Below are 113,113 nucleotides of genomic sequence, written 5' to 3' on the forward strand. Positions count from 1 at the left end.
CCGCGCCCTGCACCGCATTTCCTTATCTATGTAGTCAGAAAATATAAACAGTAATGATTCTCATTTATAGTATAGTGCGCACAGTTTTTCTTCTTATAACCTTGCGCCCATGCCATCGATGCCATCCTCACTCCCAACTCCATTCCCAGTCCATCATCCCCTCGCCGCCCGCCTGATCCTCGCGGGCCTGCTCATTGCCAGCGTGCCACCCTCCGTCTACGCGCAAGCAGCGTCAGGCGCACAGAACCCGCTAGCCACCGTGGTCGTCACCGGCCAGGCCGAAGCGGATGCCGGCGGGCAGATTGCCAAGAGCGCGCGGGCTGGCATGTTGGGGGAAAAAGATTTGCTCGATACGCCGTTCAGCGTCAACAGCTACACGAGCCAGCGCATGCTGGACCAGCAGGCGCTGACCCTGGCCGAGGTGCTGGGCGGCGATCCGTCCACGCGCTTCACGGGCCAGATCGGCGGCGTCACGGATTCGTTTTTCATCCGCGGTTTTCCCCTCAACGAGGGCAATCTGAGTGAAGTGGCGTTCGACGGCGTGTATGGCGTGTCGCCCAATTACCATTTGTTTACGGAATACCTGCAAAGCGTCGAGGTGCTCAAGGGGCCGGCCGCCTTGCTGTACGGGATGTCGCCGAATGGCGGCGTAGGCGGCGTCGTCAATGCCGTGCCGAAACGCTCGCTGCCGCGCGACCTGACGCGATTGACGCTCGATTACGGCTCGGGTTCGCAGGCTGGCGCGGCGATCGACGTCAGCCGCCGTTTCGGCGAGGAGCGGCGTTTCGGCATCCGCTTCAATGGCTTGCACCGCCAGGGCGACACGCCGCTCGACCACCAGACGTCGCGCGCGGAAGTGGCGGCCGTCGCCCTCGACTACCAGGGCCAGCGGCTGCGCGCCTCGCTCGACGTGATCGAGCAATACCAGTGGATCGACGCGCCCACGCGCCCTTTCCTCGTGGCCGCGCGCCTGCCCGTGCCGGAAGCGCCGGACGGCCGGCGCAACATCGCCCAGTCGTGGGGCTGGTGGAAGTCCAACGACCTGGCCACCTTGGGCAAGCTCGAATACGATGTGAACGATAAGGTGACCGTGTTCGCCGATGTGGGCGGCACGCGCTCCGACGTGTCGCGCTATTCGGATCAGACGCCGACGATCACCAGCGCGGCCGGCGACATGACGGTCACGCCCATGAACTGGAAATTCCGCGTGCGGCGCGCCAGCGGCGACACGGGCGTGCGCACGCGCTTACGCACGGGCGGCGTCGAGCATGCGCTGGTCGTGATGGGCAATATCTACCGCGACGAGTTTGGCAGCATAAACAATTCCGGCAAGCTCATCACTTCGAACATCTACCATCCCGTGGCCGTGCCCGATCCCGGCATTGCCGCACCGGGCCGCGTGCCGAAACTGTCCGCGTCGACCCTCTCCAGCCTGGCCGTGGCCGATACGCTGGACATGCTGGACCAGCGCGTGCAGCTGACCCTGGGCGTGCGCCGCCAGCTGGTCGAATCGAAAAACTACAACGCCATCAGCGGCGCGCTGACCACCCACTACAAGCAAGGCGCATTGACGCCGCTGGCCGGCATCGTCGTCAAGCCGCTGCGCCACGTGTCGCTGTATGCGAACTATATCGAGGGCCTCAGCAAGGGCGATATTGCCCCGAACATCGCCGACAACGCGGGCCAGGTCTTCGCGCCCTACAAGAGCAAGCAATATGAAGTGGGCACGAAGGCCGATTTCGGCGTCGTGCTGGCGACCCTGGCCGTGTTCCAGGTGACCAAGCCCAGCGGTCAGTTGTATGGCAAGGTCTACAGCATGGACAGCGAACAGCGCAACCGGGGCCTGGAGCTGAACCTGTCCGGCGCCGCCAGCAAGGCCGTGCGTCTGCTGGCCGGCATCACCTTGCTCGACGGGCGCTTGGTAAAAACCAACAACGCCGCCACCATGGGCAAGCGCCCCGTGGGCGTGCCGACATCGATGGCCAACCTGGGCGGCGAATGGGATCTGCCGTACTGGCCGGGCCTGACGGCCACGGGCGCCGTCAGCTACACGAGCAAGCAGTTTGTGGATCAGACGAATCTGCAATCGGTGCCATCGTGGACCAAGGTCGACCTGGGCTTGCGCTACCGCACGGCCATCGCCGGCAAGGCGACGACCTTGCGCGCCGGCTTGATGAACGCCTTCGACCGTCATTACTGGGCCGGCGTGGCCTCGTATGGCACCGTTTCGCAGTCGGCGCCCCGCAGCATGCAACTGTCGGCCGCCGTCGATTTCTGAGGCGATCGGCAGTCAGGCCTTACTTGAGTTGCTGCAGCGCCTGGCGCTCGGCGTCCGCGTCGAGGGGCTGGCCCGCGATGCGCGCGTCTATCGCCTGCAAAATGGCCGGGGCGGCGCTGCCCGCCATGCGGTAAGTTGCCGCTGCCGTCGGCTCCGGCTGCGTTTCCACCAGCACGGGAATGATCCACGGGCCGCCGGCCTCGGGCGCCTTGCAGGCGAGGCCGGCCAGGGCCGAGGCCTGGCCGGCGCCGTCGTGGAGCGTGAAACTGCGGCAGAATTGACCGTCGGCCGTACGGAACGTGATGCCGATGCTGACAGGCTGACCCTGCCCTGGCGCGCTGGCCAGCTGCTGCGACAATGCGCGGGCCAGCACGCCGCCTGCCGCCATGCGGCCACCGGCGGTGCTGACGGCGTCGGCGGCAACGTCTTGGCGGCCGCCGGATTCGAGCATGGGCAAGGCCGTTTTCCCGATGAGTACGCCAACGACCAGGGTCGCGGCCAGCGCGCCCCACGCGGGCAAGGCCCAGCGGCTGTGGTTGGCGGCGGGCCTCGGCGTGAACGCCGGCGCAGGACTGGCGGGCGCCGGTTCGGCCGGGCGCAGTGCGTCGCGCAGGCGCTGCGGCACGGCTTCGTCGAGGATCGGCGCGAAACTGGCGTAGACGTCGTCGCGCATGGCGCGATGCTGTGCGACGCGTCGCGCCATCGCCGCGTCGCCAGCCATCGCGGCCTTGACCTGCGCGCTGGTGCCGGGGTCCAGCTCGCCGTCGGCAAATGCCATCAGGATTTCATCAGAGAACTGCGTCATTTTACCCTCTCCGTATCGGACAACTGCGCCTGCAGCGCTTCGCGCGCCCGCGCCAGGCGGCTGGTCAGCGTGCCGACCGGAATGTCCAGCACCTGCGCCGCCTCTTTGTAAGGCATGCCATCGATGAGCACCAGGGCCACCACCATGCGCTGGTCTTCGTTCAGCCGGCCGATCGCTTGCTGTACAGCCAGGCGATGCACCTGCCTCTCGGACGCGTCGTCGCCGACAAACTGCCCCTCCTCCTCGTTGCTAAACAGCCGGTCGCGCCGTACCCGCACCCTCACCTCGTCTATCCAGGCATTCTTCATGATTCTGAACAGCCAGCTGTCGAGCCGTGACCCCGCTTCCCACTGGCCGATATGCTTGAGCGCCCGTTCAATGGCGACCTGCACGAGATCATCGGCATCTTCGTGGTTGCGCGTGACTGCCCGGCCAAAGCGCCGCAGCCGCGGCAGCAAGGCGGCAATTTCGGCGTGGAGCGATGCGACGTGTGGCGTCATTGTTCTCTGGTAAACGATGGGGTACGGGATTTTAGTCCATCCCCCCAGCCATTTCGGCTTAATATAATGAAACATCCTGTTTCACCGAACGCCCCGGATATTTCGCCATGCCCCCTAGCCTGCTCCTGTTAGCTCCTCCCGCCCGGCGCCTCCTGGTGCTGCTGCCCCTGCTGTTGACCGTCACCGCCGTCCATGCCCAGGGCCATGGTCAAGGCCAAGGCCAGGGCAACCGGCCGGCCATGAATCCCTCGATGAATATGCCCATGCCGCGCGGCAACGGCAATGGTATGGGCAATGGCAATAGCATGGGCATGGGCTTGCAGAGGGACCCGCCGGGCTTGCTCAAACAGCAAAACTGGATGCAACCCGGCAATTCCGGCAATGTTGGGAATGCCGCCAATGGGGCCAGGGCGGCCAATGCGGCCAATCGCGGCGACACTGACGAGACTGGTGAAGGGGCCAGCCTGCAACAATCGCGCGCGCGCATGGTGAAAAACCTGCTGCGCGTATATCGCGACGTGATCGAAGCCGATCCCCGCGGTGAGCCCGTGCTGCGGCGGCAGCTGCTGGCATGGTCGCCGCCGGCCGCCATGCTGGAAGCGGCGCGTGCCGAGGGTTTCAGCGTGCTTGCCAAGCGGGCTCTGGGCGGGCTGGGCGAAACGCTGGTGACGCTCGGTGTGCCGGAGCGTTACAGCACGGAAGAGGCGCTGGCGCGGCTGCAAGCGCTCGATCCCGGCGGCAGCCATGATTTCAATCACCTGTATATCAGCAGCGGCCAGTCCGGCAAGCCATCCGCCCCCGGCCGGCGCGCCGCCCGCCCTGCCGCGGCCGGTGCGGTGCGCGTGGGGCTGGTCGATGGCGGCGTCGACGGCACGCACCAGGCCTTCCAGAAAGCGGCCATCCGGCGCTGGGGATGCAACGGCCGCGTCGTCCCCAGTGCGCATGGCACGGCGGTGGCTTCGCTGCTGATCGGAAACGCCGACCGTTTTCATGGCGTGTCGCCGGGAGCCCGGCTGTATGCGGCCGACGCCTATTGCGGCAGCGAAACGGGTGGCGCCGTCGACCAGATCATCGAGGCGCTGGCCTGGCTTGCCCGCGAACAAGTCCCGGTGGTCAACGTCAGCCTGGTGGGACCGCCCAACCAGATGCTCGAACGCGCCGTGCAGGCCATGCTCAAGCGCGGCCACCTGCTGATCGCCGCCGTGGGCAATGACGGCCCGGCCGCGCCGCCGTTGTATCCGGCCAGCTATCCTGGCGTGATCGGCGTCAGCGGCGCCGATGCGCAACGGCGCATCCTGCCCGAGGCGGCGCGCGGCCCCCAGGTCATGTTCGCCGCGCCCGGCAGCCAGATGCTGGCCGCCGCCGTCGGCCCGCAGCCCTATGGCGTGGTGCGCGGCACATCGTTTGCCGCGCCCATCGTGGCAGCCATGCTGGCGCAAAGCATGCGCAAACCCGGCGTTGCGGCAGGCCGCGCCGCCGTGGCCAAGCTGGCTGCGCGGGCGCAGCGCATGAGCGGCGGGGAACGCTCGCCCGAGGCCGGTTACGGCCTGGTCGGCGAAGCGTTCCGCATCGCGCCCGAAGACAGGCCGTAAGGCCCGCGCGCGATCGCGCGCCTGGCGGCGAAAAAAAAGTTGCTAGTGAGGGATGAAATCCGCCTCGCCCGTCGTTCTTACTGTACCAGCCGCAATTTTTCCGTGGCTCTCAAGGAGACTGAACATGAAATCCCAGCAACTTGCCACCCTGGCCACCATTCGAGGAGAAAACTCCATGACACACTTATTGCGTACCTGCGGCATGATCAGCACCGTCACCGCCGCAGCCCTGCTGTCGGCCTGCGGCGGCGGTGGATCGTCAAGCGATACCAACCTGAGCGGGACGCTGGGCGTCGCCATCACCGATGCGCCAGCGTGCGGCTTTGACGCCGTCAACGTGACCGTCAACAAGGTCCGCGTGCACCAAAGCGCCACGGCGGGCGATACCGATGCGGGCTGGACCGATATCACGCTCAGCCCGGCGCGCAAGATCAACCTCTTGAACCTGACCAATGGCGCCCTGGAAAACTTGGGGCAAACCCCGCTGACGCCCGGCCGCTACACGCAGCTGCGCCTGGTTCTCGATGCCAATGCCGGCTCGGCCATGGCCAATTCGGTGGTGCCGAGCGGCACCGTCAACGAAGTTTCCCTCGATACGCCCAGCGCGGTCCAGAGCGGCATCAAGCTGGTCAACCAGTTCGACGTGGCTGCGGGGCAGCGGGTCGACCTGGTACTCGACTTCGACGCCTGCAAATCCGTCGTCAGGAAAGGCAATGGCGGCTTTGCGCTCAAGCCGGTCGTCAAAGTCGTGCCAACCGTACTGAACGGTATCAACGGTTTTGTCCCCCCTGCCTTGCTGACGCAACATGTGATGGTAACGGCGCAGCAGAACGGCACGATTGTCGCCGCCACCGCGCCGAACGCGACGACGGGCGAATTCTATCTGGCGCGCCTGGTTCCCGGTAACTATGACGTCGTCATCACCGCCGACAACAGCGCCACTGCCGTCATCGCCGCCGTGCCGGTCGCCACCGCGACCAGCACCACAACGCTCAGCAGCGCCAGCGCGCCGATCAATCTCGTCGCTGCCGCAACGGCTCCAGGCATCATCGGCGGTACCGTCGCCCTGGCGCCAGTGAGCAGCACCGAAGTCGCGACGGTCTCCGCAAAGCAGAGTTTCGCGGCCGGCCCGACCGTCACGGTCAAGTACCAGGGCGTCGATATCGCCACCGGCGCCTATGCGCTGACCCTGCCCACCGTTGCGCCGCAACTGGCGCCGTACAGCGCCACCCTGCCCCTGGTATTCACGGCGCAGGCCAATACGCTGCCCGGTACCGGCAAATACAAGGTGGAAGCGGCGGCGAACGGCTATGCGGTCCAGACCCTGCCATCGGTGGATATTGCCACGGCAAATCAACTTGGGGTCAGCTTTACCTTGATACCGTAAGAGCATCGCCGTCCATGGCCTAGCAGCACGGCGATGCATCCGCGGACGCATCGCCGTGTCTTCTGCATTCAATTTTTACCGACGATGCCCAGGCTTTCCATGACCCTGGCCGCATTGTCCTTGCAGTCCACATCATCGGGTTTGGCATCGATCATCTGAATCAGCGACAGCAGATGCGCCTTGTTCTGCGCCAGCCGCACTTCCAGCGACTCGATGTCGGCGATCTTCTTCTTGAGCGCCACCATCAGCTCATCATGTTTCCATGATGAAATATCCTCCGGCAAGACTTGCCTGATTTCGTCGAGCGTAAAGCCCGCCTGCTGGGCGTCGGTGATGATGGACAGTACCGCCACCGCTTCCAGCGGATAGTCGCGGTAGCCGTTCGATTGCCGGTCCACGGCTTTCAGCAAGCCTTTGGCTTCATAGAAGCGTATCGTGGACGCCGCCAGGCCGCTGCGCTTGGCCAGTTCGCCGATTTTCATCGTTTTCCCGCTCCCCTATTCTGGTTTGTTGTTTCGCAAGGCCATGAGCAGCGCTTGCGCCACTTCCTTGCTCGATCCGGGGTTCTGGCCCGTGACGAGGCGGCCATCGGTCATGACGAAGCTGCCAAACGGTAGAAAACCCTTGTCATACAGCGCTCCCCTTCCCTCGAGCTCGCTTTGCAGCAGGTAGGGTACCTGATCCTTGATGCCGGCCAGCGATTCCTCCGTATTCGAAAAGCCCGTCACGCGGCGCCCTTGTATCAGCGGCTTGCCGTTTTCGTCCTGCAGGTCGAGCAGGCCGGCGGCGCCATGGCAGACGGAAGAAACGATGCCGCCGTTGCGGTATATCGCCTCGGCAATGCGCTTGAGGTCCTGGTTGCCCTTGAAATCCCACATCGTGCCATGGCCACCCGTGTAGAAAATAGCCTGGTAGGCAGCAGGATCGATGTCGGCCGCCGCTCGCGTCGATTCCAGCGCCGCCATGAAAGCGGGATCTTTCAAGTGGTTTTTTGCGGCGGCATCGATATACAGCCATCCCAGGCTGCGCTCATCGAGCGGTACGGCGCCGCCGTTCGGGCTGACGAAGTCGACGCCAAAGCCGGCGTCCTTCAGCGCGTCATATACGTGGGTGAGTTCCGTGAGCCAGAGCCCGGTATGGTCGTGTCTGCTCGGATACTGGGAATGATTGGTCATGACCACGAGTACCGTGCCCGGTTCCCGCTTTGGCGACGCCGGTTCCGCAGCAACGATCTGCATGAATAGCAAGGGCATGAGCGCGAGGAAAAGCTGTTTGAAAACTGACATGAGATCGTCCTCCTGATGGTTGAATGGCCTGCGCCATGTGATCCACTATAAGCTTAAAGCCAACTTGAATGTCAAGCGGCAGATGGGCGGTGACAGGAGTTTGTTGTCTCAGGCTGCTGCGTTTCTTCCAGCCCGTGTCGCGAACGGGACACAGGCAAAAAAAGTGCGTTTTAGGGCTTGACCTTCAAGTTAGCTTAAAGCTTATCGTGAGGCCATCGCAACCCTGGAGATAAGCATGAAGCCTTTTACCGCACTGACGCTGCCCAATGTAACCGTCATTCCGAACCGCCTCGCCAAAGCCGCCATGGAAGAGAACATGGCTGACAACGATCACGCGCCCTCACAGGAGCTGATCCGCCTGTACCAGTCGTGGGCGGATGGTGGCGTGGGTCTGATGATCACCGGAAACGTGATGATCGACCGCCGCGCCATGACGGGACCCGGCGGCGTGGTGCTTGAGTCTGACGAATTTGGCGCCCGCTTCGAGCAATGGTCGCGCACGGCCCGTTCACGCGGCGCGCAGGTCTGGATGCAGATCAACCATCCAGGGCGCCAGATGCCCGCCGCCCTGGGACAGGAAACCATCGCACCGTCAGTTGTGCCCATGGACCTGGGCAACTTTTCAAAGCAATTTTCGGCGCCGCGCGCAATGACGGAGGCCGATATTGCCGACGTGAAGCAGCGCTTTGCCAACAGCGCCCGGCTGGCGGAGCGCTTTGGCTTTACGGGCGTGCAAATCCATGCCGCGCACGGCTACCTGATCAGCCAGTTCCTCTCCCCTCTGACCAACCAGCGCACCGACCGCTGGGGCGGTTCGCTCGAAAACCGGGCGCGGCTGCTGGTCGACGTCGTCAACGAGGTGCGGCAAGCCGTCGGCAAAGGCTTTGCCGTTGCCGTGAAGCTCAATTCGGCCGATTTCCAGAAAGGCGGCTTCAGTTCGGATGACGCCAAGCAGGTCGTTTCCATGCTCAATACCCTGGGCGTCGACCTGATTGAATTGTCCGGCGGCAGTTATGAAGCCCCTGCCATGCACGGCCAGACCCGCGATGGCCGCACCCTGGCCCGCGAAGCCTATTTCCTCGAGTTCGCCAAGGATATCGCCACGGTGGCCAGCATGCCCATCATGGTGACGGGCGGCATACGCCGCTACCAGGTGGTGCAGCAAGTGCTGGACAGCGGCATTGCCATGGCGGGCATGGGAACGGCCTTGGCGCTCGACCCGCAACTGCCTGAAGCATGGCGTTCCGATCAATCGGCAAGCCCTTTGCTCCGGGCCGTCACCTGGAAAAACAAGGTGCTCTCGTCCATTGCCTATATGGCGATGGTCAAGTATCAGTTGCGGCGCCTGAGCCAGGGCAAGCATACCCGGCCCAACGTGGCGCCTGCGCTGGCGCTATTGATACAGCAATGGGACACCGCCATCCGGAACCGGCAGTATCGCCGCCGGATGCATAGCGGCTTTTAAGTGAGTTTTTCCCAATCAATCATGGAAGGTGCAAGCAATGAACATGAACATCGCCGCGGCGGTATCCGCATTGGTATTGAGTATTGCCGCAAGCCCGTCCCGGGCGGAACACGCTGTCGAAAACAGGCAGCTCGTTATTGATATCGCGGGCCATGCCGTCCCGGTGGCCGCTGGCGGCCTGTATGACCGCTTTCGCTCGAATCCCCCTTTATCCGTCATCGCATCGGAAGCGCCGGAGCTTGACCTGAGCTGGTTCAAGGAGATGCAAAAAGAAAAGGTGTCCATCGGCTTTGACTCGTATTCGCCGAACTTCTATTACAAGAACCGCAAGATCACGGCCGTATTTACGGCCGACCTCGCGCGCCTGAAGGAGCTGATGCCCGAAGACATACTGAAGCAAGTCCAGCCCCTGCAAGTGTGGCCAGGCCGGGGCGCGGTGGCATTGACGGCCTATGCGTATGAGTACTGCGACAACGACAGCTACAATGAAATTTCATTGGCGATTGTCACCAACAAGCCTGGCAGCGCCAGCTTTGGCCCGTTCACCTTGCTGGGCCAATCGCTGTCCAAGGATTTCTGGGGCTATGTGCTCAAGCTTCCCGTCAACACGGAACTGGCCAGGGTGCGTGGCGTGGTTGGCTACAATCTGCCCAAGTGGCTGACCGGTATCGAGGTGAAGGAAACGGACGCAAGCGTTTCCTTTGAAGTCATGGATAGCGCAACGGCCAAGCTCGATTTTGTTTTTGCAGGCAAAAAACTGGGCGACCTGGCGCACACGGCCGATGTGGTGAGCAACAGCTTCACCAACAAGGATGGCGCCGGGAAACTCACGTATGGCTATGCCGTTTCCCGCCAGCTGAGCCATGCGTCGAGCACGAGTGCGGAATCGGTCGATCTGAAGCTGGGCGACGGCAGCTTTTCCCATTATATCAAGTCATTGAAGCTGGGGAAGATGATGAAATATGAATACGTGCCGGAATTTCAAAGCGCGCTGTATGCCCCGAAGCCACTAAGAGACCTCGGTGTCGAAAAGTGATTTGTTGAAAAGCCGCCAGGTGAGCAGCAACGGAGCGTTTACTCGTCCTGTAGCTGCAACTCCCAATACCCCACGTCGATCCACCGGTCGAATTTACGGCCGACCCGCTTGAACATGGCCACTTGCTCGAATCCCAGGCGCTCATGCAAGGCGACGCTGGCGTCGTTGGGCTGTGCGATGCCGCCGATGACCACCTGCAGCCGCCGCTGGCGCAAGTCATCGATGAGCACGCTGTACAGTTGCCGGCCGACACCTTGCCCCACGCATTCGTGCGCCACGTACACCGTCGATTCGACGGAAAAACGATAGGCGCTGCGGGCGCGCCAGGGCGTGGCGTAGGCATAGCCGAGAATCCCGCCGTCGCGCTCGAAAACATACCACGGCAACTGCGCGCCGACAGAGGCGATACGCTGGGCCATCTCGTCGCTGCCAACCACCTGCTCTTCGAACGTGATGGTGGAGCTGCTGACGTAATGGTTGTAGATCGTGGCGATCGCGGCGGCATCGGCGGTAGTGGCAAGTCGAATCATCAGTGGGATCCAAATAGACGTGAAGTGGCAGGAAGGAACTCGGCCGTAAACTGTGCTCGGCGCTGCAAGGTGTCATTCTGACAATAATTCGCCATAGGCGACCTCACGGCGCATTGCGTTGAGAAGGATCGCGCAGGAAAGCCGGCGAAGGCCCTGTTCCTCCCGATCGCTCCCGCTCTCGCCTAGCGGCCTCGGCCCACCAGGTCAGCTGGGAAAAGGTGCGCTCGATATAGGAAACCCAACGCGTGCTATCGACTTCAGGCGCAAAGCTGCCATCGGCAGCAAAAACAGTATGTGCGGCCGGAATATGGATCATGGCCGACACCGGCAAACAACCCAGCTCGGAGAGAAAAGCGCGCATGCCCACTGCCGCACGCACGCCACCCCACTGCCCTGCCGAATAAGTCACGATGGCACTGGGCTTGAAAGCAAACAGGGAACTGCCAAAATGGTTCAGCAGATGCGCCAGCGCCGGGCTCATTGAATGATTGTATTCGGGGCTGGCCATCACATATCCGTCGGCGCCGGCAATCTCACTGGCCAGGTGCTCCAACGGCAAGGGTGCGCGTCCTTTCGCATAGGAATAGTGCGGTTTGAACACATCACCCAGGTCGTAATCGAATGGATCGATGAGCACCACGTCGTGGCCAGCTTGACCGCACTGCGCCGCGCAGGCTTTGGCGACACGCTCGCCGAGACGCGCCGGCTGGGGCGGCGTGCTTGTACGTATTGAGCCAAGAAACACCAAGATTTTCATGCTGTCCTTTCAAGCCAGGAATTCGACTGAGTCATCGTAAAGTGGCGGCCCGGCGCGCGGGCCGCGATGAAAACAGCTTACTTGACTGGTGTTTCGTGATCCATGGCCGCCGTGGCGAGGGCGCGCACGTCAACCGGCATGGATTCCTTGCGCTCGCTGTAGCGGCTGGTCAGGTAATCCGAGCGGTCGCGCACCACCAGGGTGAATTTATACAGTTCTTCCATGACGTCGACCAGGCGGTCGTAGTATGACGACGGCTTCATGCGGTCGTTGTCGTCGAACTCCTGGTATGCCTTGGCAACGGATGACTGGTTCGGGATCGTCACCATGCGCATCCAGCGGCCCAGCACGCGCAAGCCGTTGACGGCGTTGAACGATTGCGAGCCGCCCGACACCTGCATCACCGCCAGGGTCCGCCCCTGCGTCGGGCGCACGCTCCCCATTTCCAGCGGCAGCCAGTCGATCTGCGACTTGAACACGCCCGTCACGGCGCCATGGCGTTCCGGGCTGCACCAGACCTGGCCTTCCGACCACAGCGACAACGCGCGCAGCTCCTGCACCTTGGGGTGATCAGGACTGACGCTGTCGACCATGGGCAAGCCATGCGGGTCGAACACCCGCGTCTCGGCGCCGAAATGCTGGAGCAGCCGCTCCGCTTCCAGGGTCAGCAAGCGGCTGAACGAGCGTTCACGCAGCGAGCCGTACAGCAAGAGGATGCGCGGCGCATGCGTGGCCACCGTCGGCGGCGCAAGTTTATCGAGGGTCGGCGTGTCGAGGTGGGCGGCGCTGATGTTGGGCAGGTTATTCATGGTGCATCTTTTACTGTCATGAGTGATCGAAAAATACTGAAAAGTAAGGCATTGCCCGCTAGACGGCGCTTTGCCCGATGGCCTTGATCTCTTGCTGGATCGCGTTTTTTTCCAGCATGTGCAGCGGCAGACTGACGAAGACGTTCATCCGCGTCATGATCTGGCGGAATACCTTGTGAAATACCGCGCGCCTTTCTTCATCGGTGCCGGTGGCCGCAGCCGGGTCTTCGAATCCCCAGTGCGCCGAAAGCGGATGGCCTGGCCAATATGGGCAGACCTCGCCGGCGGCGTTATCGCACACGGTAATGACGAAATCCATGTGCGGTGCGTCCGCGGTACCGAATTCATCCCAGCTCTTGCTGCGCAGTTTGTCGAGCGGATAGCCGGTCGCTTCAATTTGCTCGATGGCGAACGGGTTGACGCTGGCGCCCGGATGGCTGCCGGCCGAAAAGCCGCGGAAGCGGCCTTTTCCCATGGTGGAGACAAGCGCCTCCGCCATGACGCTGCGGGCTGAGTTGCCGGTACAGAGAAACAACACGTTGTACACTTTTTCGGTCATGACGATTCCTTCACTCCTGGTTTCCATACGCACTCCCTAATTTCATAATTCTATAATAGTCGAATTATGGAATTAATGTAAACCTGTTTTTGTACATATGCGGTGCCTGGCAAGTCTGTTATTGGCGGCCGTGCGCTGACACAGCACCCGTCGAGGCAAGTGCAGGCCTCGACGGAGTGCCGCATTATATTGTCGCCACGTCTCCATCGCGGCGAATTTCGTCTGCCTGCACACTGTCATGCTCACACTGGTCTTTTGCCTTCGGCGCAAAACGCAGAATCAGGCAAGCAACAATGGCCGACAGGAGAGAGCCAAGCAGGATGCCGATCTTGGCTTCCTCGACATACGCTGGATGGCCAGGAAATGCCAGGCCACTGATGAACAGGCTCATCGTAAAACCGATACCACAAAGCATCGAGACCGCATAAATTTGCAGCCAGGTGCTTCCGCGTGGCTTGCCAGCAAGTCCGCTCTTCACCGCCAGCATGACACCAGCGAACACACCCAGTTGCTTGCCGAGGAAAAGACCTGCGGCAATGCCAAGCGGGAGCGGCGCCCACATGGCTGATGGCGAGAGTCCCGCAAACGAGACGCCAGCGTTGACGAAGCCGAATACCGGGACCACCAGGAAACCGACCCATGGATGCAAGGCGTGTTCGAGCCGGTGCAGGGGCGAATCAGGCGCATCCGGCGTGCCTGGGGACGGAATGTAGGGGATCAGGAAGGCGCCCACCACGCCGGCGATCGTTGCGTGCACGCCGGAGAGCAGCGTGACATACCAAAGCAGGGCCAGGCCGATCAGATACGGCCATAGTTTCATCACGCGAAGCTTGTTCAAGGCAAATAACACCACGACGATGGCGGCCGCGGCGGCAAGTGCGCCGGCATTGATGGAGGCGGTATAGAAAACGGCGATGATGGCGACAGCGCCCATGTCATCGATAATGGCCACTGAAACAAGCAGCAGTTTCAAGGACAAGGGCGCATGGCGTCCCAGCAGCGCCAGCACTCCCATGGCGAACGCGATGTCCGTCGCGGCAGGTATCGCCCAGCCATTCATCAGCAAGGGCTGTTTCGCAGTGAGTAAAACGTAGATCGCGGCCGGAAATGCCATCCCCAGCAGTGCAGGCAATGCCGGCAGGCGTCGCTGCTCCCACGTCGAGAGCCGGCCATCGACCAGTTCCCGTTTGATCTCGAGCCCGACCAGGAGGAAAAAGACCGCCATCAGCCCGTCGTTGACCCAGAGGTGGGTTGTCATCGGGCCCAGTTTGTCGCTGAGCACGGGACCTGTTTGCCAATGCAGAAAATGCTGGTAGACGCCGGCCAGCGGACTGTTGGCGATAATCAGGGCGGCAACGGCCGCTGCCATCAGCAGGATGCCGCCCGCCGCGTCACTGGCGAGGAAGCGCTGTAGAACGGAATGGTGTTTCGGTGAGGTAGTGGTGCTCATGCCGCATGCTCCTTGAACGAATGGATGTCCACGACGCACCAGGCCCTCCGGGCGCAAGCACGCTCGGCGAGGTCAATGACGGAAGAAGTGCCAATACAAGCGCAAGCACAAGCACAAGCAGGCCGGGCAGGCGTAGACGAGGAGTGGGAAAGGAAAAAGACAGAGCCCGCGGAAAGCGGTGCTTCAATCAGTTGACGCCAATAGAGATGGAACGCTGCGCGCATCATAAAACCTCACGGAAAACGAAAATGTCGTTCTCCGTATTCGGGGTAGCCCCGGGCGCACGCAGCACACGCCGAGTTGTCATTATACCTCAGGCCCGACTTTCCTTCAACGCGACAGCAGCGGACTGAATCGTCCTCCAGGGTGGCTGGCTTCCCGCTCAGTATGTTGATGTAGATCAATCAATTTTTGTATCGTGTGCAGCAGAATATGATCATTCGCAAGCTTCTGTTCAGCAAATCATGGCTTGCGCCCTGCTCTACGCCCTAGCCACTTCATAAGGAATACCATGACACCCACTACCATGAAAGCCGCCGTTGTCGAGCAACTGGGCCAGCCGCTGGTGCTGCGCGAGGTGCCCGTGCCGGTACCCGGTCCCGGCCAGATCCTCGTCAAGACGGAAGCGTGCGGCGTTTGCCACACGGACTTGCATGCGGCGCGCGGCGACTGGCCCGTCAAACCGTCGCCACCGTTCATCCCCGGCCACGAAGGCATCGGCCTGGTGGTGGCCGTGGGCACGGGCGTCACCGAGGTGCAGCTCGGCGACCGGGTCGGCGTGCCCTGGCTCTATTCGGCTTGCGGCCATTGCGAACATTGCCTGGCAGCCTGGGAAACCGTGTGCGCCGAAGCGCAGTTTGGCGGCTATACCAAGAATGGCGGCTTTGCCGAGTACATCCTGGCCGACCCGCGCTACGTCGCGCATATCCCGGCGGGACTGTCCGCCGTGCAGGCGGCGCCCATCATCTGCGCCGGCGTGACCAGCTACAAGGGCATCAAGGAAACGGGCGCGCGGCCGGGCGAATGGCTGGCCGTGTCCGGCATCGGCGGACTCGGTCACCTGGCCATCGAGTATGCGCTGGCCATGGGCTTGCGCGTGGCGGCCGTCGACATCGATGACGGCAAGCTGGAGCACGCGCGCGCCCTGGGCGCCGAAGTGACGATCAATGCACGCCAGGGCGACCCCGTCGCGGCCTTGCGCGAGGCGACCGGGGGCGGCGCCCACGGCGTGCTGATCACGGCGCCGTCGCTCGATGCCTTCCAGCAAGGCGTGGCGATGACGCGCAAGCGCGGCACGTGCGTACTGGTGGGCTTGCCGCCGGGCGACTTCCCGACGCCGCTGTTCGACGTCGTCGCCAATTGCGTGACGATACGCGGCTCTTTTGTGGGCACGCGCCAGGACATGGCCGAGGCGCTCGCCTTTGCCGCCACGGGCAAGGTCAAGGCCGACGTGGAATTGCAGCCGCTGTCGGCCATCAACGACATCTTCAGCCGCCTGGAACACGGCAAGGTTGCCGCGCGCGTCGTGCTCGATTTCAGCGCGAAGTAAACGCGACGCCAGCATTCCGGTGTGTCGTGCGACGGCAATTTAATTGCCGTTGTTATGATGGCTTATCATAAAAACACAACAAGGACACACCGATGAAGCAATCCCTCTCCCGCCTGCTGGCCTGCGCCGCCCTCGCCTTCTCCATTTCGGCCAGCTGGGCCAGCGCGGCCGGGCCGGCCGCGTCGTCGCTGCCCGGACACTATTATTTGCAAGGCGTCATGGAAACGGGTTCCGAACTGCTGCTGAAAAAGGACGGCACCTTCGAATGGATGCTCAGTTATGGCAATACCGACCAGCAAGCGAGCGGCGAGTGGCGCGCTTCGGGCGACACGGTGACCCTGGTGGCGGGCAATGGCGGCAAGGAGCCGCAGTTCCGCGTGTTCGAGGAATCGGAAATGCGCATCCAGAAAGCGGCCGAAGCGGGCCTGTGGGTGGCCATTGTCGGTTTTCCACGGCTGGGACCGATGGCCGGCGTGGAAGTGAAATTCGAAGCGCAAAGCGGCAAGACGGCCACCGCCGTGAGCGTGGCGAACGGCGACGCCATCGTCCGCATGCCGGCGTCGGAACGCTGGGTGCGGGCCGGCCTGCGCCGCCAGGGGGCGAAAGCCGACTATCAATGGCTGGCCGTGCCAGCCGAGCGCGCGCAGGAACGCATCGCCGCGTTCGCCGTCACCGACCCGCAATGGCTCAGGGGCCAGGCATTCCAGAAGCTGGCCCTGCGCGTCGTCGAGGGTGGCCTGCGCGTGGACGAGCCTGACAACGGCCTGGCCAGGGGGCTGTACGCAAAGCAGGCGTCCGGCCAGTAGCCCTGGTTCCACCGTCCCCTTCTACAGCTTCTCCGCACCTGGTCAGCAATATCGACCAGGGCACGCTGCGCACTCAATTTGATATCGCTCAGCCAAGAATAGCCTCGACACCAACACCAAATTTGTTCGGATTAAATTGAATGACTTGATAAGTTGCGATCTGCTCCCGATAGAAGGGATCCTCTGCAAGCACGCCATCCAATTCCTCACGGCTCAGGCTTTTCACGAGGATGACACCTCCTGTTCGCGGCATCTGGGGACCGGAAGCCAAAAAATGACCCGCGGCATAGTGGCGATCAAGAAAACTCCGATGCTCCTCAATGTGAGCCTCGATGGCGGCCAGCGGTTGAACATAATGCAGAAGGACAATAAACATAAGGCTCCTCAAAACTCATTGACAGGATAAGCGATCAAGTATGACAGAGATGCCCCGCCATTTACGCCCGTGCTTGCCCGTGCGCCGTTGACACCCCGCACCGTCTGTCCTATAGTCGCCGGGTTAACGACAAATGAGAATGAGAATCATGTTCAGTTCTATGAAGAAATGGCTCGTGTGCTATCCGTTCGTGGCCGCCAGCCTGTTGCTGGCCGGCGGCGCGCAGGCGCAAACGACCGATCCCGGCGCCGGCGCCAAGCAATTGTGGCAATTGATTGACTACGTTGCCGTCGATTACAGCGGCGCCGTCGAGCACGGCAAGGTGGTCAGCGAGGCCGAATACGCGGAAATGCTCGATTTCACGGACAACGCGACGACGCAGATCGCCGCCCTGCCCGCCCACGCTTCGCAGGCGGCCATCGCCGCCGCCATCGCCGACCTGCGCAAAGCCGTCGTCGCCAAGGCGGACGGCGTGGAAGTCAAGCGCCTGGCGCACCATGCGAACGGCTTGCTGATTGCCGCCTACCCGATACCCGTGGCGCCGAAAGTGCTGCCGAACCTGGCGCGCGGCGCGGCCCTGTATGCGGCCCAGTGCGCTTCTTGCCACGGTGTGGCCGGCGGCGGCGACGGTCCGCTGGCGGCCGGCCTGGAACCGAAACCGATCGCCTTCACGGATGGCGAACGGGCCCAATCGCGCAGCCTGATGGCCTTGTACCAGGTCATTTCGCAAGGCGTGGCCGGCACGTCGATGGCCAGTTTCGGCCAGTTGTCCGAAAACGAGCGCTGGGACCTGGCGTTCTATATCGGCGGCATGTCGCACGATGCGGCGGCCAGCGCGCGCGGCGAAAAGCTGTGGCAGGACGATCCACGGGCCAAGAAGCTGTACGCGGACCTGGCGGCCGTGACGACCCTGACGCAGGAAGCCGTTGCCGCCAAGCTGGGCGCGGACGAAGCCAAAGCGCTGACGGCGTATCTGCGCAGCCATGCCGACAAGGCCGAAGCGCACAAGCCGGCCGGCCTGGCCCTGTCGCGTCAGCGCCTGGCCGAAAGCCTGGCCGCCATGCACGCGGGCGACCGCGCGACCGCCACGCGCCTGGGCCTGTCGGCCTACCTGGACGGCTTCGAGCCGATCGAGCCGATGGTCGGCGCGCGCAACAAGTCCTTGCTGCTGGCCGTGGAAAACGCCATGCTGGCCTACCGTTCCGCCGTTGCCAAGGGCACGGTGGCCGACGCCGAAGCGGCCGGTGAAAAACTGCAGCAACTGTTTACCCACGTGGAAGCGGAACTGGGCGACGCCAAGGCCGACCCGATGACGACCTTTATCGGCGCCCTGACGATCTTGCTGCGCGAAGGCGTGGAAGCGCTGCTGATCGTGATCGGCATCATCGCCTTCCTGCGCAAGGCCAAGCGCAAAGACGTGCTCGCCTACGTGCATGCGGGCTGGGCCAGCGCGCTGGTGGCGGGCGGGCTGACGTGGGTGGCGGCGACGTATCTGGTGACCATCAGCGGCGCCAGCCGTGAAGTGAGCGAAGGTCTCGGTTCCGTGTTCGCGGCCCTCGTCCTGCTCAGCGTAGGCTTGTGGATGCACCAGAAGAGCAGCGCCGGGCGCTGGCAGGAATACCTGCACGAGAAACTCACGGCGGCGATGAGCCGGCGCTCCGCCTGGGGCCTGTTCGCACTGGCCTTCATCGCCGTCTACCGCGAAGTCTTTGAAACCGTGCTGTTCTATTCCGCCCTGGCGGCGGACGGCAATGGCGGCGCCCTGCTGGGCGGCTTCCTGGTCGCCATCGTGCTGCTGGTCGTGATCGCCTGGGCCTTGCTGCGCACGAGCGCTCGCATGCCGATCGGCAAGTTCTTCTCATGGACGTCCGCCTTCGTGGCCGTGCTGGCCGTCATTTTGATGGGCAAAGGCGTGGCCGCGCTGCAGGAAGCGGGCTGGGTCGGCGTCACCCCCGTCGATTTCATGCGCATCGACCTGCTGGGCATCCTGCCGACCATGGAAACCCTGCTGGCGCAGGCGGCCATCGTGGCCATTATCATCGCCGGCTATGGCTGGAACCGCGTTTCGGCAGGCAGGCGCAAGCTGGCCTGATCCTGAAATGCCGGCGTAGGCAGAGCTCACATGGCGCTGCCTACGCCTGGTGGCTCGGTGCGAACGACTGGGCAAACAGATCGGGCTGGTAGCCGGCGGCACTGAACAGGTGGCCACAGGACTCATCGATCGCGGCGCGGATGCCCGCATCGAGCAGCGCTTCGACCGCCGCGTCGGAGTGCGTCATCATCAAGCGGCTGGAAAAACATTTGCGGACGCGCCTGCTGAACCGTTCCACCAGAAACCTCAGCCTGACACCGGAAGGCGAGCGTTACTGCCACCGCTGCCGCGAGATCCTCGAGCTGATGGCCGACACCGAAGCGAGCCTGCAAGGCGCTAGCGATCGCCCGCAGGGACGTTTGCGCGTCGATATGCCTGGCGGCATTGCCCATGCCGTGATCCTGCCGCAGCTGGCGCAATTCCAGCAGCGCTACCCCGACATCTACCTGATGATCGGCGTCAATGACCAGCGGGCAGTTGCAGGCAGGGGAACTGGTCGAGGTGCTGGCCGCCAGGCGGCCTGCGCCGGTGCCGGTATCGCTGCTCTACCCCCATCAGCGCTTTCTTTCCCCTGCGATGCGGGCGTCCACCGGCTGGACGGCCGAGCTGTTCGGCAACGGCGCGTGACAATTGAATAGTAATATTTTCAAAAATTTAACTATATTCGGTATTGCAGACATTATGCCGGCCGACCGGACATTGGCCGTATCAAACGAGCCTATCCATTGAACGCTCCACCAACGAAAGCATATCGATGAAAACTCAACGCGCAACAAGCTGGTCGCTCGGTCTTATCGTGGCAGGCGCCCTGCTATCTTTCCCTGCCCATGCGGCGAAAATCTCCGACTGCGGCAAAAGGGAACCGAGCAAAACCCTGCCCACCCCGCAAAACAGCGAATATGACGCCTACCGCAACGCGAAGACGAGCGCGGTGGCCGGTGGTCCGGGCAATACCGTCTTCAATAACAACGAGGGCCGCCTTCCCGCCGCCGGCAAGGACGAGGTCTATTATGAATACTATCTGGGCATCGGCGGCGATGGCGGCGCGGGTTCGCATCGTGCGGTATTGCTGGTGCAGACCCCGAAAGGGAAACGCAAATTGGTGGAGCGCTATTACACGCAGGACCACTATGCGTCCTTTTGCAGCCTGAAGAGCTAGTCTTTCCTCAGATGCCAGCCGCGGCGGGGAAACGTCTGCCGCAGCTGGTCGCGTGCATGGTGTTGAAAAGTGCGATATGATGACCATCATGCAGAACTCACCGAACAAACCGGCGGCGCAAAGCCGCAAGGAAGCCACCCACGAACGCATCGTCGAGGTGGCCACGCGCGCCATCCGCCGCAGCGGCTATGCGGGCACGGGCGTGGCCGACATCATGAAGGAAGCGGGCCTGACGCACGGCGGCTTTTATGCGCACTTCGCCTCGCGCGACGCGTTGCTGGCCGAAGCGGGCGACCGCGCGGGCGCCGAAGCGGTGGCGCTGGCGGCCCGGGTGGCGGCCGCCGCCCCACCGGGCCAGGCGCTGCAGGCCATGCTGGCCGCTTACCTGTCGCCTGAACACATCGCCGCCATCGAGGTGGGCTGCCCCGTGTCGGCGCTGGGTTCGGAAATGCCGCGCCAGGCGCCCGAAGTGCGGCGCGCCGCCACCATCCACATCAAGGAAATGATTGACCTGTTCGCGCGCCAGTTGCCGAACTGGGGCCAGCCCGAAGCGCATGCGCAAGCCATGGCGACCGTGTGCGCCATGATCGGCACCACCATTCTCGCGCGCGCCGTGGACGAGCCTGCCCTGTCGGACGCGCTGTGCGCGGCCACCCTGGCGCAGTTTCAAACACCAGGCTAGCCGCACCGCCCGTGGCCTTGATCCGTCCCGGGCTTTTTTTGAAACAACAATATGATGATCATCATATTTTATTTTCACGCTGTCAACCACTGAAGGAATTACCATGAAAAAGATTGCCCTCGTCACAGGCGCCTCGTCCGGCATCGGCGCGGCCACGGCCCAGCGCCTGGCGCAAGCGGGTTACACGGTGTACGGCACCAGCCGCCGCGGCGGACAAGCGGCCGCAGCCGGCCATGCGATGCTGGCGCTCGACGTCACCAGCGATGCGTCCGTCGCTGCGGCCGTGGCCGGGCTGATACAGCGCGAAGGCCGCATCGACCTGCTGGTGAATAACGCCGGTTTCGGCGTGGCTCCGGGTGGCGCCGAGGAAAGCAGCGTGGCGCAGGCGCAAGCCATCTTCGATACGAATTTCTATGGCGTGCTGCGCATGACCCTGGCCGTGCTGCCGCACATGCGGGCCCAGGGTGGCGGGCGTATCCTCAATATCGGTTCCGTCCTGGGCTTTTTGCCCATGCCTTACGGCGCGCTGTATTCCGCCACCAAGCACGCGATCGAGGGCTACACTGAATCGCTCGACCATGAAGTGCGGGGCTGGGGCATCCGCGCCAGCGTCATCGAACCGGCCTACACGAAAACCACGTTCGAAGCCAATCTGCTGGCGCCCGATACCCCGCTGTCCGCCTACCGGCAAGTGAGCGCGGCCGTCACAAGCCGGCTGCAAGCGCTGATGGCCGGCGCCGATGACCCCGCCATCGTGGCCGAGACCATCCTGGCGGCGGCGCGGGCAAGCAAGCCCAAGCTGCGCTACACGGCCGGGCCGCTGGCGGCGCGCTTGCGCCTGATGCGCCGTTTCATGCCGGCCGCGCTGCTGGACGCCGGCTTGCGCAAGGACCTGCGCCTGGCCTGAGCGCCGGCGCCTTTTCAGCCTTCAGAGAGAACATCATGCAAGCATTGCAACTTAAAAAATACGGCGGCCTCGATCACGTGGCGTTTGCGGAACTGCCCCGCCCCACGCCCGGCCCCGGCGAATTGCTGGTGCGGGTGCACGCCGTCGGCCTGAACCCCATCGACAACCTGATTCCCAAGGGCGACTTCAAGCCGATCTTGAAAACGCGCTTGCCGGCCACCCTGGGCAGCGACCTGGCCGGCGTGGTGGTGGCCGTCGGCAGCGGCGTCACGCGCTTTACAGTGGGCGACGCCGTGTATGCGAGTATTTTCGACACGCCGCACGGCAGCCTGGCCGAATTTGCCGTCGTGCCCGAACAGGCGGCCGCGCTGAAACCGGCCAACCTCGATTTCGTGCAGGCGGCGTCGATTCCCATGGTGGGCCTGACGGCGTGGCAAGCGATGCATGAGCGCATGCGGCTGAAGCCGGGCCAGAAAGTGTTCATCCCGGCAGGTTCCGGCGGCATCGGCACGTTCGCCATCCAGCTGGCCAGGCACCTGGGCGCCCGCGTGGGCACCACCACCAGCACGGCGAACGTGGAACTGGTGCGCGGCTTGGGCGCCGACGACGTCATCGACTACAAGAAACAGCCGTTCGAGGACGTGCTGCGCGATTACGACGCCGTGCTGGGCACGGTGCGCGGCGACGGGCTGGAAAAAGCCTTGCGCATCGTCAAGCCTGGCAGCCGCGTCGTCTCGCTGGTCGGCCCGCCCGACGCCGCCTTTGCACGCGCGCGCGGCATGAACGTGGTGCTGAAACTGCTGTTCGGTTTGCTCAGCCGCAAGATCATCGGCCTGGCGCGGCGGCGCGGCGCCAGCTATGCCTTCCACTTCGTGCGTCCCGACGGCGGCCAGCTGGCGCAGATCGCCGCCCTGATTGAGGCGGGAACCATCCGCCCCGTCATCGACAAGGTGTTTCCTTTTACCGAGGCGAAACAGGCGCTGGTTTACCTGGCGCAGGGCCGCGCGCGGGGCAAGGTAGTGGTGCGACTGCCCGTATCCTGAGGCGTATTTAACCTGCTTTCCGCGCCGCGCAGTGAGTGCGACCGTCAGTGCGACCGTCAGTGCGACCATGAGTGTGTCCGAGAGTGTGATTATGTGTGAGTTTTGCGTTGGCAATTTCCTCCATACTCGTTGTCAACCGTGTGCTTATTGACACCGGTCAACCTCCATAAAGGTAGCTCATGCGCGTTTTCCCGGAATGCTGCTGGCTCGCCATCACCCTCGTGGCCGGCATGGTTCATGCCGCCGAACCGGGCGTCACCGAGACGCACATCCGTCTGGGCATGGTCAATGCCCAGACGGGGGCGGCCTCGGGGCTGGGGAAAGCCATGCTCGACGGCGCGACGGCCGTTTTCCAGGAAGCGAACCAGCGCGGCGGCATCCATGGCCGCAGCATCGAGCTGGTGGTCGCCGATGACGGCTACGATCCGGACCGGGCCATCAGCGAAACGCTCAGGCTGGTCGAGGAAAAACAGGTGTTCGCCCTGTTCGGCAACGTGGGCACGCCCACCACCAACGCCGTCATACCGATCGTCCAGGAAATGAAAGTGCCACTGGTGGGCGCGTTTACGGGCGCGATGACCTTGCGCCGTCCCGTGGTACGTGAAATCATCAACTTCCGCGCCAGTTATGACGATGAATCCGATGCCCTGGTGCAGTATTTCGCCAGCCGGGGCGTCAAGCGCTTTGGCGTGCTGTACCAGGACGACGGTTTCGGCAACGCCGTGCTCGACGGCACCGTGCGGGCCCTGCAACGGCGCGGCCTGGAGCTCGTTGCCAAGGGTTCGTTCCAGCGCGGCACCACGGCCGTCAAGGCGGGACTGGCGGCCCTGATCGGGCACGACCTGCAAGCGGTGGTCATGGCCGGCCCCTACACGCCGGTGGCGGCGTTCGTGCGCGAGGCAAGCCAGGCCGGGCTGAAGGCGGCCCTGTCCACGGTGTCCTTTGTCGGCACGGACAGCCTGCTGCAACTGCTGGGCACGGAAGGCAACAACATCGTCATTTCGCAGGTGGTGCCCCTGCCCGACGACCGCCAGCTGCCGATCGCCGCCGACTGCGCCGCGCTGCTGGCCAGGCATGTTCCGGCGGCCAGGCTGTCCTTCGTCAGTTTCGAAGGCTGCATTTCGGCCACCCTGATGGTGGCGGCGCTGCGCCGCACGGGCGCGGACCTCACGCGCGAGCGCCTGATCCAGAGCTTCGAATCGTTCGACCGGCTCGACCTGGGCGGCATGCGGGTGACGCTGCGGCCCGACAACCACCAGGCGTCGACGGCCGTTTTCCTGACCCGCATCGCCGACGGCAAGATCGTGCCGGCCGGCCCGGGGCCTGGCGCGAAGTGATGCGCGCCCACTTTTCCTGCCCACCCCGGAGCCAGGCATGAAAATCAGGACCAAGCTGATCATCAGTACCACCGTCCTGCTGGCGGGCGTGGCGGCCATGGCGGCGGCCAGCCTCTTGCTGGTGAAAGGCATAGAAACCCATGTGCACGGCTTGACCGACCGGACCGTGCCGATGTACACGGACATGTTGCGCCTGCGCTATACCGTGCAGGACATGGCCTCGGATTTTTTCGAGCTGGGCAAGGCGCAAGACCTGGCGCAGCTGGAACAGGTATCGAACAAGATCGTCGCCAATATCCAGGCCGCCGAGAGCATCCGCAAGCAATTGCGGCGCCATGGCGAGTCGCAGTCGACCCGCTACCATACGGCCTTCGAACAGGCATTCGAGCGCATGCGCGTCGCCGTGCGCAAGCGCCTGGAAAACGAGGCCTACTACAAGGCGCAGGCGACGGAGATGGGCCAGGTCCTGGCGCAGATCAAGGCCGCCGCCAAGGCCGCGCGCGGCAAGATCCGCCTGATCGACAGCCAGGCCCAGGCCACGGCCGCCGAGGTGCAACTGGAAAGCCAGCGCCTGAACGAGAATGCCCGCTATTTGGCCGACTTGCGCAATAGCATCCTCGACATGCAGATTGCGCTGGCCGAAACGGAGGCCGTGAAGAGCCGTTTCCGCATCGCGCCCCTGCGCGAACGGCTGACGGCGGCCGTCGCGCATCTGGACGGAAGCGGCGAGCGCGACATCAGCCCTGCCCAGCAGGCACTGCGGACAAAACTGCTGGCCACGGCGCGCCAGTTGCTCGATCCCGCCGCCGGCCTGATGGCCTTGCGCGCCGGCTTGCTGGCCGAAGGCGGCGCCAGCGCGGCGCGGCAGGCGCAATATGCCGCGCTCAAGGAACAAGTCAGCACCACCCTGGCCGCCGCCCACCTGCGCCTGGCCGAGGAACTCGATCCCATCGAACTGCAGCTGGCCATCGGACGCGACCGGCTGGCGCAGGCCAACCGCTACATGCGCACCTCGTCCCGCATCGAGGACGCCAGCGGCGAAATCAACCTGGCCGTCGACGCCATCAGCATCGGCGTGGGCGAAGTGATGCTCGCCACGGCCGCCAGTGACGTCAAGCGCCTGGGCGACGATATCGCACTGCACATCAGCGCACTGCACCGCGACATGGGCACCATGCAGACCTTGCTGCAAAGCATACGCCAACTGGGCTTGCTGGCTGAAACGCGCGGCGTCGACACCTATCTGGACGCGGTGGAACGGTCGGGACAGCGGCTGGTGCAAGCCAAGGGCAGCGTGCTGGACAGCCAGGCGGCGCTGGACGAGGTCATCGGCCACGTGCGCGCCTTCGAGCACGAACAGGCCGCCTATTCCGCGCAGCAGGTGGCGCGCATCACGGGCCGGCAGCAGGACGCCGTGACCCAGGTGCGCGATGGCGTGCGCCATGCCTTCATGCTGATCCTCGGCATCGCGCTGGTGCTGCTGCTGGCCTGCGTGGCCATCACGGGGCTGATCAGCGCCTCCATCGCTAGGCCGCTGGCGCACCTGTCGCATGCGATTGCCCATATCCGCGGCGGCAAGGCGCTGTCGGTACGCGTGGCGCAGCATGGCAGCGATGAACTGGGGCAATTGATCAAGGGCTTCAACGGCATGCTCGAGCACGTGGAACAGCGCGACCTGGCGCTCAAGCAAGCCAAGGCCGAGGCCGACGCCGCCAACCGCGCCAAGTCGGAATTCCTGGCCAAGATGAGTCACGAGATCCGCACGCCGATGAATGGCGTGCTGGGTATGACGGAATTGCTGCAGCGCACGGAACTGAGCCCCAAGCAGCAGCGTTTCGTGCACACGGTGCACCGTTCCGGCGAAAGCCTGCTGAGCATCATCGACGACATCCTCGACTTTTCCAAGATCGAGGCGGGCAAGCTGGTGCTCGAACATATCGCCTTCGACCTGCGCCAGGTGATCGACGATGTGGTGGCGCTGTTTGCCAACGGCATCCAGCGCAAGGCCATCGAATTTACCTGCCGCATCGCCTCCGACGTGCCGCAGCACGTGCGCGGCGACCCCGTGCGCCTGCGCCAGATCCTCACCAACCTGCTCAATAACGCCACCAAGTTCACGGAACGGGGCGAGATTTCCGTCGATGTCAGCAGCCCCGCCGCCGGCCAGATCCGCCTGGAAGTGCGCGACACGGGCATCGGCATGGCGCCGGAAGCGGCGGCGGCCGTCTTCCAGCCTTTCCGCCAGGCCGACAGCACCACTTCGCGCAAATACGGCGGCACGGGACTGGGCCTGGCCATCATCAAGCAGCTGGTGGAAATGATGGGCGGCAACATTGTGCTGAAATCCGTGGCGGGCCAGGGTTCCAGCTTCGCCGTCACCGTCGTCGTGGGCACCGTGGCGCCCGAGGACGCGCCGCCGGTGCCGCCGCCGCGCGTGTCGCTGGACGCCTTGAACGTGCTGATCGTGGACGACCATGCCACCAACCGCAGCATCCTGCTGCAGCACGCGATCGAGTGGCAGATGGCCGCCGCCAGCGCCGCCGACGGCGCCGAGGCGCTGGACCTGCTGCAAGCCGCGCGGCGCGGCGAGCGCCCGTTCGACCTGGCCATCATCGACATGCGCATGCCCGTCATGGATGGCGCCGAGCTGGTGCGGGCGATCAAGGCCGACGCCGGCATGGCGGCCCTGAAAATTATCATGCTCAGTTCGCTGGACGCTTCGGCCGAGCTGCGCCAGGTGACGGCGCTGGGCGTGGAATACTGCCTGACCAAGCCCGTGCGGGCGATGGAACTGCGCCACTGCATCGAAGCTGTCTGCGGCTACGGCACCCTGGCGCCAACGAGTGCCGCCATGCCTGCCCTGCCCGCTCCAGCGGAAAGCGCGGCCGCAGGCCAGGCGCCGCTGCGCATGCTGCTGGTGGAAGACAACGCGATCAACCAGGAAATCGCCCTGGCCATGCTGGAAGATAGCGGCTACGAAGCCACGCCGGCCGACAACGGAGCGCGCGCGCTGGCCCTGTGGGAGCGCTCCCCGTTCGACGTGATCCTGATGGATTGCCAGATGCCGGAAATGGATGGTTTTGAAGCGACCCGGCGCTTGCGCCGCATGGAAAGCGAGCAGGGCCGCAGCCGCACGCCCATCATTGCCCTGACGGCCAACGCCATCCTCGGCGACCGCGAACTGTGCCTGGACGCGGGCATGGACGACTACCTCGCCAAGCCGTACACGCGCGCCGCCCTGCTGGCCATGCTGGGCCGCTGGCGCCCGTCGCCCGCCGCGCCGGCCGCAACGGAGATGCCTACAGTAACCACGGAGGCGGCGCCGGTCGAATCGGCCGCCATCCTCGACGCGGCCGCCCTGCAAAACCTGCGCGCCATGCGGCGTCCCGGCCGTCCCGACGTGCTGGGGCGCATCATCGACCTGTTCTACAGCGACGCCCCGCGCCTGCTGGGGCAGCTGGAAGTGGCCGCCGAGGCCAGCGATGCCGCAGCCCTGCAGCTGGCGGCGCACACGCTCAAGTCGAGCTGCGCCAACGTGGGCGCGCTGGGCTTGTCGGCCACCTGCCGTGAAATCGAACAATACGCGCGCGGCAATGACGTCGGCAGCGCGCTGCACCATATCCGCGGCATCCAGCAAGAGCTCGACCGTGTCCTCGCCGCCCTGGCCATTGAGAAGGAAGCCATATGAATACCGCACTGCCCCCGCAAGCACTGGTCCTGGTGGTCGACGACGACACCATGACGCGCATCCTCGTGACGGAGGCGCTGGAGCCGGAAGGCTTCCGCATCGAGGAAGCGGCCAGCGGCCTGGAAGCGCTGGCCGCCTTCCAGCGCGGCGTGCCCGACCTGATCCTGCTCGACGTCGCCATGCCCGGCATGAGCGGCTTCGAATGCTGCCAGCAGCTGCGCCGGCTGCCCGGCGGCGCGCATGTGCCCATCGTCGTCCTGACCGGCAACGACGACGACGACTCCATCAAGCAGGCGCTGGAAGCGGGCGCCAGCGATTTCATTTCCAAGCCGATGCAATGGCGGCTGCTGGCGCACCGGCTGCGCTACCTGCTGCGGGCCAGCAGCGCGCTCACCGAATTGAGCCGTATCCAGGAAAGCCTCAACCACGCGCAGGCGCTGGCCCGCCTCGGCAACTGGGAATACCGGGGCGCCGGCGGCGACGGCTACTGGTCGCCGGAACTGTTGCGCATCCTGGGGCTGGACGCCGATGCCGGCCCCACCAGTTTCGACCGCCTGCTGCAATGCCTGCCGGAAGACCAGCGGCCCCTGCTGCTCGATGCCTTCATGGAACTGCATGCCAGCGGCACCAGCTACGCCCTGGAACACAGGGTGCTGCGGCCCGATGGCGGCGAATGCATCGTCTTTCACCAGGCCGAAGCCGTGCGCGAAGGCCGCGAAGTGCTGCTGATGCGCGGCACCGTGCAGGACATCACGGACCGCAAGCTGCAGGAATTGCGCATCGAATACCTGGCCAACCACGATGCGCTGACGGACTTGCCCAACCGGCAATTGCTGAACGACCGCATCGGCCAGGCCATCGTCCATGCCCGCCGTAGCCGCTTGCACCTGGCCACCCTGATGCTCGATCTCGACCGTTTCAAGTTCGTCAACGACAGCTATGGCCACCCGGTCGGCGATGCGCTGCTGCAGGAGGTGGCCCGTCGGCTGAAGCTGGCCGTGCGCGAGGGCGACACCGTGGCCCGCCAGGGAGGCGACGAGTTCGTCATCCTGCTGACGGACCTGCCCGACATCGGGACGGCCGACCAGATCGTGAAAAAAGTGCTGGCGGTGTTCACCGATCCTTTCATCCTGGGCGAACACACCCTGCACGTCAGCACCAGCATCGGCGCCAGCGTGTTTCCGTCCGATGGCGACAGCGCCGACATGCTGCTCAAGACGGCCGACGCGGCCCTCTACAGCGCCAAGGACAAGGGCCGCGACGGCTACCAGTTCTACAACCACAAGATGGGCGTGCTGGTGGAAGAGCGGGCCGAAATCGAACACGCGCTGCACCAGGCGCTGGCGCTGAACGAGCTGGAATTGCATTACCAGCCCAAGGTCGACCTCACCAGCGGCAAGATTTACGGCATGGAAGCGCTGCTGCGCTGGCGCCGCGACGGCATCGGACTGGTGCCGCCGGACCGCTTCATTCCCCTGGCCGAGGAAACGGGCATGATCGTGCCCATCGGCGAATGGGTGCTGCGCACGGCTTGCGCGCAACTGGGCGTCTGGCATGCCTACGGCTTTACGCACCTGACGATGGCCGTCAACGTGTCGGCACGCCAGTTCCGCCAGGTCGACATGCCGGAACTCGTGCGCGCGGTGCTGGCCGACAGCGGCCTGCCGGCCCACTGCCTGGAACTGGAGCTGACGGAGAGCGTGCTGATGCAAAACCGCGACCTGGTGGTGAAGGCGCTGGAAGAATTAAAGGAAATCGGCGTGACCCTGTCGCTGGACGACTTCGGCACCGGCTATTCCAGCCTGTCCTACCTCAAGCAGTTCCCCATCGACGTGGTCAAGATCGATCAATCGTTCATCCGCGACGTCACCGACAGCGTCGATGGCGCGTCGCTGACGCGCTCCATCATCGCCATGGCCAAGTCGCTGCACCTGACCACGGTGGCCGAGGGCGTGGAAACGGAGGGTCAATTGGGTTTCCTCAATACCAACCGCTGCGACGCCATGCAAGGCTATTACTTCAGCCGTCCCCTGCCCGGCGCCGAGATGGATCTGATGTTGTATGCAGGCACCCATCTGCCACCCGAGAGCTGCCATGCCGTGGCGCCCCAGCGCGTGCTGCTGCTGGTCGATGACGAGGAGCATATCCTGTCCGCCCTGCGCCGCTCGCTGCGCAAGGAGGGCTACCAGGTGCTGAGCACCACCAATCCGCAGGAAGCGCTGGAACTGGTGGCTTCACACGCGGTGGGCGTGATCCTCACGGATGCGCGCATGCCGGGCATGTCCGGCAACGAGCTCTTGCGCCGCATCAAGGGTATCTATCCGGAAATCGTGCGCGTGATGCTGTCGGGCTACCCGGAGCTGCATTCGGTCACGGCGGCCATCAATGAAGGCTCGGTGTACAAGTTCATCACCAAGCCGTGGGACGAGACCTTGTTGAAGGACCATTTGCGCGAAGCCTTCGTGCGCTTCGAATCGGGCGTGCAGCGGCCGCCGCGGGGCCCCCACGGCATCGAGATCAGCAACCGTGCCGCCTAGCGCGCCGCCAGGAGCCATCATGCAGGATCAGCTGTTCTTCGAAGGCTTGCGCGCGCTGGCCGAAGCCGCCTTTCCCAAGCACTGCGCCTGCTGCGGGCGCGTCTTCGCCACGGCGCACGAGTTCATTTTGCAGACGCAATCGATGCGCCAGGATGTCTCGGGGCTGAAGCAAAGTTTCGATGACAACAACGTGGCCATCGTCGAGGTCTACCGCAACTGCCTGTGCGGCTCGACCCTGATGGATTTCTTTTCGGACCGGCGCGACACCTCCGAGGCATCGCTGCAGCGGCGCCAGCTGTTTGAGCGCCTGTTGCCGCCGCTGATGGAAAAAGGCATGGAACGGGCCGCCGCGCGCGAGTATCTGCTGCACGTCGTGCGCGGCCAGCTGCCGTGACTGGGCAGCTGGCCGCTGGTATTACCAGTAGCCCAGCACCTTCCACCACGTCGTGCCGACGACGGCAAAGATCAGCAATTCGATCACGCACATGATGAAGCCAACTTTCCACCAGTTGCCCATCGTCACGAAACCGCTGCCGAAGATGATGGGCGAAGTGCCCGTCGCGTAGTGGGTCAGGGTCATCATGATGGCCGAGCCGGCCGTCATCATCAGCATGAACGGCACGTGATATTCGGCCGGGATCAGGTGCAGGCCGACCGTCAGGAAGGCCAGCAGCATGGCGCTGATGTGGGCCGTCGTGCTGGCGAAGAAGTAGTGCGAGAAGACAAACACCAGCACGAGCACGGCGGCGATCGGCAGCCAGTCCATGCCGCTGGCGACGATGGCCGCTTTCATGCCGGCCGAGAACCAGGCGATCACGCCCGTCTTGTTCAGCTGCTCGGCCATCATGACGAGCGCGCCGAACCACACGAGAGTGTCCCAGGCGCTCTTTTCCGACAAGACGTCATCCCAGTCGATGGTGCCGGTAATGATCAGCACGAACAGGCCGACAAAGGCGACCACCGTCGCATCGAGCGAAAACGCGGGGCCGAACAGCATGGCCGGCACGTTGGCCCAAAGCAATAACAACAGGGCGAAGGTGCCCAGCATGACTTTTTCCGGCGGCGACAGCGGTCCCATGCCTTTCAATTCCGCCTTGGCATAGGTGACGGCGTCGGGCGTGGCTTTGAGTTCCGGCGGCGACAGCCAATAGATAATCAGGGGCATCACCAGCAGACAGACGAGGCCCGGCAGCAGCATGCACAGGGCCCAGGTGGTCCACGTCAGGTGGAAACTCTGGCCGCTGGCCTTGGCCACGAAGTCGACCACGAGCGGGTTCGGTGCCGTGGCCGTCAGGAACATGGCCGACGTGATCGGGTTGGCGTGGTAATTGACGAGCGCCAGATACGTGCCCACCTTCTTTTCCGTGCCCTTGGCCGGGTCGGAATCGAAGGCGTTGGCGATCGATTTCATGACGGGGTGGACGATGCCGCCGCCGCGCGCCGTGTTACTGGGCGTAAAGGGCGCCAGCACCAGTTCGCAAATGGCCAGGCCATAGCCGATGCCCATGGTGCGTTTGCCCAGCAAGGAAATGAACAGCAGGCCGATGCGGCTGCCCAGCCCCGTCTTTTTCAGGCCGCGCGAAATCAAAATCGCCACGACGATCAGCCAGATCAGGGGATTCGAAAAACTGCTGAGCGCATCCGTGATGGCGCCTTTGGACGAGGTCGACGTCACTTGCGACAAGGACACGATGACGATGGCCATCATGGCCATCACGCCGATCGGCATGACTTTCAGGATGATCGCCAGAATCGTGGTGAGGAAAATCGCCACCAGGCCCCAGGCCTTGGGCGTCAAGCCGTCCGGCGCCGGCAGCAACAGCATGCTGACCAGCAAGACCGTGCAGATCAGGGCGGGGACGAGGCGGAATGGGACGGCTTCCTTGAAATGCAGGAACAAGTCGCGCACTGTTTTATACATCTTTATTACCTTTCGCTGTGGGTCGGGCATCCTGGCGGCAGGAATCGTGCACGCAGATTCATGGGCTGGCAGGCACAAGAAGCGCGCCCGCAAGATGACAGATGCCCAACAATTCTGTTCGGCAATATCATACACGCAAGACTGCCTGTCCCCTTATCCATTCGGCGCGCCTTTCCAGGCAATTGCAAAATCGTTGACCTGCGCGCGGCATCTCTCACATAATCGCCCTTCCTGCCCCCTACACGAGGATGCCATTGCATACCCGCAACAATCAAATCGATGCCCTGCGCGGCGCCGCCATCCTGTGCGTGCTGGTGCTGCACTTCGCCCTGGCCTACGGTTTGAAGAACAGTCCGCTCGAAGTCCTGCCCTCCTGGCTGCTGCGCGCCGCCTACCAGGGCAATTACGGCGTGACCATGTTTTTCGTCATTTCCGGCTATTTGATCACCTCGACCTCGCTGCGGCGTTGGGGCGACCTGGCGCGCATCGACCTGGCGGCGTTCTATGTCTACCGCATCGCCCGCCTGTTGCCCGCGCTGCTGCTGGCCCTGTCCATCATCGTGCTGCTGGGCGTGCTGGACGTGCCCTTCTTTGCCAACTCGGACGGCGGCAAGGATTTGCCCGCCAGCTATTTTGTCATTGCCATCGCCTCCGTGCTGACCTTCTGGCATAACGTGCTGATGCAAAGCGCCGGCTATTTCAATTACTGCCTGAATGTGTACTGGTCGCTGTCCGTCGAGGAAATGTTCTATCTGCTGCTGCCATTGTCCTGTCGCGTCCTGCGCCAGCGCCACTGGACCATGCTGCTGTGCGGCGCCGCCATCGTGGCAGGCCCCATCTACCGCAGCCTGCACGCGGACAACGAAATCTATTTCATGTATGGATATGCCGCCTGTTTCGACGCCATCGCCATCGGTTGCCTGACGGCCCTGCTGACCCAACACTGGCAACCGGGCGCGCGGGCCGGGCGATTCTTGCGCTGGACAGCGGGCCTGGCCCTGGCGGCCCTCTACGTGCGCGGCATCGGCGGCCATGAGGTGTTCGGTTTTACGTGGATCGCCGTGGCCGGCGCCGCCTTCATCGTGGGCGCCACGGCGGCCCCGGCGGCAGGCCGAGGCCGCTCCGGCCCGCTGCAATGGCTGGGACGGCACAGCTATGAGCTGTATTTGTTCCATATCATCGTGCTGGCCGGCATGCGCAATGTGGTCGACAAGGCGGGCCTGGGCTACGCGGAACGGCTGCCGTGGCTGGCGTTGTTCCTTGCCGCGACGGCGCTGGCGGCCGCCCTCGTGGCGCGCTACGTCTCCGACCCGGCCAATGCGGCCCTGCGCCGGCGCTTCCGGGGCGCCGCCACGGCCGCGCCGGCAAGCTCCGGCGGCAGCCCTGGAGCGGTGTCCTGAAAAACTGAGCCAAGTCAAGAGTCCGCATGTCCAGCGCTCGTTTCCGGCCCAATTCCAGCCCCGACTTGCCATTCGCCCTATAATGTTGGCACCGCGTGCGGCAGCAATGGCGGCGATAGACGGTAACAATTTCGTGCGGAGGCCGGTACAATAGCGTCTGGGCCTACACAGGGTTTCACTTTTGCCAGCAGTTGCCAGCAACTAACCATTTTTTTGACCAGCCAATAAACACTATGAGTTCGATGAATGAAGAGCGCGTATTAAGCGTGCACCACTGGACGGATACCCTGTTCTCCTTTACCACCACGCGCGACCCGTCGCTGCGTTTCTCGAATGGCCATTTCACCATGATCGGCCTGCGCGTCGACGGCAAGCCTTTGCTGCGTGCCTACAGTATCGCCAGCGCCAATTACGAAGACCATCTGGAATTTTTCAGCATCAAGGTGCCGGGCGGCCCATTGACGTCGCGTTTGCAGCACTTGCAAGTGGGCGACACCGTCATCGTCGGCCGCAAGCCGACGGGCACCCTGGTGTCCGACTACCTGCTGCCAGGCAAGCGCCTGTACATGCTGTCGACGGGCACGGGCCTGGCGCCTTTCCTCAGCATCGTGCGCGATCCGGACATCTACGAGCGTTTCGATCAGCTGATCCTCGTGCACGGCGTGCGCCAGGTCGATGAACTGGCTTACCACGACTTGCTGGAAGAGCACCTGCCGAAGCATGAGTTCCTGGGCGAAATGGTCAGCGACAAACTGCGCTACTACCCGACCGTGACGCGCGAAGACTTCCGCAACATGGGCCGCATCACCGAACTGATCGAGAATGGCAAGCTGGCCGAAGACCTGGGCGTGCCGGCGCTGAACCCGGCCGAAGACCGCGTGATGATCTGCGGCAGCTCGGACATGCTGCGCGACCTGAAGGAAATGCTGGAAGCGCGTGGCTTCAAGGAAGGCAATACCTCGACGCCTGGCGACTTCGTTGTCGAGCGCGCGTTCGCCGAGAAGTAATCCGCAGCAAACTCGTAGCAAATACAGGGGCCCGGCCCCGCCGCTTCCCGCGGCGGGGCCGGGCCTTTTTCATTGCAACTTGTGCCATCATTTCCTGCGCGCTCCTGACAGAAAGTGTCAGTACTTTTTATTATGATTTCGGCACCAGCTGGCTAGCAAGCCAGTACTATTGATATCTCCACCTGCGACAGGACTTTTCATGACACGTGCCATCACCATTCTGACCGAGAACTTTGCCGATTGGGAAACCGCCCTGCTCAATTCCACGGCGCGCCTGTATTACGGCTTTTACACGCAGTTCGCCACGCCGGGCGGCTTGCCCGTCACCTCGTCCGGCGGCATGCTGGTCACGCCGCAACTGGCGCTGGAAGAGATCGTGCTCGACGAACTCGACTTGCTGATGGTGTGTGGCGGCAGCTTCTGGCAAAGCGGCAAGGCGCCCGACCTGGGCCCGCTGCTGCGCGCGGCCCGCGACAAGGGCATGGTGCTGGCCGGCATTTGCGACGGCACGCGCGTGCTGGCGCAGGCTGGCGTGCTCGACACCGTGCGCCACACCTCGAATTCGGCCGATAATCTGACGGATACGGGCTATGCGGGTGCGGCCCTGTACCAGGACGTGCCGTGGGCCGTGGGCGACCAGCGCGTCATCACGGCACCGGGCACGGCGCCCGTCACCTTCACCAGGGAAGTCTTGCGCGCCCTCGGCATAGACGATGAGAATCTGGCCGCTTACCTGGCCATGCATGGGTCAGAGCACGGCCAGGCAGCCCGCTAATCGGCACCCAGCACGCGCAAGCGCGCCACGGCGTGCGCATTGCCCGGGTCCAGTTCCAGCGAACGGCGGTAATGCGTGACGGCCAGCGCCTTGGCGCCGTCCGCCTCGTAGGCTTCGGCCAGGCTGTCGTGGCCATTCGCCCCTTGCGGGTACAGTTGCACACCCAGCTGGAAGACGGCCACGGCCTGTTTCGGCTGCTGCCGGCCCAGCAGGCGGTAGCCCCAGGCATTCAAGTCGTCTTCCGTGGGTGCAGGCAGCCCATGCCGGCGCCGGATGGCCGCCAGTTTGCGCTCCAGTCCATCAAAGCCTGTGCTGGCCGCGTCGTTGCGCAATAAATGCGCGGCATATGCGCCGCCGCGCTGCTGGCGCAGGGCGGGAAGATAAAAGCCGGCAATGGTGTCGATCAGCTGTTCCGGCTGGCCGCCAGCCAGGTTGCTGAGAATAATGACGGCCAGACCATCGTTCGGATACACATAAAAGGCGGAGCGGCCACCGCCGATGCCGGCCACGGCGCGGTGGCCATCGCGGCCGATGGTGGGCCAGCCCAGCGCCCACGACGCCGGCTTGCCGTCATTCAAGCTGGTCGGCTGCCACAGCCGCTCCACACTGGCAGGTGCCAGCAAGCGTCCCGACTGCAGCGCGATGAGCCAGTTGGCCAGTTCGCCCGCATTGCTGTTGATGCCGGCCCCGGCGCGCATGAACACGGGAAAGTCTTCGATCACGTTGCGGTAGCCGTTGCCGCCCCGGCCCAGTACGTAGGAACCGGCCTTGTTGGCGACCACGTCCTTCGCGTCGCCAAAGCCGCTGTGCCGCATGCCCGCCACGTCAAACTGCCGGCGCTGGATAAAGGCAGTAAAGGGCTGGCCGCCTAGCCGCTCGACCAATTGCGCCAGCAACACATAATTGGTCTGGTTGTAGCGGTAGCGCTGGCCTGGCGTGGCTTCCACGGCCAGCGCCTGCACGGCCGTCCACGCCGCATCGGCGTCGTCCGGCAGCGGCCCCACCAGCTTGCCGCTGCGCTGGTCCAGCACGTCGGGCAAGCCCGAGGTATGGTTGAGCAATTGCGTCACCGTCACGGCTCGCCAGGCGACAGGCAAGTCCGTCAGGTACTGGCCAATCGGTGCGGCCAGGTCGACCTTGCCCTCTTGCACCAGCTGCATCACGGCCACGCCCGCAAACGCTTTCGTTGCCGAGTTGATGGAAAACAGGCTCGCGTCCGTCACGGGCACCTGGTATTGCAGGCTGGCCAGACCAAAGTTGCGCTTCAGCACAACCTTGCCATGCTGTATCACGGCCAGTTGCAGCCCTGGAATCTGGCGCTCCTGCATTTCGCTGCGCACGAAGGCGGCAATATCGTGTTCGGCACGCGATGCCTGCGCATGGCTGGCGGGAACGGCGGCAAGCGCCATGACGAACAGGACGGACGGGAGACATGGCTTCACGATGCGGCTTTCGGCGGGAGAAAACGGAACCGCAGCATCCCATACCTATTTGTCAACGTCAACGATAATCTTGCCAGCCAGAAAGTTACTCGTCCAGCCACACATCCTCGTACCCTTCGCGGTCGAGAATGAACTTGGCACCGCTGGGCAAGGCCAGGTAATCGACCACCTGCGGCAGCATCTCGTGCAAGTGTTCCGCATGCAGGGGCTGGTAAAAGCCGCTGGCGTCGTCGTGTTCGCCGCAGTGGATGAACCAGCTGATGGTGCCGTTTTCCGGCAACTCGATGCGCGTGCCGTAGATGGGCGACTGCGCCAGGCTGCCGATGGCCAGGGCCACCATGGGTTCGGGCGCCTGCGCCGGCAAGCCGAATTTGTCGCAGATACGCTGCTGTTTTTCGCTGATCAGTTCAGTCAGGTTCTTCATCATCTTGTTCTCAGGATCCGATGTAGCGGTAATGGAGGCGCAGCGCGCCATCGTGGCCGGACATTTCCAGGTGCAAAATCGCTTCGCCCGGCTTGCCATCGGCCAGCAGCCGGCATTCCAGACCCAGCGATCCGGCGTCGGCGGCATACACGTCGACGGGGAGACGGCCGCCCTTGCCCGGTACGAAGGCTCGCGCCAGCGGCGCCAGTGACAATGCCTGGTCCGCCGCAAAATAGCTGTCGAGCATTTCGATGATCTCCTCGGCCACGCCCGGCGACAGGCCCCAGTCGCGTTGCAGCGCAACAGGATCGCGCCCGTCGAGCGTCCGCACGAAGGCCGCGGCCTGCGCGTATGCCAGCTGACGCAGGCTGTCGGTAACTGCCATTTCCATAGTGTGGTTCCTGCCCTGTCCATTCAACAGGCGCCATTATAGTGCGTGGCTGCGGGCATGGTCGATCCGCTTGCCATCCATAATCAGACCGCTTGCCGGTCATTTAAATCGGCACTCTTATTATTTATCGCACCGCAATAATATAACCGGTCGGCGTGATATTTGGTGAGTATTCCAAACAGATAATCGCGAATACGATTGATTTTCAATTGACGCTTATTTATTCCGGCGCTAATATCGAATGGCCATAGACCATGGCATACAGTGCAAGCAGTACTTAACCATCACAAGAGGATAGTACAATGCAAAATCAAACCAAATTGTTCGCGTTCAAACTGGCTGAAAAACAGGTACAGAAACAGGCGGCGCCCGCCACTGCCTGGAAAGTGCGCGACGGCGTCGCCGTGGCTGGCTGCACCGCTGTCGGCACCCATGACCAATATCGCGACTCCTCGCGTCTCAGGCCGAACGACAGCGGCCAGTATTGCTGATCTCCGCGGCCCCCTGGAACCTCGCCCCTGGCGGGGTTTTATTCCAATCCCGACTTGATGAATTGGCGCCAATTGCGGCGCAGTGTATTTCTGCGCGCGGCATTCATAATAAATACCAACATTAACTGATTCTTTATCGACGAAGAATTTTAAAAACCGGCATTTAAAAACCGGCGCCACTGGATATTCAATAAACGGCACTTAACCACGACAAGAGGATGACAATGCAAAAACAGAACCAAACCAAACTGTTTGCTTTCAAACTGGCGGAGAAAGATGCAGACAAGGAAGTCAAGCAACCATGGCAGGTGCGCGATGGCGTAGCCGTGGCCGGCTGCACGTATTACGGCGATCCGGAAGATTACAATCTGCGCGACAGTTCGCGTTTTTCCCCAAACGATACGGGCGTGTATTGCTGATACCCTAGCCGACTGAAGGCCTTGCCACGGCAAGGCCTTTTACCTTCCTTCGCCGCAGGCCCCTGTATGCATAAAAAGGTATTGATTATCAGCCATAGCGGCGATCTGCACGCCGACCTGGTTTCCCCTATCCTGGCCGAGCGCGGCCATGTCCCCTTCCGTATCGATCTCGACGCCTTTCCCCGCGATTACCAGTTATGCCAGCGCCTGCTGGACGGCCGCGCCAGCGCGCGCCTGCGCCGCTTGCCCGATGGCGACTGGCTTGATTTGCAGCAGGTGGGCGCCGTCTGGCTGCGCAAACCGGCCGACTATGCCTACGCCAGCGCCGACCTGAGCCCGCAGGAACGCGCCTACGCCCAGCTGGAAACGGAGCAAGCGATCTTCAGCGTGCTGTACAGTCTCGATTGCTACTGGCTCAGCCATCCGCTGGCCCTGCGCGGCGCCCAATGGAAGGGCGAACAGCTGGCGCGGGCCGCGCGCATGGGTTTTCGCGTGCCCGCCACCGTGATTACCAACGTACCCGACGACGTGCGCGCTTTCCGCGCCACCGTCGGCGGCCCCATCATTTTCAAGAGCATGTCCACGCCCAGCCTGGCCGCCGAAGCCGTCGAAGACGTGGACAGGATCAGCGCCGGCCTCGGCACCACCATCGTCGACGACGCCATGCAAGGCAGCCTGGACGCCGTTAGCGAGCTGAGCTGCCAATTCCAGGAATATATCGCCAAGCAATATGAATTGCGGGTCACCGTAATCGGCCAGCAACTGTTTGCCGCGCGCCTGTATTCCCAGGACGATGCGCGCACGGCCATCGATTCACGCGACATGTCGGCCCCCATCCGCTATGAAGCCGCGACCTTGCCCGATGACATACGGCAGCGCTGCCTCGCTTTCGTGCACAGCTATGGCCTCGAATATGGCGCGCTGGATCTCATCGTCACGCCCGAAGGCGAATATGTTTTCCTGGAAAACAATCCTGTTGGTCAATTTCTATATGTGCAGCAACTGGTGCCCGCCTTGCCCCTGCTGGAAAGCGTGGCCACTACCCTGATCGAAGGAGCCTTATGCCGCAGCCAGACCTGAGCCAGATTCCCCACCAGTTGCGCGAACTGGAACTGGCGCGCGACAGCCGTGCCATCGTCCTGGCCGCCTCGCACCTGGACATGGAACTGCTGCCCGCCCTGTATGAACTGTGCCAAGGCATCGGCCCCGTGGCGCGCCTCGACGTGGTGCTGCACGGCCGCGGCGGCATCGTCAACGCGGCGCGGCGCATCGCCCTTCTGCTGCGCCGGCATGCGCGCCACCTGAGCTTTATCGTGCCCTTCCACTGCCAGTCGGCCGCCACCTTGCTGGCCCTGGGCGCCGATGAGATCATCGCCGGCGACCTCGCCCTGTTCTCGCCCATCGACCCGCAGCTCGATGGCGCCGACGGCGGCTCCATGTCCAGCCTGGACATCAAGGTCTTCGGCGACATGGCGCAGCAGTGGTTCGGCGTCGATGCGGCCGAGGCGCGCCAGCAATCGCTGTCCTTGCTGTGCGGCAGCATCTTCCCCCCTTCCCTGACGGCGTTTTACCGCACCACACTGGAGCTGGCGCAGATCGGCGAGGAATTGATCGCATGGCAATTGCCCGACGCCACGCCAGAAGCGCGGCGCGCCATCGTCGCGCAACTGGTGGCCGGATATCACTCGCACAACTATGCGTTGACGCGCGAAGAGCTGGCCCAGCTGGGCCTGAACATGGCGCGCGATGCCCATGCCGAACGGCTGGCTTGGGTCATCTCGACGCAATTGCAATCGAGCATAGGCGGCGCCCTGCGCAGCGCGCCCGACGAGCCGTGGAACGATGCCCTGCTGGCGTCGCGCGACGGCGTGCAGCTGCGGCGCCAGCGTCCGGGCGGCTTCGCGCCGCTGTGGAGCACGCAATGCTGACAGCTCTCCCCTTTTTGTCCGATATCGCGCGCTATGTCATCGCCTTGCTGCTGCTGGCGGCCAGCGTGGGCAAGCTGCGCAGCTACGGGGAATTTCGCGGCAACCTCGCCACCTCGTTCGGCGTGCCGCCCGCTGCCGCCAAAGCAGCTGCCCCGGCCCTGGTGGCGGCGGAACTGCTGCTGGCCGGCTGGCTGCTGGCGGGCGGCACGCGGCTGCCCATGCTGCTGTCACTACTGCTGTTGAGTACCCTCACGGCCGTGCTGGCCTGGCGCTACTTCACGCACAGCGTGGTGCGCTGCAGCTGCTTTGGCGAAGCGGCGCGGCCCGTCTCGCAGTACGACCTGCTGCGCAACGTGCTGGCGGTCGGCGTCAACGGCGCCTATTTCGCATCCGCGCAGACGGCATCCTTGCCCTTCGCCACCTCGGTCTTGGCAGCGGGACTGGCGGCCATCGTCTGCGTGGCCGTGATTTCCCTGCACGACATCGCCACGTTGGCAAAGGCCGGCTGATGGATGATACGACCTTGCAACTGGTGCTGGCGGCGCTGGCCTTTGCCGTCGCCGGCAATATCTGGCTGAGCCTGGCCGTGCTGCGCGCCAACCGCCGTGTACGCATCGCGCCCACGGCGCTGGTGCCGGGCGAGCCCCTGCCGGCAGTGCAAGCCCGTCCGCTGGCTGGCGGCGCGCGTTTCCAGCCGGGCGCCAGCGGTCAGGCGGCCGTGCTGCTGTTCCTGGCCAGCCGCTGTCCGAAATGCGCGGAAAAGCTGGCGGGCATCGAGCAGTTGCTGCCGCTGGCGCGCGAGGCCGGTCTGGCCCTGTGGCTGGTCAGCGAAGAGCCGGCCCGCCGGCTGCGCGCGTTTTTGCCCAGCAGCATCTTGCGGGAAGCCACGGCGCGGCTGACGCTGCGCGATTACCGGCGCGTGAACCCGCTGATGAGTTCGCCGTCCTATGTGTTCGTCAATCACGAGGGCACGGTGGAAGCGGCCGGCCTGATCGGCGACGAAGACTGGCTGGCCCTGGCCGAACAATTGAACGCCGAACCGTCGCAGGAGCGCGCCGCATGAACCATGTAAACATCGGCCCCCATCTGGAACGCCTGCGCCTGCTGTACCCGGTGCGCTGGCGCATCGCCGCCGGCCTGCTGTGCATGGCCCTTACCGTGGGCGCGCAGCTGGCCTTTCCGCAAGCCATCGCGTATTTCATCGATAACGTGAAGGAACTGACGCGGCGCGGCGTCACGCCGGGCATGGCGGCCGCCATGCTGGCCTTCAGCCTGCTGTATGCGCTGGCCTCGGCCGCCCGCTTCTACCTGCTGCAATCGGGCGGCCACATGATCGTCATGGGCGTGCGCCGGCGCCTGTTCGACGTGGTGATCAACCAGCCCATTGCCTTTTTCGACCAGCACCATGGCGGCGAGCTGAACAGCCGGCTCACGTCCGACGTGTCGGCCCTGCATGAAAGCCTGACGATCGGCGCGGCCAATGCCTTGCGCTCGCTGTGCGTGTTTTTGGGCGGCATCGCCATGCTGCTGCATCTGTCGCCGATGCTGAGCCTGCCGCTAGCCCTGTTCATTCCCATCAGCCTGTATCTGGGCAAGTTATCAGGCAGCAACTACCGGCAGCGCGCGCGAGCCATTTCCGCCACCCTGGCCGCCAGCGGCAAGGTGGCGCAGGAATACTTTGCCCATGCGCGCCTGGTGCAGGCGTTCAACCAGCAAGGCGGCGCCATGGCCCGCTATGCGCAAGCGATGCGCGAGCTGCTGGGCGTGTCGCTGGCCGGCACGCGGCTGCTGGCCGTGTTCCAGGGCGCGCAGGGCTTGCTCGCCTTCGTTGCCCTGCTGACCACCCTGTGCTTCGGCGCCCACCTGATCGGACTGGGCCGCCTGAGCGTGGGCGAGCTGACGGCCTTTGTCATCTATGCCAGCATGGTGACGGACACGGCCGGCTCCATCAGCGAATTCTGGAACACGTGGATGCGCACGATGGGCTCGACCGACCGCATCTTCGAGATCCTGCGCAGCCACCGCGCCGTGCCCGAGGCGGCGCCGCAACCGCCGCTGGCCGGCCATATCGCGCTGCGCGACGTGCGTTTTTCCTATCCCGAGCGCACCCAAGTGACGGCCCTCGACGGCGTCAGCCTGTCCATCCGCGCGGGCGAAAAAATCGCCCTGGTCGGCGCTTCGGGCGCGGGCAAGTCCACCATCGCCAGCCTGGTGCTGGGCCACTATCAGATAGACGCGGGCAGCCTGCAGTTCGACGGCATCGATGCGCACGTGCTGGGCGTGACGCAGCTGCGGCGCCAGATGGCCGTGGTGGAGCAGGAACCGGCCCTGTTTTCCGGCAGCATCGCCGACAATATCGCCTTTGCCGTGCCGGACCGGGTCGTGGCGCGCGAAGCGATGGCGGCGGCGGCGCGCCTGGCGCATGCCCATGATTTCATAGCGGCCTTTCCGGACGGCTACGAGACCCTCGTGGGCGAACGGGGCGTGCAATTGTCCGGCGGACAGAAGCAGCGCATCGCGATTGCCCGCGCCATCCTGCGCGCGCCGAAAATCCTCATCCTGGACGAAGCGACGAGCGCGCTCGACGCCGCCAGCGAACAGCAGGTGCAGCTCGCGCTCGATACCCTGATGCAAGGATGCACCACCATCATCATCGCCCACCGTTTTTCGACGATTGTGAAAGCGGACCGCATCATCGTCATGGACAAGGGCCGGATTTGCCAGCAAGGCACGCACGCCGAGCTGCTGCGCGCGGGCGGCCAGTATGCGCGGCTGATGCAGCAGCAGTTGTCGCAATTCCAGCAGTTGCATGACAGTACGGCAACCCTGTAAAGTGGCTTGCATGAAAAAAACCTACCATGGCAGTTGCCACTGCGGCGCCGTGCGCTTCGCGGCCGAGATCGACCTGGCGGCCCCCAGCCTGCGCTGCAACTGTTCCTACTGCCTGAAAATCCGCTGCTGGGCCAGCCTGGTCCCGCCCGCGGATTTTCGCCTGCTGGCCGGTGAAGGCGAGCTGAGCGAGTACCGTTTCGGCGCGCGCCGCGAGCGCCATTATTTTTGCCGCCATTGCGGCGTGCGTCCGTTCGGCCGCGGCGATTCTCCCCGCAGCGGCCCGTTCGTCGGCATCGGCGTCAACTGCCTCGATGACGCATCGGCCGCCGAGCTGGCGCAAGTGCCCGTCGCCTTTGTCGATGGCCGGCATGACGAGTGGCATGCGCCGCCGCGGGAAACGCGGCATCTGTAATAGCAATCTAGAAATGGTTGTCTGCTACGCCGGAGTTTTCCTACGTGGCGACAAGTCGTGTCCCTATGGCTAAGTCCGACGCAGGCAGCGAGAATGGTCTCAACGGTGCAGCCAATGTTGGACCGGATGATTACGCAAACCAACCATAGGGGACATGACCATGACTTCGAACAGCAACGACAAATCGGGCGGCCAATCGGACAAACAGCAATCGGGCCAATCGGGCAGCCAGCAGTCGGACAAACAGTCCGGCACCCGCCAATCGTCGGGCGGTACCCAAGGTGGCACGCACGAGCAGCATGTCGAAGCGGGCCGCCAAAGCCACAAGAATGACGGCGACAAGCAATCGGGCTCGCAGCAATCGGGCCAACAGTCGGGCCAGCAATCGGGTTCCGGCACGGGCACGCGCGGCGGCACGCATGAGCAGCACGTGGAAGCGGGACGTCAAAGCCACAAGAATGACGACAAATCCTGATCCCGGTGGCATGGCCCGAGGCGCCTTCTTGATATGAAAGCACTGACGGCCATGCTGTGCGCCGGGCTGGCCATGGGCCTTGCCGCCTGCGGCGCCAGGAATACGGCATCGAACGTGGAGGCTCCGGGCGCACCGGCCGGGGTCTCCACGCGCGTGCTGGACGCGGGTGCCGACGCATTGCAAGCCCGGCCGCCGATTGCGGCGCTGAACGCCTACCTTGACGGTTTTCATTTCTATAATGGCAATCTGCGCGGCCAGATGGAAGCGCACCATTATTGCGCCATCGTCAATGAAGAGCTGATCCAGTGCGTGATCTACGATGGCAATGTCAAGGATGCCAAGCTGATGGGCGTCGAATACATCGTCAGCGCCCGGCTGTACCAAGGTTTGCCTGCGGCGGAAAAAGCGCTGTGGCACAGCCATGTGCATGAAGTCAAATCAGGTCAGCTGATCGCTCCCGGCATTCCCGCCGTGGCCGAGAAGGCCTTGATGCAAAAACTCGTCGCCACGTATGGCAAGACCTGGCATACCTGGCACACGGATGTACACAAGACCTTGCCCTTGGGCGTGCCGCAACTGATGATGGGTTTTACGGCCGATGGCCAGGCCGACGCCGCCATGGTTGCCGCGCGCGACCGCCGTTTCCGCATCGATTCGGCCGAAAAACGCCGGCAGCGGGCCGATATCGCCGCGCCAGCCATCATAGACGGGGCCGATGCCTGGCAGCACGGCACGACCATCCAGCTGGCCGACCCGACGGGAACGCAGCACGGTTCCTCATTACCACCGTCACCCTCCACGCACACGGCCGAACCCGCCATTTCGCGTCCGGCCAGATAGCCGGCACGCGAAAGGCCGTTGTCTGGAACCGCATTTTGGGCGATAATGACGGCCATGAACGATACCACCACCTTACCCCCATTGCCCGATCGCCTGTCGATCGACCCTAGCAGCCCTTATCACGTTGCAGCCGTGTTCGAGAACGACGTCGGCATCCGCTTCAACGACAAGGAACGTCTTGACGTGGAAGAATATTGCATCAGCGAACGCTGGATCAAGGTCGCTTCCACCAAGTCGCTCGACCGCCGCGGCCGTCCGCTGCAGATCAAGCTCAAGGGCAAAGTCGAAGCGTTTTACCGTTAAGCAATACTTGCAGTTGTTCCTGCAGTGTCATCGAGGCCGATTTTCATCGGCCTTTTTTGCGTCCGCCGCTTCCCGCTCACGCTTCGGTGGTGACCAGCCCGGCCGCGGCCGCCATGGGCAGCCACAGCATGGCGTCGGCCAGCACTTCATCCGGCTCCCTGCCGCTCGATTGCGCCGCCTGCCGCGCGCACTGCGCCAGCGGCGCGCCGCCGGCCAGCGCCTGCAGGCAGTAAAACTGCCACGGCGGCAACTCCTGCATGGCTAGCCGGTAATGCAGGCGCGAAATGGCGACAAAGGCGGGACTGGCATCCGGCTGGGCCGGCACGGCGTCGTCGGGCGCGGCTTGCGCCTGTTGCCAGAAAGAGCACAAAGGGAACGACAGGGCCAGCAGCCGCGCGTACGGCGCCAAGCGCCAGGCCGGCGCCATTCCCAGCATCAAGTCCAGGCCGGAAGGCAAGATTGGCGGCGGCCGTTTTTCCAGCCCCGGCGCCCTGCCCGCCTCGCTGTGCGCCCGCTCCAGCTGCGCCAGTTCGACGGCAAAGCGCAAGGCGTCTCCCTGTGCCCCGGCGCCGCGCTGGCTGGCGGCGAGAAAGTCCGCGAAGCCGCCGCCCAGGTCATACAAGGTGGGAGAAGCGGACGGGTGGCGCCACACATAGGCGCGGGCAAAGAACGCGAACAGCTCGTCACCCATGACCTTGCGCAAGACGGGATAGTCGGCCTGCAGGCATTCGAGCAGGCGCTGCACGTAGGCGTCCGCATGGATGTGCAGCGGCGCCGGCCCGCCCCGCGCCCGTTTCAGCACTTGCTCCTGCATCAGGCCGTGGCGCTCGCTGGCCAGCTGCGCCCCGTGCACGGCGCCGCCGGGCGCCGTCATGGCCGTCAGGAACCAGGCCTGCAATTGCGCCAGCGGCAGGCCGTTACGGCGCATGGGCCGCCTCCAGGTGAAAGCCCAGCGGCGTGGAGACGGCGGCGGCAACCTTGGCTGGCGCCGCGTCCGTAAATTCGCCCCGCACCGCCGCGCGCGCCTTGTCCAGTTCAAGCAGCAGTTGCGGATACGGGGGAATCTCCGCATCCCATTCCAGCAGGGCCGACACGCCGCCCGTCAGCTGCTGCGCCAGCGCATACAGGCGCCAGACGGCGGCCGGCACGGGCGCATCGTGGGTATCGATCAGCATGGCGCCGCAGACGGTCGGCCCGGCCAGGTGGATCTGCACGATGTGGTCGTGCGGCAACTGGCGGATATAGGCGGCCGCATCATAGCCGTGGTTATGCGCGCTGACGTGGACATTGTTGACGTCGAGCAAGAGCCCGCAGCCCGTGTCCTCGGCCAGCCGTCCCAGGAATTCCCATTCCGGCATGCTGGACTGGGCAAACTCCACATAGGTGCTGGGGTTTTCCAGGATCAGGGGACGGCCGAGGAATTCCTGCACCTGCCGCACTCTGCCCGCCACGTGACGCAGGATGGCTTCGTCCAGCGGCAGCGGCAGCAGGTCGTGGCTGTTGAGCGAGGCGGCGCCCGTCCAGCACAGATGGTCGGAAATCCACGCGGGCCGGATCTCGGCGGCCAGCTGGCGCAGCTTGCGCAGGTAGGCCAGGCTCAGGGGATCGCTGCTGCCGATCGACAGCGACACGCCATGCATGACGATGGGCACCTGCGCCGCCACCTGCTCGAGCACGTGGCGCGCATAGCCGTGGTTGTCGATGAAATTCTCGCTGATGATCTCGAACCAGTCCACCTGCGGTCCATGGCGCACGATGTGCTCGTAGTGCGGCGGGCGCAGTCCCACGCCCAGGCCCAGATTCGGCAGGCCCAGGCGCGGCCGCGCCTCGTGCAGGATGCCCCGCATCAGGTCGACGGCGGCAAGGCCAGGCGCAGGTCGGTGGGCGCCGGCGGCGTTCCCACCGGCGTGCCGCGCGCCGCCATCACCTTGCCGTAGGCTTCCCAGGCCTTGTCGTAGACATTGTCGCCCAGCGTAAAGCTCATGCTCTGGCCCAGCGGCTTGCCGCGGTGCCCGGGTGCGGGACCGAAATCGTACAAGGTCATGGTGGCGGGCTCGGGCGGTTCCTTGCCCGTGGTGTTCGGATACAGCTGCGAGGCCGAAATCGGCACGGCGCAGCCGCCGAAGCTCGCGCATTTATTGTCGCTGGGCGCGCTGTAGACTTTATCGTCCGCCGGCGGCGGTGGCGGCACGTAGCACGGCGAGCCCGGCGCTGCGGCGGCCTTGACCGAGTGACCGCAGGACGAGCCGCCCGTATCGGCCTGGGCAAAGCCGCAGCCGCCTTGGGCGTGGCAGCCGTTCGAGCCGCGGCACGTATGGTAGACGGCCAGCGCGGCGCAGGTGGACGACGCTTCGCCCTCGAGGTACATGCCTTGGCAAGCGTGGTACAGCACGCTCTTGTCGGCCAGCGGCACGCCCGTCGCCAGGTTCGGCGCCTGGCCCAGCACGGCCCAGCAGATGGCCATGCGGTCGCCCGCGCCCACCATCGACGGATACGGGAAGTCCAGTTGCTGGTTCAGCCAGTACTGGTCCAGCACGGAAGTGATGCCGTAGATGGCGCCCGTGGCCACCGTGCTCAGCATTCCCAAGGTGCCGCCGGTATCCTTCAGACGGTTCAGGGCGCCCGCCACGGCGGCCGGCGCGGGGATGTTTTTGGGCGCGGTGGCCGGATTGTAGCGCTCGTTGGTCAGCATGGCCTCGCTCCAGCGCTGGCCTTCCCTGTGCCAGCCGGCCCAGGTCTTCACGGGCAGCATGGCTTTCACTTGGCCGAAGCGCTCGTAATGGTCGAACGGGGCGCTGTCGTGGCGCGCCTGGGCGTCGCGCGATTCGGCCTCCTTGCCATTGTTCGCGTAGGACGGGTAATCGCACTGCAAGGCGGCCAGGTCTTCGCGGTAGTCGGGCTGCACGGCCATCAGGCGCTGCGCCGCGTCCCGGCGGTAGCGCTGGATGGCCGCTTCGCTGCCCTCGCCCTGGTCCGTGATGGCCGCCATCATGTCGATGGCCTTGTTGAACGAGCCCGTCTGGCCGCCATCCTGGTCCTGCGGGCCGAAGCAGGTATCGAAGCGGGGAAATTCCGCCCGCGCATGGCCCTGGACACGGCTGTTGAACATGTCCTGCTGCACCGAACCGTTGACGAACAGTTTTTGCCACAGGGTCTGGCCATCCGTGTATTCGATGCCGATGTAGCGCGCATAGCATTCGTACATATAGCCGATGGTGCCGAACAGGGGCAGATCGTGCACGTGCTTGCCCGGCGTCCAGCCCGGCAGCGGCACTTCCGGGAAGTACTTCGTGTGATCCTGGCTATCGAACTCGGCCAGCTGGGCGCGGGCCTGCTGTTCCGGCTGCTCGATGGCGAGGAACAGGTCGCACTGGTTGTCGTTCAGTTCTTCCAGGTTGACGCGCACGTGGCGGTAGCCGGACGTGTCCTGCAAGTCGACGATGTGCGGGATCACCGTGCAGTGCTCGCCGTAGCAGGTCCAGCCGTGGTCCTGCGATTGCAGCTCCGACCCCGTGAAGCACGGCGCCGTGCCGATGGCCGTGGCCAGGTTGGCCGCCATCTGCAGGTGCAGCATTTCCTGGATGAAGACGCTGAAGATGATGTTGAAGGCTTTCTGCTCGGCCAGTTCGGGGCGGGCCGTGGTGCCCATGCCCGGCCACTGGCGGCCTTCGTAATACGTGATGCCTTTCGAGTTGATCTGGTGCGTGCCCTGGATCGAATACATGGTGGCCATGTACAGGGGAATGGTGAACAGTTCCACGCTGACGGCCGCCTGGGCGATGGCGCGCACGGCGGCCGTGTCGGTGGCCAGCATGTCGAGCGGACGGTTGCTGATGGCGGGCTGGGTGCTTCCTAAAACGGGCATTTTCATTCTGTCTCTCCACAGGAAGGATGCGTTTCGGATATCGGGCCGGGCCGCGCCATCTGCGCGCGCTGATTACGGCAAAGAAATCATACGCCTGGGAAAGATACTTTTGCGGCAAGATTTATGCGCTGATCATGGGTCAATGCAGACCGCCTTACATCGTGAAAATAGGCGTTTTCAGCTGTCATTTGATGACAATTGAATAGAATCGGCAAAACGCGCGCGTGTATAAGCGCCGCACCGGCAGGCGCCGGCGCGTGGCTTGCATGGTGATAGTCAGGCGGCAGGCGGCGGCTGGAAGGCGCAAAAGCCGGGCCACTGCTCGCGGCTGTCGCACACTTTCAGACAGCCTTTGTTGTCCTTGAACGTGGCGACGACCTTGATGGGAAAACCATAGTGTGGCGTGGTGGCCAGGAAGGCGGACGGGCAGCTTTGCTCGTTGCTGAAGCGGAAAGTGATTTCTTCGCGGCGGCCCTTGCGCTCAAAGCTCAGCATGAAGGTTTCATTGCTGTTCCACTGCGCCTTGCCCGGCACGCGGAAGCGGTAGCGCGGGTTGCCCGGCTGCTGGCCATCCAGTTTCTGGCCAAAGACGCGGCTGCTGGCCGTCGCCGTCTCGACCTTGGCAACCGGATACACGACGCCAAAGATATAGGTGCCGGCAAACCCCTGGTCGAAGCCGAGTCCCTTCTGGTAAAACGGCACGACGATATGCGGCGCGCCCGTGTACTCGACGGTATTGCGCGCCGTCACGCGCGACGTCAGCTTGTCATCGGGCTCTTTGCCGAAGACCACGTCCAGTTCCAGCAAGGCTTGCTGCTTGTCGATATCTTGCGCCAGATAATACTTGGGGAACGTTTCGCCGTGCACGCAGCCGGCCAGCAGGGAGGCGGCGAAGCAGCCGGCGATCAATTGAGATATTGTCATGGCTGTTTTCCTTCCGGCGGCGCGGAAATGAGGCCCAGCCCCGTCACTTGCAAGCCGTTCTTGCCTTGTTTCCATTGAAATTGCTGGCCGAACCAGGCCAGCTCCAGTTCGCGCCGGATGCGGATCGAATCCGTGCGGCCCTGGCCCGCCTTGATGGCGGCGCCCGCCTGCGCGAAAGCGGCCTCCGACAAGGGTTTGAGCCACCGTTGATAGGTATCGGGAGGCAAGGCCAGCACGCCGGCGACGCCGTCGTCGCGCGTGGCGACGATGATGCCCACCTTCGTCAGCGCATTCGTCAGATAGGCGCCGCGCCGCCCGTCGGGCGAGACGGAAACCAGCATGGCACGCGGATAGTCGCCGCTGACGTTGCCCGGCACGTCAAACCACAGCAGTTCGCCCGTGCCCGTATCGAGCGCGCGGCCGTCGCGGGGAAACAGCAGCATCTCGGGACGGCCAGGCTGCGGCACGCCCCATTCGGGATCGCGTTCCGTGCGCACCATATTGTCGCGCTGCAAGGGACTGATGGGGCGCATCAGCGGTTCGCCATTCTGCACGCCGATCAGTATCGTGCCCTGGCCCGTATAGCCTTTGGTAAAGGCCAGCAGCATGGGCTGGCCTTCGTGCGTGGCCTTGATGGGCCGCACTTCCACCACTTCGCGCGCGCCGCCGGGCCAGTAGCCGTGCCGGCGGAAAGACAAGGTGACGAGAGCGTCGTAACGGCCATTCGTGACGGCAAAGTCGCCGTATTGCCTGACCACCGGCATGTTGGGCGTCTGCGCCTGTGCGGCGGGCCAGACGGCGGCAAGCAGGCTGGCGGTGGCCGCCAGGCGGCATAAAGAGAGGGACAGCATGGCATCCTGTAAAGGTCGCACCGGGCGAAGAATCAGAATTCTAAACGATTCCTCGCCAGCAACACTGCCCAATTGGAAACATCAACGGCGCTGGATTTCGATCAGCTCGATCTCGAACAGTTTCGGCCACAGTTTGCCCGTCACAAACAGGCGCTTGCCCCGTGCATCCCAGGCGATGCCGTTGAGCACGGCATCGGGATTGGCCGTGCCCCGCTGTTCCGGCGGCAGCAAGCCCGTCAGGTCAATCCAGCCGACGACCTTGCCGCTGGCCGGATCGATGCGGGCGATCACGTCCGCGCCCCACACATTGGCGTACAGCTCGCCGTCGACCATTTCCAGTTCATTCAGGCGCTCGATGGGCCGGCCCTCGGCCTTCACCTCGAAGCGGCGCACCTCGGCCAGGGTTTTCGGATTGAGCACGCGGATGCCGGAGCTGCCATCGCTCATGTAGACGGCTTTGCCATCGCTGGCCAGGCCCCAGCCTTCGCCCTGGTAGCTGAAGGTGCGCTTGAGCTTGAACGTTTTCTGGTCGAACACATAGCCGGTCTTCGACACCCAGGTCAGGCCGAGGATTTCATCGCCCACGTCCGTGATGCCTTCGCCAAACACTTTTTTGTCGAGCATGCTTTTCTGCAGGACCTTGCCCGTCGTCAATTCCACCTTGCGCAAGGAAGACTGGCCGTTCTGGCCCGTGCTTTCATACAGATGGCCATCCTTGAACAGCAAGCCCTGCGTAAATGCCTGGGGATCGTGCGGGTAGGTATTCTTGACGAAATAGCCATACACGGGAATGGCGGCCTGGGCATAGCCCATTTCGCTCATCAGTCCCACCGTGCATAACAATCCCAGCAGCAGCGAGCCTGCCGTGCGTTTCAGTCTGGTTTTACCTGTGTTCTTCATATGCTTGGCGGTGGTTGGCGAGCGGCTATTGTAATCGCCCGGGCTGCGCCATGCGCGCCCTGACGAGCTCGAGCCAGGCCCGGGCGGCAAACGACAGCCGCCCTCCGCGGCGCCAGGCCAGCATCAGATTCCACTCCACGGGCGGGCCATCGAGGGGAATGACTGTAAATTGCGCTTGATCCAGGGTATCGCAATACATCTTCGGCAGCAGGCAGATGCCCACGCCCAGCTGTACCAGTGAAGCAATGAAATCCCACTGGCCACTGCGGCCCGTGATGCGCGGCGCGAACCCGGCCCGCTGGCAGGCATCCTGCACGATGTCGTTCAGGGCAAACGCGGCGCCATAGAAAATGAAGGGGCTGTCGGCCAGCTCGGCCAGGGCCACGGAAGCGCGCCCCTGCCACTGCGAGCCGGGCGCGGCCAGCAGGCACAGCGGCGAACGCACGAGGGGCAAGGCTTCGAAATCCTGCCAGGTGGCCGCATTGCCCGGGTAATCGAGCATGGTGCCCAGTTCCACCGTGCCGGTGCGCAAGTCGCGCTCGATCGCCTGCGTGCCGCTTTCGTACATCTTCAGCTCGATACCGGGATAGCGCTGGTGGTACTCGGCCAGCCACGGCGCCAGGGTCGAGTGCGTTTGCGGCGACACGCCGACTCTTAATTCCCCCCGCTCCAGCTGCTGCAGGTCGCGCAATTCCACCTTCAGTTCCCCGTGCAGGGCCAGCAGTTCATGCGCGCGCGACAGCACCACCTTGCCCGCGTCCGTCAGGGTAAAACGTTTACCGGCCCGGTCGAGCAAGGCCAGGTCCAGCGACTGTTCCAGCTGGGCGATCATCTTGCTGACGGTGGGCTGCGTCACGTGCAGCTTGGCGGCCGCGCGCGTAAAACTGGCTTGCTCGACGACTTCGACGAAGTAGCGCAGGGAGCGGATATCCATGATGCATTCCAAACTCGAATGATAATCATGAGTTTAAGTCATTTTATCTTTTGATGCGGGGTCCCTACAATGAAACCTTCCCCCTGCCGCTAGAAAGCCCTGCCGTGAAAGCCGTCCCTTATTCCACTACCGCCCCACTCTCCGTCCCTGCCTGGCGCCAGCCCGCGCAAACCGTGTGGCAAGTGGGCATCTTGATCGCCGCCTGGTGGCTGGCCGACGAGGCCGCCTCCGCCCTGCACTTGCCATTCTCCGGCGGCGTCGTGGGCCTGTTCGTGCTGGTGGCCTTGCTGCTGGCGGGCTGGGTGCGGCCTGCCGCCATCGAACTGGGCGCGAACTGGCTGCTGGCCAATATGCTGCTGTTCTTTATCCCGCTGGTCGTGTCCGTGGTGCAATTTACGCAGCTGTTGAAGTCACAGGGTGTAATGCTGTTCGTAAATATCGGCCTGGGCTTTGCCAGCGTGATGCTGGCCACGGCCTTCACCGTGGAATGGGTGTGCCGCTATGAACGCAGCTTGCGCCTGAAAAAACTGCTGCGCCAGCGCACCACCAGGGCGCAGGCATGAATACCGTGCTCCTGTCCCTGCTGTTCTTGCTGCTGACTCTGGTGCTGTTCTACGCCAACCAGGCGCTGCATCGCCGCCATCCGCATTTTTTGCTCACGCCCGCCATTTGCACCTCGGCGTTACTGATCATCATCGTGCAGGCAACCTCGACGCCGTTCGCCACGTATTTCGGCGAGACGCGCTGGCTGCCGTGGCTGCTGGGACCGGCCACCATCGCCTTCGCGCTACCTATCTTCCAGGAGCGCAAGCTGATCCGCAAGCACTGGCTGGCCCTGTCGCTGGGCAGCTGCGCCGGCATCGTCGCATCGGTCGCCGCCACCTTGCTGCTGGACCGGGTGATGGGCGTGCATGGTGACATGGCCCGCAGCCTGCTGGCCAGGTCTGTCTCGACGCCGTTCGCGCTGGAAGCGTCGCGCCACATGGGCGGCTCGGCCCAGCTGACGGGCATCTTCGTCGTCATGACCGGCCTGTTCGGCCTGATGCTGGGCAAACCGCTGCTGAGACTGCTGCCCTTGCGCATGCGCATTGCCCGTGGCGCACCGTATGGCGCGGCCGCGCACGGCTTTGGCCTGTCCGTGGCGCGCCGGGTGGGCACGGAAGAAGGTGCCGTGGCCAGCCTGACGATGATTTTCTCCGGCGTCGTGACGGTGCTGCTGGCGCCGCTGCTGGGCAGATTATTGGGCTAGGGTTCCCTCGGCGCGATTGCGGCAGGTCAAAGCGGCAAGCGCGGGTTGGGCGATAGTGTGCGGAGTCCCGTTCGCCCACCCTCCCGGAAACCCTATGGCAAGCACATCCAATCCAGGGCCGCAGGCCCTGCAAGTCGACTATTTTTCCGCCAGCGACCAGTTCCTGTTCACGCAGACGGCCGCCAATCTGCTGGAGCAGCAGGCCAATCTCGACCTTGACGCGCAAGTCGATGCCGGCCTGGCCTACCAGGTCAGCCAGTTCCAGTCGCAAATGAAGAGCCGGGCGATGACCGCCGGCGACCGCATCTTGCCCGCCTACATCGGTTTGCTGAGCCAGGCGACGGCCTTTGCCGCATTATGGAACGCCGCCTACCAACTGCAACGACCCCGGCTGGCGCAAGCGGCGCTGGATGCCGCCACGCGGGCCGACCTCGCGCAGGTCTACCGGCAACTGGCGGCGCAATCGGGGCACATCAACCAGCAGGCCCAGGCGCTGACGGGCGACATGCGCGTCATCGCCGGCGAACTGGCGCCGCTCAACGCGGGCTTCAACACGGCGCTGTCCGCCACTATCGCCGCCCTGGGCGCCGCTGCCAGCGCATCCTCGGCCAGCATCGACCAGCTGAAGGCCGCCATCAACACGAATATCGCCGATATCGTCGCCGGCGCCAACAAGACGGGCGCTGCCGTCACGGAATTGATCGTCAAGACCATGACCACCATCAGCGATGCGCAGGGCGATGCCAAGGCTGGCAGCGGCGATGCCGCGCCATCGGGCGACTTCGTGGTGCAAGGCATCGATGCGGCGGAACAGGGCGTGGCCGAAACGGCCCAGGCCCGCGCGGCCCTGAACGCCAACAATGCCCTGCTGGCCAGCGCCTATCAGCAGCTGGCCGGCGCCGATGCGCTGGTGGCCGTGGCCAAGGTGGTGCAAGTACAGAACAGCCAGTTCAGTAGCGCCTTTCACAACGCACTCGATACGGCCCAGGTGCTGGCCGAGGACTGGGGCCAGTCGCCGCAAGCGCCGCCAGCGACGGGCATCAGCGCCGGCCTGGCCGCCTTTGCCGATGCCGTCGCCGGCATGGCCAGCAGCGCCGACGCCGAAACGCTGGGCGGGCAGCTCGATTACGCCAACACGGCGTGGCAGTTGCTGGCCGCCAGCCTGGCGCCACTGGAGCAAGCCATGACAGGCGCTTCCTGAACGGTGCGCCACCGCTTGTTTATCCGACCGCCCACACAATGAACCATCCGACCAGGAGCCGCGCATGTCGAATCAAAACCAGGCTGCACAAGGCATCAGCACCGCCAACAAATCGCAGTGTTCACAAGCATTGCTGATACAAACCTACGCCAACAGCATCAACGAGCAGCCCAGCGTGGATTTTTCGGGTGATGCCAATTTGCTGAAATACCAGTCGCAAATCAACGATGGCCTGGGCCAGGCGCAAACCCACGCCACGGCCTACCTGAATGTCATCCAGCCCACGATCATTGCCAACATCGCCAATATCGGCAATTACTACGCGCTCAACAATGCCGTGCTGACGGCCTTGCCAACCGGCTCGACGGAGGCGCAATGGATCGCCACCCTGACGGCGCTGCAACAGCAATCCCGGCAATACCAGACGGCCGCGAATGGCGTCGTCAGCGCCCTGCAGACCTTGCACGACAACCTGACCACGGATTCCGCCTCGTTCGCCAGCACCGTCAGCGACTTGAACGCGGCAGTGAATGGCGACAATGGCGTGCTCAACTCCATCAACAGCCAGCTCGGCACCATCCAGGGGCAGATCGACGGCGCCATTGCCGGCACCGTGCTGAGCGGCCTGGCCATCGTGGGCGGCACCTTCATGGTCGTCGTCGGCGGCGTGGCCGATTTCGTCACGGCAGGCACGTCGACGCCGCTCGTGGTGGCCGGTGTTGCCGTCGTGGCCGCCGGCATAGGCGGCGAAGTGGCGTCGGCCATCACCCTGAAAAACCTCAACGATGAAAAGGCGACCTTGCTGGGACAGGAAGCGTCGCTGACGGCCGAAGTCAAGCTGGCCACGGGCATCAGCAGCGGCTATGCCAGTCTGTCGAACCAGGTGCAGGCCGCCGTGCAATCGGCTACCCAGATGGAAAACGCGTGGGAATTTCTCAGCAGCGACCTCGGCAGCCTGATCAGCGACCTGCAGCAAGGCATACAAAACACCGACACCATCCGCACCCTGTTCCTGACGGCCGCCAACACGGAAATGCAAGCCGTCACCACGGACATCACCACCATCAAGGGCCAGATGACGGGCGTCACCAGCATCGTCGCGCCCAAGGGCCAGACGGTGGGCGAAGCGGCCGTTGCCGCGGCGGCGTGAGCGCCATGGCCGGCCTGCTGACGCAAACCCTCGCCAACCTGCTGGCCGCGCAGCAGCAGATCGCGGCCCTCGGTGGCTTGCCGCCAGCCGCCCAGCAGATCCAGGCCGGCTGCAACGCCTTGATCCAGCCCATGGTGACGCAGACGCGCGCGCTGCAACAGGCTGTTGCCGCCTTCGTCCAGGCGGCAACGCCGCAGCTGGCGCAAGTACAAACCATGCTGTCGGCGCAAGCGCCGCTGCCCGATATCAAGGCGACGATGTCGGCCCTGCAACAACAGGCACAGCAGCTGCAAGGCACGGCCAACGGCACGGCCGGCACGCTGACGGCGCAAACGGCGCAATTGATGGGCTATTTCAACCAGCTTGCCGGTGTCGAAGCGGGCTTGCAAAGCCAGGGCACGGCCTTGCAGGGGCAATTGGGCGACGCGCAAAGCGAACTCGATGCGGCGCAGAAGCGCTATTACTATCTGCTGGCGCTGGGTCCGTTCGGCCTCGTCGGCCTGGCCGTGGCGCTGGGCCTGTACTTGAAATGGAAGTCCGATGTCAGCGACCTGCAAGGCCAGATCGGCGGCTTGAACGGCCAGATCGCCGCCTTCAATGGCATGAAAGCGGCGTGCCAGCAGCTGGGCACGGATTGCCAGGGTCTCGCCGCCAGCATTTCAGGCGTGCGCAATGCCGTCAATTTTCTCGTCAGCGATTTGCTCGAGGTCAGCGGCGACCTGGACGCGGGCGACGCCACGGTCGTCATTGCCCTGATGGCGAGGGCGGCCAGCACGGAACTGGCCACCTTGGGCACGGATGCCGCTTGAAGCGCCTGGCATCCATTGCTTGCAGGGACTGACGGCACGGGCGTTTATCGGGGATAATACGTTTTTCCCCTTGCCAGCACCCGCGCCACGATGAAATACCCCGCAATTCAGCCTTTCAGCGATATCCTGCCCCGCTTGAGCGAGTTCGATGCCATCATCGATGTGCGCAGTCCGTCCGAGTTCGCGGAAGACCACTTGCCAGGCGCCATCAATCTGCCCGTGCTGGACGACGAACAGCGCGTGCGCGTGGGCACCTTATATAAGCAGACGAGTGCCTTCGAAGCGAAGAAGCTGGGCGCGGCGCTGGTGGCGAAAAATATCGCGCGGCATATCGAAGAGGGTTTCCTTGGACACCCGCAGCACTGGAAACCGCTCATCTACTGCTGGCGCGGCGGCAACCGCAGCGGCGCCATGGCGCACATCCTGGCGCGCATCGGCTGGCCCGTCACGCAACTCGAGGGCGGCTACAAGGATTACCGCCGCCACGTGAACGCCGAGCTGGCCACCCTGCCCGAGCGCTTCGACTTCATCAACGTGCTGTGCGGCCCCACGGGCAGCGGCAAGAGCCGCTTGCTGCAAGTGCTGGACACGCAAGGCGCGCAAGTGATCGACCTGGAGCAATTGGCGGCCCACCGCGGTTCCGTGCTGGGCGGCTTGCCCGAGGAAGACCAGCCATCGCAAAAAGCGTTTGAAAGCGCGCTATGGCAGCAACTGCGCACTTTCGACCCGCAGCAGCCCGTGTTCATCGAATCGGAAAGCAAAAAAGTGGGCCGTTTGCGCGTGCCCGATGCGCTGATGGACAAGATGCGCGCGGCCGATTGCACGGACGTGCGCCTGGCCACGGACCAGCGCGTGCAATTACTGATGCAAGACTATGAACATTTCGTCGGCGACCCGGCCCGCCTGAACGTGCAGCTGGCCCTGCTGACGCAGTTGCATGGCAAGGAGAAAATTGCCCACTGGCAGCAGCTGGCCACATCGGGCCGCATGGCCGAGCTGGTGGAGGAATTGCTGGTCCAGCATTACGACCCCGTCTACCGCCAGTCGATCGCCCGCAACTTCAGCCGCTACGCCCAGGCGACGCCACTGGTCTTGCCCGATATTTCGGAACATGCCTTTGAGCAAGCCGCGCGTGCATTATGTGCTATCGTCGGCGGCAACCGTACCGCCAGCGCCGCGTGATGCCTGGCTTGCCACCCATTTACTTATTTCAGCAGGATGAAGACCATGTCCGATAGCGCAGCAACACCTAATACGCCGATCCGATTGACCGAATTTGCCCATGGCGGCGGCTGCGGCTGCAAAATTGCGCCGGGCGTGCTGGCCGACATTTTAAAGGGCAGCGGCGGCTTTCCCCTGCCGAAGGAATTGCTGGTCGGCATAGAAACCTCGGATGATGCGGCCGTCTACCAGCTCAACGACGAGCAGGCGCTGATCGCCACGACGGACTTTTTCATGCCCATCGTTGATGATCCGTTCGACTTTGGCCGCATCGCCGCCACCAATGCCATTTCCGACGTGTACGCCATGGGCGGCACGCCCATCATGGCGCTGGCCCTGGTCGGCATGCCGATCAACAAGCTGCCGGTGGAAACCATCGGTCTCATTTTAAAAGGCGGCGAAACCATCTGCGCCCAGGCCGGCATCCCCATCGCGGGCGGCCACACCATCGATTCCGTCGAGCCGATCTATGGCCTGGTCGTGCTGGGCCTGGTCCACCCGTCGCAGGTGAAACGCAACGCGGGCGCGCGCGCCGGCGACAAACTGGTGTTGGGCAAGCCGATCGGCGTGGGTATTTTGTCGGCCGCGCTGAAGAAGAATGCACTCGACGCGGGCGGTTACGCTTCCCTGATCGACAACACCACCAAATTGAATACCCCGGGCAAGAAACTGGCCCTGCTCGATGGCGTGCATGCGCTGACGGACGTGACGGGTTTCGGCTTGCTGGGCCACACCCTGGAACTGGCGCGCGGCGCCAAGTTGCAGGCGCGCATCGCCATGGCTGACGTGCCGCTGCTGCCGCAAGTGCGGCAACTGGCGCAAAACGGCAACATCACGGGCGCCTCCGGCCGCAACTGGCAAGGCTACGGCGCGCAAGTGGCGCTGGCCGACAAGCTGAGCGCCATCGACAAGGCGATTTTGACGGACCCGCAAACGGCCGGCCCCCTGCTGGTGGCCTGTGCGCCGGAAGCCGTCGAGCAAGTGCTGGCGATTTTCCGCGCAGAAGGTTTTGCCGACGCCACGGTGATCGGCGACGTGCTGGAAGGCACGAGCGGGGTTTCCGTCATCTAATGAACAAATTTTTTTGCAAAGGCACTCCCATGACCACGTTCTCCAACAAGTTCCCCGCCATCCTGGCCACCGTCGCCGCCACCCTGGCCATCCACAGCGGCCTGGCGCAGGCGCAGCAAGTGCTGCGCGTGTCCGCCATCCCCGACGAAGCGCCGACGGAATTGCAGCGCAAGTTCAAGCCGCTGGGCAGCTACCTGGAGAAAAAGCTGGGCATGAAGGTGGAATTTACGCCCGTCACCGATTACGCCGCGTCCGTGGAAGGCTTGATCAATAACAAGCTCGACATGGTCTGGTTCGGCGGTTTTACCTTCGTGCAAGCGAACGTGCGCAGCGGCGGCAAGATCGTGCCGCTGGTGCAGCGCGAGGAAGACACGAAATTCCGCTCGGTTTTTGTGACCACCAGCAAAGACATCAACCAGTTGTCCGACCTGAAGGGCAAGAATTTCACGTTCGGTTCGGAATCGTCGACCTCGGGCCACTTGATGCCACGCTACTACTTGCTGGCGGCCAAGATCAACCCGGACACGGACATGAAACGCATCGCGTTTTCCGGCGCGCATGACGCCACCGTGGCGGCAGTGGCCGGCGGCAAGGTCGATGCGGGCACCTTGAACATTTCTGTTTGGGAAAAACTGGTCGAAGCGAAAAAGGTCGATCCAAGCAAGGTGCGCGTGTTCTACACGACACCAGGCTACTACGACTACAACTGGAGCGTGCGCGCCGACATGAACCCCGTCGTGCGCAAGAAGCTGACGGACGCCTTCCTGGCGCTGGACCCATCCACGGCCGAAGGCAAGGAAATCCTCGAATTGCAGCGCGCCACCAAGTTCATCCCGACCAAGGCCGAGAACTACAAGGATATCGAAGCGGCCGCGCGCGATGCGAAGTTGTTGAAGTAACTTTATTGCCGAACCTGTCGGATTACGTCCTGCGGACTAATCCGACCTACGCTGTCCGTTGTATGGCGTAGGTCGGATTAGCGGCGCAGCCGCGTAATCCGACACCGCCCCAAAACAACCGAAACATCGCATGACATTTCAACTTCACAAGGTCAGCGTCCACCACGCGGGCGCGGCCGGCAATGCGCTGGCGCTGCGCGAGCTGGACCTGGACGTGGCCCAAGGTGAACAGATCGCCCTGATCGGCCCTTCCGGCGCCGGCAAGACCAGCTTGCTGCACACCCTGGCCTGCGCGCTGCGCCCCGAATCGGGCCGCTTGAGCATCCTTGGCAGCTCTCCGTGGCAGATCGGCAGCGCCCCGCGCCATGCCCTGCGCGCGCGATTATTCCTGGCGCCGCAAACGCCGCCGCTGCCGCCGCGCCAGCGCGTCGTCAACGCCGTGCTGGCGGGCCGCTTGCCGCAATGGAGTTTGTGGACGGCCATCCGCTCGCTGCTGGCGCCCGTCGACCCGCGCGCCGCGTGGGAAGCGCTCGGTAAATTCAACCTGCAAGACAAACTGTATGCGCGTGTCGACCGCCTGTCCGGCGGCGAACGCCAGCGCTGCGGCATGGCCCGCGCGCTCGTGTCGAACGCGGAAGTGTTCCTCGTCGACGAACCCTTGTCCGCGCTCGATCCCACACTGGCTTTGCAGACGATCCATGTGCTGCAGGCCGAAGCAACGGAACGCAACGCTACCCTGATCTGCAGCCTGCACCAGGTGGAAATCGCCCGCGCCTGCTTTACGCGCATCGTCGCACTGCGCGATGGCCAGATCGTCTTCGACTTGCCTGGCGCCAAGGTCAGCGACGCCATGATAGAGCAGCTGTACCGCAACAAGGCCGACCCCGCCCCGCAATTCGAGGCCGTGGAAGCGAACTTGGACGCCGCGAGGCCCCTTTGCTGAAGAGCAGCGCCATGCCGCGCGACCCCGCCTGGCGCGGCCGCCTGACCGGCGCCGCCGTCGTGCTGCTCGTGCTGTGGCCGATGCTGGTGCAGGCCGAGTTCAAGCCGTGGATTTTATGGGATGCGCAAAGCCTGGCCGCCACCTGGCAATTCATCGCCAGCTTCGTGCCGCCCGCCCACTCGCCGGAATTCCTGCAACTGGTGGCCGTATCCAGCTGGGAAACCATCGCCATGGCCACGGCCGGCATGACGCTGGCCATGCTGGGCGCCATCCCCTTGACCTTGCTGGTGACGGAGCGGCTGTCGATTTCGCGCATCGGCTCTGGCCGAGTGTCGCCGCTGGCTGCCACCCTGCGCCATTGCGTGCGTGCGCTGCTGGTGTTGCTGCGCAGCGTGCCGGAACTGGTCTGGGCCTTGCTGTTGGTGCGCATCGTCGGCCTGGGACCGACGGCGGGCGTGATCGCCATTGCGCTCACTTATTGCGGCATGCTGGGCAAGGTCTACGCGGAAATCCTCGAGTCGTCGGATGCGTCCGCCTGCAACGCCCTGCTCCACAACGGCAGCGGCCGCTTGAAAGCCTTGCTGTACGGCGCCTTGCCCGAGTCGTCCGCCGAACTGGTGTCGTACACGATTTACCGCTGGGAATGTGCGATCCGCGGCTCCGTCGTCATGGGTTTTGTCGGCGCGGGCGGCCTTGGACAGCGCATGGATGAATCGATGAAGATGATGGCGGGCAGCGAACTGGCCACGATGCTGATGGTGTTCGTGCTGCTGGTGGCGGGTGCCGACGCCGTGTCCGCCATGCTGCGCCGGAGGCTGGCATGAAGCATCATCTTGACGCCATGCTGCCCACCCCGTCGCCCGTGCGCTGGTCGACCTGGGCCTTGCTGGCCGGCTTGCTGCTGCTGGTCATCGCCAGCTTCGCTACCCTGCCCCTGAAATGGGGCGAGTTCTTCAGTGCCGACGCCGTGCGCACGAGCGCCGACTTCCTGCACGGCTTCGCGCCGCCCGAGCTGGCGCCGAACTTCCTCATGAAAGTGGGCGTCGCCACGTTCGAGACCCTGGCCATGTCGGCCATCGGCACGGTGATCGCGGCACTCGTGGGCGCACTGCTGGCCCTGCCCGCCAGCGGCCGTTTTGGCAACGTGGCGCGCAATGCCACGCGCGCGATACTCAACGTGCTGCGCTCGATTCCCGAACTGGTATGGGCTTCGATTTTGCTGATCGCCGCCGGCCTGGGCCCGTTTGCGGGCACCCTGGCGCTGGCGCTGCACACGATGGGCGTGCTGGGCCGTTTGTTTGCCGATGCGTTTGAGAATTGCCCGCCCTTGCCGGCCGTCACCTTGCGCATCAATGGCGCGCGGCCCGCCGTGGCATTCCTGTACGCGACCTTGCCGCAGTGCGGGCCGCAAATGATGTCGTATACCTTGTACCGCTGGGAAAACAATATCCGCGCCGCCGCCATCCTCGGCGTCGTCGGTGCGGGCGGCCTGGGTCAGATGCTGAAATATCACCTGTCGCTGTTCCAGATGCAGAACGCCGCCACCGTCATCGTCGCGATGCTGCTGATGGTAGCCGCCGTCGATGGCCTCAGCTACCTGCTGCGCCGCGCCATGACCCGTTAACTTTCACTTTTCACAAGGACAACCCATGTCAGGCTGGTGGACCATTATCTCGACAGAAACGCCGCAGCAAATGGCCGATATGACGAAAGTCAACAAGGAAGCATTTCTCGCCACGTGGGAAGCGGGCCTGTTCGGTGCGGACTGGATCGCGCAACTATGCCAGCAAGGCAGGGCGACCCAGCTGGCGTTCAACGGCTTTCCCAACCGCTACACGGCGCTGGCAAGCGACATCGTTCCCCTGCTGCAGGCGGGCATCGCCGAAGCGCAGGATGGCGAATTTCCGCAAGGCCAGCTGACGGGCTGGCCCGGCTGCATTACCGTGTACCAGGATCGCATTGCCGTCTGTGAACCCGGTCAACTGCTGACCATCGAAGTGTGGGATCAATCGTAAATGATGATCAAAGGCAAATGGTTTAGACTGATGCGCAGCTGCAACTAGAGGAGTTCATGATGGGATTGGCAATTTCGGTCGGCGCCCTTGCCGACCTGCAGGAAGAAGACCCGGAAGGCGCGCAGTGGCTCGTCACCGCTTTGGAAGAAGCCAATCCGCTACTGCAACAGGCGGGGCTGCCACAGCACAGCGAACCGGCCACGCTGCCGCAACTGGACTCGCGCGTCATGCTCGATTCCTTTCCATACAGCTTCCTGCACACCCTGCGCCGCGCGTATGCCCATGCGCGCCTCGATGCGCAATGGCGTGCCACGCCATTGGCCGAGGGCGAGGATGCAACGGAGGATCCGGTGCTCGATGCCGCGCAGGATGACTTTGACAGCCACCTGATCTGCCATTCCGATTGCGAAGGTTTTTATTTTCCTCTCGTCTTCGAGGAAGTCATTTTTGCCGATGAGGAACACCCTCTGCTGGGCGGCATGCTGGGCTCCTCGTACAGTCTGCGCGCTGAACTGGTCACGGTCGCGCCCGCGCTGGGCATCTTCCTGCTGGGCGACGAACTAAGCGATGAAGAAGCGGCCCGCATCAATGCGCGCATCGACGCCGAAGACGGCCTGGAACGCGAACTGGTCGCCTGGCTGGCCGCTTACGAGGCATGCCGGCTCAGTATTGCGCACAAGACGGCGATCGTTTTCAATTGAGCATGCCGATACGCCCCACCATCGCCACCAGCCACGCCGGCGCGGCCGGTTTTTTCCGGTGCCTGGCAGCCTCAACTACCATCCAGCCATTAATGCCAAACGCTGACATCGACTTGCCTGCATGACAAATCAGCACAGCAAGGTTCCCCTGCAGATAGAACACCTCGCTTGGTTCAGCCAGCACCTGGGCGGGCGCTTCCGTACGGCAGGATTGCGCATTCAATTTCATGACAATCAGGAAGCTGGCATCCGTTGGAGGGTGGCGTGTCCCGAGGAATACCAGGCCGCCATCCTGCAAGGCTTGCACGAGGCAAGGAGCGGCGCTTTTCCGCAATATCTGGCAGGCAGCGGCTTGTGGATCACGGAAGTCCTGGTCGACAAGATCAGCTCCTCGCCCGATGCCTTTTATCGCGCAGCCTTGCTGGTGGTAGCCCAGGCCAAGGCGCTGTTGGAATTGTCAGGTCGCGCATACAACACGGCGTGAGCAAAATTATGCGAGCGGCGGCAAGCAACGCAGTGATCCTGTTAATATTGCCAGATACTTAAATGACGGGCGCCATCCCAAGGACAAGCGCCACGCCATTCAAGCATATGTGACGTATTTTCCTGCACTGCGGGCCACTCTTGCATAGGCTGTCAACACCATGAAAAAACTTCTCCCGGGCGCCCTGGCCGCCTGCTGCTCGCTGCACGCCAGCGCCGCTCCTGTCGAAGACTTTATCGGCACATGGAAACTGGAACGCACCACCGTCCCGAACTATGTCGTCATCAAACAGGAAGGCGAGCGGCTCGTGGCGTTGCGCTATACGCGCAATGTCATCAGCAACAAGATCACGGAGCGGCGCTTTCCCGCCAGCTATGCTGACGGCGATGTCACCATCACTGCGGGCGAAACGATCATCGAAGCGCGCAGCGTGAACGACGTGGCAACCGTCACGATGTTGGCGGAAGCGTACAAAAAGATTTCATTGTCCACGGACGCACCGTCCAGTTAAGGAAAGTCGCAGACTTGAATCACATTATCATCCGCCCCTGCGGCGCCGCCGACTGGCCGGCGCTGAAGTCCACGCGCCTGGCCGCCCTGCTCGACGCGCCCACAGCCTTTGGCGCCAGCCACGCCAGCGCGGCCGGTTTTTCCGATGCCGACTGGCAGCAGCGCGCCACCAGCACGCCCCAGCGCACGTTTTTCCTCGCCTTTGATGGAGAGCAAGCCGTCGGCCTTGCCGCGCAAGTGGTGGCCGGCAATGGCGAGTGCCACCTGATCGCCATGTGGGTACATCAGGAATATCGGGGCATGGCCGTGGCGCAGGGCCTGGTCGACGCCGTGAAACAATGCGCCGTGAACAATGGCCAACCTCGCCTGGTGCTCGACGTGGCGCCGGAGAACGCCCGCGCGGCCGCGTTTTATCAGAAACAGGGCTTTGTGTTTTTACCGGTATGGGAAGCGCTGGAAAGCCATCCGCATATCCAGGTGCAGAAGATGGAATGGCGGGCGCCCGTATAAGCATTAACTAATGGAAAGGTGCAAAGCGATGCTACGATCTATCTCCATACTCCTGCTGTTGACTGCCCTTGCCGGCAAGGCGAACGCAGCGAATATTCCCGATATCGTTCTTGAATACGCCCATGCGTTTGCGCAAACACAGACGACGGACAAGCAAGCATCCACGCCGCCAGCCGACTACGCGCAATGGTTCTTTCAAGGCTTGATCCATCCATCGGGCGGGATCGTGACGCAATCGGCCGCCATGCGCGATGCCTACATGAAAGGCCAACGCTATTGGCGCGATCATCCGTCCGAACGGGCCAGCATCATGGCAAGCTATGGCTACCGTGCCATCGAGCGCGATGGCGTCTGGTCGCGGGGCTTTGAAAAGAGCGTTTTCCAACCGGCCCGTGCTGATCTCGACCTTGACGCCGGCGCATGGTGGCTCAACTCCTTCGGCGGCGCTGCATGGCGCGACGTCGGCCTGGTGGCGCCCAACTCAAGCTATCAGCAGCCGCGCGTGCATATCGTGGGCTATCTCAGTCCCAAAGGCCATTATGGCCATCTGGGCGCCTATGAACATGAAGTCCTGGTCACGTCGGGTGCCGCCGTGCAAGCCGCAGATCATTGATGGCGGAAAACAGCGATTTCAAGCACGCCATTCATCCCGATTGGCATCCTGTCTTAAAAACCTCCTAGCGCCACTGATTCGACAACGACCAGGCTGCGCAGTAACTATTTCACCCGCTGCTTCTCCAGCTTGCGCGCCAGCGTACGCCGGTGCATACCGAGGCGGCGGGCCGTTTCCGAGATATTGAAATCCGTCTCGGCCAGCATTTCGTGGATGCGTTCCCATTCCAGGGTCTTGATGTTGGTGGCGCGGTTCGTCAGTTCGATGTCGGCATTGCCGGCCACGTGGCCGAAGGCCGCTTCGATGTCGTCCGTGTTCGACGGTTTCGCCAGGTACTGGCAGGCGCCCAGCTTGATCGCTTCGACGGCCGTGCCGATGCTGGCGTAGCCGGTGAGCACGACAATCAGCATGTCCGGGTCGTGCTGGTGCAGCATCTGCACGCAGGCCAGGCCCGAGGTATTGCCATTGAGCTTCAGATCGACGACGGCATAGTCGGGGCAGTGCTGCTCAAGCAAGGCGCTCGCTTCGTCGAAATTGGTGGCCAGGATGACCTGGTAGCCGCGCCGTTCGAACGAGCGGCCCAGGGTGCGGGCAAACGCGGCATCGTCTTCCACGATCAGTAACAGACGGTCATCCTGCATGGTGGTCGCTTTCTCTTTCCAGTTTGATGGCCGCCAGCGGCAAGGCCAGGTGCACCACCGCCCCGCCCTGCACCCGGTTGCGCGCCGTCACCGTGCCGCCCAGGGTACGCGCGACATTGACCACCAGGAACAGACCAAGGCCGCCGCCGGGCTTGCCCTTGCTGCTTTGATATGGTTTACCCAGGTGCGTCAGCATCGACGGCTCGAAGCCGGGGCCCGCATCGGTAATGACCAGGTGCAAGGCATCCGCTTCGCGCGTCGCTTCGAAACGCAGCCACTCGGGCGACGCTTCCAGCGCATTGTCGAGCACGTTGCAAATGGTTTGCTTCAGGGTCGAATCGAAGACGACGGGCACGTCGTGCTCGATGCGGTTATCGTACTCGAAACCCTGGATCGGGCGGCTGGTGCGCCACTCGTCGACCAGGTCGTTGAGGAAGGTATTGATCGTCGTTTTTACGGAAGATTCCCCGCGCGCCTCGCCGGCCGACAATAAAATGCCGCTGACGATGCTCTTGCAGCGCTGCAACTGGGCCTGCATTTCCGTGATTTCTTCCAGCAATTCGCTGTTCTTGCTCAGTTCCGGCATGCGGCGCCAGTCGCCGAGGATGACGGACAGGGTCGCCAGCGGCGTGCCCAGCTCGTGCGCGGCGCCCGAAGCCAGCAAACCCATGCGGATGATGTGCTCTTCTTCGGCCGCGCGCTGGCGCAAGTCGGCCACCTTGGCGTCGCCGGCGCGCTGGTTGCGGTTGATGCGCGTGATGAACACCACGAGCAAGGCGGCGTTCAGGATGAAACAGATCAGCAGGCCTTGCACGTAGAGGCTGGAAAAGCCCCGCTCGGGGTCGATCGGCAGAATCAAGGGGCCGGGCAGCAAGGCCAGGCCGGCCAGGCACAGGCTCGTAATGGCCACCATGATCCAGGTCGACCACACTTCCAGCAGCACGGCGCTGAGGATGACTTGCAGTAAGTACAGGAAGGCAAACGGGTTGCTGATGCCGCCGCTCAGGTAGAGCTGGGCCGTCAGCACGGTGACGTCGACCAGCAGCGCGAGGAACAACGCCGTGTTGGAGACGGGCTGGCGTTCATGCCAGCGCAGCAGGCTGGCAAGGTTAAAAGCGATGAGGCAGGACAGCACTTCGAGCATGTAGGGCACGGGCAAGGCGATGCCCAGTCCCACGCCCACGCCGAAGATCGTGCTGATCTGGCCGATCACGGCCAGCCAGCGCAGCTGGATCAGCAGCTTCATGTTCTGGTGGCCGGCCGGATGTTCCATCTCGGCCGCCACGGCGCCGCGTTCCAATACCTCGCGGTTGGGCAGGATCTCAATCCTGCCCGGCATGGTCGCTTTCCTGGCGCTGGGTGCCACGGGCGCGGCGGCGCCGGTCTTCGCGCACGATCCACCACGTGATGCCGGCCACCATCAGGGCCAGCGCGAACCACGTCAAGGCGTACACGAGGTGGTTGTTGTGGAAGGAGATCACGGTCAGGCCGCCGACGGGCGCATCAACGGCCGTTTCCGATATTGCCTTTGCATCGACAAAATATGGCGCCACATTGGTGAGCATGTGCGAGGCGGCGATGGCGGCCACGTCGCGCGAATACCAGTGCTGCGTGGCAGGACTGTTTTCGCGCAAGAAACCACCGCCCGTCTCGCTGACGCGCAGCAAGCCGTCGACCTCGACGATGCCGGCCGGCGTGCTGGCGGCGATGCCGGCGCGTTTCGGCACGAAGCCGCGGTTGACCAGCACGGTGCTGCCATCGGCCAGGCGCAATGGCGTCATCAGCCAGTAACCGCTGCCCAGTGCCGTCGTTGCTTGCACCAGGGTATTGAAAATGGGGAGATAGGTACCGGAGAGTCGCACATGGCGGTATTCGTCCGTTTGTTGCGTGATGCTGGCCCAGGCTGCGGGTCCAGGTGCGTCCGTTGCGGGCGCATGTACGCGTTGTTCGACGCGCTCGATCAGGTCAAGCTTCCAGAACAGGCGCTTGACTTGCCAGGTGCCCAGGGCACAGAAACCGGCAAACAAGATCCCCGCCAGCAAGGCCAGTGCAATTTTTGAATAATGCACAGCCATGCCGCGTGGGCCTGGCGCGGCATCTTGCGATGCGGCGCCAGGGGCGCGCCCGGTGTTGCCAGGGCGCGGTTGACTCATCATGGAGCCGTTTTCGTATGCATGTACTCAGGCATCAGATCCGGCATCATGTTGTGGTTCATGTGGTACATGACCCACAGGGAACCGGCCATGGCGATACCGACGATCATGATGGTGAAGATCAGCGCCATCATGTTCCAGCCGCCTTCGGACTTGGTGTTCATGTGCAGGAAGTACACCATGTGTACCACCACTTGAACAGCCGCGAACGCCAGCAGGACCAGGCCCATGGTGCCCGAGTTGGTGATGGCTTTCGTCATCACCAGCCAGAACGGAATGGCCGTCAGGATCACCGACAGGATGAAACCGATCGTGTAGCTTTTCAGGCTGCCATGATCGTGGTTGTCATGGTGGTGGCTATCGCCGTGTGTGTGGTGGTCGCTCATGGCAGCACTCCCATCAGGTAGACAAAGGTGAAGACGCCGATCCAGATGACGTCCAGGAAGTGCCAGAACAGCGACAGGCACATCATGCGGCGGCCGTTTTCCGGGGTCAGGCCATGCTTGTTCAACTGGAACATCAAGGTCACGAGCCAGATCACGCCGAACGTCACGTGCAAGCCGTGGGTGCCGACCAGGGCGAAGAACGACGACAGGAACGCGCTGCGCTGCGGACCGGCGCCTTCGTGGATCAGATGAATGAATTCATACATTTCCAGCGACAGGAAGGCCAGGCCGAACAGGCCCGTGATGCCCAGCCAGACCAGGGTGCTGCGCAATTGCTTGCGCTGCATGGCCAGCATGGCGAAGCCGTAGGTGATCGACGACAGCAGCAGCATGGCCGTGTTGACGGCGACCAGCGGCAGGTCGAACAGCGCGGCGCCCGTCGGGCCGTCCGCGTAGCTGCGACCGACCACGGCGTACGTGGCGAACAGACAGGCGAAGATCAGGCAATCGCTCATCAGGTAGAGCCAGAAACCCAGCAGGCTGCCGTTTTCCGGGTGGTGCTCGCGCACAAAGTAGCTGCGCGTGCTTGGTGCGGCGCCAGCGGCGCCGGTGTTATGGGCGATGGTATCAGACATGGCTGCTCAGCAATTTAGTATAAGCGTCTTCGGTACGGACCACTTCTTCCGCAGGAATGTAGTAATCGCGCTTGTAGTTAAAGGTATGCACGATGATGGTAACCATCATGATCACGAAGCCAATGCTGGCGACGAGCCACATTTGCCAGATCAGGCCAAAACCGACCAGTGCGGACAGTGCGGCGATCACGAAACCAGCCCAGGTGTTCTTCGGCATGTGGATCTTCGTGAAACCGGACGTCGGACGCTGGTAACCGTGTTTCTTCATGTCAGTCCATGCATCGAGTTCGTGCACTTGCGGCGTGAAGGCGAAATTATAGTCTGGCGGTGGCGACGACGTCGACCATTCCAGCGTACGGCCACCCCATGGGTCACCGGTCACGTCGCGCAGGGCGTGACGGTTGCGGTAGCTGACGAAGAACTGGATCAGCATGGAAGCGATACCCAGTGCGATCGAGACGGCGCCAAACCAGGCGATGATGGTCCAGATTTGCAACGATGGATCTTCGAAGTGGTTGACACGACGGGTCACGCCCATCAGGCCCAGCACGTACAGCGGCATGAAGGCCAGGTAGAAGCCGACGAACCAGAACCAGAACGAGCACTTGCCCCAGAACACGTCGAGCTTGTAGCCGAAGGCTTTCGGGTACCAGTAGTTAATCGCAGCGAAGACACCGAAGACCACGCCGCCGATAATCACGTTATGGAAGTGGGCAATCAGGAACAGGCTGTTGTGCAGCACGAAGTCAGCTGGTGGTACGGCCAGCAATACGCCGGTCATGCCGCCGATGGTGAAGGTGACCATGAAGCCGATCGTCCACAGCATGGGCAGTTCAAAGCGGATACGGCCGCGGTACATGGTAAACAGCCAGTTGAAGATCTTCGCGCCCGTCGGGATCGAAATGATCATCGTCGTGATGCCGAAGAAGGAGTTGACGCTGGCGCCCGAACCCATGGTGAAGAAGTGATGCAGCCATACCAGGTACGACAGGATCATGATGACGCAGGTGGCGTACACCATCGAGGCGTAGCCGAACAAACGCTTGCTGCTGAACGTGGCGACGACTTCCGAGAACACGCCGAACAGTGGCAGGATCAGGATGTAGACCTCCGGGTGACCCCAGATCCAGATCAGGTTGACGTACATCATGGCGTTGCCGCCCAGTTCCGTCGTGAAGAAGTTAAAGCCTGCAACGCGGTCCAGCGACAGCATGGCCAGCACAGCCGTCAGCACCGGGAAGGCGGCGACGATCAGGATGTTGGTGCACAGTGCGGTCCAGGTGAAGACGGGCATTTTCATCCAGGTCATGCCTGGCGCGCGCATCTTGACGATGGTGGCGATCAGGTTGACACCGGACAATAGCGTCCCGACCCCGGCAATCTGCAAGGACCAGATGTAATAGTCTACCCCCACGTCCGGACTGCCGACGATGCCCGACAGCGGTGGATACGCCAGCCAGCCCGTGCGGGCGAATTCGCCGACGAACAGCGAAGCCATGACCAGGGCGGCGCCCATGGTGGTCATCCAGAAGCTGAAGTTGTTAAGGAATGGGAAAGCCACGTCGCGCGCGCCGATTTGCAGCGGCACCACGTAGTTCATCAGACCCGTCACGAAAGGCATCGCGACGAAGAAGATCATGATCACGCCGTGGGCGGTGAAGATCTGGTCGTAGTGATGCGGTGGCAGGAAGCCGGCATTGTCGCCAAAGGCGACGGCCTGCTGGGTACGCATCATCAGCGCGTCGGCAAAGCCGCGCAGCAGCATGACAAGACCCAGGATCATGTACATGATACCGATTTTTTTATGGTCGATACTGGTGATCCAGTCGCGCCACAGGGTACCCCAGACGCGGAAATACGTCAGTGCCGCAACGAGTGCGATACCGCCCAGGGCAACCATCGCAAAGGTCGCCAGCAGGATAGGCTCGTGAAGTGGAATCGCACTCCAATTCAGACGGCCGAAGATAAGCTTCGTCAGATCAATATGGTCTAGCATTGTTACTCTCAGAGAAAAAAGGGAGGCGCCAGGCAAGCGGCGCCAGTATCTGCAGCGCAATGCGCTGCAGGATTCATGCAGTTGTTACTTGGCTTGAACACCCTTTTCAACCACTGCATCGCCAGCGACGACTGGCGTGACAAACGCTACCGGGCTATTTGCCATCGTCAACTTATATGGCTGGACCGGCGTCACGCACAGGGCGTCGGAAACGATGGTGCGGTTCAGGATTGCCTTGTACAGGTCGTTTGGCACGGCGCTGTAGCGGCGCACCGGATCGCGTTCGCTAGGCTGGGCCAGCGACAGGTAGTCGTCGCGGTTCAGCGCGCCGCCACCGGCACGTGCCGATTCCACCCATTTGTCGAAGTCCGCATCATTCACGCCGTGGAACTTGAAGCGCATGCCCGAGAAACCGGCACCGCTGTAGTTCGCGGAGAAGCCCTTGTAGACACCAGGCTTGTTGATGACGGCATTCAACTGCGTTTCCATGCCCGGCATGGCGTAGATCTGACCTGCCAGTGCGGGGATGAAGAACGAGTTCATGACGGACGACGCGGTGATCTTGAAGCGGATCGGGCGATCGACAGGCGCGTACAGTTCATTCACGGAAGCAATGCCTTGCTCCGGGTAGATGAACAGCCATTTCCAGTCCAGGGCCACGACTTCGACGATCATCGGCTTGTGGCTGGCAGGAATAGGACGGTTGGCGTCGATACGGCTCAATGGGCGATATGGATCGAGGGTGTGGGTGCTGATCCAGGTCAGCAGGCCCAGCACGATAATGATCAACAGGGGCGCGCCCCAGATAATCAGCTCGAGGCGAGTCGAGTGGTCCCAGTCCGGCTCGTATTTGGCCGCGGTATTGTTTTTTCTATAGCGCCATGCAAAAAGCAGGGTCAGGGCGATTACCGGAACGATAATCAACAGCATCAGCAATGTCGAGATGACAATCAGATTGCCTTGCTGAACTGCGATGTCACCAGACGCATTCAGTACCACCGTATTGCAACCAGCCAACAATGCGAGAGGTAAAAGAAGCAGTCCGCGACGAACTTTTAATGAAAACATACAGGAAAGTCCAGTACAGGGGATGAAGATATGGTACTGTATTCTCACTGGAGCGCGTTGGCAATTGGACGTTTTGTCCTACCCCTTGCTCGGATTTTCACTGGGTGGCTGCGGAGTTTTCCTACAGCTATCCATTGAATAGTCCTACTCCGGGCGTGAGACACCCGGGGTATGTTACGCGTTGGCCGAACTCGAAACTATATTGGAGACGATCATCATGTCCAGCACGCGCATACACAGCGGGGATGTACCCGCCGACTTTTCCCCCCACTCCCTGCGCGACGCACGCGGGGCCGGCACGGTCGAATCGCATATCGACCCCGGTGAGATCGCCGTCGGCGTGATCATCGGCCGCGCTTCCGAATACTTTGACTTCTTTGTCTACGCCATCGCCTCGGTGCTGGTGTTTCCACGCGTCTTCTTCCCGTTTGAAGAACGCCTGGAGGGTACATTATATGCATTCCTGATCTTTTCGTTCGCCTTCATCGCCCGTCCGTTCGGCACCGTGATCTTCATGGAGATCCAGCGCCGCATGGGACGCAGCGCCAAGCTGACGTTCGCCCTCTTCCTGCTGGGCGTGTCGACGGCCGGCATCGCCTTCCTGCCGACCTATTCTCACCTGGGCTTTGCCGCCATCATCTGGCTGTCCGTGCTGCGCATCGGCCAGGGCGTGGCGCTGGGCGGTTCGTGGGATGGCCTGCCATCGCTGCTGGCACTGAACGCGCCGGAAAACAAGCGCGGCTGGTACGCCATGCTGGGCCAGCTGGGCGCACCGGCCGGCTTCCTGATCGCCGCCGGCCTGTTCTGGTTCATGCTGACCACCCTGACGGATGAAGACTTCCTCGACTGGGGCTGGCGCTATCCTTTCTATGTGGCTTTCGCCATCAACGTGGTGGCCCTGTTTGCCCGTCTGCGCCTCGTGTCGACGAATGAATATGCGCGCCTGCTCGACGAACGCGAACTGCAGCCCGTGAGCGTGTTTGAAATGAGCCGCGGCCAGGGCCGCAACGTGCTGATCGGCGCCCTCGCCGCGCTGGCCAGCTACGCGCTGTTCCACCTCGTCACCGTGTTCCCGCTGTCGTGGATTTCCGTCTACCAGACGCGTTCCGCTTCGGACTTCCTGCAAATCCAGATGCTGGGCGCCGTGCTGGCCGCCGTCGGCGTGGTGATTTCCGGCGTGCTGGCCGATAAAGTGGGCCGCCGCACCACCCTCGGCGTGCTGGCCGTGCTGATCGCCATCTTCAGCGCCTTCGTGCCGACCCTGATGGGCGGCGGCAATACGGGCCAGGACGTCTTCATCCTCGTGGGCTTCAGCCTGCTGGGCTTATCCTACGGCCAGGCAGCCGGCGCCGTGACGGCCAACTTCCCTGCCCGCTTCCGCTACACGGGCGCGGCCCTGACGTCCGACCTGGCCTGGCTGGTCGGCGCCGGCTTCGCCCCGCTGGTGGCGCTGGGCCTGTCGGCCAACTTCGGCCTCGCCTATGTCAGCTTCTACCTGCTGTCGGGTGCCGTCGCCTCGCTGGCCGCCCTGAGCCTGAACCGGGCGCTGGAAATCCGCGACTGACATATATATAAAGAGGCAATCCGGGCGGCGGCGCCCCGCCATCCGGAACACCCCAAAAAACGCCGGCACCGTCCGGCGTTTTTTCGTGGGTCGGCTTAGCCCGCAGGGCGTAAGCCGACAGGCGCCGCCACGCAGATTGCCGGATTACGCTGTGCTAATCTGACCTGCGCAGCTAAAACCCGGCCCGGCTCACTGTATCGACAGTTGCCGCCCACCCGTGCCTTCCTTCTTCGGCAAGTCCAGCAGCAGCACGCCATTTTCATAGCGGGCCTGCGCGCCCGCCTCATCCACCTCGTGCGGCAGCACGAAACTGCGGTACTGCTGGCCGTACTCTCGTTCACTGCGCACGGTCTTGCCGCCGCCGTCGCGCGTCACTCTTTCATCCTTGAGCTCGGCGCTGATGGAGACGCGGTTGCCGTCGATGGAGACCTTGATATCGTCCTTGTTGACGCCGGGAATGTCCGCCTGCACCTGATAAGCTTGTTCGGTTTCGGAAATGTCGACACGCATGCGTGACGAACCGCCATCGCGCAGGCGCAAGGCGGGCGCGAAAAAGTCGTGCATGAATTCTTCCATGTCGCTGAACGGGTCGAAACGTGCCAGCGGGTTTTGCGGATCGCGACGGATCAGTTGATTAGCCATGATGTCCTCCTGCGTGGGCTGGTTTGCACACGGCGACCGTCTGCTTGGACGCCGCCACCTCCTGCATCTTAGGATGTCAACCACCAATCTCTTTGATCTGCCTCAATCGTGGCTACCTTGATTTTTCCTCTACTTTCATCTGTGCGCTACCCCGCATTGCGCTACCTTGCGCCTGCGAAAAATGTCCCAAGGCTGTTATGCTAGCGCACGCTATGCTTGACCACCAGAAATCTTGCATTTCAATTAAAATTGATTTTTTCGCGACTGCCTTACACGGACATGATGAATACCAAGACCCCGATCGACTCCTTCAGCTTTCGCCGCATCCTCGCCCGCAACGTGACCTTGCCGCTGGTCATCGGGGTCGTCACGGCCCTCGTGTTCGTCGCCCTGATCGCCTACCTGCTGTCGGCCTTGCGCTCGGTCGAGCATTCCGAACGGGTGATCGGCAACGCGAATGAAGTCATGAAATTGTCGGTCGACCTGGAAACGGGCATGCGCGGCTATTTGCTGACGGGCGATGAAACGTTTCTGGCGCCGTATAAATCGGGCAAGGCGAAGATTGCCGTCGAAATGAGCACACTGCTCGAGCTCGTCTCGGACAGCCCCATCCAGGTAGACCGCTTGCGCCGCATCCGCGCGCTGCAAAACCAGTGGATGGAGTATGCGGAAAGCGTGATCGGGCAGCGCCGCAGCAACCAGGAATTCCTCGCGCGCGTGCGCCAGGGCGAAGGCAAGCTGGAATTTGATGAAATCCGCCGCGAATTCCTCGCCTTCCTGTCCATGGAACAGCGCTTGCGCCAGGAACGGGCCGATACGGCCGAGAGCCGCACCATGCTGGCCGTGGCCGTGTTCCTGGTCTTGAGTCTGGGGTTGTCGGGCCTGCTGGCCTACCTGGGCCGGCGCGAACTGCTGCGCCTGTCCGATATCTACAACGACGCGCTCGAGCAGCGCGGCAAGGACAACGACGTGCTGCAGGAGCAAGCGTGGCTGCGCACGGGGCAGACGGAACTGGCGGCCCACACGAGCGGCCAGCTGGGCCTGCCGCAACTGGGACGGCACGTGCTGGATTTCCTCGCCCACCGCCTGGACGTGGCCATCGCCACCCTGTACGTCGTCGACGAGGATGGCAGCCTGCGCCGCACGGCCGTGTACGGTTTCAACGAACAGGGCGTCAAGGAAAAACAGGTGTTCAAGCTGGGCGAAGGCCTGGTGGGCGAGACGGCCCGCGAAAAGCGCCTCAAGCATGTGCAGCAAGTGCCCGAGAATTACCTGACCGTGACGTCGAGCCTGGGCCGCGGCGCGCCGCTGGAACTGGTCCTGGCGCCCGTCAACAATGAAGGCGTCGTCAACGGCGTCATCGAACTGGGCTTTACGCATCCCGTCAGCGCCCGCGCCAAGGAGTGGCTGAACCTGATTGCCGCGAACGTCGGCACCTCGCTGGAAGCGGCCCTGTACCGCCAGCGCCTGCAAAATGTGCTCGAAGAAACCCAGCAACTGAATGAAGAACTGGAAGTGCAGCAGGAAGAACTGCGCACGGCCAATGAAGAGCTGGGCGAGCAGTCGCGCGTGCTGGAACAGTCGCAAGCCCACCTGGAAGAGCAAAAGGCGGCGCTCGAGCAGTCGAACGGGCAGCTGGCCGTGCAGGCGCTGTCGCTGGACCAGAAAAACATGGCCATCGTCCAGGCGCACGCCCAGCTGGAAGCGCGCGCGGAAGAGCTGCAGCGGGCCAGCCGCTACAAGTCCGAATTCCTGGCGAACATGTCGCACGAGCTGCGCACGCCGCTGAACAGCTCGCTGATCCTGTCCAAGCTGTTGTCGGACAACAGCAGCGGCAACCTGACGCCTGAGCAAGTGACGTTTGCGCAAACCATTTATTCGGCCGGCAACGATTTACTCACCCTCATCAACGATATCCTCGACATTTCCAAGGTCGAGGCAGGCAAGCTGGAATTGACCCCGGAAGCCGTGCCTTTCGACGAACTGCTCAGCAGCATGAAGATGCTGTTCGGCGCCCAGGCGCAGCAAAAGAAACTCGTTTTTGACGTCAAGGTGGCGCCGGGCTCTCCGCCGTCGCTCGTCAGCGACCGCCAGCGCCTGGAGCAGATCCTGAAGAACCTGCTGTCGAACGCCATCAAGTTTACCGATGCGGGCACGGTGTCCCTGCACGTGAGCGCCGATGCGGCCGGCCAGGTGCGCTTCCAGGTGCAGGATTCGGGCATCGGCATCGCCGACGACCAGCAGCACAAGATTTTCGACGCCTTCCACCAGGCCGACGGCACCACCAGCCGCCGCTACGGCGGCACGGGGCTGGGCCTGTCGATTTCGCGCGACCTGGCCGCCTTGCTGGGCGGCAGTATCGAGCTGGCCAGCACGCCGGGCCAGGGCAGCACGTTTACCCTGGTGCTGCCGGCCGTCATGCCGGAGCGCGCCGTGGAAACGGCAAGCGCGCCCGCCGCCGCGCCGCAAGCGCCCACAAAAATCGCGGCCGCCGCGCCGAAGGCGGCGCCCGCCGCCAAGCCGGTGCCGCTGCCCACCTTCCAGGATGACCGCGATAGCGTGCCCCCGGCCAAGACGGGCCAGCGTTCCGTGCTGGTGATCGAGGATGAACCGTCATTTGCCGGCATCCTGTTCGACCTCGCGCATGAAATGCAATACCGCTGCCTGGTGGCGCACGGCGCCGACGAAGGCTTGCGCCTGGCGGAAGAATTCCTGCCCGACGCCATCCTGCTCGACATGGGCTTGCCGGACCGCCCGGGCTTGCTGGTCTTGCAGCAATTGAAGGAAAACCCGCTGACGCGCCACATTCCCGTGCACATCGTGTCCGGCAATGACCAGATCCAGGAAGCCATGCAGTTGGGCGCCATCGGCTACACCACCAAGCCGCGCACGCGCGAGCAGTTGAAGGAAGTGTTCCGCAAGCTCGAATCGAAATTCACGCAGCAGATGAAGCGCATCCTGCTGGTCGAGGACGATGAGCGCCAGCGCGAAAGCGTGGTGCACCTGATCAGCGACGACGACGTGGAAATCACGGCCGTGGCGCTGGGCGAGCAGGCGCTGGAATTGCTGAAAACGCAGATTTTCGACTGCATGATCATCGATTTGAAGCTGCCCGACATTCAGGGCAACGAATTGCTCGAACGCATGGAACATGAAGAACTATGCTCGTTCCCGCCCGTCATCGTCTACACGGGCCGCAACCTAAGCCGCGAGGAAGAAGCGGACCTGATGAAGTATTCGCGCTCGATCATCATCAAGGGCGCCCGCTCGCCCGAACGCCTGCTCGACGAAGTCACCCTCTTCCTGCACAAGGTGGAATCCGAACTGTCGAGCGAGCGCCAGGGCATGCTGCAGCAGGTGCGCAGCCGCGAACGCGTGTTTGAAGGGCGCAAGATCTTGCTCGTGGACGACGACGTGCGCAATATTTTTGCCCTCACCAATGCGCTGGAACAGCGAGGCGTAGTGGTGGAAATCGGCCGCAACGGCTTCGAAGCCATCAGCAAGCTCAACAGCGTGGACGATATCGACCTCGTGCTGATGGATGTCATGATGCCGGGCATGGATGGCCTGGAAGCGACGCGCTTGATCCGCGCCGATGGCCGCTACAACAAGCTGCCGATTATCGCCATCACGGCCAAGGCCATGAAGAATGACCAGGAAGAATGCCTGCAGGCGGGCGCGTCCGACTACCTGGCCAAGCCGATCGACCTTGATCGTTTGTATTCGCTGCTGCGCGTGTGGATGCCGAAGATGGAACGCATCTGATGTCCCAGCGCAGCACCGACGCGCAACTGCACGCGCTGATGGAAGCGCTGTATCAACGCTACAGCTATGATTTTCGCGACTATTCCCTGCCCTCGCAGCGGCGCCGCCTCAATCACGCGCTCGACCGTTTGCATTGTGCAGATGTGCCTGCCCTCCAGCAGCGCGTGCTGGACGACCCGGCCGCCTTCGGCGACCTGCTGCAGATTTTGACCGTGCCCGTCACGCAAATGTTCCGCGACCCCGCATTTTTCCGCGCCTTGCGTGAACACGTGGTGCCCGTGCTGAAAACCTACCCGTCGCCGACCATCTGGGTGGCCGGCTGCTGCACGGGAGAAGAGGCGCTGTCGCTGGCCATCGTGCTGCACGAAGAAGGCTTGCTCGAGCGTAGCACGATTTACGCCACCGACATCAATCCGCAAGCGCTGGCCACGGCCGCGCGCGGCGCGTATCCGTTGCACCGGCTTGAAGAATATGGCGCCAACTACCTGGCCGCGGGCGGCCTGGGCCAACTGGCCGACTATTACACGGTCGAGCATGCCACGACGCGGTTCCAGCAGGGTCTGCTCGACAAGATCAACTTTGCCGACCACAGCCTGTCCACGGACAGCGTGTTTATTGAAACGCAACTGATTTTGTGCCGTAACGTCTTGATTTACTTTAATAAAACCTTGCAGGAGCGGGCCCTGGGCCTGTTCCAGGACTCGCTGTGCCACCGGGGATTCCTGGGCCTGGGCAGCAAGGAAAGCACGCATTTCACGCGCTTTGCCCCCGACTTCGAGCCATTGCCGGGTCCCGAAAAGCTCTACCGCAAGCGTGCGCCGTCGCACGCCGCTTCCCACTACGCTGGACGGCACATGCCAGGAATGAAACATGATGAATGAAACAAGCACCAAATTGCTGATCGTCGACGACTTGCCGGAAAACTTGCGCGCGCTCAATGCGCTGATCCGCGAGAGCGACCGCAGCGTCTATCAAGCCTCGTCCGGCGAAGAAGCGCTGGCCCTGCTGCTGGAGCACGATTTCGCGCTGGCCATCCTCGACGTGCAAATGCCGGAGATGGATGGCTTTGAACTGGCACAATTAATGCGCGGCACGGAAAAGACGCGGCACATCCCCATCGTCTTCGTCACGGCGGCCGGCAAGGAAATGAATTTCGCCTTCCAGGGCTATGAAAGCGGCGCCGTCGATTTCCTGCACAAGCCGCTCGACATCAATGCCGTGCAAAGCAAGGTCAACGTCTTCGTTGCCCTGCACCAGCAACGCAGCGAGACGCGGCGCCAGGTGCAGGCACTCGAGCACAGCCGCCAGCAGCAGGAAGCGCTGCTGAAGGAATTGCGCGCCACGCAGGCTGAACTGCAGCGCTCGCTGCGCCTGCGCGACGAATTCATGTCCATGGTGGCGCACGAACTGCGCACGCCGTTGAATACGCTGTTCCTGGAAACGCAGATGCGCACAGTCAACCTGGAACGGGGCAACCTGGCCGCCTTCGAGCCGGACAAGCTGGGCAAGATGGTGGCGCGCGACGGGCGGCAAATCCGCAGCATGGTGCGCCTGATCGACGATATGCTCGACGTGTCGCGCATCACCAGCGGCAAGCTGTCGATCCGCCGCGAAGCCGTCGACCTGACCTGCCTCGTGCGCCGCGTGGCGGACGACCTGGGCCCGTATGCGGCCGCCACGGGCAGCGTACTGGAAGTGATGGCCTTCGAGCCCATCCACGGTTTCTGGGACGCCTTCCGCGTCGAGCAAATAGTTGTCAATCTGATCAGCAACGCCGTGCGCTACGGCCAGGGCCAGCCCGTGGAAATCAGCCTGGCGCACACGCAGAACAGCGCCGTCATCGAAGTGCGCGACCATGGCATCGGTATCAACGCGCGCGACCAGGAACGCATTTTCGACGCGTTCGAGCGCGTCATGCACCAGGACCGCACAGGCGGCCTGGGCCTGGGCCTGTTCATCACCAAGCAGCTGGTCGATGCGCATGGCGGCGCCATCACCCTGCAAAGCCAGCCCGGCAATGGCGCCCTGTTCAGCGTCACCCTGCCGCTGGCCGGCAGTTGAGGCCGGCATGACCAGCACCCCCGCCCCCCGCAATCAGGCCGGCGCCAGCGGCGTCGCTTTTTTGCTGCAACTGGAACGACGGCTGCGCCTGCTGCAAGACACGGGCGAGATTCTTTCCCTGTCGGCGCAGCTGCTGGGACAGCGCCTGGGCGCCCAGCAAGTGGCCTGTTTCGATATCGACCAGACCCTGCAGTGCCCCACCCTGCAGCATGCGTGGAGCGATGGACTGGCACCGGGCGCCGCCGGCGAGTATTTCCTCGGCGATTACACGGCAGGCCTGGCCGATGCCCTTGCCGCCGGCCAGGCGCTCGCCGTCAGCGATGTGGCGAGCGATCCGCGCACGGCCGCGCTGGCCGCGGTCGCGCGCTTGGGCATCCGTGCCTTCCTGAACATTCCGATTGCCAAGGATGGCCAGCTGGAAGCCCTGTTCGTCGTGCACAGCAGCGCGGCGCGCCTGTGGCATGCGGACGAGATCGAACTGGCCGTGCAAGTGTCGGAACGCGTCTGGTCGACCATTTTGCGGGCCCGGGCGGAATCGCGTTTGCGCGCCCTGACTGCCAGCATGGAAACGCAAGTGGCCGAGCGCACGCGCGAATTCGGCCGCACCTGGAACGTCAGTCCCGACTTGCTGGGCGTACTCAACCTCGACGGCTATTTCGAACACTCGAACCCCGCCTGGCAAGCCACCCTGGGCTGGTCCAGCGAGGAAATCCGCACGACGAAATTTTTTGAACTGATCCACCCGGACGACTTGCCGCGCACCTATGCGGCCTGGGATGCGGCCAACCAGGGCCAGCCGGCGCTGCGCTTCGAAAACCGCTACCGCCACAAGCTGGGCGGCTGGCACTGGCTGTCGTGGGTGGCCGTGCCCGAAGGCGAGAAGGTGTATTGCAGCGCGCGCGATATCACCGTGGAAAAGAAGCTCGAAGCGGACCTGGCCGCGCGCAACAGCGAGCGCGAGCGGCTGTGGCGCAGCGCGCAAGACCTGATGGTGGCCATCGATGCCGAAGGCTGCTTTGCCGCCGTCAACCCGGCCGCCGGCGCCATCCTGGGCTGGCTGCCCGAGGAAATGCTGGGCCGCAGCCTGTTCGACTTCGTGCTGCCCGAGGATGCCGCCGCCACGCGCCAGGCGCTGGCGCAAGTGACGCAGGAGGCCCTGCCCAGCTTTGAAAACCGCTACCGGCACCGCGATGGCGGTCACCGCTGGCTGTCGTGGGTGGCGGCCATCGAAGGCGACCTGATTTTCGCCACCGGGCGCCACGTCACCTTGGAAAAGGAAGCGCAAAGCACTTTGCGCGGCATGCAGGAATCGTTGCGCCACAGCGAGATGGCCCTGCTGCAATCGCAAAAGCTCGAAGCGCTGGGCAAGCTGACGGGCGGCGTGGCCCACGATTTCAATAACGTGCTGCAAATTATCTCGGGCAATCTGCAACTGCTGCAGCTGAACCTGGACAACGACCCGCTGGCCGCCAAGCGCATCGCCAGCGCCTCGGCCGCCGTGGAACGGGGCGCCAAGCTGTCGGCCCAGCTGCTGGCCTTTGCGCGGCGCCAACCGCTGAAACCGCTGGTGACGGACCTGGCGCAGCTGCTGCGCTCGACGGAAGAGCTGCTGCGGCGCGCCACGGGCGAAACCATCGAAACGCGCTGGCTGCTGGCCGACGACTGCTGGCGCGCCCTGGTCGACCCGCACCAACTGGAAAACGTCATCCTCAACCTGGCCATCAATGCGCGCGACGCCATGGATGGCGAGGGCCAGCTGACCATCGAACTGAGCAACATCGTGCTGGGCAGCGACTACGCGGCCCGCCATGCGGACGTGGCGCCCGGCGACTACGTGCTGCTGGCCGTCTCGGACACGGGCACGGGCATTCCGGCCGAGCTGCTCGACAAGATTTTCGAACCGTTCTTCACGACAAAGAAGGAAGGCGAAGGCACGGGCCTGGGCCTGTCCATGGCCTACGGCTTCCTGCGCCAGAGCGGCGGCCACCTGACGGTGGACAGCCTGCCCGGTCATGGCAGCACCTTCCGCATCTATCTGCCGCGCTCGCTTGAAGCGGAAACGGAACTGCCGCTGCAACTGGGCGGCCCCGTGCTGGGCGGCAAGGAAACCATCCTCGTCGTGGAAGACGACGTGCAGGTGCAGACGACGGTGGTGGACATGTTGCGCGGCCTCGGTTACGTCGTGCTGCGCGCCAGCGATGGCGAAAGCGCGCTGGCCGTCATCGGCAGCGGCGTGCCCATCGATCTGCTGTTTACGGACGTGGTGATGCCAGGCAAGGTGGCCAGCACGGCGTTGGCGCGCCAGGCCCGCGTGCTGCTGCCGCAGCTGGCCGTGTTGTTTACCTCGGGCTACACGCAGGACGCCATGATGCAGGGCGGCCGGCTGGAACCGGGCGTGGAGTTGTTGAGCAAGCCCTACCGGCGCGAAGACCTGGCGCGGCGCATCCGCCACCTGCTGGCCAATGGCCGCCACGTGACGGCCCTGCACCAGTACCGCGCGCAACTGGCGCCGCCGCAACCTGCCGCACCCGCACAGCCGGCGGGACGACATATTTTATTGGTGGAAGACAATGCGGACGCGCGCGCCATGACGAGCGAATTGCTGGCCATGCTCGGTCATACTGTGCTGGCCGTGGGCACGGCCGAGGAAGCCTTGCCCCTGCTCGGCACGCCGGGACTGGACTTGCTGCTGACCGATATCAGCCTGCCGCGCATGTCGGGCGCCGAGCTGGCCGAGCTGGCGGCGCGCGACTATCCGCAGCTGGAAGTGGTATTTTCCACCGGCCATGCGCCGGCCAATTCCGGCGTGCTGGACCCGCAAGCACGCTTCCTGGTGAAACCATTTACGGTCAAGCAATTGCAGCAAGCCTTGCTGGCGCCAGCCGAGTAAGCCAATAAGTTAGTAGACGTCGAGCCGGCGCGCCTTCAATGCGCTGGCCAGCTCTTCCAGACCAAACGGCTTGCGCAGGAAACGGGCGCTGGCGTCCTGCATCAGGCTGGCGCCCCAGTCATGGCCGGAAGCAAACACCACGTCCAGCTGCGGCCAGTGCGCGCGCGCATGGCGCGCCAGTTCCAGGCCGGACATGGTGGGCAGGCTGATGTCCGTCACCAGCACGTCCAGGCCCGGCATGGCCAAAAGCGGCATGGCCGCTTCCGCGCTGGCCACGCCGTGCACGGTGTGCCCCAGCATATTGAGCATTTCCGTCGTCATTTCGCGCGCATCGTCATTGTCTTCCACCAGCAGGATGCGCCGCCCGGACGGGTCGGGCGCGCCCACGAGGCGGCGGTCGGCCAGCAAATGGCGGATGCGCCGCGCCAGGTCTTCGCGCTGGTACGGTTTGCTCAACAGCTCCACGCCCGGGTCCAGCCGCCCGCCCTGCATGATGGCATTGTGCGTGTAGCCCGAGGTAAACAGCACGGCCAGCTCCGGCAGCAGCAGCCTGGCCTGCTGCGCCAGCTGCTTGCTGCTGACGGGACCGGGCATGACCACGTCCGTAAACAGCAGGTCGATGGCCACGCCCGTGCCCAGCAGGGCCAGCGCCGAGGCGCCGTCATCGGCATGCAGCACGTCGTAGCCTAGGCCGCGCAGCATGTCGACCACCGTGTGCCGCACGGGCGCATCGTCTTCCACGACGAGGATGGTCTCGCCACCGCCCAGCACGGGGCCCGTCAGGCTCGGTGGCGGTTCGGCCAGTTTTTCCAGCGAACGGGGCAGATAAATCTTGAACGTCGTGCCGGCGCCCGGCGCGCTGCGCACCTTGATGTGGCCCGCGCTCTGGCGGATGAAGCCGTAGGCCATGGACAGGCCCAGGCCCGTGCCCTCGCCTTCGCGCTTGGTGGTGAAGAAGGGCTCGAAGATCTGGTCGATCACGTCGCGCTCCATGCCGTGGCCCGTGTCGGTGATGGTCAGCAGCACGTATTGCCCCTCCAGCACGTCCGCATGCTGGCTGGCGTAGGCGGCGTCGAGCGTGACGTTGCTCAAGGTAAAGGTCAGGCGCCCGCCCTTGTCCATCGCATCGCGCGCATTGATGGCCATGTTCAGCAGCACGTTTTCCATCTGGTTCGGGTCGACCAGCGTATGCCACAGGCCGTCGCTGATAAAGGTTTCCTCGGTAATCGCCTCGCCCAGCGCGCGGCGGATCAGCTCATGCATGCGGCGCAGCAAACGCCCCAGGTCCGTCACCAGCGGTTTCAACGGCTGGCGCCGCGCAAAGGCCAGCAGCTGCGACGCCAGCTTGGCGCCCCGGTCGACGGCCGAGGCGGCGGAATCGAGGCGGCGGGCCGCCTGCGGATTGTCGGCCACCGTCAGTTTCAGCAGCTGCAGGTTGCCGGAAATGATCTGCAGGACGTTGTTGAAATCGTGGGCCACGCCGCCCGTCAGCTTGCCGATCGATTCGAGCTTTTGCGCCTGCAACAAGGCCTGCTCGCTGCGCACCAGCGCCAGCCGCGCCTCCTTCTCGTCCGTGACGTCGCGGCCGATGGCGTGGATCAGCTTTTGCGCCGGCACGGCCGTCCAGGAAATCCAGCGGTAGCCGCCATCGCGGCGGCGGTAGCGGTTTTCCATGCGCAAGGTGGGCGCGCCGTGGGCCAGCCGCGACAAATCCTGCAGGGCCGCCATGCGGTCGTCGGGATGCACGAGGCTGATGAAGTCCATGCCCAGCGATTCGATTTCCGGCCGGTCGAGGATCTTGCTCCAGGCGGGATTGACGGCGATGATCATGCCGGCCAGGTCCGCCACCAGCATGATGTCGGTCGACAGCCGCCACATGCGGTCGCGGTCGGCCGTGCGGTTGGCCATTTCCACTTCCAGCGAGGAGTTCAGGTAGGCCATCTTTTCCAGCACATTCTTCTGTTCCTGCACGTCCGTATTCGTGCCCACCCAGCGCAGCACCGTGCCCGCCTCGTCGAACAGGGGCAAGGCGCGCGTGAGGAACCAGCGGTAGGCGCCATCGCTGGCGCGGCGCATGCGGAACTCGTGTTCGTAGGCGCTGGCGGTGGCGACGGCCCGCTCCCAGCTTTTCTGCGTGGCCTGCACGTCGTCCGGGTGCACGCACTGGCGAAAACCGGTGGACACGAGCGACTTCATCGATTGCCCCGTGTATTCGCACACCTGTTGGTTGACCCAGTAGGTGGCGCCGCTGCCGTGCGCCAGCCAGGCCTGGTTGGGCATGGTCGAGGCCAGCGAACGGAACTGCGCTTCGCTGTCGAGCAAGGCGTTGCGCGCCTGCCAGTGTTCGTCGATATCCTCGCAGGAGCCGTACCATTTCACGGGCTGGCCCCGCTCGTCGAGCCGGCAGTAGGCGCGCGAATGCACCCAGCGGTAGCGGCCATCCTGCCGGCGCACGCGCATTTCCTGGTCCAGCGGCTGGCCGCTGCCCACCGCTTCGCTCCACGCCGCCAGTGTACGGGGCATGTCCTCGGGATGGATGGCATCGAGCCAGCTGGTAGCGAGGCCGCTGCCTCCCGTCCAGTCGCGCCAGCGCTGTGCCACATAGTCGAGCTTGCCGTCGAGGTCGGCCGTCCACAGCACTTGCGTGTTCAGTTCGATGGCGTAATGGAAGTGTTCGCGGCTGTCGTGCAGCGCTTTTTCCAGCTGGCCCCGCTCGATCACATGCGCGGCCACGCGCGCGGCCAGCGCCAGCAATTCGATCTCGGGCTGGGTGGGATGGCATGGCGCCTGGAAAAACAGGCCCAGCACGCCCAGGATATGGCCCTTGGCGCCGAAGACGGGAGCGACCCAGCAGGCGCGGTAGCCGTGCAGCATGGCTTCCTTGCGTCCCGCGCTCCAGTGCACGTCGCGCGTGATGTCGCCGCAATACACGGGCGCGCCGGAAAAGGCCGCCGTGCCGAACGGGGAAGGCTGTTCGCCGCCGTGGCGCAGGGCCAGGCACAGGTCTTGTGGCAGGCTGGGCGCGGACAAGCCGCAAAAGCGGTCGGCCTCGTCGATGAGCACGAGGCAGGCATGCGCGCCGCCCTCGGCCAGCTCTTGCAGCGCCAGCAACAAGTGTTCCAGTGCATGGGCCAAGTCGGCGCCTGCCGCGATGCTGCCCAGCGCACTATGCTCGGCGTCCAGCAAGGAAAGAATGTTGTTTGCGTGCACCGTGTCGATAAGGGGAAAACTGATGCCCGGAATATACCATGAGGCAACCCTCTTGCAGGAGGAAAACAGCATGCCCCTTGATCTCTCCCTCCACGCGGCCCTATGCTAAAGTGTTGCTCTCTTCTCAAGCGAATTCCAGCATGCCTACTTCCTTGCCGTCCTCCCTGATCGCCACCGCCCTGCTCGCCTCAGTCCACGGCGCCGTCGCCGCCCCCATGAGCCTGGACGACTACCTGGCCCTGAACGGCCCACCGCCCACGGCGCAGATCGCCTATGGCTCCGCACCGTCGCAATACGCGCAGCTGTTCCGGCCCGAAGGCAGCGGACCGTTCCCCGTCGTCGTGCTCGTGCATGGCGGCTGCTGGACGGTGGCCTTCGGCGGCATCAAGCAAATGCGCAACGTGGCCGGCGCCCTCGTCGCGCAAGGCATCGCCGTATGGAATGTCGAGTACCGCCGCGTCGACGAGCCGGGCGGCGGCTATCCGGGCACCTACGAAGACATGCACGCGGCACTCGACAGCCTGCAGCAGCACGCGCCCCAGTACCAGCTCGACACGAGCCGCATCCTCGCCATGGGCCACTCGGCCGGCGGCCAGCTGGTGCAATGGATCGCAGGAAGGGAAAAACTGCCAAAAACCAGCCCCCTGTACCGCGAGAAGTTCCTGCCAGTCAAAAACATCGTCAGCCTGGGCGGCCTGGCCGACCTGCGCCATGAAAAGGACTTGATCAAGACCAGCTGCGAGCGCGACATCGCCCAACTGGCAGGCCACCCAAGCACTGAGCGCCCCGACATCTACAGCGACACCAACGCCGCCGACCTGATCCCCAACGGCAGCCGCACCGTGCTGGCCACGGGCGAGCTCGACACCATCTCCCCGCCCAGAGTCGCGCACGACTATGCGGCCAAGGCCCGGCTGGCCGGCGACCATGCGGAAGTGCTGATCTTGCCTGGGGCCAGCCATTATGACGAGATTGCGGCGACGTCGAATGCTTGGGGGATGATTTTGCCGGTGGTGCGGGAGATGCTGGGGATGGCGGCGAAATGAAACGCACCATTCATTTACCCCGTTTTCCGCCTGTTCCATCATGGTCTTCGCCATCAACCCTCAAAAAGAGCATGCTCGAGTGCACGGGGACATCCGGCAAGGCCATCCAGACCTAATATACATGCAGGCCCCATCAGCAAGTGTAACCCCAATGACTACACTGACTAGACCTCTTATGGCCCCCCTTCATGGGGCACCACTACTACTGAATACATCACGTAGTACATCGGCTTCTGTGTCGGCCTAGGGGCCGGGTCATGATCAAGTCACATGGCATTGCTAGGACTTGGAACAATTCGCCCGAGCCAACGATTGAGTTCAGAACGATCATTTTTATCCAACATGGGAATTACGCAAGGTGGCGATCAAGGATAATGCCCCGAAGAGTCACCCTATGTTCTTGAGCTGCGCGAGCGCAATGGTAGCGAGATAGACCATGACATCCCCCCTGCTCGGCAAGCCAATCCGATAAAAGTCAATCAATCATTCAGTAAAATATAAAAGTATCACCGAAGAGTTTGTGTTTTAAAAAATATCTCGCATAAAAACCACAAAATAGAATGAGTATTTTTAGAAATCCAAAAACAATTAAATTGCTTTACCGATATTAAACCAATTTTTTAGAATCAGCGTAATCCAGATAGAAATTTTTCAATTATACTGGGCATTTCTTTATGATCAACCAATCGAGTTAACTGTGCCCGCCCTAGGGTAGTAGCCGAAACAAGATCTTTTTTATCGACAGCAATAAGCCCATTTTGCTTCAAATAATCCACAAAATCTCGTGCAAAATTAGGGTCATTAGTTGCGACGCCTCGCTGAGTCAGTCCACGAAGCTGACTGTTTTTTTGCTCAGTAATATGTTCACATATTTTTATCACAATTGAAAATTTCGGATGATGCTCGAGTATATAATATGGCTCAATGCTATTCGTAATTCCCCCATTGAAATTCAGATAGCCAATTGCAGATTTGCCAGTTAGAATTGCTATATTTACTCCGATTTTTACCGTAAAACTAGAATCCTTATCTAAATCAGTAAAATCAGAACCACACACTATTGAGTCACCAAAATCGCATTCAAATAAAAAAGCACCTCTAAAATTACAAGTCGAAAGGTCGCATGAAGTATAAGACACTTGATCTAGCGTCGACCCATTAAAACTACTTCCGGATAAGTTTATTTCTTTGAATGAAATTTCAACCAAGTCGCAATCTGACATATTTAAAACAACCGGAGCAGCTCCAAAATCAAGCTTTGCAAAATCAATATTTTTTAATGTAGACGAACGAAAATTATAAGTATTTCCAGAAATTCTTCTTAAGCTCTGAAGCATCCCACCTTCGCTTACTTTAAATAAATCCCAACTAAGAGATATGTAGCTACCCAACGAATAGTTTGATCTCGCTATCCAAATCTCACTTAGTATTTCAATGTAAGACCGAGCATTTTTTAACGAAAGAGAAGAAACAAAAGATCTCATTGCCATCGAAATCGGAAAATCAATTTCAATAGGATTTCGGCTCAAGATACTCGCAACTGCAGCTTCTGCCACAAGATACTCACGCAGGGATGCGTGCGAGAAGATCCATCCGGACGCACCTTCTGCCCTGGTAAGCGTGGATGAACTTCTGATGTCCTGAAATAATGTATCTCTACGAGAACGTCGCTCCTCCGCAGACATACGACGAAGTTCTACTTTAAATAAATCGTCAATTATTTCAAGAAATATTTCTTCCGTCCCTGTAGTCGCAGAGCGGCCTGAAAGACGAATAGCAACCCTCTGGAGTCCCTCACGACGAAGTTGAGGATCGAGCATGGGAGAACGCTGCAAATCCCTCAACATTAATCTATCAACAATAAGTTTATATATTTGCCACTCAGTCAATATTTCTAAATTTTGATCATCCTCGTCATTTCTGAGTTCTTCAATAAGTTCAAGAAGATAGGAAATGATTACTGGCTTTCCTGATAATTGTCTACGACCATCCCGCTCTTCGCGAAATACTTTCTTAAGCAAATCCAGTACGATTTTTTGGCCGGCTGGATCTCCTGAAAGTTTGCGCTGAACTAATGCGATTGTCTGCTCTTGACTAAGGTCGCGTAAATACCGCTCATTTCTATTAATTAGATAGGAATTTAATAAAGAATCAATTGATTTTTCTCCAGCAATGTAGATTTTGTCAATTTGACTAACGTAATATTTGTTTTTCTCAATCGTGGAGTACAGTGCCTCAAAAACATTTAACTCTTCCGATTCCGTGAAGTAATTTGGTCGACTTGTCAATATCCCTTTTGCCCCCTCTGATGCCAATTCGGCTAAAGCACCTAAACAAGACCGCCGTTCACGCGCATTAAGAAATTGAGCCATCTCATCATACCCATCAAGTATCAAAAGTATACGTCGGCTTCTAATTAAATGAAATACAAAGTCAATCGGAAGATGTCCAAGTTTATTATTGTCTAAAAAATGATGTATCAACGAACGCGCATCGAATTGCTTGTTAAAATTACGAAGCTCAATCCTGATTATTATAGGGGATTTAGGATTTTCCTTGTAGTCCTTTATCCAATCGAATTGCAACTTTAACGTTAATGCCGTCTTTCCTGTTCCGTATTCACCCAAGATAACTAGCCAATTTGATTTATCTGTTTTCCCATCTCGCCATTGCGTTAACCAGTCACTTGCAAGAACTTCTCCACTTGCGTCCTTGAAATAAGGTTCTTCATATGTACTAACTAATTGTTGAACAGATGAATTTCCTAAAACTTGATTAATATATGAAGAAAAATTCTCAAATTTTGAGAAAATTTGATCATATGTCTGTGTGATTATATTTGTTTTTGCAGCCCGCTCCTCTACATCAGGAGTAAAGCCCGCAGTTGATATAGATATACACTTGCAGGATTGATCCATAGTTCTTACAAGAGAAAATTTCGTAAGATCCTTCCCATACTTTATTACATCCACATATTGCACTGTTGCCTCAATATAAACCACAGGTGCGAGAAAGTCGGTTCTCGATGTGGCAACTATATCTATTTCAGATCCATGAATTTTTTTCCCATATTCAACTTGATAATTATTTAGTTCAAATAACGCGCCTATAGCATGTGGAAGCTCTTCCGCAGTCATCTTTGTTTTTATTTCCTCAGTAGTATCTGCCGATACAGGGACACTAGGGAGTCTAGATTTTTTAGGTGCTTTGGCAGCCATATATTCCTATATTGGTAGATTATTGAGAATTCTAAAATTATCACGAATAGGTTAGAATTTAACACATTAAAATCGTTCGACGCTCCAACACGCCCGGCATATTGTGCTTGTTTTAATGTATCGAGTAGTAAGCAGCCGTTTCGCACTAATGACTGACATGCGATTTCTACTCGTTTGAAATAAAGCCAGTTCTACGCCATTTCAAGCGCCACACAACCAGTGAACATCTAGCATTCGGGGCGAAAAAAGCCTTTCAAACACCAAACACAAGACCAAGCCGAATAGGCTACTGCCTCCAACCCAGGCTCCCCGGGCCCAGCGGGCCTGAAAAATGGCCAGGGCAAGGCGCGCGGGCGAAGACAGTACGATGAGTACGGCGAGCCCAAGCAACGCAGCCATGGCCGTTTTCTCAGGCCCGCGGCTCTGGCCCGCCATTCAATACAAACTTACTGAACACGCGCCAGGTACTGCGCCAGCTGGGCAAACGTCGCCTTGAACCCCTGCGTCATCGACTCAAACCCCTGCTTGAAAGTCTCATGCTGCTCATCCGTCGCCTTGTGCGGCGTCGACCTCAACGTCATCGTCGTCTTGCCGTTCTCTTCGCTAAGCGTCATGACATTGAACGATTCCAGCGGCCAAGTAGCGCTGACGGGGTGCTGCACGGCGTTCCCCTGCTTGTCGGCAAACGACAGGATGGAAACGATGCGTTCAGGCGCTTCGATAGACTGGTAGGTGAACTTGCCCCACATCTCATAGCCATTGTCCGCACGCATGCCGTAGTGGAAAACTCCGCCCGGCTTGAGATCCAGCGCCAGCACGCTCAATTCGAAACCGACGGGCCCCCACCACTGGGCCAGGCGCTCCGGTTCGACCCACGAGCGGAACACCAGTTCGCGCGGCGCGTCGAAGGTTTGCGTGATGACAAAGTCGCTACTGTCGCGGTGCTGTCCTTCCTGCTTCTGTTCTGCGGTGGCCATGCTCTCTCCTGTGTTGGTGGACTGGCAGTTAATGTACCAGTGACGCCGAAAATGGGAAAGGCCCGTACGCCATCTTGAGCGTAGGTCGGGTTAGCGCACAGCGCGTAAGCCGACACCATCACCAGCGGCTTTGGCCAACAATGGTGTCGGATTACGCAGGGCTTGCCCTACCTCGGCGGCCCCGCTAATCCGACCTACTTCGCTTTGCCCGCCGCCACCTGGTCGAGAATATGCTTGGGCACGGCCGCATAATGCTTGAATTCCATCGTGTACGTGGCCCTGCCCTGTGTCAGCGAACGCAGCGTTGTCGAGTAACCGAACATTTCGGCCAGCGGCACGAGGGCCTTGACGATGCGGCCCGCGCCGCCGGGGATGTCGTCGACGCCCTGCACCATGCCGCGGCGGGCCGTCAGGTCGCCCATGACGTTGCCCATGAACTCTTCCGGCGTTTCCGCCTCCACCTGCATCATCGGTTCGAGCAGCACGGGATGGGCCTTGCGCATGCCCTCCTTGAAGGCGATGGAGCCGGCCATACGGAAGGCGTTTTCGTTCGAATCGACATCGTGGTAGGAGCCGAAGGTCAGGGTCGCCTTGACGTCGACGACCGGGTAGCCGGCCAGCACGCCCGACTTCAAGGTTTCGACGATGCCCTTGTCGACGGCGGGGATGAATTCGCGCGGCACGACGCCGCCCTTGATGGCGTCGACGAACTGGTAGCCGGTGCCCGGCTCCAGCGGCTCGAGTTTCAGCACCACGTGGCCGTACTGGCCCCGCCCGCCCGATTGCTTGACGAACTTGCCCTCCACGTCTTCCACCGCGCGCGTGATGGTTTCGCGGTAAGCCACCTGCGGCTTGCCGACATTGGCTTCCACGCCGAATTCACGGCGCATGCGGTCGACCAGAATTTCCAGATGCAGCTCACCCATGCCCGACATGATGGTCTGGCCTGATTCCTCGTCCGTATGGACCCTGAACGACGGGTCTTCCTGCGCCAGGCGGTTCAGGGCGATGCCCATCTTTTCCTGGTCAGGCTTGGTCTTCGGTTCGACCGCCTGGGAAATCACGGGTTCCGGGAAGATCATCTTTTCCAGCACGATGATGTGGTCGATGGCGCACAGGGTATCGCCCGTGGTGACGGCTTTCAGGCCCACGGCGGCGGCGATGTCACCCGCATACACTTCCTTGATTTCCTTGCGCTCGTTCGCATGCATCTGCAGGATGCGCCCCAGCCGTTCGCGCGCGCTCTTGGTGGGGTTGTAGACCATGTCGCCCGAGTTCACCACGCCCGAATACACGCGGAAGAAGGTCAATTGCCCCACGAACGGGTCCGTCATGATCTTGAAGGCGAGCGCGGCAAAGTGCTCGTCGTCCGTCGGATGGCGCTCCACCTCGTTGTCGTGCTCGTCATGGCCCATGATGGGCGGCACTTCCATGGGCGACGGCAGGTATTCGATGACGGCGTCGAGCATGGCCTGCACGCCCTTGTTTTTAAAGGCGCTGCCGCACAGCATGGGCACGATCTCGTTGCGGATGGTGCGCGCGCGCAAGGCCTGCTTGAGCTCGGCTTCCGTAAACGTGTCGCCATTCAGGTAGCGTTCCGTCATTTCCGTGCTGGCTTCGGCCGCGTGTTCGACCATGTGCTCATGCCACTGCCGCGCCTGCGCCAGCAGCTCGGCGGGAATCTCGCCATAGCTGAACTGCACGCCCTGGCTGGCGTCGTCCCAGGTGATGGCGCGCATTTTCAGCAAATCGATCACGCCCGTGAAATGGTCTTCGGCACCGATCGGCAGCTGGATGGGCACGGCCACGCCCTTCAGGCGCTCGGCGATCTGCTGGCGCACGCGCAGGAAATCGGCCCCCACCCGGTCCATCTTGTTGATGAAGGCGATGCGCGGCACGTGGTATTTGTTGGCCTGGCGCCAGACAGTCTCGGATTGCGGCTGCACGCCGCCGACGGCGTCATACACCATCACGGCGCCGTCGAGCACGCGCATCGAGCGCTCGACCTCGATCGTGAAATCCACGTGGCCGGGCGTGTCGATGATGTTGATCCGGTGCTCGGGAAAGTTGCCGGCCATGCCTTTCCAGAAGGCCGTGGTGGCCGCCGAGGTGATGGTGATGCCCCGTTCCTGCTCCTGCTCCATCCAGTCCATGGTGGCGGCGCCATTGTGCACTTCGCCGATCTTGTGATTGACCCCCGTATAAAACAGGATGCGCTCGGTGGTGGTGGTCTTGCCGGCGTCGATATGGGCGCTGATGCCGATGTTGCGGTAGCGCTCGATAGGTGTTTTGCGGGTCATCACAATCTCCATGGCTAGCCCCGGCACCCGGTTTTCCAGTGTAGCAGACATCGATTTGGCCGGCACGGCAGCGTGCCGTTTACCAAGCGCACAACACTGTCCGTCGTGCGCACGCCAAGGACACAGGGGAAATGAACGATTCAGCTATACTTTCATCAGTATTAAATCAACAAAGATTAATCAGCATCAATACGCATGGTAATTACCATGCAAGGCGACGCCGCCGGCATGCAGCCAAGGTGCGCACCGAACGACATGCCCTACTCAGCCTATGACTATCCAACTAAGAAAAATAATCCTATCTTCCCTGCTGGCATCGCCGGCGCTGGCCATGGCCGGTGAACTGGAACAGCAAATGCAGCGTTGCGCCGTGCTTGGCGACGCCAGCGCCCGTTTGGGGTGCTTCGACACCCTGGCCAAGGCGGCGGAAAAAGCCACCATCGCGGCCGGCGGTGATTCCGCCACCGCGGCCGTCACCCTGGCAGCGGCAGCCGAGGCCGCCCCCATCACTCCCGTCAGTCCGCCTGGCGTGGCCACGCCGGACGCTGTCAACGCAGCCATTCCCGCCGTCGCACAGACAGGCGCGGCGCCGCCGGAAGCGCCGATTTCGCGCACACAGCAATCGTGGGAACTCAACGAGGCCTCGAAACGGGGCCTGTTCAACTTCCGCCCGCACCGCGACACCTATCTGCTGCTGGCCAATTACAGCGATGCGTCCAACGACGAGCCGTTCCAGGATTTCACGCCGGCCGGCATCAAGAGCCAGCATGTGGAATTGACATTCCAGCTGAGCTTCAAGATGAAGCTGCTGGAAGACATCGCCGGCACGCCGCTCGACATGTGGTTCGGCTACACGCAGCAAAGTTTCTGGCAAGCGTATAACCGCAAGGCCTCGAGCCCGTTCCGCGAGACCAATTACCAGCCGGAACTGATGCTGATCATGCCGATCAACAAGAATTTCGCGGGTGTGGAATTCAATTACCTGAACTTCGGCCTCGTGCACCAGTCCAACGGTCAGACATCGACCCTGTCGCGCAGCTGGAACCGCGTGTATGCCGAGCTGGGCATGGAAAAAGACAATCTGGCTGTCACGGCCCGTGTCTGGCACCGCCTCGACAATGGCAAGACCGACAATGACAATATCGACATCACCGATTACCTGGGGCATGGCGACTTGCGCGTGAGCTACCGCAACAAGGGCCACGAGTATGCCGTGACGGCCCGCCGCAATTTCAGCAAGAAGCATGGCTCCATGCAGGCAAGCTGGGCTTTCCCTTTGAAGGCCAACCTGAAAGGCTATCTGCAACTGTTCTCCGGCTATGGCCAGAGCTTGATCGACTACAACTATTCGCAGAAATCGATCGGCGCCGGTTTCATGGTCGACCTGTAAGCTAAGCAGTACCGCAAACAAAAATGGCGCCGACGGCGCCATTTTTTATGGGAAATATCTGGTTTATCGCGGGCCGCCGCCCAGCACGCGGGCCGGCAGCATGACGATGGCGCGCAGCAATTCAAACACGCCTTCCACGCCGATGCCGATCAAACGGAACGGCAGCAACAGCAGCCAGGCCAGCGGATACAACACGAGGGCCAGCAAGGCCAGGGGCCAGCATACGAGCAAAAGCAGCAGCCACAGCACAAATCCCAGCATCGCGTCCCCCTAGAATGAAATGTGCGGAGCAAGCCATGCTTGCCCCGCTACCGTGAGGCCACTATATGCAAGCGCCGCCACGGCGGCAACGGCCGTGCGATGAACTGCGTGCTGGGGGGATGAACGGTGCAAAAACGGGAATGAACGGCGCCTTTATTGACCGACGCAAATCACTTTCGTGATGTATTCATGCGCGTTCGGCTTCTTGCTGGTGGCCCATTTGATGGCCTGGTTGGCATCTTCGATGGTCAGGATGGAGGCCTTGTCCTTCGACTTGATGAAGGACACGCCTTCAAACACGCCTTCCTTGCTGCGCATTACCTTGGCAAACACGGGCGGTTTGGTCTCGCCATCGCTGATTTTGTTCTGTTGCACGAGGTAACGCTGATCGATCTGTTCCATGATAGTAAAGCTGTCCATTGGGTAAAAGACGAAATATACCCTGAATGGACAAACGCCGCAGGATGAAATCGCTGCGGCGTTGCCCAAATTTGGTTTCGAACGGCTGACAAAACCGTCGCGAGCGGCAGTGAGTTGTGGCTAAGAAGCGCAACCGTACTTTAGTACGGGGGCGCCGAGCCGGTGAGCATCGCAGGCCGCAAATCGCGACGCGCAGCAGGTTTGGTCAGCTGGTCAGGCGTAGACGGCGTTCTGCGTGACAGGCTGCAGGTTCACGTCATAGATCACCTGCGCGCGGATCGACGTTTCCAGCGAAGGAATCGAGCCGCCGGCACGGTACTGGAAGCTCACTTGCAGTACGTCGCCCGCCTTCACGGCGATCGGCGTGGCCAGCGGCAAGCACATGTAGTGGTTCAGCCAGTCGATGGTGGTCGAGCGCTCAGGCACGACGGCCAGGATGTTCTTGGTGACGAAACGCAAGGCATTCAAGGTGCCGCTGCGCTCGACGACGAACTTGCCGTCGAAGCCAAACACGCTGTCCGTCGGCTGGCTGAAGTCGATGATGCTGTAGACGGACGGCGGCGCCAGCTCCTGCACGCCAGGGTGAATGGCCGTGGTTTCCTGGAATTGCACGATGGGCGCATAAAAACCCTCGAAATCGTATTCCTGCTGCATCGGCTGCACGGCCATGATGACGGCCTCGGGCAGGAAGATGGGCAGCGGGCCGCCGAAACGGGCCAGGTAGCGGCGCTTGAACGATTCGATCACTTCCACCTGCTTTTCGCGCAGCATGCCCACATGAATCATTTCGCAGATGACCACGTCGACGGGCTCGGGCGGCAGGTATTCAAACGCGTCCGCGTGGACGACTTCGACTTTTTCACCGTTGGGATTGAGCGCCAGCATCTTGCGCGCTTCCTTGACCATGTCCGGATTGAACTCCACGCACCACACCTTGTCGGCGCGCGCGGCCGCAAACCACGACAGCACGCCCGTGCCGCCGCCCAGCTCCAGCACTTTCATGCCAGGCTTCACCGCGTAATCGATCGCCGACTTGAACCCGTGCATGCGGTTCTGGTCCATCAACATATTGTGGTGGTAATGGACGGGGATAAATTGCCCCAGGTAACAACTCTCGATTTCTCGTTCATTCAGCATGTCTGTCCTCTTGGAGTCTGGCTCCGATGGCCGATCGGTTTTGTCATTCCAGAAAGCAGTGTTATCGCACGGGCTGCGCGAGGGGCGGCGACAAACCAGCCGGCGCCTGACGTTGATGTGATTGCCCATGCGAAAAATCTCCTGATTAATGCGACACGATCATTATCGTTAATCGGCACGGAGAACAAAGGGCTGAGGTGAGAGGCAATTCCATGCCAGTTTCAGCGCTGGCATGGAAAGTATTGAAATTAGAACATCACTTGCGTGCCGCGCGCGCCTTCTGCGCCGCTTCGATGATGGCAACCACGCCAGGCTTGTCGCCGGCCTGGGCGAACTGCGCGGCCGTCCAGCCATGGTCGCTTTTCAGGCTGGCATCCGCGCCCCAGGACAGCAGCAGTTTGACGGCGCCCTCCTGCCCCTCGCGGGCGGCAAACATCAGCGGCGTGACGTTGGCGGGCGCGCGCGCATCGACGGCGGCATCGCGGTCGAGCAAGATCTTCATGATGGGCAGGTCGCCCGCCGAAGCCGCATAGTGGAGCGCCGTCCAGCCGCTCTGGTTGACTTTGGCGCCTTTGGCCAGCAAGGCTTCCACGGCATCCTGCTTGTGTTTATAGGCGGCCATCATCAGCGCCGTGTTGCCGTTGGACGAACGGGCTTCGATGTCGATGCCGGGTGCGTCGAGCAGCACCTTGAACACCTTGTCCGCATCGTCGCGCAAGGCCAGCACGAGGGGAATGTCGCCGCGTTGCGCGTCGGGCTGGTTCGGGTTCATGCCCTCAGCCAGCATGTCGCGCACGCCGCTGGCGTTGTTGACGGACACGGCGCGGAAAAAAGCATCCGGTTCGGGCGCCGCCTGGCTGGCGGCGGCGCAGCACAGCAGCATCGCCAGCGCGAGTTTTTTCATCATGTCTGACCTTAAAAAGTTATGGCAACTGATTGAATAACTTGAAGAAATTATCCGTCGTCTGGCGCGCCACCTGGTCCAAAGGGATGCCTTTCAGGGTCGACAGGTATTCCGCCACGTGGGCTACATAGCCCGGTTCGTTCATGCGGCCGCGGAACGGCACGGGCGCCAGATACGGCGAATCCGTTTCGATCAGGATGCGCTCGAGCGGCACTTCCAGGGCCACGGCCTGCAAATCCTTGGCGCTTTTGAACGTGACGATGCCGGAAAAGGAAATATAGAAACCCATGGCTATGGCGGCGCGCGCCACTTCCAGCGATTCCGTAAAGCAATGCATGACGCCGGCCACGCCGCCATCGGCCACGCCGGCGCCCTCTTCGCGCATGATGCGTATCGTGTCTTCACTGGCCGCTCTTGTGTGAATAATCAAGGGCTTGCGCGTGATTCTTGAAGCTTTGATGTGAGTTCTGAAACGCTCGCGCTGCCACTCGAGGTCGCCCGTCAAACGGAAATAATCGAGGCCCGTCTCGCCAATGGCGATGATCTTCGGGTGGTCCGCCAATCGCACCAGGTCTTCCACGGACGGTTCAGGCGTGTCTTCGTAGTCGGGATGCACGCCGACGGAGGCAAAGATATGCGGATACTGCTCGGCCAGGGCCAGCACCTGCGGGAAGTCCGGCAAGTCGACGGACACGCACAGCGCGTGCGTCACCTTGTTCTCGGCCATCTTGGCGAGGATCTCGGGCATGCGAGCGGCCAGCTCGGGGAAATTGATATGGCAATGGGAATCGATATACATAAGGCGGGATTGTACCGGAGGGAGCAAAAACTGGCAGGGGGAACGGCGGCGGCGCGCATCCCCTGCCGGGGCGGTTCGGAGGCTTGCAGCGGCCTACATCTGCGAGGCCGGATGTTCCGCGAGCGGAACGAAGTTGCCGGTCGACTCGTCGAGCGCGTCGAGGGAACCGTTCTCGATGTCGTACACCCAGCCGTGCAGGGTCAGCCGGTGTTGCGCCATGGCCAGCGCCACCGAAGGATGGGTGCGCAGGTTATTGAGTTGCGCGACCACGTTGGCGCGCACCATGCCATCGATGCGCGACTGTTCCGTCGGATGGTCGACCGATTCGTTGATCATGCGCGCCGCATCGGCATGGTGCAGCCAGCTGCGCACGGCCGGCATGTGATCGAGGCAGGCGCAGGTGGCGATAGCCTTCATCGCGCCGCAATCGGAATGGCCGCAAATGACGATGTCGCTCACGTTCAAGGCGGACACGGCAAATTCGACCGTGGCGCTGACGCCGCCCGGTTCCGGGCCATACGATGGCACGATGTTGCCCGCGTTGCGGATCACGAAGAGTTCGCCTGGTTCGCGCTGCGTCACCAGTTCCGGCACCATGCGGCTGTCCGAGCAGGAAATGAACAGGGCCTTCGGGGTTTGCCCCGTGGCCAGGGTCTTGAACAACTCGCGGCGCTCAGGAAAAACCTCTTTTTGAAAGCGTAGGAATCCAGCAATAATGTCGCGCATAATAAATAGGGATCGTTATCTGAGCCGGTATTATCGCTGAACGAGGCAGGTTCCGCCTACTGCCCCTGTGGCGGCTGCCACAGCTCCACCTTGTTGCCTTCTGGATCGATGACCCAGCCGAACTGGCCGTATTCCGAATCGGGCGCCTTGTCCAGCACCTCACAGCCTTCGTCACGCAGGGCTTGCAGCAGCGCATCGAGGTCGTCAACCCGGTAATTGATCATGAAGGAAGCCTTGCCTGGCGCAAATTGCTCGCTGTCCCTGCCTGCCACGGACCAGATGGTGGTGCCGGCCGTGGGCTGGCCGTCCGCATCCGCCCAGCTAAAGGCGGCGCCGCCCCACGGCTGCACGTCCAGGCCCAGGTGGCGCTGGTACCAGGCGCGCAGCGCGGCCGGGTCTTGCGCCTGGAAAAAGATGCCGCCGATACCAGTGACTCGTTTCATGCACGCCTCCATTGCTGTCCACTGCTTTGACCGTAACACCAAACGGCGAAGAGAGAATTTACATTAACTCAGCACCATAAACTATTGATTTTATTGGCAACTGGAAGCGTAATCGAGCAGCATGTCTTCCAAGAACAGCTTGGGCGACAAGGGGTGCTCGGCAATCGCCCGGCGCTCGTTCGCTGCCTTGATGGCGGCCATCAGACGGCTGACGTTGATGCGTCCCGCCAGCGCTTCCAGTTCGCGCCGGTGGCGCGGGTAGTAGCGGATGGTGCCCGACAATTTGACGGAAAACACATCGTACAGCCAGCGCTGGAGCGATGCCACCAGCGGCGCCAGCGGCGCCTTCTGCAATTTGTCGGCCGCCTTCAGGGCCGCTTCGACGCCGGGATTGGCCAGCACTTGCAGCAACTGTTCCGTCTCTTCGCGGCCGCCCGACTCGGACTGGGCCAGCGCGGCCAGCGGCGCGCCGCCCTGCTCGCGCAGCCAGCTGTCCGCGTCGTTCAAGCCTTGTTGCTTGAGCCACGTCAAGGCTTGCTCGTGGCTGGGCATGGGCAAGGCAAATTTCCTGCAGCGCGACAATATCGTCGGCAGCAAGCGGTCCAGGCTGTTCGAGGCCAGCAGGAACAAGGTACCCGGCGGCGGCTCTTCCAGCGTCTTCAGCAAGGCGTTCGAGGCGGGCGTGTTCAGCGCTTCGGCCGGATACAGCACCACCACGCGCAAGCCCTGGCGGTGCGTGGAAATGTTCATGAAGTCGGCCAGGTTGCGGATCTGCTCGATCTTGATGTCTTTCGACGGCGTCTTGGTCTTGGCGCTTTTCTTCGCGCCTTCGCCGTCTTCGCCGTCGTCGGCCACCTCGTCTTCCAGCGCTTCCGGACGGACCCGGCGGTAATCGGGATGGTTGCCCTGGCTAAACCAGCCGCACGAGGCGCAAACGCCGCAGGCATGGCCGTCGGCGCGCACGTCTTCGCACAGCAGCGCTTGCGCGAAATGCTCGATGAAGTCGGCCTTGCCGATGCCCTGCGCGCCATGGAACAAAATGGCGTGCGGCATGCGCGGGCGCAAGGCTTGCAATTGCTGCCAGGCGTCCTGTTGCCACGGATAGAGAGAACTGGTCATTTTATTCTTTGTAAATCAGCGTGTTACAGAGCTTTGTTCGAGCAAAGCATCAAGCAGCTGCGCGAGCTGCACTTGAATGTCGGCGATGCTTTGCGTGGAATCGATGATGCGGAAGCGTTCCGGGAACTGGGCCGCGCGGCGCAGATACTCGTTGCGCGTGGCGGCGAAAAAGTCCGCCTGCTCCTGCTCAAACTTGTCGAGCGCGCGCGTGGCGTCCAGGCGGGCGCGGGCCACGGCCAGCGGCACGTCGAACAAGAACGTCAGGTCCGGCTGCAAGTGCGGATGCACCCACGCTTCCAGCGCCTCCATCTTGCCCAAGTCCATGCCGCGGCCGCCGCCCTGGTAGGCGAAGCTGGCATCGGTAAAGCGGTCGGAAATGACCCACTCGCCCCGCGCCAAAGCGGGTGCGATGACTTGCGCGATGTGTTCGCGGCGGCTGGCGAACATCAGCAAGGCTTCCGTTTCCAGATGCATTTTTTCATGCAGCAGCAGTTCGCGCAGCTTTTCGCCCAGGCTGGTGCCGCCCGGTTCGCGCGACGAGACGAGGCTCACGCCCCTTTGCCGCAGGTAGTCGGTAACAAAGCCGATATGCGTCGACTTGCCCGCGCCATCGATGCCTTCGAAGGTGATGAAGCGGGGTTGATGGTGTTGGGTCATGAAACTCTTAATCTTGTGATGATATTAACGCTGATATTGGTTCACGGCGCGGTTATGGTCGGGCAAGTTGGCCGAGAACTGGCTGGTGCCGTCGCCGCGCGCGACGAAATACAGCGCTTGCGTGCGGGCCGGCGCCAGCGCCGCCGTCAGCGATTGCGCGCCAGCCAGGGCGATCGGCGTGGGCGGCAAGCCGCCGCGCGTGTAGGTATTGTACGGGGTGTCCGCTTCCAGGTCGCGTTTGCGGATCTTGCCCTGGTAATTGTCGCCCATGCCATAGATCACGGTCGGGTCCGTCTGCAGCAGCATGCCCGTCTTCAGGCGGTTGACGAACACGCCGGCGATCATGGCGCGCTCGGACTTTTGTCCCGTTTCCTTTTCCACGATGGAAGCCATGATCAGCGCTTCGTACGGGTTTTTATATGGCAAGGCCGGATCGCGCTTGTCCCACGCTTCGGACAAACGGCCGATCATGGCCGTGTGCGCCTGCCTGAAAATCTGCATTTCGCTGGCGCCCTTGGCGAACAGATACGTGTCCGGGAAGAACAACCCTTCCGGCAGCACATATTCGGGGCTGATCTTCGCCATCAGCTCCTTGTCGGACAGGCCCACGGTATCGTGCTTGAGGCCGGGATGATTGGCCATCGCCAGGCGCATCTGCCTGAAGGTCCAGCCTTCGATGATGGTCAGCGACTCTTGCGCGAACTCGCCGCGCGCCAGCTGCGTGATCAGACGCTGCGGCGTCGTGCCCGGTTTCAGCTCGTAGGAACCGGCCTTGATCTTCGAAGTCTTGCCTTCGATGCGCGCCAGCATGTTGAACAGGATGGGCACGATGGGCACGCCCGCGTCCGCGATCTGCTGGCCGGCCGCATGCGCGCCGCTGCCCGGGCTGATCGTAAACGGGATCGCTTCGCCGTCCGTGGTGATGGGCTGCTGCGCCCAGTACACAAAAGTACCGCCGACGCCGATGGCGGCGATGACTGAACTGACTACAAGTTTTTTAAAGAAAGCCATTGTTCCGATTCTTGTGATGCGCTCGCTGGCAGGCAGCGCGCGCTTGTTATGATCGTTCATTTGTGAAGCAAGTGCGCGCAAAGCGGCGCCAACACTGGCAATCTTGCCGCTGCCGACGCAATTTGCGCGACATCACTATAATGAACCCGTAATGATAATGCTTAATCGCTGATCTAATGGAAATTATGAATAACTGGAATCAATTTTTAACCGCTCAAGGCGCCCGCCCCGTTGCCGCCGATGGCGCGCCTGACGGCACCGCAAACTCCCCTGTCGCTGATTTCGGCCAGTCCCTGACAGTGCCCCAGCTGCAAGAAGGTTTTGTCGCGGCCATCACGGACCAGGGCTTGATCGGTTTAAACGGCGACGATGCAGCCAGTTTCCTGCACGGCCAGCTGACCAACGACGTGGAGCACCTGAACCAGGAGCAAGTGCGCCTGGCCGGCTACTGCACGCCGAAAGGCCGCCTGCTGGCCAGTTTCCTGATGTGGCGCAACGCCACCACCATTTATCTGCAATTGCCGCGCGCCATACAGCCGGCGATTCAGAAGCGGCTGCAAATGTTCGTGCTACGCGCCAAGGCCAAGCTGCACGATGCGTCCGCGGATGATGCCAATCAAGCCGTCCTGGGCCTCGGTGGCAAGCAAGCCGGCGCGGCCCTGTCCGCCTGGTTCCCGGTGTTGCCCTCCACGCCGTTCAGCAAGGTCGAGCATGCACTGGGCACCCTGCTGCGCGTGGCCGATGCGTTCGGCAGCGCCCGCTATCAATGGCTGACGTCGGCCGCCACGGCGCAGAACGTGTGGCCGCAGCTGGCCGAAACTCTCGCCAAGGGTGGCAATGACGCCTGGCAATTGTCCGAGATCCATGCGGGCATCCCGCAGATCACGGCCGCCACGCAAGAGCAATTCGTGCCGCAAATGGTCAACTTCGAGCTGCTGGGCGGCGTCAACTTCAAGAAAGGCTGCTACCCGGGCCAGGAAATCGTCGCGCGCAGCCAGTATCTGGGCAAGCTCAAGCGCCGCACCACCCTCGTCAGCATCGCCGATCCCTCCGTGGTGGCCGGCGGCGAACTGTTCGCCGTCAGCGACCCCGAGCAACCGTGCGGCATGGTCGTCAACGCCGCACCCAACGGCAGCGGTGGCATCGACGCCCTCGTTGAAATGAAGCTGGGGGCGATCGAAGAAGGTTCAAGCGCCGCCGGCGCCGTACGCTACGGCTCGGCCCAGGGCGCTGCCGTGCAGTTCCTGCCCATGCCTTACGTGCTCGACGCACTCGACTTGTGAGAATGCCATGAAAGATCTGTACGTTTACTATCAGGTAAAAGAAGAGCACGCCCAGGCGCTGGAAGCCCGGGTCCGCGCCATGCAGGCGAAACTGGCGGCCGCCTCCGGCGTGGCGCCCCAACTGAAGCGCCGTCCTGACAGCAAGGATGGCTTGCAGACGTGGATGGAAATCTACCCCGTCGTCGGCGAAGGTTTTACGGAGCTGCTGGCCAGCGCATCCGAGGAAGCGGGCTTGCTGTCCCTGACGGCCGGCGCGCGCCATACGGAAGTGTTCATGGATTTGCCTCCATGTGCCTGATCGTTTTTGCCTGGAAAGTCAATCCGCACATCCCGCTGATTGCCGCCGCCAACCGCGACGAATTCTATGAACGCGCCAGCGCCCCCGCCGGCGCCTGGCCCGAACACCCGCAAGTGTATGCGGGCCGCGACCTGCAAGCGGGCGGCAGCTGGATGGGCATCACCCAGGCCGGCAGCGGCAGCTCGCGCTTTGCCGCCATCACGAACATTCGCAGCCCGCAAGACCGCAACCCGGACGCCCCCTCGCGCGGCGCCCTGGTGGCCGACTATTTGGCCGGCAACATGTCGCCGCAAGACTACATCGCGCAAATCCGCCCCGGCAGCGGTGCCTACAACGGTTTCAATCTGGTGCTCGGTGACGCGGATACCCTGATCTGGTTTTCCAACCGCGGCGATGGCGATGCGCGCAATGGCCAGCCTTTGGAGCCAGGCATCTACGGCCTGTCGAACGCTCTGCTCGACGCGCCGTGGCCGAAGGTCCTGAAGACCAAGGCCCAGTTCGCCAGCCTGCTGTGCCAGGGCGCGCCCGATGAAGCGTATTTCGACATGCTGGCAGACACCACGCGCGCGCCCGACTTCCGCTTGCCGGACACGGGCGTGCCGCTCGACCTCGAGCGCGTGCTGTCCGCCGTCTGCATCGAAACGCCGGGCTACGGCACGCGCACGTCCACGGTCGTCAAATTGTTCCCCGATTCGCCCGGCGAACTGCATGAGCTGGTGATTCAATAAGCCAATACTGGGGTCTGACCCGCCGGGTCAGACCCCATGCACCACCGTCTCTACTCTCCGGTTCATCGTCCCTTGTCTCGCTAAAAGATTGGCGCGCAAAAAAAGAAAGCGCTTGCGCAAGCGCTTTCTTTTGTTTACGATAGATTCAAACGCGGCGACACAGCCGTACTCAATCGCAGCACACAATAAGAATAAAACCATCAGGAGACACCATGGCCACCATGGAAGATGTAGCGCGGGCGGCGGACGTATCGCTGTCGACCGTCTCGCACGTACTCAACGGCACCCGCAAGGTCAGCCCGAAAACCGTCGCCGCCGTCAACGCGGCCATGCAGCAGATCGGCTATGTGCCGAACATGCTGGCGCGCGCCCTCGCCGGTTCTTCTTCTGGCACCATCGGCGTGGCCATTTCCGCCTTCACCAATCATTACTTCAGCGAAACCGTGCGCGCCATCGAGGCGGCCTGCACGCGCCATGGCCTGATGATGCTGTTTTCCGATACGCATGACGATCCCGAGCAGGAGCTCAAAGTGGTGCAGAACTTGCACCAGCGCCGGGTCGACGGCATCGTGCTGGCGCCGTCGGGCGACACGCACCATCGTACCCTCGACTATTTGACCAGCAACAAGATCGCTTCCGTGCTGGTCGACCGCATGTCGGCGCAACCGTTCGACCAGGTGGGCGTGGAAAATATCGAGGCGACGGCCGAACTGGTCAGCCACCTGATCACCGTCCACGGCCACCGCCGCATCGGCTTCATCGCGGGCGCACCGGGCCTGTCCACGACGGACGAGCGTATCGAAGGCTACCGCCTGGCCTTGCAGCGGGCCAATATCGCCTTTGATCCGGCGCTGCTGCGCTCCGGCGACTCCAACCTCGAGCGCAGCGGCGCGGCCACGCGCGAATTGCTGGCACTGCCGCAGCGCCCGACGGCCATCGTGGCCGGCAATAACCTGATGACCATCGGCACCATGCACGCCTTGCGCGACGCGCACATCGCGGTGCCGCAAGACGTGTCCCTGGCCGGCTTCGATGATTTCGACTGGGCCGATTACTTCAGCCCCCGTTTGACCGTGATGGCGCAGCCCCTGGAAGAGCTGGGCGCCATGGCCGTCGACCTGCTCATCGAGCGTATCGCCAACCCGGGCCGCGCCCGGCACGTGCAGCGCTTGTCGCCGACCTTGCGCGTGCGCAATTCCTGCGGCTGTCCCTGACCTTTTACAGCAAACCAATATGCATCCAGCGATTTCCCTCGGTATCGATCTCGGTACCTCCGAACTGAAAACCGTGCTGATGGACAGCACCGGCACCGTGCGCGGCCAGGCTTCCGTGCGCATCGATACCAGCCGCCCGCAGCCGGGCTGGTCCGAACAAGCGCCGCAGGACTGGTGGGCCGCCTGCGTCAGCGCGCTGGGCCAGCTGCGCGCCGGCTGGCCGCAGGAGTACGCGCAGATCGCCTGCATCGGCCTGTCGGGCCAGATGCATGGCGCCGTATTGCTCGACGCCAACGATGCTGTGATCCGCCCGGCCATCCTGTGGAACGATGCGCGCGCCGAAGCCGAAGCGGCCAGTCTGGCGCGCGACTATCCCGCCTATGCGGACGTGACGGGCAGCCTGCCCATGGCGGGCCTGACGGCGCCGAAACTGCTGTGGCTGCAAACGCACGAGCCTGACGCTTTTGCCGCCATCGCCTGCCTGCTGTCGCCCAAGGATTATCTGCGCCTGTGCTTGACGGGCAACAAGGTCACCGACATGTCCGACGCGGCCGGCACCCTGTGGCTGGACGAGGCCAAGCGTGCCTGGTTCGCTCCCATGCTGGCCGCCTGCGGCCTGGCGCAGGAACAGATGCCGGCGCTGGCCGAAGGCGATGCGGCCACGGGCACCGTGCTGGCCGCCGTGACAGACAAGCTCGGCTTGCCATCGGACGTCGTGGTGGCGGCCGGTGGCGGCGACAACCCCGTCTCGGCCGTGGGCATCGGCGCCGTCAATGGCGGTGACAGTTTCATTTCGCTGGGCACCAGCGCCGCCATCGTTTCCGTCACCGAAGCGCCTCTGGGCAACCCGGCCGGCGGCGTGCACAGCTTTTGCCATGCCCTGCCCGGCCGCTGGTATGCGATGGGCGCGATCCTGTCGGGCGCCAGCTGCCTGCGCTGGGCCACTGGCGTGCTGGGCCAGCCCGACGAGGCAGCCCTGCTGGCCCTCGTGGAAACGGGCTTGCCGCTCGACGCTCCCATCGCGCCGTCCGCGCCCCTGTTCCTGCCGTATCTGTCGGGCGAGCGCACGCCGCATAACGATCCGCAAGTGCGCGGCGCCTTTCTGCAGCTGGGCCACGACAGCACGCCGGCGCAGCTCGGCTATGCCGTGCTCGAAGGCGTGGCCTTTGCCTTGCGCGACGCCATGGCGGCCGTCACGTCGACGGGCGCCGTCGTTCCCCACTGCATGCTGGTGGGCGGCGGCGCGCGCAGCCAGTATTGGGCACAGTTGCTGGCCAATGTGCTGGGCCGCGAGATGCGCACCCTGCACAACAGCGAACTGTCGGCCAGCCTGGGCGCGGCCAAGCTGGGCTTTGCCGCCATCGGCCAGCGCCAGTTGCTGTCCACCAGCTTGCCCATCAAAAACACTTTCCTGCCCGATGCCGCGCACAGCGCAGCCTTGAGCATCCGTTACGGCCGCTACCGTAGCTTGTTTCCCGCCGTGCAAGCCTTGCACCAACTCAGTGATAAGGAATAGTAATGAATCAGCTGCAACAACTAAAACAGTACAGCACCGTCGTCGCCGACACAGGCGACTTCCTGCAACTGGCGCGCTTCGCGCCGCAAGACGCGACCACCAACCCGTCGCTGATTTTAAAAGCCGTGCTGCAGCCCGATTACGCGCCCTTGCTGGAAAGCACGGTCGCCGCCCACAGGCATGCATCGCTGGACGATATCGTCGACCAGGTGCTGGTGCGCTTCGGCCTGGAAATCCTGAAAGTGGTGCCGGGCCGCGTGTCGACGGAAGTCGATGCCCGTTTGAGCTTTGACCGCGACGCCACCGTGGCCCGCGGGCGCCGCCTGATCGCCCTGTATGAGCAAGCCGGCATCAGCCGCGAGCGCGTGCTGATCAAGGTCGCCGCCACCTGGGAAGGCATCCAGGCGGCGCGCGAGCTGGAAAAAGACGGCATCTTTTGCAACCTGACCCTGCTGTTCGCGTTTTGCCAGGCCGTCGCCTGCGCCGATGCGAAAGTGCGCCTGATTTCGCCGTTTGTGGGCCGCATCTACGACTGGCACAAGAAATCGATGGGCGCCGCATGGGACGAAGCGGCGCGCAGCCTGTCCAACGATCCGGGTGTACAGTCGGTCACGCGCATTTTCAATTACTACAAACAACATGGCATCGCCACGCAAGTGATGGGTGCCAGCTTCCGCAACGTGGGGCAGATCACGGCCCTGTCCGGCTGCGACCTGCTGACCATCAGCCCGGACCTGCTGGCGAAACTCGAAGCATCCGACGCGCCGTTCGAGCGCGCCCTGGGCGCCGACCCGGGTGCGGCGCAGCCGGCCGTCACATATGACGAGGCCGCTTTCCGCTACGCCTTGAACGACGAAGCGATGGCGACCGAAAAGCTGGCCGAAGGCATCCGCGGCTTTGCCGTCGATGCGGGCAAGCTGGACGCCATGATCGAGAAATTACGCAATCAATAAGTTTCACCCGTAGCACCGTTTTTTTTTGACAATAAAAACCCTTGGAGATCCTCATGAAAAAAGTCATTACCGCCTCCCTGTTGCTGTCCGCCGCCTGCGGCGCTTTCGCCGCCGACAAACCGCTGAAATCCATCGGCGTGAGCGTGGGCGACCTGGCCAACCCGTTTTTTGTCGCCATCGGCCGCGGCGCGGAAGAAAGCGCGAAAAAACTGGGCGGCCCTGGCGTGAAAGTCACCACGGTGTCGAGCAAGTATGACCTGAACACCCAGGTGGACCAGATTGAAAACTTTATTGCCAACAAGACCGACATCATCATCCTGAACGCCGTCGATTCCAAGGGCATCGCCCCGGCCATCAAGAAAGCGCGCAATGCGGGCGTGGTCGTGATCGCCGTCGACGTGGGCGCCGTGGGCGCGTCGGCCACCGTGATGTCCGACAACACCATGGCGGGCGACGTGTCGTGCGCCTACCTGGCCAAGCAGATCGGCGGCAAGGGCAATGTCGTGATTCTCAATGGCCCGCCGGTCACGTCCGTGATCGACCGCGTCAACGGCTGCAAGAAAACCCTGGCCGCGTTCAAGGATATCAAGATCCTGTCCGACAACCAGAACGCGGGCGGCAGCCGCGACGGCGGCATGACCGTGATGTCGAACTTGCTGACGGCCCATCCGAAGATCGACGGCGTGTTCGCCATCAACGATCCGACGGGCATCGGCGCCGAACTGGCGATCAAGCAATCGAAGCGCACGGACGTGAAACTGATCACGGCCGTCGATGGCGCGCCCGATGGCCAGAACGCCCTGAAAAACAAGGCTGGCCTGTTTGCCGCCACCTCGGCGCAAAACCCCTACCGCATGGCCACCGACGCCGTGCAGATGGGCTACGACATCATGAACGGCCGCACGCCGAAACAAACGATGGTGCTGTTGCCGACCCCGGCCATCACCAAGGAAAACGTCGCCACCTACACGGGCTGGGTAAAGAACTGATCTGCCTGACCTGAACCACGTGTTGCCCGCCCCGGCCTTGGCCCAAGGGCGGGCAGCAGTTTCACCAGCAAGGAAGGACAGTCATGAGCGACAATATTATTTTTGAAATGCGCGGCATCGAGAAGCGCTTTGGCGCCACGCGCGCGTTGCGCGGCGTGCACCTGACGGTGCGCAGCGGCGAAATCCATGCCGTGATGGGCGAGAACGGCGCCGGCAAGAGCACCCTGATGAAGATTTTATCGGGCGTGTACACGCCGGACGCGGGCGAAATCATTCTCGACGGCAAGCCGATCCGTATCCGCAACCCGGGCGAGGCACGCGCGCTGGGCATCAACCTGATCTACCAGGAACTGAGCGTGGCCAAGAACATGACGGTGGCGCAGAACGTCTTCATGGGCAGCGAGCCGAAAGGACCGTTCTGGACCGTCAAGGGCGGCGAGATGCGCGCGCGCACGAACGCCATCCTGGCCGACCTCGGCTCCCGTTTCGACGCCGACACCATGGTCTCGACCCTGTCGATCGCCGAGCAGCAGCAGGTGGAAATCGCCCGCGCCCTCGTGCACGAAAGCCGCATCCTGATCATGGACGAGCCCACTGCCGCCCTGTCCGACCGGGAAACAGAACAATTGTTCCGCATCATCGAAGAGCAGCGCGACAAGGGCCTGGCCGTGCTCTACATCAGCCACCGCATGGCCGAGGTGGAACGCCTGGCGCGCCGCATCACGGTGCTGCGCGACGGCGCCTATGTGGGCGAGCTGGGCAAGGATGAACTCGATCAAAAGAAAGTCGTGCAAATGATGGTGGGCCGCCCCGCCGACGACTTTTATTCGCACCAGCGGCGCACCACGCGAGGCGCCGAGCGCTTGCGCGTGGAAAACGTGGGCGGTGGCAAGGTCAAGCCCGCCTCGTTCACCCTGCATGCGGGCGAAGTGACGGGTCTTGCCGGCCTCGTCGGCGCAGGCCGCACGGAACTGGCGCGCCTGATCTTCGGCGCCGACAAGAAACAAACGGGACAAGTATGGCTCGACGGCCAGGAAGTGCACATCCAGCGGCCGCTGGCGGCCATCCGCCACGGCATCGGCTACCTGCCCGAGGACCGCAAGAGCCTGGGCCTGTTCATGCAATTGTCGGCCATGGAAAACATGTCGATGAATATCCTGTCCAAGCATGCGACGGCCGGCGTCGTCAACCGTGGCGCCCTGACCCAGCTGACGCGCGAGGCGATAGCCAACCTCAACGTGAAAGTGTCGGGACCGGACGGCATCGTCGGGGGGCTCTCTGGCGGCAACCAGCAGAAAGTCTTGCTGGCGCGCTGGCTGGCCATCGCGCCCAAGGTGCTGATCCTCGACGAACCGACGCGGGGCGTGGACGTGGGCGCGAAGAGCGAAATCTACAAGATCATCCACCAGTTGGCGGACGCGGGCACGGCCGTTCTGTGCATTTCCAGCGAACTGGCCGAGCTGGTCGGCATTTGCGACCGCGTGATGGTGATGTGCGAAGGACGCTTGACGGGCGAAGTGACGGGCGACGATATCACGCAGGAAAAAATCCTTGCCTATGCCACCCATCTGGAAGCGGCATAAAAATACGCATCAGCATAATTATTCAGGAGAATCAACATGACAACGAGTACCACCAGCGGCGCCGCGCGCGCCGGCGAACCCTTCAATGCCTCGAACCTGATGCGCCGCCTGGGCATGCTGCCCGTGCTGGTGGTGCTCTACCTGGCCATGTATGGCCTGACCGTGTATTTCTCGGCCGACGGCACGTCGACGTTCATGACCAGCAATAACACCATGAACATCTTCCGCCAGGTGTCGATCAACATCGTGCTGGCGTCCGGCATGACTTTCGTCATTCTGACCAGCGGCATCGATCTGTCCGTCGGTTCCGTGCTGGCCGTCTCGGCCGTGGCAGGCATGCTGATGTCCTTGTCGGCCCAGTTCGCCGGCTTTTCGATCCCCACCTTCCTCATCGTCGGCCTGCTGCTGGGCGCGCTGAACGGCGTGCTGGTCGCTCTCGTCGGCCTGAACCCGTTTGTCGTGACTTTGGGCACCATGACGGCCCTGCGCGGCGCCGCCTACCTGCTGGCCGACGGCACCAGCGTGCTGAACACGGAAATCCCAAGCTTCGAATGGATGGGCAACGGCAGCTTCCTGGCCGTGCCCTGGCT

109 protein-coding genes (1 of these 109 running past the window's edge) are annotated in these 113,113 nt (G+C 62.6%); 64 read left to right on the forward strand and 45 right to left on the reverse strand.

Annotation, left to right across the window (positions count from 1 at the left end; translation table 11 throughout):
- Positions 1-118: 118 nt before the first annotated feature.
- On the forward strand, positions 119-2,278 hold the full coding sequence (locus IGS55_RS03085; protein ID WP_230515947.1) for a TonB-dependent receptor: 2,160 nt from the start codon (positions 119-121) through the stop codon (positions 2,276-2,278).
- Between the two features lie 19 nt (positions 2,279-2,297).
- On the opposite strand, the gene IGS55_RS03090 is transcribed toward IGS55_RS03085, so the two are convergent.
- Entirely contained in the window at positions 2,298-3,083 is a 786-nt protein-coding gene (locus IGS55_RS03090; protein ID WP_230515948.1) for a hypothetical protein, read from the reverse strand.
- Positions 3,080-3,583 (reverse strand): RNA polymerase sigma factor, encoded by a 504-nt coding sequence (locus tag IGS55_RS03095; RefSeq protein ID WP_230515949.1) that lies wholly within the window; start codon positions 3,581-3,583, stop codon positions 3,080-3,082. The genes IGS55_RS03090 and IGS55_RS03095 overlap by 4 nt, the downstream gene beginning before the upstream one ends.
- Before the next feature lie 107 nt (positions 3,584-3,690).
- Between IGS55_RS03095 and IGS55_RS03100 the strand changes: the two genes are divergently transcribed.
- Positions 3,691-5,175, forward strand: a complete 1,485-nt coding sequence (locus tag IGS55_RS03100; RefSeq protein WP_230515950.1) for a S8 family serine peptidase — start codon at positions 3,691-3,693, stop codon at positions 5,173-5,175.
- Between the two features lie 175 nt (positions 5,176-5,350).
- A complete protein-coding gene (locus IGS55_RS03105) occupies positions 5,351-6,562 on the forward strand; it encodes a DUF4382 domain-containing protein (RefSeq protein ID WP_230515951.1) in 1,212 nt (403 codons plus the stop codon).
- Positions 6,563-6,630: 68 nt separating this feature from the next.
- Here IGS55_RS03105 and IGS55_RS03110 read toward each other — a convergent pair whose 3' ends face one another.
- Both IGS55_RS03110 and IGS55_RS03115 read right to left on the reverse strand, forming a co-directional pair.
- Positions 6,631-7,044 (reverse strand): MerR family transcriptional regulator, encoded by a 414-nt coding sequence (locus tag IGS55_RS03110; RefSeq protein ID WP_230515952.1) that lies wholly within the window; start codon positions 7,042-7,044, stop codon positions 6,631-6,633.
- Positions 7,045-7,059: 15 nt separating this feature from the next.
- Positions 7,060-7,848: a type 1 glutamine amidotransferase domain-containing protein gene (locus tag IGS55_RS03115; RefSeq protein ID WP_230515953.1), complete on the reverse strand. Its 789-nt coding sequence runs from the start codon at positions 7,846-7,848 to the stop codon at positions 7,060-7,062.
- 235 nt (positions 7,849-8,083) lie between these two features.
- On the opposite strand from IGS55_RS03115, the gene IGS55_RS03120 reads away from it, so the two are divergent.
- Both IGS55_RS03120 and IGS55_RS03125 read left to right on the forward strand, forming a co-directional pair.
- On the forward strand, positions 8,084-9,313 hold the full coding sequence (locus IGS55_RS03120) for an NADH:flavin oxidoreductase/NADH oxidase family protein (protein WP_230515954.1): 1,230 nt from the start codon (positions 8,084-8,086) through the stop codon (positions 9,311-9,313).
- A 43-nt stretch (positions 9,314-9,356) separates the two neighbouring features.
- Entirely contained in the window at positions 9,357-10,349 is a 993-nt protein-coding gene (locus tag IGS55_RS03125; RefSeq protein ID WP_230515955.1) for an acetoacetate decarboxylase (ADC), read from the forward strand.
- Positions 10,350-10,387: 38 nt separating this feature from the next.
- Here IGS55_RS03125 and IGS55_RS03130 read toward each other — a convergent pair whose 3' ends face one another.
- The 5 genes from IGS55_RS03130 to nhaA all read right to left on the reverse strand — a co-directional run bounded on the left by IGS55_RS03130 (position 10,388) and on the right by nhaA (position 14,454).
- Complete coding sequence (locus IGS55_RS03130; protein ID WP_230515956.1) at positions 10,388-10,879, reverse strand: arsinothricin resistance N-acetyltransferase ArsN1 family B; 492 nt, start codon at positions 10,877-10,879, stop codon at positions 10,388-10,390.
- Between the two features lie 103 nt (positions 10,880-10,982).
- The gene (locus IGS55_RS03135; protein WP_230515957.1) at positions 10,983-11,636 is read right to left on the reverse strand and encodes an NADPH-dependent FMN reductase; all 654 of its coding nucleotides are present in this window, start codon (positions 11,634-11,636) and stop codon (positions 10,983-10,985) included.
- Between the two features lie 77 nt (positions 11,637-11,713).
- Entirely contained in the window at positions 11,714-12,445 is a 732-nt protein-coding gene (gene arsH, locus IGS55_RS03140) for an arsenical resistance protein ArsH (RefSeq protein WP_230515958.1), read from the reverse strand.
- A gap of 58 nt (positions 12,446-12,503) precedes the next feature.
- On the reverse strand, positions 12,504-13,004 hold the full coding sequence (locus tag IGS55_RS03145; RefSeq protein ID WP_230515959.1) for an arsenate reductase ArsC: 501 nt from the start codon (positions 13,002-13,004) through the stop codon (positions 12,504-12,506).
- Between the two features lie 184 nt (positions 13,005-13,188).
- Positions 13,189-14,454, reverse strand: a complete 1,266-nt coding sequence (nhaA, locus tag IGS55_RS03150; RefSeq protein WP_230515960.1) for a Na+/H+ antiporter NhaA — start codon at positions 14,452-14,454, stop codon at positions 13,189-13,191.
- Positions 14,455-14,965: 511 nt separating this feature from the next.
- Here nhaA and IGS55_RS03155 point away from each other — a divergent pair.
- Both IGS55_RS03155 and IGS55_RS03160 read left to right on the forward strand, forming a co-directional pair.
- Entirely contained in the window at positions 14,966-16,003 is a 1,038-nt protein-coding gene (locus tag IGS55_RS03155) for a zinc-dependent alcohol dehydrogenase (protein ID WP_230515961.1), read from the forward strand.
- A gap of 92 nt (positions 16,004-16,095) precedes the next feature.
- The gene (locus tag IGS55_RS03160) at positions 16,096-16,809 is read left to right on the forward strand and encodes a copper resistance protein NlpE (protein ID WP_230515962.1); all 714 of its coding nucleotides are present in this window, start codon (positions 16,096-16,098) and stop codon (positions 16,807-16,809) included.
- A gap of 88 nt (positions 16,810-16,897) precedes the next feature.
- Here the strand turns inward: IGS55_RS03160 and IGS55_RS03165 are convergent, their stop codons facing one another.
- Positions 16,898-17,185, reverse strand: a complete 288-nt coding sequence (locus IGS55_RS03165; RefSeq protein WP_230515963.1) for a YciI family protein — start codon at positions 17,183-17,185, stop codon at positions 16,898-16,900.
- Positions 17,186-17,333: 148 nt separating this feature from the next.
- On the opposite strand from IGS55_RS03165, the gene IGS55_RS03170 reads away from it, so the two are divergent.
- Positions 17,334-19,277, forward strand: a complete 1,944-nt coding sequence (locus IGS55_RS03170; RefSeq protein ID WP_230515964.1) for a cytochrome c/FTR1 family iron permease — start codon at positions 17,334-17,336, stop codon at positions 19,275-19,277.
- A gap of 40 nt (positions 19,278-19,317) precedes the next feature.
- Here IGS55_RS03170 and IGS55_RS03175 read toward each other — a convergent pair whose 3' ends face one another.
- Positions 19,318-19,467 carry a hypothetical protein gene (locus IGS55_RS03175; RefSeq protein ID WP_230515965.1) on the reverse strand — a complete coding sequence of 50 codons (150 nt, stop codon included), beginning with the start codon at positions 19,465-19,467 and terminating at the stop codon, positions 19,318-19,320.
- Between the two features lie 19 nt (positions 19,468-19,486).
- On the opposite strand from IGS55_RS03175, the gene IGS55_RS03180 reads away from it, so the two are divergent.
- The 9 genes from IGS55_RS03180 to IGS55_RS03220 all read left to right on the forward strand — a co-directional run bounded on the left by IGS55_RS03180 (position 19,487) and on the right by IGS55_RS03220 (position 31,024).
- Positions 19,487-19,915, forward strand: coding sequence for a LysR family transcriptional regulator (locus IGS55_RS03180; protein WP_230515966.1), 429 nt, complete (start codon positions 19,487-19,489; stop codon positions 19,913-19,915).
- A gap of 116 nt (positions 19,916-20,031) precedes the next feature.
- On the forward strand, positions 20,032-20,436 hold the full coding sequence (locus IGS55_RS03185) for a ribonuclease domain-containing protein (RefSeq protein WP_230515967.1): 405 nt from the start codon (positions 20,032-20,034) through the stop codon (positions 20,434-20,436).
- A 76-nt stretch (positions 20,437-20,512) separates the two neighbouring features.
- Positions 20,513-21,118 (forward strand): TetR/AcrR family transcriptional regulator, encoded by a 606-nt coding sequence (locus IGS55_RS03190; RefSeq protein WP_230515968.1) that lies wholly within the window; start codon positions 20,513-20,515, stop codon positions 21,116-21,118.
- A gap of 103 nt (positions 21,119-21,221) precedes the next feature.
- Positions 21,222-22,025, forward strand: a complete 804-nt coding sequence (locus IGS55_RS03195) for an oxidoreductase (protein WP_230515969.1) — start codon at positions 21,222-21,224, stop codon at positions 22,023-22,025.
- A gap of 35 nt (positions 22,026-22,060) precedes the next feature.
- Positions 22,061-23,068 (forward strand): NADP-dependent oxidoreductase, encoded by a 1,008-nt coding sequence (locus tag IGS55_RS03200; protein WP_230515970.1) that lies wholly within the window; start codon positions 22,061-22,063, stop codon positions 23,066-23,068.
- A gap of 179 nt (positions 23,069-23,247) precedes the next feature.
- Entirely contained in the window at positions 23,248-24,405 is a 1,158-nt protein-coding gene (locus IGS55_RS03205) for an ABC transporter substrate-binding protein (RefSeq protein ID WP_230515971.1), read from the forward strand.
- A gap of 37 nt (positions 24,406-24,442) precedes the next feature.
- Positions 24,443-28,093, forward strand: coding sequence for a response regulator (locus IGS55_RS03210; RefSeq protein WP_230515972.1), 3,651 nt, complete (start codon positions 24,443-24,445; stop codon positions 28,091-28,093).
- Positions 28,090-30,630, forward strand: a complete 2,541-nt coding sequence (locus IGS55_RS03215; RefSeq protein ID WP_230515973.1) for an EAL domain-containing protein — start codon at positions 28,090-28,092, stop codon at positions 30,628-30,630. Before IGS55_RS03210 ends, IGS55_RS03215 begins: the two co-directional genes overlap by 4 nt.
- Positions 30,631-30,649: 19 nt before the next feature.
- The gene (locus tag IGS55_RS03220; protein WP_230515974.1) at positions 30,650-31,024 is read left to right on the forward strand and encodes a hypothetical protein; all 375 of its coding nucleotides are present in this window, start codon (positions 30,650-30,652) and stop codon (positions 31,022-31,024) included.
- A gap of 21 nt (positions 31,025-31,045) precedes the next feature.
- On the opposite strand, the gene IGS55_RS03225 is transcribed toward IGS55_RS03220, so the two are convergent.
- Positions 31,046-32,551 carry an anion permease gene (locus IGS55_RS03225; RefSeq protein ID WP_230515975.1) on the reverse strand — a complete coding sequence of 502 codons (1,506 nt, stop codon included), beginning with the start codon at positions 32,549-32,551 and terminating at the stop codon, positions 31,046-31,048.
- 254 nt (positions 32,552-32,805) lie between these two features.
- Between IGS55_RS03225 and IGS55_RS03230 the strand changes: the two genes are divergently transcribed.
- From IGS55_RS03230 to IGS55_RS03240, 3 genes are all read left to right on the forward strand, one after another.
- The gene (locus IGS55_RS03230) at positions 32,806-33,951 is read left to right on the forward strand and encodes an acyltransferase family protein (protein ID WP_442908131.1); all 1,146 of its coding nucleotides are present in this window, start codon (positions 32,806-32,808) and stop codon (positions 33,949-33,951) included.
- 233 nt (positions 33,952-34,184) lie between these two features.
- Entirely contained in the window at positions 34,185-34,958 is a 774-nt protein-coding gene (locus IGS55_RS03235) for a ferredoxin--NADP reductase (protein ID WP_034748152.1), read from the forward strand.
- A gap of 199 nt (positions 34,959-35,157) precedes the next feature.
- Positions 35,158-35,733 carry a type 1 glutamine amidotransferase family protein gene (locus IGS55_RS03240; RefSeq protein WP_230515977.1) on the forward strand — a complete coding sequence of 192 codons (576 nt, stop codon included), beginning with the start codon at positions 35,158-35,160 and terminating at the stop codon, positions 35,731-35,733.
- Here the strand turns inward: IGS55_RS03240 and IGS55_RS03245 are convergent.
- The 3 genes from IGS55_RS03245 to IGS55_RS03255 form a co-directional block, all read right to left on the reverse strand.
- Positions 35,730-37,175, reverse strand: a complete 1,446-nt coding sequence (locus tag IGS55_RS03245) for a serine hydrolase domain-containing protein (protein WP_230515978.1) — start codon at positions 37,173-37,175, stop codon at positions 35,730-35,732. The genes IGS55_RS03240 and IGS55_RS03245 overlap by 4 nt on opposite strands.
- Before the next feature lie 85 nt (positions 37,176-37,260).
- Positions 37,261-37,599 (reverse strand): immunity protein Imm33 domain-containing protein, encoded by a 339-nt coding sequence (locus tag IGS55_RS03250; protein ID WP_034748613.1) that lies wholly within the window; start codon positions 37,597-37,599, stop codon positions 37,261-37,263.
- Between the two features lie 10 nt (positions 37,600-37,609).
- Entirely contained in the window at positions 37,610-37,990 is a 381-nt protein-coding gene (locus IGS55_RS03255; RefSeq protein ID WP_230515979.1) for a hypothetical protein, read from the reverse strand.
- Positions 37,991-38,292: 302 nt separating this feature from the next.
- Between IGS55_RS03255 and IGS55_RS03260 the strand changes: the two genes are divergently transcribed.
- The 11 genes from IGS55_RS03260 to IGS55_RS03310 all read left to right on the forward strand — a co-directional run bounded on the left by IGS55_RS03260 (position 38,293) and on the right by IGS55_RS03310 (position 45,690).
- On the forward strand, positions 38,293-38,481 hold the full coding sequence (locus IGS55_RS03260) for a hypothetical protein (protein WP_034748143.1): 189 nt from the start codon (positions 38,293-38,295) through the stop codon (positions 38,479-38,481).
- 224 nt (positions 38,482-38,705) lie between these two features.
- Positions 38,706-38,900: a hypothetical protein gene (locus IGS55_RS03265; protein ID WP_230515980.1), complete on the forward strand. Its 195-nt coding sequence runs from the start codon at positions 38,706-38,708 to the stop codon at positions 38,898-38,900.
- A 66-nt stretch (positions 38,901-38,966) separates the two neighbouring features.
- Positions 38,967-39,980 carry an ATP-grasp domain-containing protein gene (locus tag IGS55_RS03270; RefSeq protein WP_230515981.1) on the forward strand — a complete coding sequence of 338 codons (1,014 nt, stop codon included), beginning with the start codon at positions 38,967-38,969 and terminating at the stop codon, positions 39,978-39,980.
- On the forward strand, positions 39,962-40,828 hold the full coding sequence (locus IGS55_RS03275) for an SDH family Clp fold serine proteinase (RefSeq protein ID WP_230515982.1): 867 nt from the start codon (positions 39,962-39,964) through the stop codon (positions 40,826-40,828). The genes IGS55_RS03270 and IGS55_RS03275 overlap by 19 nt, the downstream gene beginning before the upstream one ends.
- Positions 40,822-41,337: a MauE/DoxX family redox-associated membrane protein gene (locus tag IGS55_RS03280; RefSeq protein WP_230515983.1), complete on the forward strand. Its 516-nt coding sequence runs from the start codon at positions 40,822-40,824 to the stop codon at positions 41,335-41,337. Before IGS55_RS03275 ends, IGS55_RS03280 begins: the two co-directional genes overlap by 7 nt.
- Positions 41,337-41,891, forward strand: a complete 555-nt coding sequence (locus IGS55_RS03285) for a redoxin domain-containing protein (protein ID WP_230515984.1) — start codon at positions 41,337-41,339, stop codon at positions 41,889-41,891. The genes IGS55_RS03280 and IGS55_RS03285 overlap by 1 nt, the downstream gene beginning before the upstream one ends.
- Positions 41,888-43,660 (forward strand): ABC transporter ATP-binding protein, encoded by a 1,773-nt coding sequence (locus IGS55_RS03290; RefSeq protein WP_230515985.1) that lies wholly within the window; start codon positions 41,888-41,890, stop codon positions 43,658-43,660. Before IGS55_RS03285 ends, IGS55_RS03290 begins: the two co-directional genes overlap by 4 nt.
- A 10-nt stretch (positions 43,661-43,670) precedes the next feature.
- On the forward strand, positions 43,671-44,072 hold the full coding sequence (locus IGS55_RS03295; RefSeq protein ID WP_230515986.1) for a GFA family protein: 402 nt from the start codon (positions 43,671-43,673) through the stop codon (positions 44,070-44,072).
- Positions 44,073-44,232: 160 nt separating this feature from the next.
- On the forward strand, positions 44,233-44,547 hold the full coding sequence (locus IGS55_RS03300) for a hypothetical protein (RefSeq protein ID WP_051990946.1): 315 nt from the start codon (positions 44,233-44,235) through the stop codon (positions 44,545-44,547).
- A 33-nt stretch (positions 44,548-44,580) separates the two neighbouring features.
- Complete coding sequence (locus IGS55_RS03305; protein WP_230515987.1) at positions 44,581-45,387, forward strand: OBAP family protein; 807 nt, start codon at positions 44,581-44,583, stop codon at positions 45,385-45,387.
- Positions 45,388-45,441: 54 nt separating this feature from the next.
- On the forward strand, positions 45,442-45,690 hold the full coding sequence (locus IGS55_RS03310) for a DUF3297 family protein (RefSeq protein WP_010398340.1): 249 nt from the start codon (positions 45,442-45,444) through the stop codon (positions 45,688-45,690).
- 76 nt (positions 45,691-45,766) lie between these two features.
- Here IGS55_RS03310 and IGS55_RS03315 read toward each other — a convergent pair whose 3' ends face one another.
- The 7 genes from IGS55_RS03315 to IGS55_RS03345 all read right to left on the reverse strand — a co-directional run bounded on the left by IGS55_RS03315 (position 45,767) and on the right by IGS55_RS03345 (position 53,164).
- On the reverse strand, positions 45,767-46,618 hold the full coding sequence (locus IGS55_RS03315; RefSeq protein ID WP_230515988.1) for an HvfC/BufC N-terminal domain-containing protein: 852 nt from the start codon (positions 46,616-46,618) through the stop codon (positions 45,767-45,769).
- A complete protein-coding gene (gene bufB / locus IGS55_RS03320; protein WP_230515989.1) occupies positions 46,608-47,537 on the reverse strand; it encodes an MNIO family bufferin maturase in 930 nt (309 codons plus the stop codon). Before bufB ends, IGS55_RS03315 begins: the two co-directional genes overlap by 11 nt.
- A complete protein-coding gene (locus IGS55_RS03325) occupies positions 47,537-49,561 on the reverse strand; it encodes a ferritin-like protein (protein ID WP_230515990.1) in 2,025 nt (674 codons plus the stop codon). The genes bufB and IGS55_RS03325 overlap by 1 nt, the downstream gene beginning before the upstream one ends.
- A gap of 270 nt (positions 49,562-49,831) precedes the next feature.
- Positions 49,832-50,479, reverse strand: a complete 648-nt coding sequence (locus tag IGS55_RS03330) for a hypothetical protein (protein ID WP_230515991.1) — start codon at positions 50,477-50,479, stop codon at positions 49,832-49,834.
- Positions 50,476-51,330: a hypothetical protein gene (locus tag IGS55_RS03335; protein ID WP_230515992.1), complete on the reverse strand. Its 855-nt coding sequence runs from the start codon at positions 51,328-51,330 to the stop codon at positions 50,476-50,478. The genes IGS55_RS03330 and IGS55_RS03335 overlap by 4 nt, the downstream gene beginning before the upstream one ends.
- 81 nt (positions 51,331-51,411) lie before the next feature.
- Positions 51,412-52,230: a glutaminyl-peptide cyclotransferase gene (locus IGS55_RS03340; RefSeq protein WP_230515993.1), complete on the reverse strand. Its 819-nt coding sequence runs from the start codon at positions 52,228-52,230 to the stop codon at positions 51,412-51,414.
- Between the two features lie 25 nt (positions 52,231-52,255).
- On the reverse strand, positions 52,256-53,164 hold the full coding sequence (locus IGS55_RS03345) for a LysR family transcriptional regulator (RefSeq protein WP_230515994.1): 909 nt from the start codon (positions 53,162-53,164) through the stop codon (positions 52,256-52,258).
- Between the two features lie 104 nt (positions 53,165-53,268).
- On the opposite strand from IGS55_RS03345, the gene IGS55_RS03350 reads away from it, so the two are divergent.
- The 13 genes from IGS55_RS03350 to IGS55_RS03410 all read left to right on the forward strand — a co-directional run bounded on the left by IGS55_RS03350 (position 53,269) and on the right by IGS55_RS03410 (position 64,423).
- Positions 53,269-53,727, forward strand: a complete 459-nt coding sequence (locus tag IGS55_RS03350; RefSeq protein WP_230515995.1) for a CidA/LrgA family protein — start codon at positions 53,269-53,271, stop codon at positions 53,725-53,727.
- A complete protein-coding gene (locus IGS55_RS03355) occupies positions 53,724-54,413 on the forward strand; it encodes an LrgB family protein (protein ID WP_230515996.1) in 690 nt (229 codons plus the stop codon). The genes IGS55_RS03350 and IGS55_RS03355 overlap by 4 nt, the downstream gene beginning before the upstream one ends.
- A gap of 94 nt (positions 54,414-54,507) precedes the next feature.
- Positions 54,508-55,614: a hypothetical protein gene (locus IGS55_RS03360; RefSeq protein ID WP_230515997.1), complete on the forward strand. Its 1,107-nt coding sequence runs from the start codon at positions 54,508-54,510 to the stop codon at positions 55,612-55,614.
- 64 nt (positions 55,615-55,678) lie between these two features.
- Entirely contained in the window at positions 55,679-56,764 is a 1,086-nt protein-coding gene (locus tag IGS55_RS03365) for an HBL/NHE enterotoxin family protein (RefSeq protein WP_230515998.1), read from the forward strand.
- 5 nt (positions 56,765-56,769) lie between these two features.
- Positions 56,770-57,573: a hypothetical protein gene (locus IGS55_RS03370; RefSeq protein ID WP_230537134.1), complete on the forward strand. Its 804-nt coding sequence runs from the start codon at positions 56,770-56,772 to the stop codon at positions 57,571-57,573.
- A 90-nt stretch (positions 57,574-57,663) separates the two neighbouring features.
- A complete protein-coding gene (gene mnmH / locus IGS55_RS03375) occupies positions 57,664-58,755 on the forward strand; it encodes a tRNA 2-selenouridine(34) synthase MnmH (protein ID WP_230516000.1) in 1,092 nt (363 codons plus the stop codon).
- 45 nt (positions 58,756-58,800) lie between these two features.
- Complete coding sequence (gene selD / locus IGS55_RS03380; protein WP_230516001.1) at positions 58,801-59,865, forward strand: selenide, water dikinase SelD; 1,065 nt, start codon at positions 58,801-58,803, stop codon at positions 59,863-59,865.
- A gap of 29 nt (positions 59,866-59,894) precedes the next feature.
- Complete coding sequence (locus IGS55_RS03385; protein ID WP_230516002.1) at positions 59,895-60,764, forward strand: putative selenate ABC transporter substrate-binding protein; 870 nt, start codon at positions 59,895-59,897, stop codon at positions 60,762-60,764.
- A gap of 130 nt (positions 60,765-60,894) precedes the next feature.
- Positions 60,895-61,707, forward strand: coding sequence for a phosphonate ABC transporter ATP-binding protein (locus tag IGS55_RS03390; RefSeq protein ID WP_230516003.1), 813 nt, complete (start codon positions 60,895-60,897; stop codon positions 61,705-61,707).
- An 11-nt stretch (positions 61,708-61,718) separates the two neighbouring features.
- Entirely contained in the window at positions 61,719-62,531 is an 813-nt protein-coding gene (locus IGS55_RS03395; protein WP_230516004.1) for a PhnE/PtxC family ABC transporter permease, read from the forward strand.
- Positions 62,528-63,331 carry a phosphonate ABC transporter, permease protein PhnE gene (phnE, locus tag IGS55_RS03400; protein ID WP_230516005.1) on the forward strand — a complete coding sequence of 268 codons (804 nt, stop codon included), beginning with the start codon at positions 62,528-62,530 and terminating at the stop codon, positions 63,329-63,331. The genes IGS55_RS03395 and phnE overlap by 4 nt, the downstream gene beginning before the upstream one ends.
- Positions 63,332-63,356: 25 nt before the next feature.
- Positions 63,357-63,722 carry a hypothetical protein gene (locus IGS55_RS03405; RefSeq protein ID WP_230516006.1) on the forward strand — a complete coding sequence of 122 codons (366 nt, stop codon included), beginning with the start codon at positions 63,357-63,359 and terminating at the stop codon, positions 63,720-63,722.
- Between the two features lie 56 nt (positions 63,723-63,778).
- The gene (locus IGS55_RS03410; protein ID WP_230516007.1) at positions 63,779-64,423 is read left to right on the forward strand and encodes a hypothetical protein; all 645 of its coding nucleotides are present in this window, start codon (positions 63,779-63,781) and stop codon (positions 64,421-64,423) included.
- On the opposite strand, the gene IGS55_RS03415 is transcribed toward IGS55_RS03410, so the two are convergent.
- Positions 64,416-64,652 carry a hypothetical protein gene (locus IGS55_RS03415; protein WP_230516008.1) on the reverse strand — a complete coding sequence of 79 codons (237 nt, stop codon included), beginning with the start codon at positions 64,650-64,652 and terminating at the stop codon, positions 64,416-64,418. The genes IGS55_RS03410 and IGS55_RS03415 overlap by 8 nt on opposite strands.
- A gap of 30 nt (positions 64,653-64,682) precedes the next feature.
- On the opposite strand from IGS55_RS03415, the gene IGS55_RS03420 reads away from it, so the two are divergent.
- The 4 genes from IGS55_RS03420 to IGS55_RS03435 all read left to right on the forward strand — a co-directional run bounded on the left by IGS55_RS03420 (position 64,683) and on the right by IGS55_RS03435 (position 66,540).
- Entirely contained in the window at positions 64,683-64,907 is a 225-nt protein-coding gene (locus IGS55_RS03420; RefSeq protein ID WP_230516009.1) for a hypothetical protein, read from the forward strand.
- Positions 64,908-65,067: 160 nt separating this feature from the next.
- Positions 65,068-65,418 (forward strand): hypothetical protein, encoded by a 351-nt coding sequence (locus tag IGS55_RS03425; RefSeq protein WP_230516010.1) that lies wholly within the window; start codon positions 65,068-65,070, stop codon positions 65,416-65,418.
- A gap of 14 nt (positions 65,419-65,432) precedes the next feature.
- Positions 65,433-65,927: a GNAT family N-acetyltransferase gene (locus tag IGS55_RS03430; protein WP_230516011.1), complete on the forward strand. Its 495-nt coding sequence runs from the start codon at positions 65,433-65,435 to the stop codon at positions 65,925-65,927.
- Positions 65,928-65,937: 10 nt separating this feature from the next.
- Entirely contained in the window at positions 65,938-66,540 is a 603-nt protein-coding gene (locus tag IGS55_RS03435) for a hypothetical protein (RefSeq protein ID WP_230516012.1), read from the forward strand.
- Between the two features lie 104 nt (positions 66,541-66,644).
- Here the strand turns inward: IGS55_RS03435 and IGS55_RS03440 are convergent, their stop codons facing one another.
- From IGS55_RS03440 to cyoA, 7 genes are all read right to left on the reverse strand, one after another.
- A complete protein-coding gene (locus IGS55_RS03440) occupies positions 66,645-67,181 on the reverse strand; it encodes a response regulator transcription factor (RefSeq protein ID WP_034748067.1) in 537 nt (178 codons plus the stop codon).
- A complete protein-coding gene (locus tag IGS55_RS03445) occupies positions 67,171-68,520 on the reverse strand; it encodes an ATP-binding protein (protein ID WP_034748064.1) in 1,350 nt (449 codons plus the stop codon). Before IGS55_RS03445 ends, IGS55_RS03440 begins: the two co-directional genes overlap by 11 nt.
- Complete coding sequence (locus IGS55_RS03450) at positions 68,504-69,337, reverse strand: SURF1 family protein (RefSeq protein WP_230537137.1); 834 nt, start codon at positions 69,335-69,337, stop codon at positions 68,504-68,506. Before IGS55_RS03450 ends, IGS55_RS03445 begins: the two co-directional genes overlap by 17 nt.
- Positions 69,334-69,720 carry a cytochrome o ubiquinol oxidase subunit IV gene (cyoD, locus tag IGS55_RS03455; RefSeq protein ID WP_034748058.1) on the reverse strand — a complete coding sequence of 129 codons (387 nt, stop codon included), beginning with the start codon at positions 69,718-69,720 and terminating at the stop codon, positions 69,334-69,336. The genes IGS55_RS03450 and cyoD overlap by 4 nt, the downstream gene beginning before the upstream one ends.
- On the reverse strand, positions 69,717-70,355 hold the full coding sequence (cyoC, locus tag IGS55_RS03460; RefSeq protein ID WP_034788486.1) for a cytochrome o ubiquinol oxidase subunit III: 639 nt from the start codon (positions 70,353-70,355) through the stop codon (positions 69,717-69,719). Before cyoC ends, cyoD begins: the two co-directional genes overlap by 4 nt.
- The gene (gene cyoB, locus IGS55_RS03465; RefSeq protein WP_230516014.1) at positions 70,348-72,351 is read right to left on the reverse strand and encodes a cytochrome o ubiquinol oxidase subunit I; all 2,004 of its coding nucleotides are present in this window, start codon (positions 72,349-72,351) and stop codon (positions 70,348-70,350) included. Before cyoB ends, cyoC begins: the two co-directional genes overlap by 8 nt.
- An 84-nt stretch (positions 72,352-72,435) precedes the next feature.
- On the reverse strand, positions 72,436-73,419 hold the full coding sequence (cyoA, locus tag IGS55_RS03470; protein ID WP_230516015.1) for a ubiquinol oxidase subunit II: 984 nt from the start codon (positions 73,417-73,419) through the stop codon (positions 72,436-72,438).
- A 217-nt stretch (positions 73,420-73,636) separates the two neighbouring features.
- Here cyoA and IGS55_RS03475 point away from each other — a divergent pair, with 217 nt between their 5' ends.
- Positions 73,637-74,983 carry an MFS transporter gene (locus IGS55_RS03475; protein ID WP_230516016.1) on the forward strand — a complete coding sequence of 449 codons (1,347 nt, stop codon included), beginning with the start codon at positions 73,637-73,639 and terminating at the stop codon, positions 74,981-74,983.
- Between the two features lie 189 nt (positions 74,984-75,172).
- Here the strand turns inward: IGS55_RS03475 and IGS55_RS03480 are convergent, their stop codons facing one another.
- Entirely contained in the window at positions 75,173-75,625 is a 453-nt protein-coding gene (locus IGS55_RS03480) for an Hsp20/alpha crystallin family protein (protein WP_230516017.1), read from the reverse strand.
- A 282-nt stretch (positions 75,626-75,907) separates the two neighbouring features.
- Between IGS55_RS03480 and IGS55_RS03485 the strand changes: the two genes are divergently transcribed.
- The 4 genes from IGS55_RS03485 to IGS55_RS03500 are packed head-to-tail and all read left to right on the forward strand — an operon-like array spanning position 75,908 to position 84,341.
- Positions 75,908-79,390: a response regulator gene (locus IGS55_RS03485; RefSeq protein WP_230516018.1), complete on the forward strand. Its 3,483-nt coding sequence runs from the start codon at positions 75,908-75,910 to the stop codon at positions 79,388-79,390.
- Positions 79,390-80,271, forward strand: a complete 882-nt coding sequence (locus tag IGS55_RS03490; RefSeq protein WP_230516019.1) for a CheR family methyltransferase — start codon at positions 79,390-79,392, stop codon at positions 80,269-80,271. Before IGS55_RS03485 ends, IGS55_RS03490 begins: the two co-directional genes overlap by 1 nt.
- Positions 80,261-81,451 (forward strand): hybrid sensor histidine kinase/response regulator, encoded by a 1,191-nt coding sequence (locus IGS55_RS03495; RefSeq protein WP_128143197.1) that lies wholly within the window; start codon positions 80,261-80,263, stop codon positions 81,449-81,451. The genes IGS55_RS03490 and IGS55_RS03495 overlap by 11 nt, the downstream gene beginning before the upstream one ends.
- A gap of 7 nt (positions 81,452-81,458) precedes the next feature.
- Positions 81,459-84,341, forward strand: coding sequence for a hybrid sensor histidine kinase/response regulator (locus IGS55_RS03500; RefSeq protein WP_230516020.1), 2,883 nt, complete (start codon positions 81,459-81,461; stop codon positions 84,339-84,341).
- A 9-nt stretch (positions 84,342-84,350) separates the two neighbouring features.
- Here the strand turns inward: IGS55_RS03500 and IGS55_RS03505 are convergent, their stop codons facing one another.
- On the reverse strand, positions 84,351-87,623 hold the full coding sequence (locus tag IGS55_RS03505; protein ID WP_230516021.1) for a PAS domain-containing protein: 3,273 nt from the start codon (positions 87,621-87,623) through the stop codon (positions 84,351-84,353).
- 68 nt (positions 87,624-87,691) lie between these two features.
- Here IGS55_RS03505 and IGS55_RS03510 point away from each other — a divergent pair, with 68 nt between their 5' ends.
- A complete protein-coding gene (locus IGS55_RS03510; protein WP_230516022.1) occupies positions 87,692-88,597 on the forward strand; it encodes an alpha/beta hydrolase in 906 nt (301 codons plus the stop codon).
- Positions 88,598-89,223: 626 nt separating this feature from the next.
- Here the strand turns inward: IGS55_RS03510 and IGS55_RS03515 are convergent.
- From IGS55_RS03515 to fusA, 3 genes are all read right to left on the reverse strand, one after another.
- Positions 89,224-91,815 carry an NACHT domain-containing protein gene (locus IGS55_RS03515; RefSeq protein ID WP_230516023.1) on the reverse strand — a complete coding sequence of 864 codons (2,592 nt, stop codon included), beginning with the start codon at positions 91,813-91,815 and terminating at the stop codon, positions 89,224-89,226.
- 446 nt (positions 91,816-92,261) lie between these two features.
- Entirely contained in the window at positions 92,262-92,792 is a 531-nt protein-coding gene (locus tag IGS55_RS03520) for an SRPBCC family protein (RefSeq protein WP_230516024.1), read from the reverse strand.
- A 194-nt stretch (positions 92,793-92,986) separates the two neighbouring features.
- On the reverse strand, positions 92,987-95,092 hold the full coding sequence (gene fusA / locus IGS55_RS03525; RefSeq protein ID WP_230516025.1) for an elongation factor G: 2,106 nt from the start codon (positions 95,090-95,092) through the stop codon (positions 92,987-92,989).
- A gap of 331 nt (positions 95,093-95,423) precedes the next feature.
- Here fusA and IGS55_RS03530 point away from each other — a divergent pair, with 331 nt between their 5' ends.
- Complete coding sequence (locus IGS55_RS03530) at positions 95,424-96,482, forward strand: phospholipase A (RefSeq protein ID WP_034756171.1); 1,059 nt, start codon at positions 95,424-95,426, stop codon at positions 96,480-96,482.
- Positions 96,483-96,545: 63 nt separating this feature from the next.
- On the opposite strand, the gene IGS55_RS03535 is transcribed toward IGS55_RS03530, so the two are convergent.
- The 10 genes from IGS55_RS03535 to mltG all read right to left on the reverse strand — a co-directional run bounded on the left by IGS55_RS03535 (position 96,546) and on the right by mltG (position 103,959).
- Complete coding sequence (locus IGS55_RS03535) at positions 96,546-96,743, reverse strand: hypothetical protein (protein ID WP_128143192.1); 198 nt, start codon at positions 96,741-96,743, stop codon at positions 96,546-96,548.
- Positions 96,744-96,896: 153 nt separating this feature from the next.
- Positions 96,897-97,145 carry a hypothetical protein gene (locus tag IGS55_RS03540; RefSeq protein WP_034756165.1) on the reverse strand — a complete coding sequence of 83 codons (249 nt, stop codon included), beginning with the start codon at positions 97,143-97,145 and terminating at the stop codon, positions 96,897-96,899.
- A gap of 231 nt (positions 97,146-97,376) precedes the next feature.
- Positions 97,377-98,300 carry a methyltransferase domain-containing protein gene (locus IGS55_RS03545; RefSeq protein ID WP_046682741.1) on the reverse strand — a complete coding sequence of 308 codons (924 nt, stop codon included), beginning with the start codon at positions 98,298-98,300 and terminating at the stop codon, positions 97,377-97,379.
- Between the two features lie 256 nt (positions 98,301-98,556).
- The gene (locus IGS55_RS03550) at positions 98,557-99,207 is read right to left on the reverse strand and encodes an ankyrin repeat domain-containing protein (RefSeq protein ID WP_230516026.1); all 651 of its coding nucleotides are present in this window, start codon (positions 99,205-99,207) and stop codon (positions 98,557-98,559) included.
- A gap of 16 nt (positions 99,208-99,223) precedes the next feature.
- Positions 99,224-100,003, reverse strand: a complete 780-nt coding sequence (locus tag IGS55_RS03555; protein ID WP_230516027.1) for a TatD family hydrolase — start codon at positions 100,001-100,003, stop codon at positions 99,224-99,226.
- Between the two features lie 93 nt (positions 100,004-100,096).
- A complete protein-coding gene (locus tag IGS55_RS03560) occupies positions 100,097-100,729 on the reverse strand; it encodes a carbonic anhydrase (RefSeq protein ID WP_034756156.1) in 633 nt (210 codons plus the stop codon).
- 56 nt (positions 100,730-100,785) lie between these two features.
- Entirely contained in the window at positions 100,786-101,172 is a 387-nt protein-coding gene (locus IGS55_RS03565; protein WP_230516028.1) for a VOC family protein, read from the reverse strand.
- 90 nt (positions 101,173-101,262) lie between these two features.
- A complete protein-coding gene (locus tag IGS55_RS03570) occupies positions 101,263-102,291 on the reverse strand; it encodes a DNA polymerase III subunit delta' (protein ID WP_230516029.1) in 1,029 nt (342 codons plus the stop codon).
- Positions 102,292-102,306: 15 nt separating this feature from the next.
- The gene (gene tmk, locus IGS55_RS03575) at positions 102,307-102,948 is read right to left on the reverse strand and encodes a dTMP kinase (RefSeq protein WP_230516030.1); all 642 of its coding nucleotides are present in this window, start codon (positions 102,946-102,948) and stop codon (positions 102,307-102,309) included.
- 24 nt (positions 102,949-102,972) lie between these two features.
- Positions 102,973-103,959 (reverse strand): endolytic transglycosylase MltG, encoded by a 987-nt coding sequence (mltG, locus tag IGS55_RS03580; protein WP_219309337.1) that lies wholly within the window; start codon positions 103,957-103,959, stop codon positions 102,973-102,975.
- A 176-nt stretch (positions 103,960-104,135) separates the two neighbouring features.
- Here mltG and ygfZ point away from each other — a divergent pair, with 176 nt between their 5' ends.
- The 9 genes from ygfZ to IGS55_RS03625 form a co-directional block, all read left to right on the forward strand.
- A complete protein-coding gene (gene ygfZ, locus IGS55_RS03585) occupies positions 104,136-105,242 on the forward strand; it encodes a CAF17-like 4Fe-4S cluster assembly/insertion protein YgfZ (protein ID WP_230516031.1) in 1,107 nt (368 codons plus the stop codon).
- A 7-nt stretch (positions 105,243-105,249) separates the two neighbouring features.
- Complete coding sequence (locus tag IGS55_RS03590; RefSeq protein WP_139089143.1) at positions 105,250-105,540, forward strand: DUF4936 family protein; 291 nt, start codon at positions 105,250-105,252, stop codon at positions 105,538-105,540.
- On the forward strand, positions 105,531-106,268 hold the full coding sequence (locus IGS55_RS03595; RefSeq protein WP_046682751.1) for an NRDE family protein: 738 nt from the start codon (positions 105,531-105,533) through the stop codon (positions 106,266-106,268). Before IGS55_RS03590 ends, IGS55_RS03595 begins: the two co-directional genes overlap by 10 nt.
- Positions 106,269-106,480: 212 nt before the next feature.
- Positions 106,481-107,482, forward strand: a complete 1,002-nt coding sequence (locus tag IGS55_RS03600) for a LacI family DNA-binding transcriptional regulator (RefSeq protein WP_230516032.1) — start codon at positions 106,481-106,483, stop codon at positions 107,480-107,482.
- Between the two features lie 31 nt (positions 107,483-107,513).
- A complete protein-coding gene (gene xylB / locus IGS55_RS03605; RefSeq protein ID WP_442908141.1) occupies positions 107,514-108,998 on the forward strand; it encodes a xylulokinase in 1,485 nt (494 codons plus the stop codon).
- Between the two features lie 2 nt (positions 108,999-109,000).
- A complete protein-coding gene (gene tal / locus IGS55_RS03610) occupies positions 109,001-109,951 on the forward strand; it encodes a transaldolase (protein ID WP_230516034.1) in 951 nt (316 codons plus the stop codon).
- A gap of 53 nt (positions 109,952-110,004) precedes the next feature.
- A complete protein-coding gene (locus IGS55_RS03615) occupies positions 110,005-110,940 on the forward strand; it encodes an ABC transporter substrate-binding protein (protein ID WP_077404737.1) in 936 nt (311 codons plus the stop codon).
- Positions 110,941-111,023: 83 nt separating this feature from the next.
- The gene (locus tag IGS55_RS03620) at positions 111,024-112,523 is read left to right on the forward strand and encodes a sugar ABC transporter ATP-binding protein (RefSeq protein ID WP_230516035.1); all 1,500 of its coding nucleotides are present in this window, start codon (positions 111,024-111,026) and stop codon (positions 112,521-112,523) included.
- Positions 112,524-112,559: 36 nt separating this feature from the next.
- Positions 112,560-113,113, forward strand: the 5' portion of a protein-coding gene (locus IGS55_RS03625) for an ABC transporter permease subunit (RefSeq protein WP_034756126.1). The gene runs 457 nt beyond the window's last position; the window shows 554 of its 1,011 coding nt (coding positions 1-554); it begins with the start codon at positions 112,560-112,562; its stop codon lies off the right edge, out of view.

Origin of the sequence: Janthinobacterium sp. EB271-G4-3-2, from assembly GCF_020858035.1 — a bacterium.
GTDB classification, from domain to species: domain Bacteria; phylum Pseudomonadota; class Gammaproteobacteria; order Burkholderiales; family Burkholderiaceae_D; genus Janthinobacterium; species Janthinobacterium aestuarii.

Bases quoted from the DNA above. Each gene is read 5' to 3' on its own strand.
- IGS55_RS03085 (WP_230515947.1), top strand. From the start codon at position 119: ATGCCATCCTCACTCCCAACTCCATTCCCAGTCCATCATCCCCTCGCC.
- IGS55_RS03090 (WP_230515948.1), bottom strand. From the start codon at position 3,083: ATGACGCAGTTCTCTGATGAAATCCTGATGGCATTTGCCGACGGCGAG.
- IGS55_RS03095 (WP_230515949.1), bottom strand. From the start codon at position 3,583: ATGACGCCACACGTCGCATCGCTCCACGCCGAAATTGCCGCCTTGCTG.
- IGS55_RS03100 (WP_230515950.1), top strand. From the start codon at position 3,691: ATGCCCCCTAGCCTGCTCCTGTTAGCTCCTCCCGCCCGGCGCCTCCTG.
- IGS55_RS03105 (WP_230515951.1), top strand. From the start codon at position 5,351: ATGACACACTTATTGCGTACCTGCGGCATGATCAGCACCGTCACCGCC.
- IGS55_RS03110 (WP_230515952.1), bottom strand. From the start codon at position 7,044: ATGAAAATCGGCGAACTGGCCAAGCGCAGCGGCCTGGCGGCGTCCACG.
- IGS55_RS03115 (WP_230515953.1), bottom strand. From the start codon at position 7,848: ATGTCAGTTTTCAAACAGCTTTTCCTCGCGCTCATGCCCTTGCTATTC.
- IGS55_RS03120 (WP_230515954.1), top strand. From the start codon at position 8,084: ATGAAGCCTTTTACCGCACTGACGCTGCCCAATGTAACCGTCATTCCG.
- IGS55_RS03125 (WP_230515955.1), top strand. From the start codon at position 9,357: ATGAACATCGCCGCGGCGGTATCCGCATTGGTATTGAGTATTGCCGCA.
- IGS55_RS03130 (WP_230515956.1), bottom strand. From the start codon at position 10,879: ATGATTCGACTTGCCACTACCGCCGATGCCGCCGCGATCGCCACGATC.
- IGS55_RS03135 (WP_230515957.1), bottom strand. From the start codon at position 11,636: ATGAAAATCTTGGTGTTTCTTGGCTCAATACGTACAAGCACGCCGCCC.
- arsH (WP_230515958.1), bottom strand. From the start codon at position 12,445: ATGAATAACCTGCCCAACATCAGCGCCGCCCACCTCGACACGCCGACC.
- IGS55_RS03145 (WP_230515959.1), bottom strand. From the start codon at position 13,004: ATGACCGAAAAAGTGTACAACGTGTTGTTTCTCTGTACCGGCAACTCA.
- nhaA (WP_230515960.1), bottom strand. From the start codon at position 14,454: ATGAGCACCACTACCTCACCGAAACACCATTCCGTTCTACAGCGCTTC.
- IGS55_RS03155 (WP_230515961.1), top strand. From the start codon at position 14,966: ATGACACCCACTACCATGAAAGCCGCCGTTGTCGAGCAACTGGGCCAG.
- IGS55_RS03160 (WP_230515962.1), top strand. From the start codon at position 16,096: ATGAAGCAATCCCTCTCCCGCCTGCTGGCCTGCGCCGCCCTCGCCTTC.
- IGS55_RS03165 (WP_230515963.1), bottom strand. From the start codon at position 17,185: ATGTTTATTGTCCTTCTGCATTATGTTCAACCGCTGGCCGCCATCGAG.
- IGS55_RS03170 (WP_230515964.1), top strand. From the start codon at position 17,334: ATGTTCAGTTCTATGAAGAAATGGCTCGTGTGCTATCCGTTCGTGGCC.
- IGS55_RS03175 (WP_230515965.1), bottom strand. From the start codon at position 19,467: ATGATGACGCACTCCGACGCGGCGGTCGAAGCGCTGCTCGATGCGGGC.
- IGS55_RS03185 (WP_230515967.1), top strand. From the start codon at position 20,032: ATGAAAACTCAACGCGCAACAAGCTGGTCGCTCGGTCTTATCGTGGCA.
- IGS55_RS03190 (WP_230515968.1), top strand. From the start codon at position 20,513: ATGATGACCATCATGCAGAACTCACCGAACAAACCGGCGGCGCAAAGC.
- IGS55_RS03195 (WP_230515969.1), top strand. From the start codon at position 21,222: ATGAAAAAGATTGCCCTCGTCACAGGCGCCTCGTCCGGCATCGGCGCG.
- IGS55_RS03200 (WP_230515970.1), top strand. From the start codon at position 22,061: ATGCAAGCATTGCAACTTAAAAAATACGGCGGCCTCGATCACGTGGCG.
- IGS55_RS03205 (WP_230515971.1), top strand. From the start codon at position 23,248: ATGCGCGTTTTCCCGGAATGCTGCTGGCTCGCCATCACCCTCGTGGCC.
- IGS55_RS03210 (WP_230515972.1), top strand. From the start codon at position 24,443: ATGAAAATCAGGACCAAGCTGATCATCAGTACCACCGTCCTGCTGGCG.
- IGS55_RS03215 (WP_230515973.1), top strand. From the start codon at position 28,090: ATGAATACCGCACTGCCCCCGCAAGCACTGGTCCTGGTGGTCGACGAC.
- IGS55_RS03220 (WP_230515974.1), top strand. From the start codon at position 30,650: ATGCAGGATCAGCTGTTCTTCGAAGGCTTGCGCGCGCTGGCCGAAGCC.
- IGS55_RS03225 (WP_230515975.1), bottom strand. From the start codon at position 32,551: ATGTATAAAACAGTGCGCGACTTGTTCCTGCATTTCAAGGAAGCCGTC.
- IGS55_RS03235 (WP_034748152.1), top strand. From the start codon at position 34,185: ATGAGTTCGATGAATGAAGAGCGCGTATTAAGCGTGCACCACTGGACG.
- IGS55_RS03240 (WP_230515977.1), top strand. From the start codon at position 35,158: ATGACACGTGCCATCACCATTCTGACCGAGAACTTTGCCGATTGGGAA.
- IGS55_RS03250 (WP_034748613.1), bottom strand. From the start codon at position 37,599: ATGAAGAACCTGACTGAACTGATCAGCGAAAAACAGCAGCGTATCTGC.
- IGS55_RS03255 (WP_230515979.1), bottom strand. From the start codon at position 37,990: ATGGAAATGGCAGTTACCGACAGCCTGCGTCAGCTGGCATACGCGCAG.
- IGS55_RS03260 (WP_034748143.1), top strand. From the start codon at position 38,293: ATGCAAAATCAAACCAAATTGTTCGCGTTCAAACTGGCTGAAAAACAG.
- IGS55_RS03265 (WP_230515980.1), top strand. From the start codon at position 38,706: ATGCAAAAACAGAACCAAACCAAACTGTTTGCTTTCAAACTGGCGGAG.
- IGS55_RS03270 (WP_230515981.1), top strand. From the start codon at position 38,967: ATGCATAAAAAGGTATTGATTATCAGCCATAGCGGCGATCTGCACGCC.
- IGS55_RS03275 (WP_230515982.1), top strand. From the start codon at position 39,962: ATGCCGCAGCCAGACCTGAGCCAGATTCCCCACCAGTTGCGCGAACTG.
- IGS55_RS03280 (WP_230515983.1), top strand. From the start codon at position 40,822: ATGCTGACAGCTCTCCCCTTTTTGTCCGATATCGCGCGCTATGTCATC.
- IGS55_RS03285 (WP_230515984.1), top strand. From the start codon at position 41,337: ATGGATGATACGACCTTGCAACTGGTGCTGGCGGCGCTGGCCTTTGCC.
- IGS55_RS03290 (WP_230515985.1), top strand. From the start codon at position 41,888: ATGAACCATGTAAACATCGGCCCCCATCTGGAACGCCTGCGCCTGCTG.
- IGS55_RS03295 (WP_230515986.1), top strand. From the start codon at position 43,671: ATGAAAAAAACCTACCATGGCAGTTGCCACTGCGGCGCCGTGCGCTTC.
- IGS55_RS03300 (WP_051990946.1), top strand. From the start codon at position 44,233: ATGACTTCGAACAGCAACGACAAATCGGGCGGCCAATCGGACAAACAG.
- IGS55_RS03305 (WP_230515987.1), top strand. From the start codon at position 44,581: ATGAAAGCACTGACGGCCATGCTGTGCGCCGGGCTGGCCATGGGCCTT.
- IGS55_RS03310 (WP_010398340.1), top strand. From the start codon at position 45,442: ATGAACGATACCACCACCTTACCCCCATTGCCCGATCGCCTGTCGATC.
- IGS55_RS03315 (WP_230515988.1), bottom strand. From the start codon at position 46,618: ATGCGCCGTAACGGCCTGCCGCTGGCGCAATTGCAGGCCTGGTTCCTG.
- bufB (WP_230515989.1), bottom strand. From the start codon at position 47,537: ATGCGGGGCATCCTGCACGAGGCGCGGCCGCGCCTGGGCCTGCCGAAT.
- IGS55_RS03325 (WP_230515990.1), bottom strand. From the start codon at position 49,561: ATGAAAATGCCCGTTTTAGGAAGCACCCAGCCCGCCATCAGCAACCGT.
- IGS55_RS03330 (WP_230515991.1), bottom strand. From the start codon at position 50,479: ATGACAATATCTCAATTGATCGCCGGCTGCTTCGCCGCCTCCCTGCTG.
- IGS55_RS03335 (WP_230515992.1), bottom strand. From the start codon at position 51,330: ATGCTGTCCCTCTCTTTATGCCGCCTGGCGGCCACCGCCAGCCTGCTT.
- IGS55_RS03340 (WP_230515993.1), bottom strand. From the start codon at position 52,230: ATGAAGAACACAGGTAAAACCAGACTGAAACGCACGGCAGGCTCGCTG.
- IGS55_RS03345 (WP_230515994.1), bottom strand. From the start codon at position 53,164: ATGGATATCCGCTCCCTGCGCTACTTCGTCGAAGTCGTCGAGCAAGCC.
- IGS55_RS03355 (WP_230515996.1), top strand. From the start codon at position 53,724: ATGAATACCGTGCTCCTGTCCCTGCTGTTCTTGCTGCTGACTCTGGTG.
- IGS55_RS03360 (WP_230515997.1), top strand. From the start codon at position 54,508: ATGGCAAGCACATCCAATCCAGGGCCGCAGGCCCTGCAAGTCGACTAT.
- IGS55_RS03365 (WP_230515998.1), top strand. From the start codon at position 55,679: ATGTCGAATCAAAACCAGGCTGCACAAGGCATCAGCACCGCCAACAAA.
- IGS55_RS03370 (WP_230537134.1), top strand. From the start codon at position 56,770: ATGGCCGGCCTGCTGACGCAAACCCTCGCCAACCTGCTGGCCGCGCAG.
- mnmH (WP_230516000.1), top strand. From the start codon at position 57,664: ATGAAATACCCCGCAATTCAGCCTTTCAGCGATATCCTGCCCCGCTTG.
- selD (WP_230516001.1), top strand. From the start codon at position 58,801: ATGTCCGATAGCGCAGCAACACCTAATACGCCGATCCGATTGACCGAA.
- IGS55_RS03385 (WP_230516002.1), top strand. From the start codon at position 59,895: ATGACCACGTTCTCCAACAAGTTCCCCGCCATCCTGGCCACCGTCGCC.
- IGS55_RS03390 (WP_230516003.1), top strand. From the start codon at position 60,895: ATGACATTTCAACTTCACAAGGTCAGCGTCCACCACGCGGGCGCGGCC.
- IGS55_RS03395 (WP_230516004.1), top strand. From the start codon at position 61,719: ATGCCGCGCGACCCCGCCTGGCGCGGCCGCCTGACCGGCGCCGCCGTC.
- phnE (WP_230516005.1), top strand. From the start codon at position 62,528: ATGAAGCATCATCTTGACGCCATGCTGCCCACCCCGTCGCCCGTGCGC.
- IGS55_RS03405 (WP_230516006.1), top strand. From the start codon at position 63,357: ATGTCAGGCTGGTGGACCATTATCTCGACAGAAACGCCGCAGCAAATG.
- IGS55_RS03410 (WP_230516007.1), top strand. From the start codon at position 63,779: ATGATGGGATTGGCAATTTCGGTCGGCGCCCTTGCCGACCTGCAGGAA.
- IGS55_RS03415 (WP_230516008.1), bottom strand. From the start codon at position 64,652: ATGAAATTGAATGCGCAATCCTGCCGTACGGAAGCGCCCGCCCAGGTG.
- IGS55_RS03425 (WP_230516010.1), top strand. From the start codon at position 65,068: ATGAAAAAACTTCTCCCGGGCGCCCTGGCCGCCTGCTGCTCGCTGCAC.
- IGS55_RS03435 (WP_230516012.1), top strand. From the start codon at position 65,938: ATGGAAAGGTGCAAAGCGATGCTACGATCTATCTCCATACTCCTGCTG.
- IGS55_RS03440 (WP_034748067.1), bottom strand. From the start codon at position 67,181: ATGCAGGATGACCGTCTGTTACTGATCGTGGAAGACGATGCCGCGTTT.
- IGS55_RS03445 (WP_034748064.1), bottom strand. From the start codon at position 68,520: ATGCCGGGCAGGATTGAGATCCTGCCCAACCGCGAGGTATTGGAACGC.
- IGS55_RS03450 (WP_230537137.1), bottom strand. From the start codon at position 69,337: ATGATGAGTCAACCGCGCCCTGGCAACACCGGGCGCGCCCCTGGCGCC.
- cyoD (WP_034748058.1), bottom strand. From the start codon at position 69,720: ATGAGCGACCACCACACACACGGCGATAGCCACCACCATGACAACCAC.
- cyoC (WP_034788486.1), bottom strand. From the start codon at position 70,355: ATGTCTGATACCATCGCCCATAACACCGGCGCCGCTGGCGCCGCACCA.
- cyoB (WP_230516014.1), bottom strand. From the start codon at position 72,351: ATGCTAGACCATATTGATCTGACGAAGCTTATCTTCGGCCGTCTGAAT.
- cyoA (WP_230516015.1), bottom strand. From the start codon at position 73,419: ATGTTTTCATTAAAAGTTCGTCGCGGACTGCTTCTTTTACCTCTCGCA.
- IGS55_RS03475 (WP_230516016.1), top strand. From the start codon at position 73,637: ATGTCCAGCACGCGCATACACAGCGGGGATGTACCCGCCGACTTTTCC.
- IGS55_RS03480 (WP_230516017.1), bottom strand. From the start codon at position 75,625: ATGGCTAATCAACTGATCCGTCGCGATCCGCAAAACCCGCTGGCACGT.
- IGS55_RS03485 (WP_230516018.1), top strand. From the start codon at position 75,908: ATGAATACCAAGACCCCGATCGACTCCTTCAGCTTTCGCCGCATCCTC.
- IGS55_RS03490 (WP_230516019.1), top strand. From the start codon at position 79,390: ATGTCCCAGCGCAGCACCGACGCGCAACTGCACGCGCTGATGGAAGCG.
- IGS55_RS03495 (WP_128143197.1), top strand. From the start codon at position 80,261: ATGATGAATGAAACAAGCACCAAATTGCTGATCGTCGACGACTTGCCG.
- IGS55_RS03500 (WP_230516020.1), top strand. From the start codon at position 81,459: ATGACCAGCACCCCCGCCCCCCGCAATCAGGCCGGCGCCAGCGGCGTC.
- IGS55_RS03505 (WP_230516021.1), bottom strand. From the start codon at position 87,623: ATGCTGTTTTCCTCCTGCAAGAGGGTTGCCTCATGGTATATTCCGGGC.
- IGS55_RS03510 (WP_230516022.1), top strand. From the start codon at position 87,692: ATGCCTACTTCCTTGCCGTCCTCCCTGATCGCCACCGCCCTGCTCGCC.
- IGS55_RS03515 (WP_230516023.1), bottom strand. From the start codon at position 91,815: ATGGCTGCCAAAGCACCTAAAAAATCTAGACTCCCTAGTGTCCCTGTA.
- IGS55_RS03520 (WP_230516024.1), bottom strand. From the start codon at position 92,792: ATGGCCACCGCAGAACAGAAGCAGGAAGGACAGCACCGCGACAGTAGC.
- fusA (WP_230516025.1), bottom strand. From the start codon at position 95,092: ATGACCCGCAAAACACCTATCGAGCGCTACCGCAACATCGGCATCAGC.
- IGS55_RS03530 (WP_034756171.1), top strand. From the start codon at position 95,424: ATGGCCGGTGAACTGGAACAGCAAATGCAGCGTTGCGCCGTGCTTGGC.
- IGS55_RS03535 (WP_128143192.1), bottom strand. From the start codon at position 96,743: ATGCTGGGATTTGTGCTGTGGCTGCTGCTTTTGCTCGTATGCTGGCCC.
- IGS55_RS03540 (WP_034756165.1), bottom strand. From the start codon at position 97,145: ATGGAACAGATCGATCAGCGTTACCTCGTGCAACAGAACAAAATCAGC.
- IGS55_RS03545 (WP_046682741.1), bottom strand. From the start codon at position 98,300: ATGCTGAATGAACGAGAAATCGAGAGTTGTTACCTGGGGCAATTTATC.
- IGS55_RS03550 (WP_230516026.1), bottom strand. From the start codon at position 99,207: ATGATGAAAAAACTCGCGCTGGCGATGCTGCTGTGCTGCGCCGCCGCC.
- IGS55_RS03555 (WP_230516027.1), bottom strand. From the start codon at position 100,003: ATGTATATCGATTCCCATTGCCATATCAATTTCCCCGAGCTGGCCGCT.
- IGS55_RS03560 (WP_034756156.1), bottom strand. From the start codon at position 100,729: ATGCGCGACATTATTGCTGGATTCCTACGCTTTCAAAAAGAGGTTTTT.
- IGS55_RS03565 (WP_230516028.1), bottom strand. From the start codon at position 101,172: ATGAAACGAGTCACTGGTATCGGCGGCATCTTTTTCCAGGCGCAAGAC.
- IGS55_RS03570 (WP_230516029.1), bottom strand. From the start codon at position 102,291: ATGACCAGTTCTCTCTATCCGTGGCAACAGGACGCCTGGCAGCAATTG.
- tmk (WP_230516030.1), bottom strand. From the start codon at position 102,948: ATGACCCAACACCATCAACCCCGCTTCATCACCTTCGAAGGCATCGAT.
- mltG (WP_219309337.1), bottom strand. From the start codon at position 103,959: ATGGCTTTCTTTAAAAAACTTGTAGTCAGTTCAGTCATCGCCGCCATC.
- ygfZ (WP_230516031.1), top strand. From the start codon at position 104,136: ATGGAAATTATGAATAACTGGAATCAATTTTTAACCGCTCAAGGCGCC.
- IGS55_RS03590 (WP_139089143.1), top strand. From the start codon at position 105,250: ATGAAAGATCTGTACGTTTACTATCAGGTAAAAGAAGAGCACGCCCAG.
- IGS55_RS03595 (WP_046682751.1), top strand. From the start codon at position 105,531: ATGTGCCTGATCGTTTTTGCCTGGAAAGTCAATCCGCACATCCCGCTG.
- IGS55_RS03600 (WP_230516032.1), top strand. From the start codon at position 106,481: ATGGCCACCATGGAAGATGTAGCGCGGGCGGCGGACGTATCGCTGTCG.
- tal (WP_230516034.1), top strand. From the start codon at position 109,001: ATGAATCAGCTGCAACAACTAAAACAGTACAGCACCGTCGTCGCCGAC.
- IGS55_RS03615 (WP_077404737.1), top strand. From the start codon at position 110,005: ATGAAAAAAGTCATTACCGCCTCCCTGTTGCTGTCCGCCGCCTGCGGC.
- IGS55_RS03620 (WP_230516035.1), top strand. From the start codon at position 111,024: ATGAGCGACAATATTATTTTTGAAATGCGCGGCATCGAGAAGCGCTTT.